Annotated in this window: 86 protein-coding genes and 4 pseudogenes (2 of these 90 cut by a window edge); 37 read left to right on the forward strand and 53 right to left on the reverse strand. The window is 64.5% G+C overall.

What is annotated here, in order from left to right; all coding sequences use genetic code 11:
* From FAZ69_RS10425 to FAZ69_RS10495, 15 genes are all read left to right on the forward strand, one after another.
* A protein-coding gene (locus tag FAZ69_RS10425) for a fimbria/pilus outer membrane usher protein (protein ID WP_136894034.1) crosses the window boundary here: on the forward strand, positions 1 to 912 show its 3' portion. It extends 1,860 nt beyond the left edge of the window; the window shows 912 of its 2,772 coding nt (coding positions 1,861-2,772); its start codon lies off the left edge, out of view; it ends in the stop codon at positions 910 to 912.
* Between the two features lie 84 nt (positions 913 to 996).
* Positions 997 to 1,560: a fimbrial protein gene (locus tag FAZ69_RS10430; RefSeq protein WP_240702175.1), complete on the forward strand. Its 564-nt coding sequence runs from the start codon at positions 997 to 999 to the stop codon at positions 1,558 to 1,560.
* 33 nt (positions 1,561 to 1,593) lie between these two features.
* Positions 1,594 to 2,295: a DotU family type IV/VI secretion system protein gene (locus FAZ69_RS10435; protein ID WP_240702203.1), complete on the forward strand. Its 702-nt coding sequence runs from the start codon at positions 1,594 to 1,596 to the stop codon at positions 2,293 to 2,295.
* On the forward strand, positions 2,292 to 3,935 hold the full coding sequence (locus FAZ69_RS10440; protein ID WP_136894037.1) for an OmpA family protein: 1,644 nt from the start codon (positions 2,292 to 2,294) through the stop codon (positions 3,933 to 3,935). Before FAZ69_RS10435 ends, FAZ69_RS10440 begins: the two co-directional genes overlap by 4 nt.
* Positions 3,936 to 4,173: 238 nt before the next feature.
* Positions 4,174 to 4,710, forward strand: a complete 537-nt coding sequence (gene tssB, locus FAZ69_RS10445; protein ID WP_136894039.1) for a type VI secretion system contractile sheath small subunit — start codon at positions 4,174 to 4,176, stop codon at positions 4,708 to 4,710.
* Positions 4,711 to 4,763: 53 nt separating this feature from the next.
* Entirely contained in the window at positions 4,764 to 6,266 is a 1,503-nt protein-coding gene (gene tssC, locus FAZ69_RS10450; RefSeq protein ID WP_136894041.1) for a type VI secretion system contractile sheath large subunit, read from the forward strand.
* A gap of 290 nt (positions 6,267 to 6,556) precedes the next feature.
* Positions 6,557 to 7,039 (forward strand): Hcp family type VI secretion system effector, encoded by a 483-nt coding sequence (locus FAZ69_RS10455; RefSeq protein WP_136894043.1) that lies wholly within the window; start codon positions 6,557 to 6,559, stop codon positions 7,037 to 7,039.
* 150 nt (positions 7,040 to 7,189) lie between these two features.
* Positions 7,190 to 7,732, forward strand: a complete 543-nt coding sequence (tssJ, locus tag FAZ69_RS10460; RefSeq protein ID WP_136894045.1) for a type VI secretion system lipoprotein TssJ — start codon at positions 7,190 to 7,192, stop codon at positions 7,730 to 7,732.
* Between the two features lie 5 nt (positions 7,733 to 7,737).
* Positions 7,738 to 9,087 (forward strand): type VI secretion system baseplate subunit TssK, encoded by a 1,350-nt coding sequence (tssK, locus tag FAZ69_RS10465; RefSeq protein WP_136894047.1) that lies wholly within the window; start codon positions 7,738 to 7,740, stop codon positions 9,085 to 9,087.
* Positions 9,084 to 10,421: a type VI secretion system protein TssL, long form gene (gene tssL, locus FAZ69_RS10470; protein ID WP_136894049.1), complete on the forward strand. Its 1,338-nt coding sequence runs from the start codon at positions 9,084 to 9,086 to the stop codon at positions 10,419 to 10,421. The genes tssK and tssL overlap by 4 nt, the downstream gene beginning before the upstream one ends.
* 14 nt (positions 10,422 to 10,435) lie before the next feature.
* Positions 10,436 to 14,365 (forward strand): type VI secretion system membrane subunit TssM, encoded by a 3,930-nt coding sequence (gene tssM, locus FAZ69_RS10475; protein WP_136894051.1) that lies wholly within the window; start codon positions 10,436 to 10,438, stop codon positions 14,363 to 14,365.
* A 120-nt stretch (positions 14,366 to 14,485) separates the two neighbouring features.
* A complete protein-coding gene (locus FAZ69_RS10480) occupies positions 14,486 to 15,034 on the forward strand; it encodes a hypothetical protein (protein WP_136894053.1) in 549 nt (182 codons plus the stop codon).
* Positions 15,035 to 15,251: 217 nt separating this feature from the next.
* Positions 15,252 to 17,600 carry a type VI secretion system Vgr family protein gene (locus FAZ69_RS10485; RefSeq protein WP_136894055.1) on the forward strand — a complete coding sequence of 783 codons (2,349 nt, stop codon included), beginning with the start codon at positions 15,252 to 15,254 and terminating at the stop codon, positions 17,598 to 17,600.
* An 88-nt stretch (positions 17,601 to 17,688) separates the two neighbouring features.
* On the forward strand, positions 17,689 to 17,952 hold the full coding sequence (locus FAZ69_RS10490) for a PAAR domain-containing protein (RefSeq protein WP_136894057.1): 264 nt from the start codon (positions 17,689 to 17,691) through the stop codon (positions 17,950 to 17,952).
* A 16-nt stretch (positions 17,953 to 17,968) separates the two neighbouring features.
* Positions 17,969 to 21,394, forward strand: coding sequence for an RHS repeat-associated core domain-containing protein (locus FAZ69_RS10495; RefSeq protein ID WP_240702176.1), 3,426 nt, complete (start codon positions 17,969 to 17,971; stop codon positions 21,392 to 21,394).
* Here the strand turns inward: FAZ69_RS10495 and FAZ69_RS10500 are convergent.
* The 9 genes from FAZ69_RS10500 to FAZ69_RS33825 all read right to left on the reverse strand — a co-directional run bounded on the left by FAZ69_RS10500 (position 21,296) and on the right by FAZ69_RS33825 (position 32,509).
* Positions 21,296 to 22,681: a GlcNAc-transferase family protein gene (locus tag FAZ69_RS10500; protein ID WP_136894059.1), complete on the reverse strand. Its 1,386-nt coding sequence runs from the start codon at positions 22,679 to 22,681 to the stop codon at positions 21,296 to 21,298. The genes FAZ69_RS10495 and FAZ69_RS10500 overlap by 99 nt on opposite strands.
* 151 nt (positions 22,682 to 22,832) lie before the next feature.
* Positions 22,833 to 24,227, reverse strand: coding sequence for a GlcNAc-transferase family protein (locus FAZ69_RS10505; RefSeq protein WP_136894061.1), 1,395 nt, complete (start codon positions 24,225 to 24,227; stop codon positions 22,833 to 22,835).
* A gap of 47 nt (positions 24,228 to 24,274) precedes the next feature.
* Positions 24,275 to 25,135 carry a fimbrial protein gene (locus tag FAZ69_RS10510; protein ID WP_240702177.1) on the reverse strand — a complete coding sequence of 287 codons (861 nt, stop codon included), beginning with the start codon at positions 25,133 to 25,135 and terminating at the stop codon, positions 24,275 to 24,277.
* Positions 25,136 to 25,399: 264 nt separating this feature from the next.
* Positions 25,400 to 26,488: a type VI secretion system protein TssA gene (locus tag FAZ69_RS10515; protein WP_136894063.1), complete on the reverse strand. Its 1,089-nt coding sequence runs from the start codon at positions 26,486 to 26,488 to the stop codon at positions 25,400 to 25,402.
* 17 nt (positions 26,489 to 26,505) lie between these two features.
* Positions 26,506 to 27,546 (reverse strand): type VI secretion system baseplate subunit TssG, encoded by a 1,041-nt coding sequence (gene tssG, locus FAZ69_RS10520; protein WP_136894065.1) that lies wholly within the window; start codon positions 27,544 to 27,546, stop codon positions 26,506 to 26,508.
* A gap of 2 nt (positions 27,547 to 27,548) precedes the next feature.
* Positions 27,549 to 29,429 carry a type VI secretion system baseplate subunit TssF gene (tssF, locus tag FAZ69_RS10525; protein WP_136894067.1) on the reverse strand — a complete coding sequence of 627 codons (1,881 nt, stop codon included), beginning with the start codon at positions 29,427 to 29,429 and terminating at the stop codon, positions 27,549 to 27,551.
* Positions 29,430 to 29,507: 78 nt separating this feature from the next.
* Positions 29,508 to 30,026 carry a type VI secretion system baseplate subunit TssE gene (gene tssE, locus FAZ69_RS10530; RefSeq protein WP_136894069.1) on the reverse strand — a complete coding sequence of 173 codons (519 nt, stop codon included), beginning with the start codon at positions 30,024 to 30,026 and terminating at the stop codon, positions 29,508 to 29,510.
* On the reverse strand, positions 30,013 to 30,882 hold the full coding sequence (locus FAZ69_RS10535; RefSeq protein ID WP_136894071.1) for a type VI secretion system accessory protein TagJ: 870 nt from the start codon (positions 30,880 to 30,882) through the stop codon (positions 30,013 to 30,015). Before FAZ69_RS10535 ends, tssE begins: the two co-directional genes overlap by 14 nt.
* On the reverse strand, positions 30,866 to 32,509 hold the full coding sequence (locus FAZ69_RS33825) for a TagK domain-containing protein (RefSeq protein WP_240702178.1): 1,644 nt from the start codon (positions 32,507 to 32,509) through the stop codon (positions 30,866 to 30,868). The genes FAZ69_RS10535 and FAZ69_RS33825 overlap by 17 nt, the downstream gene beginning before the upstream one ends.
* A gap of 528 nt (positions 32,510 to 33,037) precedes the next feature.
* Between FAZ69_RS33825 and tssH the strand changes: the two genes are divergently transcribed.
* The 4 genes and pseudogenes from tssH to FAZ69_RS10560 all read left to right on the forward strand — a co-directional run bounded on the left by tssH (position 33,038) and on the right by FAZ69_RS10560 (position 38,834).
* Entirely contained in the window at positions 33,038 to 35,713 is a 2,676-nt protein-coding gene (tssH, locus tag FAZ69_RS10545) for a type VI secretion system ATPase TssH (RefSeq protein WP_136894073.1), read from the forward strand.
* A gap of 315 nt (positions 35,714 to 36,028) precedes the next feature.
* Positions 36,029 to 36,751, forward strand: a complete 723-nt coding sequence (locus tag FAZ69_RS10550) for a response regulator transcription factor (RefSeq protein WP_136894075.1) — start codon at positions 36,029 to 36,031, stop codon at positions 36,749 to 36,751.
* 340 nt (positions 36,752 to 37,091) lie between these two features.
* Positions 37,092 to 37,425, forward strand: a pseudogene (locus FAZ69_RS10555) (methyl-accepting chemotaxis protein); the annotation flags it as partial.
* A gap of 101 nt (positions 37,426 to 37,526) precedes the next feature.
* A complete protein-coding gene (locus FAZ69_RS10560; protein WP_136894077.1) occupies positions 37,527 to 38,834 on the forward strand; it encodes a solute carrier family 23 protein in 1,308 nt (435 codons plus the stop codon).
* A gap of 85 nt (positions 38,835 to 38,919) precedes the next feature.
* Here FAZ69_RS10560 and FAZ69_RS10565 read toward each other — a convergent pair whose 3' ends face one another.
* Positions 38,920 to 40,593, reverse strand: coding sequence for a Na+/H+ antiporter (locus tag FAZ69_RS10565; protein ID WP_136894079.1), 1,674 nt, complete (start codon positions 40,591 to 40,593; stop codon positions 38,920 to 38,922).
* Positions 40,594 to 40,918: 325 nt separating this feature from the next.
* Between FAZ69_RS10565 and FAZ69_RS10570 the strand changes: the two genes are divergently transcribed.
* Positions 40,919 to 42,205, forward strand: coding sequence for a sensor domain-containing phosphodiesterase (locus FAZ69_RS10570; RefSeq protein ID WP_136894081.1), 1,287 nt, complete (start codon positions 40,919 to 40,921; stop codon positions 42,203 to 42,205).
* Positions 42,206 to 42,262: 57 nt separating this feature from the next.
* On the forward strand, positions 42,263 to 42,988 hold the full coding sequence (locus FAZ69_RS10575) for a copper homeostasis protein CutC (RefSeq protein WP_136894083.1): 726 nt from the start codon (positions 42,263 to 42,265) through the stop codon (positions 42,986 to 42,988).
* A gap of 63 nt (positions 42,989 to 43,051) precedes the next feature.
* Here FAZ69_RS10575 and FAZ69_RS10580 read toward each other — a convergent pair whose 3' ends face one another.
* Positions 43,052 to 43,279: a SymE family type I addiction module toxin gene (locus FAZ69_RS10580; protein ID WP_136894085.1), complete on the reverse strand. Its 228-nt coding sequence runs from the start codon at positions 43,277 to 43,279 to the stop codon at positions 43,052 to 43,054.
* Between the two features lie 429 nt (positions 43,280 to 43,708).
* On the opposite strand from FAZ69_RS10580, the gene FAZ69_RS10585 reads away from it, so the two are divergent.
* Entirely contained in the window at positions 43,709 to 44,578 is an 870-nt protein-coding gene (locus FAZ69_RS10585; RefSeq protein WP_136894087.1) for a hypothetical protein, read from the forward strand.
* Between the two features lie 714 nt (positions 44,579 to 45,292).
* On the opposite strand, the gene FAZ69_RS10590 is transcribed toward FAZ69_RS10585, so the two are convergent.
* The 5 genes and pseudogenes from FAZ69_RS10590 to FAZ69_RS34445 all read right to left on the reverse strand — a co-directional run.
* Entirely contained in the window at positions 45,293 to 45,625 is a 333-nt protein-coding gene (locus FAZ69_RS10590) for a hypothetical protein (RefSeq protein WP_136894089.1), read from the reverse strand.
* A gap of 4 nt (positions 45,626 to 45,629) precedes the next feature.
* A complete protein-coding gene (locus tag FAZ69_RS10595; RefSeq protein ID WP_136894091.1) occupies positions 45,630 to 46,013 on the reverse strand; it encodes a putative holin in 384 nt (127 codons plus the stop codon).
* Between the two features lie 99 nt (positions 46,014 to 46,112).
* Complete coding sequence (locus tag FAZ69_RS10600; RefSeq protein WP_136894093.1) at positions 46,113 to 48,764, reverse strand: glycoside hydrolase family 18 protein; 2,652 nt, start codon at positions 48,762 to 48,764, stop codon at positions 46,113 to 46,115.
* 181 nt (positions 48,765 to 48,945) lie between these two features.
* On the reverse strand, positions 48,946 to 49,569 hold the full coding sequence (locus FAZ69_RS10605) for an N-acetylmuramidase family protein (RefSeq protein WP_240702204.1): 624 nt from the start codon (positions 49,567 to 49,569) through the stop codon (positions 48,946 to 48,948).
* Between the two features lie 6 nt (positions 49,570 to 49,575).
* Positions 49,576 to 49,863 (reverse strand): annotated as a pseudogene (locus FAZ69_RS34445) (peptidoglycan-binding domain-containing protein); the annotation flags it as partial.
* 317 nt (positions 49,864 to 50,180) lie between these two features.
* Here FAZ69_RS34445 and FAZ69_RS10610 point away from each other — a divergent pair.
* Positions 50,181 to 51,005, forward strand: a complete 825-nt coding sequence (locus FAZ69_RS10610; RefSeq protein ID WP_136894095.1) for a winged helix-turn-helix domain-containing protein — start codon at positions 50,181 to 50,183, stop codon at positions 51,003 to 51,005.
* A gap of 103 nt (positions 51,006 to 51,108) precedes the next feature.
* Here the strand turns inward: FAZ69_RS10610 and FAZ69_RS10615 are convergent, their stop codons facing one another.
* The 3 genes from FAZ69_RS10615 to FAZ69_RS10625 all read right to left on the reverse strand — a co-directional run bounded on the left by FAZ69_RS10615 (position 51,109) and on the right by FAZ69_RS10625 (position 56,587).
* Positions 51,109 to 53,664 carry a hypothetical protein gene (locus FAZ69_RS10615; RefSeq protein WP_136894097.1) on the reverse strand — a complete coding sequence of 852 codons (2,556 nt, stop codon included), beginning with the start codon at positions 53,662 to 53,664 and terminating at the stop codon, positions 51,109 to 51,111.
* Positions 53,665 to 54,572: 908 nt separating this feature from the next.
* Positions 54,573 to 55,346 carry a maleate cis-trans isomerase family protein gene (locus FAZ69_RS10620; protein ID WP_136894099.1) on the reverse strand — a complete coding sequence of 258 codons (774 nt, stop codon included), beginning with the start codon at positions 55,344 to 55,346 and terminating at the stop codon, positions 54,573 to 54,575.
* The gene (locus FAZ69_RS10625) at positions 55,343 to 56,587 is read right to left on the reverse strand and encodes a D-amino acid dehydrogenase (protein ID WP_136894101.1); all 1,245 of its coding nucleotides are present in this window, start codon (positions 56,585 to 56,587) and stop codon (positions 55,343 to 55,345) included. Before FAZ69_RS10625 ends, FAZ69_RS10620 begins: the two co-directional genes overlap by 4 nt.
* A 287-nt stretch (positions 56,588 to 56,874) precedes the next feature.
* Between FAZ69_RS10625 and FAZ69_RS10630 the strand changes: the two genes are divergently transcribed.
* The 6 genes from FAZ69_RS10630 to FAZ69_RS10655 all read left to right on the forward strand — a co-directional run bounded on the left by FAZ69_RS10630 (position 56,875) and on the right by FAZ69_RS10655 (position 68,117).
* Positions 56,875 to 58,077 (forward strand): branched-chain amino acid ABC transporter substrate-binding protein, encoded by a 1,203-nt coding sequence (locus FAZ69_RS10630; RefSeq protein ID WP_136894103.1) that lies wholly within the window; start codon positions 56,875 to 56,877, stop codon positions 58,075 to 58,077.
* Between the two features lie 6 nt (positions 58,078 to 58,083).
* On the forward strand, positions 58,084 to 58,983 hold the full coding sequence (locus FAZ69_RS10635; protein ID WP_136894105.1) for a branched-chain amino acid ABC transporter permease: 900 nt from the start codon (positions 58,084 to 58,086) through the stop codon (positions 58,981 to 58,983).
* A gap of 3 nt (positions 58,984 to 58,986) precedes the next feature.
* On the forward strand, positions 58,987 to 60,819 hold the full coding sequence (locus tag FAZ69_RS10640; RefSeq protein ID WP_136894107.1) for a branched-chain amino acid ABC transporter ATP-binding protein/permease: 1,833 nt from the start codon (positions 58,987 to 58,989) through the stop codon (positions 60,817 to 60,819).
* On the forward strand, positions 60,807 to 61,547 hold the full coding sequence (locus FAZ69_RS10645; RefSeq protein WP_136894109.1) for an ABC transporter ATP-binding protein: 741 nt from the start codon (positions 60,807 to 60,809) through the stop codon (positions 61,545 to 61,547). Before FAZ69_RS10640 ends, FAZ69_RS10645 begins: the two co-directional genes overlap by 13 nt.
* Positions 61,548 to 61,667: 120 nt before the next feature.
* Entirely contained in the window at positions 61,668 to 66,209 is a 4,542-nt protein-coding gene (locus FAZ69_RS10650; protein WP_136894111.1) for a two-partner secretion domain-containing protein, read from the forward strand.
* A gap of 186 nt (positions 66,210 to 66,395) precedes the next feature.
* Positions 66,396 to 68,117: a ShlB/FhaC/HecB family hemolysin secretion/activation protein gene (locus FAZ69_RS10655; RefSeq protein ID WP_136894113.1), complete on the forward strand. Its 1,722-nt coding sequence runs from the start codon at positions 66,396 to 66,398 to the stop codon at positions 68,115 to 68,117.
* 97 nt (positions 68,118 to 68,214) lie between these two features.
* Here FAZ69_RS10655 and FAZ69_RS10660 read toward each other — a convergent pair whose 3' ends face one another.
* The 3 genes from FAZ69_RS10660 to FAZ69_RS10670 form a co-directional block, all read right to left on the reverse strand.
* Positions 68,215 to 71,802 (reverse strand): indolepyruvate ferredoxin oxidoreductase family protein, encoded by a 3,588-nt coding sequence (locus FAZ69_RS10660; RefSeq protein WP_136894115.1) that lies wholly within the window; start codon positions 71,800 to 71,802, stop codon positions 68,215 to 68,217.
* Positions 71,803 to 72,050: 248 nt separating this feature from the next.
* Positions 72,051 to 73,049 (reverse strand): UxaA family hydrolase, encoded by a 999-nt coding sequence (locus FAZ69_RS10665; RefSeq protein WP_136894117.1) that lies wholly within the window; start codon positions 73,047 to 73,049, stop codon positions 72,051 to 72,053.
* A complete protein-coding gene (locus FAZ69_RS10670; protein ID WP_136894119.1) occupies positions 73,049 to 73,372 on the reverse strand; it encodes a UxaA family hydrolase in 324 nt (107 codons plus the stop codon). Before FAZ69_RS10670 ends, FAZ69_RS10665 begins: the two co-directional genes overlap by 1 nt.
* A gap of 611 nt (positions 73,373 to 73,983) precedes the next feature.
* On the opposite strand from FAZ69_RS10670, the pseudogene FAZ69_RS10675 reads away from it, so the two are divergent.
* A pseudogene (locus tag FAZ69_RS10675) lies at positions 73,984 to 74,253 on the forward strand (glutathione S-transferase N-terminal domain-containing protein); the annotation flags it as partial.
* Positions 74,254 to 74,315: 62 nt separating this feature from the next.
* On the opposite strand, the gene FAZ69_RS10680 reads toward FAZ69_RS10675, so the two are convergent.
* The 11 genes from FAZ69_RS10680 to FAZ69_RS10730 form a co-directional block, all read right to left on the reverse strand.
* Positions 74,316 to 75,269, reverse strand: coding sequence for an ion channel (locus tag FAZ69_RS10680; protein ID WP_136894122.1), 954 nt, complete (start codon positions 75,267 to 75,269; stop codon positions 74,316 to 74,318).
* Positions 75,270 to 75,329: 60 nt separating this feature from the next.
* The gene (locus tag FAZ69_RS10685; protein ID WP_136894124.1) at positions 75,330 to 75,575 is read right to left on the reverse strand and encodes a hypothetical protein; all 246 of its coding nucleotides are present in this window, start codon (positions 75,573 to 75,575) and stop codon (positions 75,330 to 75,332) included.
* A gap of 128 nt (positions 75,576 to 75,703) precedes the next feature.
* Positions 75,704 to 75,925, reverse strand: coding sequence for a hypothetical protein (locus tag FAZ69_RS10690; protein ID WP_136894126.1), 222 nt, complete (start codon positions 75,923 to 75,925; stop codon positions 75,704 to 75,706).
* A gap of 119 nt (positions 75,926 to 76,044) precedes the next feature.
* Positions 76,045 to 76,956 (reverse strand): carbohydrate kinase family protein, encoded by a 912-nt coding sequence (locus FAZ69_RS10695; protein ID WP_136894128.1) that lies wholly within the window; start codon positions 76,954 to 76,956, stop codon positions 76,045 to 76,047.
* Positions 76,953 to 78,263: an AGE family epimerase/isomerase gene (locus tag FAZ69_RS10700; RefSeq protein WP_136894130.1), complete on the reverse strand. Its 1,311-nt coding sequence runs from the start codon at positions 78,261 to 78,263 to the stop codon at positions 76,953 to 76,955. The genes FAZ69_RS10695 and FAZ69_RS10700 overlap by 4 nt, the downstream gene beginning before the upstream one ends.
* Positions 78,260 to 79,297, reverse strand: a complete 1,038-nt coding sequence (locus FAZ69_RS10705) for a LacI family DNA-binding transcriptional regulator (protein ID WP_136894132.1) — start codon at positions 79,295 to 79,297, stop codon at positions 78,260 to 78,262. The genes FAZ69_RS10700 and FAZ69_RS10705 overlap by 4 nt, the downstream gene beginning before the upstream one ends.
* A 139-nt stretch (positions 79,298 to 79,436) precedes the next feature.
* Positions 79,437 to 80,129 (reverse strand): aspartyl/asparaginyl beta-hydroxylase domain-containing protein, encoded by a 693-nt coding sequence (locus FAZ69_RS10710; RefSeq protein ID WP_136894134.1) that lies wholly within the window; start codon positions 80,127 to 80,129, stop codon positions 79,437 to 79,439.
* Positions 80,130 to 80,339: 210 nt separating this feature from the next.
* Positions 80,340 to 81,899, reverse strand: coding sequence for a methyl-accepting chemotaxis protein (locus tag FAZ69_RS10715; RefSeq protein WP_136894136.1), 1,560 nt, complete (start codon positions 81,897 to 81,899; stop codon positions 80,340 to 80,342).
* 114 nt (positions 81,900 to 82,013) lie between these two features.
* The gene (locus FAZ69_RS10720) at positions 82,014 to 83,885 is read right to left on the reverse strand and encodes an EAL domain-containing protein (RefSeq protein WP_136894138.1); all 1,872 of its coding nucleotides are present in this window, start codon (positions 83,883 to 83,885) and stop codon (positions 82,014 to 82,016) included.
* A 130-nt stretch (positions 83,886 to 84,015) separates the two neighbouring features.
* Positions 84,016 to 85,278 (reverse strand): GGDEF domain-containing protein, encoded by a 1,263-nt coding sequence (locus FAZ69_RS10725; RefSeq protein ID WP_136894140.1) that lies wholly within the window; start codon positions 85,276 to 85,278, stop codon positions 84,016 to 84,018.
* A 586-nt stretch (positions 85,279 to 85,864) separates the two neighbouring features.
* The gene (locus FAZ69_RS10730) at positions 85,865 to 86,887 is read right to left on the reverse strand and encodes a bile acid:sodium symporter family protein (RefSeq protein ID WP_136894142.1); all 1,023 of its coding nucleotides are present in this window, start codon (positions 86,885 to 86,887) and stop codon (positions 85,865 to 85,867) included.
* Positions 86,888 to 87,398: 511 nt separating this feature from the next.
* Between FAZ69_RS10730 and FAZ69_RS10735 the strand changes: the two genes are divergently transcribed.
* The 4 genes from FAZ69_RS10735 (at position 87,399) to icmF (ending at position 94,006) form a co-directional block, all read left to right on the forward strand.
* Entirely contained in the window at positions 87,399 to 87,878 is a 480-nt protein-coding gene (locus tag FAZ69_RS10735; protein WP_240702179.1) for a hypothetical protein, read from the forward strand.
* A 501-nt stretch (positions 87,879 to 88,379) separates the two neighbouring features.
* On the forward strand, positions 88,380 to 89,489 hold the full coding sequence (locus tag FAZ69_RS10740; RefSeq protein ID WP_136894144.1) for a porin: 1,110 nt from the start codon (positions 88,380 to 88,382) through the stop codon (positions 89,487 to 89,489).
* Between the two features lie 119 nt (positions 89,490 to 89,608).
* Complete coding sequence (locus FAZ69_RS10745) at positions 89,609 to 90,541, forward strand: LysR family transcriptional regulator (RefSeq protein ID WP_136894145.1); 933 nt, start codon at positions 89,609 to 89,611, stop codon at positions 90,539 to 90,541.
* A gap of 159 nt (positions 90,542 to 90,700) precedes the next feature.
* Positions 90,701 to 94,006 carry a fused isobutyryl-CoA mutase/GTPase IcmF gene (gene icmF, locus FAZ69_RS10750; protein ID WP_136894146.1) on the forward strand — a complete coding sequence of 1,102 codons (3,306 nt, stop codon included), beginning with the start codon at positions 90,701 to 90,703 and terminating at the stop codon, positions 94,004 to 94,006.
* A 60-nt stretch (positions 94,007 to 94,066) separates the two neighbouring features.
* Here icmF and FAZ69_RS10755 read toward each other — a convergent pair whose 3' ends face one another.
* Positions 94,067 to 95,026: an NAD(P)H-dependent flavin oxidoreductase gene (locus FAZ69_RS10755; protein ID WP_136894148.1), complete on the reverse strand. Its 960-nt coding sequence runs from the start codon at positions 95,024 to 95,026 to the stop codon at positions 94,067 to 94,069.
* A 304-nt stretch (positions 95,027 to 95,330) separates the two neighbouring features.
* Here FAZ69_RS10755 and FAZ69_RS10760 point away from each other — a divergent pair, with 304 nt between their 5' ends.
* Entirely contained in the window at positions 95,331 to 96,230 is a 900-nt protein-coding gene (locus tag FAZ69_RS10760) for an alpha/beta fold hydrolase (protein WP_136894150.1), read from the forward strand.
* Between the two features lie 117 nt (positions 96,231 to 96,347).
* On the opposite strand, the pseudogene FAZ69_RS10765 reads toward FAZ69_RS10760, so the two are convergent.
* A pseudogene (locus FAZ69_RS10765) lies at positions 96,348 to 96,809 on the reverse strand (Lrp/AsnC family transcriptional regulator); the annotation flags it as partial.
* 125 nt (positions 96,810 to 96,934) lie between these two features.
* Here FAZ69_RS10765 and FAZ69_RS10770 point away from each other — a divergent pair.
* On the forward strand, positions 96,935 to 97,834 hold the full coding sequence (locus tag FAZ69_RS10770; RefSeq protein WP_136894154.1) for a DMT family transporter: 900 nt from the start codon (positions 96,935 to 96,937) through the stop codon (positions 97,832 to 97,834).
* A 351-nt stretch (positions 97,835 to 98,185) separates the two neighbouring features.
* Here the strand turns inward: FAZ69_RS10770 and FAZ69_RS10775 are convergent, their stop codons facing one another.
* The 5 genes from FAZ69_RS10775 to FAZ69_RS10795 are packed head-to-tail and all read right to left on the reverse strand — an operon-like array spanning position 98,186 to position 101,366.
* Positions 98,186 to 98,638 carry a MaoC family dehydratase gene (locus FAZ69_RS10775; protein WP_136894156.1) on the reverse strand — a complete coding sequence of 151 codons (453 nt, stop codon included), beginning with the start codon at positions 98,636 to 98,638 and terminating at the stop codon, positions 98,186 to 98,188.
* Entirely contained in the window at positions 98,635 to 98,886 is a 252-nt protein-coding gene (locus FAZ69_RS10780; RefSeq protein WP_136894158.1) for a DUF1289 domain-containing protein, read from the reverse strand. The genes FAZ69_RS10775 and FAZ69_RS10780 overlap by 4 nt, the downstream gene beginning before the upstream one ends.
* Positions 98,883 to 99,401: a YbaK/EbsC family protein gene (locus FAZ69_RS10785; protein ID WP_136894160.1), complete on the reverse strand. Its 519-nt coding sequence runs from the start codon at positions 99,399 to 99,401 to the stop codon at positions 98,883 to 98,885. The genes FAZ69_RS10780 and FAZ69_RS10785 overlap by 4 nt, the downstream gene beginning before the upstream one ends.
* Before the next feature lie 51 nt (positions 99,402 to 99,452).
* Entirely contained in the window at positions 99,453 to 100,376 is a 924-nt protein-coding gene (locus FAZ69_RS10790; protein WP_136894162.1) for a hydroxymethylglutaryl-CoA lyase, read from the reverse strand.
* 48 nt (positions 100,377 to 100,424) lie between these two features.
* Positions 100,425 to 101,366, reverse strand: coding sequence for a 2-hydroxyacid dehydrogenase (locus FAZ69_RS10795; RefSeq protein ID WP_136894164.1), 942 nt, complete (start codon positions 101,364 to 101,366; stop codon positions 100,425 to 100,427).
* Between the two features lie 232 nt (positions 101,367 to 101,598).
* Between FAZ69_RS10795 and FAZ69_RS10800 the strand changes: the two genes are divergently transcribed.
* Positions 101,599 to 102,210, forward strand: coding sequence for an RBBP9/YdeN family alpha/beta hydrolase (locus tag FAZ69_RS10800; protein ID WP_169708604.1), 612 nt, complete (start codon positions 101,599 to 101,601; stop codon positions 102,208 to 102,210).
* A gap of 63 nt (positions 102,211 to 102,273) precedes the next feature.
* On the opposite strand, the gene FAZ69_RS10805 is transcribed toward FAZ69_RS10800, so the two are convergent.
* From FAZ69_RS10805 to FAZ69_RS10865, 13 genes are all read right to left on the reverse strand, one after another.
* On the reverse strand, positions 102,274 to 104,424 hold the full coding sequence (locus FAZ69_RS10805; protein ID WP_136894166.1) for a phosphocholine-specific phospholipase C: 2,151 nt from the start codon (positions 104,422 to 104,424) through the stop codon (positions 102,274 to 102,276).
* A gap of 81 nt (positions 104,425 to 104,505) precedes the next feature.
* The gene (locus FAZ69_RS10810) at positions 104,506 to 104,796 is read right to left on the reverse strand and encodes a hypothetical protein (protein WP_136894168.1); all 291 of its coding nucleotides are present in this window, start codon (positions 104,794 to 104,796) and stop codon (positions 104,506 to 104,508) included.
* 336 nt (positions 104,797 to 105,132) lie between these two features.
* Positions 105,133 to 105,408 (reverse strand): hypothetical protein, encoded by a 276-nt coding sequence (locus FAZ69_RS10815; RefSeq protein ID WP_136894170.1) that lies wholly within the window; start codon positions 105,406 to 105,408, stop codon positions 105,133 to 105,135.
* Positions 105,408 to 106,205 carry a hypothetical protein gene (locus FAZ69_RS10820; protein WP_136894172.1) on the reverse strand — a complete coding sequence of 266 codons (798 nt, stop codon included), beginning with the start codon at positions 106,203 to 106,205 and terminating at the stop codon, positions 105,408 to 105,410. Before FAZ69_RS10820 ends, FAZ69_RS10815 begins: the two co-directional genes overlap by 1 nt.
* Positions 106,206 to 106,391: 186 nt before the next feature.
* Entirely contained in the window at positions 106,392 to 107,450 is a 1,059-nt protein-coding gene (bioB, locus tag FAZ69_RS10825; protein ID WP_136894174.1) for a biotin synthase BioB, read from the reverse strand.
* Between the two features lie 36 nt (positions 107,451 to 107,486).
* On the reverse strand, positions 107,487 to 108,218 hold the full coding sequence (bioD, locus tag FAZ69_RS10830) for a dethiobiotin synthase (RefSeq protein WP_136894928.1): 732 nt from the start codon (positions 108,216 to 108,218) through the stop codon (positions 107,487 to 107,489).
* Positions 108,219 to 108,220: 2 nt separating this feature from the next.
* A complete protein-coding gene (gene bioF, locus FAZ69_RS10835; protein ID WP_136894930.1) occupies positions 108,221 to 109,411 on the reverse strand; it encodes an 8-amino-7-oxononanoate synthase in 1,191 nt (396 codons plus the stop codon).
* Positions 109,411 to 110,754, reverse strand: a complete 1,344-nt coding sequence (gene bioA, locus FAZ69_RS10840; RefSeq protein ID WP_439654760.1) for an adenosylmethionine--8-amino-7-oxononanoate transaminase — start codon at positions 110,752 to 110,754, stop codon at positions 109,411 to 109,413. The genes bioF and bioA overlap by 1 nt, the downstream gene beginning before the upstream one ends.
* A 416-nt stretch (positions 110,755 to 111,170) precedes the next feature.
* Positions 111,171 to 112,460: a dienelactone hydrolase family protein gene (locus FAZ69_RS10845; RefSeq protein WP_136894178.1), complete on the reverse strand. Its 1,290-nt coding sequence runs from the start codon at positions 112,458 to 112,460 to the stop codon at positions 111,171 to 111,173.
* A gap of 334 nt (positions 112,461 to 112,794) precedes the next feature.
* Positions 112,795 to 113,256 carry a YchJ family protein gene (locus FAZ69_RS10850; RefSeq protein WP_136894180.1) on the reverse strand — a complete coding sequence of 154 codons (462 nt, stop codon included), beginning with the start codon at positions 113,254 to 113,256 and terminating at the stop codon, positions 112,795 to 112,797.
* Positions 113,257 to 113,271: 15 nt separating this feature from the next.
* A complete protein-coding gene (locus FAZ69_RS10855) occupies positions 113,272 to 114,402 on the reverse strand; it encodes an acyl-CoA dehydrogenase family protein (RefSeq protein ID WP_136894183.1) in 1,131 nt (376 codons plus the stop codon).
* A 55-nt stretch (positions 114,403 to 114,457) separates the two neighbouring features.
* Positions 114,458 to 115,135 carry an SDR family oxidoreductase gene (locus FAZ69_RS10860; RefSeq protein WP_136894184.1) on the reverse strand — a complete coding sequence of 226 codons (678 nt, stop codon included), beginning with the start codon at positions 115,133 to 115,135 and terminating at the stop codon, positions 114,458 to 114,460.
* Positions 115,136 to 115,202: 67 nt separating this feature from the next.
* Positions 115,203 to 115,343 carry the end of an acetyl-CoA C-acetyltransferase gene (locus FAZ69_RS10865; RefSeq protein WP_136894186.1) on the reverse strand. 1,068 nt of this gene lie beyond the right edge of the window, so 141 of the gene's 1,209 nt are visible here — the last part of the coding sequence; its start codon lies off the right edge, out of view; the stop codon is at positions 115,203 to 115,205.

Raw genomic sequence — 115,343 nt, forward strand, 5'->3', positions numbered from 1 at the left:
CGCGCTGACTCGTACAAACATAAGGCATTCGATTTCCTGACTACTAACATGTCGCGTAGTTCGGGCGGGGACAGCACGATCCAGGCGACCGCTAACGGCATGACCGATAACGTCACTCCGATCAACTACAACGTTAGCGCGTCACGCCTGGTTACTGGCGATAACGAGACGGTCTCTCTTGGTGGTGGCGCGATGTACCGCTCGCCGATCGGTACGTACACAGGCAACGCATCTATCGGCAATCAGACGCGTCAAGCATCGTTCAATGCAGATGGTGCGGTCGTGCTGCACTCGGGAGGCGTTACGCTGAGCCCGCCACTCGGTCAGGCGTTCGCGCTGGTCGAGGCAAAGGGCGCGAAGGGAGGCACGATCATCAACGGCCAAGGTGCGGCGATCGACAGCAATGGCTATGCGGTGATCCCGTCCCTCATGCCGTATCGCGTCAACATGGTGGCGCTCGATCCGAGCAAGATTCCTCTCGATGTCGAGTTGGCTAGCACGAGTGAGGAGGTCGTTCCCCGCGCAAATTCTTTGGTGCTGGTGAGAATGAAGACCGTGCAAGGGCGGCCGACGTTTGCCGAAGTCGAGGATTTGCATGGCAAGGCGCTGCCGATGGGAGCGGAGTTGTTCGACGAAACGGGCAGCTCCGCGGGTATTGTCGGCCAAGGCGGGATGTCCTATCTGCGTGGCCTGGAAGGCCAGGGAAAACTGTTGGCCAAGTGGGGCGCAGGCCCTCGCGATCAGTGCGTGATGCCATACGACATTCCGAAAGAGGAAAGAATGAGCGATGGCCATTCGAGCGTCGTGGCTCACGTGAAATTGAGTTGCGACCCGTCGCTGATTTGGGCGCCCCCGCCGCAACAGGCTTCAACGCAGGAGCTTGGCGCAGGTCGGGCTAATCTACCTCGCTGACCCATTGGCCGTGGCCAAGCCACGCGGTGGAATGTTTATGAACATCATGATTGAGCTGGCTCCCCAAAGCGTTGAGGGCGTGAGATGAAAAACGTTGCGAATTGCCGTCGGTCTGTCGGCCAGATGTTGTGTCTGGTAGCCGGTGCCGTCGTCTTGTTCGGTTCGAGTGCACAAGCCGCGACGTCGCCAAGTGTCCAAATCAACTTCACCGGAAACTATGTGGCGGCAAGCTGCACGGTGGCTGGCGATGCCAACCAACTTGTAACCTTGCCGACCATATCGACACAGTCGCTGAACGCGGCCGGCCAGACGGCTGGCTCCACAATGTTCACTATCCCGGTCAAGTGCGATAGCGGCGTGCCGTACGTGCGCGTGTACTTCGAAAGCGGCGCCACGACCGCCGCCACTACGGGCAATTTGAATCTGACGAGCGTATCCGGAAAGGTTTCGGCGGGCGGCGTGCAGGTCCAGTTGCAAAATGTCGACGGCACGTTGATCAAAGTTGGCGATAGATCGACGATGAAGATCGTCACCGTGAACACGACTGACTCGATGCCGATCTCGTTTATCGCGCGTTACTACGCAACGGGTGCTAGCACCGCCGGCGTTGTTCAAACCTACGTGACGTATGTCCTTGAAATGCCGTAAGCGCGATGGCGTGCTACCAGATCCCATTTGCAAATGATGCTCGACTCTTCTGTCACCTCGCTGCGTACGCTGTTACGAAATACGGCCTTGCACGTGGCGCTGCTTACCGGCGGCGCGCAAATATCCGCCACCCATTCCTGGCGCGCCCGCTGCGTCACTCTTGTTGAAGAACTTCGGCAATCCATGCGTGACGCCGGCTATCTCGACGCGGAAATCGATGAAACCGGCTTGGCGCAATGCACGCTGCTCGACGACGTCACGTTGCGCGCACTGTCCGCGGCACAGCGCGGAGACTGGTCGCGTGAATCGCTACAGGTTCGTTTTCACGACACGCAAGATGGTGCCGAGATCGTCTGCGAGCGCATCGATGCGCTGCTGCTCGGCGAGCATTTGACGCCGGGATCTCTGGAACTCTATCGGCTGGTGCTCGAACTCGGCTTTCGAGGCGGGCCTGCCGAGCGCGATTCCTATCGTCAGCGCGTGTCCGCAGCCCTGAGCAAGATGGTGAGCAAGGAGGAGCCCCAGCCCCCGATACGGACCTTGGCCGAGACGGCCGTTATCGCGTCAAGCCAGGACGAGCCTCGGCGGCGCTGGCCAACTTGGGGCGCATCTTTCTCCGTGGTGGGCGCAGTTGTGTTGTGGCTGCTGCTCAATGCTTATTTGGATCGCTCTGTCTCCCGCTTGCCTGAGCCGATGCCCGAGCACATGAGTTCTTTCTCGCAAGGGCGTTCATGAATATCCCAAACCATCTTCGCGCACCGCTGATATGGATCACCATCCTCGCTGCGGGCCTGATCTGGCTGTTCCTGCCGCTTGCGATGCAGCCGTATTGGATTCTCGTCTTCGGCGCCGTACTTGCGATCGGGCTTGGCATCATTGGTCTGTCAGTCCATCGGCAACGGCGGCTGCGCCGACTGTCGACGGACGTTCAGCTCAGCGCGATGCGGGAATTGCCGGTCGTTCTGATTGTGGGGCCTTACGCCGCCGCAGCGTTCCCGCGCAGCGCCCAAGATGGGGTATTGCGCCGGGAAGGGCATGCGGTCTGGCTGCTCGTCAAAACGCCGGAGGAACTGGCTGCGACCATGAGCATGGTCAAAGAGTCGCACGGCCGCTTTCCCGATGCCGCACTGATGCCGGTCCTCGCGGAAGGCAACCCGGACGACGCGGTCATGCGCCGCGAGTTCACGCAATGGCGGCGGGCACTCGAGGAAACGTCCCGCAATCGCGCGTGCGTGCTGCCTTGCTATCCCGCGATATACGCGTGCCTGGGCGCACGTGATAGCGGTTCGGATAAGTCGTCGTGGTTCGGTGATGTGATCGACATGTCGATCGTCACACCGAGCATGGACAACGCGCGGCAGCGCTTGCAAATGATACGGCGGCAACTGGATCAGTCATCGCTGACGTCCTCGCAGCCGGGACGCCTTACGCGGGACGCATTGGGGCAGTCGGTGCTCGATTGGCTCGAGGATACCGCGCTGTTGTCATCGATTGCTCCGTTGGCCAATACCGCACCGTTCGCGCTGCACGGGCTTCTATTGGCGGACATCGGATACACCCCGACGCGTGCCGGTTCATGGACGCGCTGGCTGGTCCGTAAGACCGGGCTGCAACCGCCTGCCACATCCATCGTTTCCGAGCCTTTGCCGCTACCCGAGGTTATTCCCATGCGGGTCGCGCAGACCAAGGAGTATCGCCGGATTGCGTCGCGCCATGCAACGCAACACGCCGTTGCGGCTATGGCCGTCGTGCTGGCCGCCTCGTTTTTTGCTTCCGGCTGGAAAAACAGCCAGATGGTCGAGCGCATCGCAAGTGACTTGAAGACCTACTGGGACACACCCGACGAGCAGTTCAATGCGAAACGCGAGTTGCTAGGCGTACTCCGCGGCGAATATGCGGAGGTGCAGCAATACGCGAAAGGCGGGGTACCAGTGGGTCTCGGCTGGGGGCTCTACAAAGGCGGTGAATTGCAGTCCGCGCTCGAGCGCGCGATCGCGGCATATCGGCCACCTCCGGTCGTCCTGACGCTGGATAGTCTGTCGCTTTTCGATAGCGGAAAGACCTCGCTCAAGGCCGGCGCATCCCAGAAATTACAGGACGCACTCAAGCTGATACTGTCTAACCCGGATAAGCGAATTCTGATCGCGGGCCATACAGACAATATCGGTTCGAGTGATGCCAATTTGAAGCTGTCCGAGGCGCGCGCGAAGGCAATTCGTGATTGGTTTGTCGCGGAATCGTCATTGCCGGTCACGCTTTTCGCAATCCAGGGGTACGGCGATACGCGTCCGCTTGCCAGTAACCGGGATGCCGCAGGACGTGCGCGCAACCGGCGTGTCGAAATCACCTTGGTGCCGGATGTGAAATCCCACTGATGCTCCGATGTCTCATGGCGCCAGAGGTCAATCTGGCGTCTAGGAAGAAGGGATTTGCGAGTCGCATTAACTGAAGTGAATAATAAGGATGGCGAATTTATTGGTGTTTAGGAATAATCCTATGTTCCGCCAAAACTTTGCGACGTACGATCCCACCGGTTGCGACTCTGTTTTTATGCAGCTGTCTTGAAGCGCCATTTGTCAATTCTCTTTCGCACGACATCATGTCGGAGTACACATGTCAGTATCCAATAGTTCGCAGAAATTCATTGCACGTAATCGCGCCCCTCGCGTACAAATCGAATACGACGTCGAAATCTACGGCTCGGAAAAAAAGGTAGAGCTGCCTTTTGTGATGGGCGTTTTGGCGGATCTCTCGGGTAAGCCGCTCGAGCCGCTTCCTTCCGTCGGCGATCGTAAGTTCTTCAACATCGACATCGATAACTTCGATGAGCGCATGAAGGCAATGAAGCCGCGTGTCGCTTTCTCGGTGCCCAATACGCTGACGAACGAAGGTCAGCTGATGGTCGACATCACCTTCGAAAGCATGGACGACTTCTCGCCCGCGGCAATCGCGAAGAAGGTCGACGCGCTCGCGCAATTGCTGGACGCGCGCACGCAGCTTGCGAACCTCCAGACGTACATGGACGGCAAGTCCGGTGCGGAAAGTCTCGTCAGCAAAGTCTTGAAGGACCCGGCGTTGCTGAACGCGCTCGCCAAGGCGCCGAAGCCTGAGCAAGCTAAGCCGGTCGATGAATCGGCCAGCAACGAGTGAATTTCGCGAATTAAAGCGAAAACAAAATATTGCCTAATATTGTTGGGGAAAAGATGGCTGAACGTTCATCACAGGCTCGCGCTCAAGAGGCGGCGGGCGTAGCTACACAATCCGATTTCAACGCGCTGCTGTCGCGCGAATTCAAGCCGAAAACCGAGCGCGCACGCGAAGCGGTGGAAAGCGCCGTCAAGACGCTTGCCGAGCAGGCTCTCATGACTTCGGTCACGGTGTCCGACGACGCGTATAAGAATATCGAAGCCATTATTGGCGAAATCGACCGCAAGCTGTCCGAGCAGATCAACCTGATCCTGCATCATGAGGAGTTCCAGCAGCTGGAAAGCGCGTGGCGCGGCTTGCATCACCTCGTCACGAACACCGAAACGGACGAGAAGCTGAAGATCCGCTTCATGGACGTGTCGAAGGATGATCTCCGCCGCACGATGAAGCGCTACAAGGGCGTGGCCTGGGATCAAAGCCCGTTCTTCAAGCAGATCTATGAAGAAGAATATGGCCAGTTGGGCGGCGAGCCGTACGGCTGCCTCGTTGCAGACTACTATTTCGATCACACCCCGCCCGATGTCGATCTGCTCGGCTCGATCGCCAAGGTCGCCGCGGCTGCACACGCACCGTTCATCACCGGTGCGGCGCCGTCGGTGCTGCAAATGGATTCGTGGCAAGAACTCGCGAACCCGCGCGACCTGACCAAGATCTTCACGCAAAACCTCGAATACGCGCCGTGGAACTCGCTGCGCAACTCGGAAGATGCACGCTACATCGGTCTGGCGATGCCGCGCTTCCTGTCGCGTCTGCCGTATGGCGTGAAGACCAACCCGGTCGACGAGTTCAACTTCGAAGAAGCGACGGACGGCGCGGATCACCGCAAGTACGTCTGGTCGAACGCGGCGTACGCGATGGCTGTGAACATCAACCGTTCGTTCAAGCACTACGGTTGGTGCACGCTGATTCGCGGCGTGGAAAGCGGCGGTGTGGTCGAAAACTTGCCGTGCCACACGTTCCCGACCGATGATGGCGGCGTCGACATGAAGTGCCCGACGGAAATCGCCATTTCGGATCGTCGCGAAGCGGAACTCTCGAAGAACGGCTTCATTCCGCTGATCCACCGCAAGAACACAGACTATGCAGCCTTTATCGGCGCGCAGTCGCTGCAGAAGCCGACCGAATACTACGACGCGGACGCTACGGCCAACGCCAACCTTTCGGCGCGCCTGCCGTACCTCTTCGCATGCTCGCGCTTCGCTCACTATCTGAAGTGCATCGTGCGCGACAAGGTCGGTTCGTTCAAGGAACGCGAAGAAATGCAGCAATGGCTCAACGAATGGGTCATGAACTACGTCGACGCCGATCCGGCGAACTCGTCGCAAGAAACGAAGGCACGCCGTCCGCTGGCTGCAGCTGAAGTGGTCGTCGAGGATGTCGAAGGCAACCCCGGCTACTACCAGGCGAAGTTCTTCCTGCGCCCGCACTTCCAGCTCGAAGGCCTGACGGTGTCGTTGCGTCTCGTCGCCAAGCTGCCATCGGTGAAGGAAGCCGCCTAACCGCTGCGCGACACACCATGTGAAACAGGAGGCATCTGCAGAAGCATCGCTTCGAGGTGCCTCCGGACCACCATCGTCTCTGGTTCATAGCCTGCCAGTCCCACTTTGTCCGGAGTTTCTCGCGGACGTGGGTTGGTAACGCTCGACCTGATTTGGGTCGAGCCAGGTTTTGCCGTGGGCGTCGAAATGCCGGTGTTTTTGTCCGGATGAGCGACGGTCAGGCGCTCGCTAAATATTCCTGACTTTTGTAGAAGCAACCTAAATCTAACTACGCACTAAGGAGTTATTCCATGGCGCAAGACATCTTCCTCAAGATCAACGGCATTGACGGTGAGTCGGAAGACGCTACGCACAAGAGCGAAATCGAAGTTCTGAGCTGGAAGTGGAACATTTCGCAGCAGTCGAACATGCACGCTGGTTCCGGCGGTGGTGCTGGCCGTGCGACCGTCGACGATCTGGAGTTCGTTCACTACATCGATCGCGCGACCCCGAATCTGACGCAGTACTGTCTGACGGGTAAGCACATCGACGAGTGCAAGCTGGTGGTTCGTAAGGCTGGCGGCAACCCGCTCGAATACATCAAGTTCACGATGAATGACGTGCTGGTGACGCAAGTTTCGCCGTCCGGCGTCAGCAACAGCGAATCGCGTCCGAGCGAAATCGTCCACCTGTCGTTCTCCCGCATGAAGCAGGAATATGTGGTCCAGAACGCACAGGGCGGTAGCGGCGGCGCGATCACGGCAACGTTCGACATCAAGAAGAACACGGCCTAAGTTGCATAACCGGTCTTCCTAGATCGTGACCTCGCCGAAGTTTTCGGCGAGGTTTCCTGGGCTGCTGACCAGAGTGCCTCACATGCCAAGGGGCAATGTGGCCAGCATGGCGCCGGACCACGATGATCGCGACAACCCTGACTCAATCCGATGGTTCTGAACTTTCTTTCGCAATTCGCAGCGCGGCGCAGTTTCTCCGAATGGCTTGCCATCGGCGGATTGTGCCTGTGCCTGGCCGCGTGCAGCAGCGGTGGGCCGACGGTCAAGGAGCAAACCGATCTTCAGGTGCAGGTTGCCGCGAGCGTAAACGTCAATCCGGACGATTGGGGGCGAGCCGCGCCGATCATGGTGCGCGTGTACGAATTGAAGTCGGCTACGGCATTCGAGAGTGCTGACTTCTTCACGCTGCAAAACGATAGCAAGAAAGCGCTGGGCGATGACGTTCTCGCCGTCGACGAATTCATTTTACGTCCTGGAGACAAGCGCGAAATTCGTCGCAAGTCGAATCAGGCCAGCGCGGCCATCGGCGTTCTGGCGGGCTACCGGGATCTTGGCAAGTCGGTCTGGCGAGATGTTTACCGCCTGCCAACGGCACCGGATGCCTCGTGGTACAGGGCCGCTATTCCAGATAAGAAGCAGAAGCTGGTGATTCGTCTCGATCAGCGAACTGTTTCAATTACAGAGTCGGAGTAATTGCAATGAGTTGGTATAACAAGGTCGTTTGGAGTGAGGGGCTGTTCCTGCGCCCGCAGTTATTTCAGCAGCAGGAGCGATACTTCGAGTACTTCGCGCATAAGCGCAGTGCCGCCCTCAGCCCTTTCTTCTGGGGCTTCAGCCAATACGAAATCGATCAGGAGTCGCTTTCGTTCGGCAAGCTCGTGTTCAAGGGCGGCTCCGGAGTCTTTCCGGACGGCACGCCGTTCGATGTCCCCGGGCATACCCCGCCGCCGCAGCCGCTGACGATCGCGCCCGAGCACCAGGATCAGGTGATCTATCTGGCCGTGCCGCTGCGTCTCCCGAACACGGAGGAAACCGCGTTCGTCGAGCAAAGCGGCTCGCTTGCCCGCTATATGGCTTTCGACGAAGAGCTGCGCGACAGCAATGCTATCGGCCAAGGGCCGAAGCCTGTACAGCTGTCGAATCTGCGTCTGCGCTTGATGCCGGAAAAGGAGCTGACGCAGTCATGGATCGGCATCGCGTTGACGCGCGTGAAGTCGCTTCATGCGGACGGCGCTGTGTCGCTGCATGGCTCGGACCATATTCCGCCCGTCACCAGCTACGGCGCGAATCCGCTGCTGCGCGAATGGGCATTGCAATTGCACGGTCTTTCCAAGCTGCGCGCCGACGCGTTGGCGGCACGCCTGTCCGGCAGCGACGGCAAGGCTGGCGCCGCCGCTGAAGTTGCCGATTATCTGCTGCTGCAAGTGCTGAACCGGTATGAGCCGCTGCTCGACCATATTTGCAGCATCAACGAAACCGCGCCGGTGGACCTGTATCGCGAATTGGCGATGCTGGCCGGCGAGCTGTCGACGTTCGTGCGTCCGCAAACCCGCCGCCCGCTCGCCGCGCCGGGGTACGACCACGCGCAGCTGTACGCCAGCATCAAGCCGCTCGTCGAAGAGATTCACTTCCTGCTCAATCAGGTGCTGATCCGCGGCGCGCAGCCGATTCCGCTCACGGAGCAGGCGCACGGCATTCGCACTGCCAGCATGCTGCCGACCGAGCTCGCGGGCTACTCGAGCCTCGTGCTCGCCGTGGGCGCGCAGATGTCGCCGGACGCGCTGCAGCAGCAGTTTGCCGCGCAGACCAAGATCAGCCAGCCGCAGCGGTTGCCGGAACTGATCCGCTCGCACCTGCCGGGTCTCACGATGACGCCGTTGCCCGTGCCGCCGCGGCAGATTCCGTTCAACTCGGGATTCATCTATTTCGAACTGTCGCGCACGGGGCCGTTCTGGGAGCAGATCGCGCAGCAAGGCGGCCTGGCCATGCACATCGCGGGCCACTTCCCCGAGCTCAAGCTTGAACTGTGGGGAGTGCGGCAGAAATGAGTACCAACGCGTTCGACGATCGCGCCTTCGATTTCCTGAACGGTTCCGATGAGCCGGGCATGAACCGTGGCGGCGCAGCGGCGTTCCAGCCGGGGCGAAGCCAGGCCGGAGGCGGTTTCGAGCGGGAACCGGTCGTCGACCTCGGCGCCTTCGATCCGCCCGAGGACTTTCAGACTCGGCTCGAGAAAGTGCAGGCTGCTCAGAACCCTATGCAGGAAGCGGCGCAGCCGCTCTTGCGGATGCTGGCCGATATGCCGGCCTCGCTCGACTCGCAAGCGGCGATCGCCAGCTTGCGCGTGCTGCTCGTGCGCGAGGTCGTCGCGTTTCAGAAGCTGTGCGACAAGGCGAACTTGCCGTGGAAGCACATGGCGGCCGTGCGCTACAGCCTGTGCACCGCGCTCGACGAGGCGGCGAACCGCACGCGTTGGGGCGGTGGCGGCGTGTGGGCCGTCAAGAGTTTGCTGATCACGTTCGAAGGAGAAGTCGACGGCGGCGAGAAGTTCTTCCTGTTGATCGGCCGCATGGCCACCGATCCGCAAGAGTATGTCGACGTGCTCGAAGTCATGTATCGCATCCTCGGCCTGGGTTTCGAAGGGCGTTATAGCGTCGTGGTGGATGGCCGGCGCCATCTCGAACAGATCCGTCAGCGACTCCTGACGCTCATCAGCGGCGCGCGCGATACGGTGCAGCTCGAGCTGTCGCCGCATTGGCGCGGCGTCGAGCCGGGCAAGATGCGCCTGCTCCACAGCCTGCCCGGATGGGTGACGGCCAGCGTAGCCGCGCTGGCCGTCTTCGCGATGTTTGCCTGGGACAAGTACCACCTGCTGGCGCAAAGCAATGTGCTCGAAGCGCGGATTCTGGCGATCAGCAAGCTTGCGCCTCCGCCTCCGCCTCCGCCGCCAGTTCAGCGCCTGCGCTTGTCCGTTCTCTTGAAGAACGAAATCGCGCGCGGTCTGGTTACCGTCGACGAAGACGATCGCCATAGCAGCGTCGTTTTCAAGGGCGACTCCATGTTCGTGCCGGGGCAGGCGCGCGTGCGTCCGGAAATGGACCCGATCCTGGCGAAGGTCGCGCAGGAAGTCGCGCGTGTCGGCGGCAAAGTCACTGTGACCGGCCATACGGACAACCAGCCGATTCGCACGAAGGAGTTTCCGAACAATCAGGTGCTGTCCGAAAAGCGCGCGGCGTTTGTCGCAGAGGTGTTGAAGCAGTATGGAACGCCGGCCGAGCGCATCCAGTCGACCGGCAAGGGCGATACGCAGCCTGTCGCCGGTAACACCACGGCAGAAGACCGCTCCCGCAATCGACGCGTGGAAATTCTGGTCACGCAGTAACGGGAAGCCCAGACATGTCTTATGTGAATCGTTTTTTCAGATTTATTTTTTCGCGGCAGACGCTGATGTTCGTGGCGATCATCCTGACCGCCGCAGCCGTCTGGTTCATCGGCCCGCTACTGGCGTTCGGTGAGTACTACCCGATGGAGAGCGTGTCCTCGCGCGTGATCGTGATCGTCGTGCTGCTGGCGCTGCTGCTGCTGTGGCTGCTGAGATTGCCGCTGAGTCCGGTGTGGGTCGCCGTGGCGGCGCTGGCGTTCTGGTACCTCAGCCCACTGCTGGCATTCGGTGAATCCCGCCCGTTCGGACCGATCTGGACGCGCGTGCTGTTGATTGCGGTGCTGGTCGGCTGCTATGCCGCTTACGGGCTCTATCGTCTGTGGCAAGCGATGCGCAGCAACGACGTGATCCTGCAACGCATCCTCAATCCGTTCGCCAGCAAGGCCAAGCCCGAGGTCGTCGCACGCAGCGAAATCCGTGCCGTCAATTCGGTGGTCACGAAGGCCGTCGACAAGCTCAAGCGGATGCACAACGGCACGACCATGTTGCGCCGTCTGCTGCAAAGCCAGCGCTACTTGTACGAACTGCCTTGGTACATGGTTATCGGCTCGTCGGGCGCGGGCAAGACGACGATGATCCTGAACTCGGGGCTGAATTTTCCCGAAGCCGATCAGATGAGCGCGGCGTCCGTCAAGACGCGCGTCGAAACGGCCAATTGCGACTGGTGGTTCACCAATGAAGCGGTTCTGATCGACACGGCCGGCCGCTACACCGTGCAGGATGTCGAAACGGCTGACATCAAAAAGGACGACGAGTTCGCCAAGGTGAATGCGGCCGAATGGCAGGGGTTCCTGGCCTCGCTGCGCAAGCACCGTCCGCGTGCGCCGATCAATGGCGCGTTGCTGACCGTCTCCGTCGAGGAAGTGCTGCGCAAGTCGCCGTCCGAGCGCACGGCGCTCGCAGCCGCGATGCGAGGCCGCCTTGGCGAGTTGCGGCAGCAGTTCGGCATTCGGTTCCCGGTGTATGTGCTCGTCACCAAGCTCGATTTGCTGCCCGGCTTCCCGGAGTATTTCCAGTCGCTGACCGCGGAAGGCCGCGTGCAGATTCTGGGCTTCACGTTGCCGTACCAGGACGATCGCGATCAGAACGACCGTCGGGATTTGCGCCAGAACTGCGCGGGCGAAATGAAGCTGCTCGAGCAACGGCTCGAGGACGGCATCAACGTTCGTCTGCAAGAGGAGTACGAGGCGGATCGCCGCAAGAAGCTTTACGCATTGCCGGGCGAGTTCCGCGGCCTTGCGTCGCCGCTGGTCGAGCTGATCGGTCTGGTCTTCCTCGATTCCAAGTACGACGACACGCGGTTGAAGAACACGCTGCGCGGCGTGTACTTCACCAGCGCGGCGCAAACGCACGGCGTCGTTCCGGCCGACAAGACCACGCTGCTCCAGCGCCTGCGGCGCGGTCTGGCCGGATTGACCGGCGATGCGGCAGCCTCTGCCGATACGGCGTCGAGCAACGCGCCGACGGGATATCGCGGGTACTTCCTGCGTAATCTGTTCCAGCGCGTCATTCTTGCCGAGGGGCACCTGGTGCGGCCGAATCTGCGCTGGGAATTCCGCTTCCGGACGCTGCGCATCGTCGGGCATTTGCTGTCGATCGCGATCGCCGTGTGGCTGATTGGCTCCCTGATGGTGAGTTTCGACAACAACCGGGAGTACCTGAGCGCGATCAGCAAGAAGACCGATGCGCTCGATTCGCAAGTGAAGACGTTCCGCAAGACGCCGCAAACCGGCGCCATGGCGGCGGTGCTTTCGGCGTCGCACGATCTGCCGCAGTTCCAGCACGTGAGTCTGGACAGCCCGGGCGGCGACTATCGCTACGGTTTGTACACGGCACCCGGCATCGTGGATGCATCGACCACGACCTACAACAACTTGCTGAACCAGATGTTGCTGCCGCAGATCGTGAGCCGTCTCGAAGCGGTATTGGGCGCGCAATTGAATACGGGGGATGCGGATAGCGTCTATCGCACGCTGTCGATCTACCTGATGGTCTTCGACAAGGCGCACTACGACGCGAAGGCGATCAAGTCCTGGGTGCTGCAAGATTGGGAAAAGTCCGATAGTGCCGCCTCGATGGGGGACCGTAATGTGATGGCATCCCAGCTGGATACGCTGTTCGTGGACGGCGAGCCCGTCACGCCGCGAGTGTCTCAGAACGCGGATCTGGTGCAGCAGGCGCGTGACTTCCTGGGCCGCAATCCGGTGTCGGGGCGGCTCTACGAGCGCGCCACCGCGGAGATGGCGAAGGACGCGCCGGAGAACGTCACGCTCGTGCGAGCAGCTGGGCCGCAGGCGGGCGCGGTGTTCGCCCTGGCGAACGGCTCATCGCTCGAGAGCGGCGTCCCCGGTCTCTATACGTACGAGGGGTACCACGAGGTTTTTAATAAGCGCCTGCCCGAGTTCCTCGCGCAGGCGCAAAGCCAGGATGCATGGGTGATGGGCCGGACCGACTTGGCCGCGAAGGTCGGCGGGGCGGTGCAGGGCGGTGTGTTTCGCACGAGCAAGGAGCAACTCGCCAACGAGATCCGACGCCAATACCTGACTGACTACGGCAACTATTGGCAGCAGTTCCTGGCGGACATCCGCCCGGTTGCCAGCGGCTCCGACAGCACGCTCGCGCTTGACTTGCAGACGTTGCGCACGCTGGCCGCGCCGGATTCGCCGCTTGCTCGGCTTGCGCGTACGGCGGTTCACGAGACATCGCTTTCGACCGTCGAAGCTGATGACCCAACCCTCGGCGACGTAGCGATGAAGGCCGCGACCAGGCGCTCGCAGCTGGCTCGTGCGGCCAGCTCGGTCAACGCGGCCACCGCGACGATCGGGCAGCTCGCTCAGCAAAAGATGGAGAAGGAACTCGTCGACAACCGCTTTGCCGCGCTGCGCGAAGTCGTGACCGGCCAGGCCGACACGGGGCGCGGCCCAGCGCTGAACAAGGCGGGGTCCGCGAGCGGCGGCGCCATGCAGCTCGACGCCATCATCGGTCTCATCAACGAACAGTACGCCCGCTTGATGGTGGCCGGCAACGCACTGTCGACCAACAGCATGCCGCCCACGGCGGACGTCGGTACGACGCTGCAAATGGAAGCGGAAAAACTGCCGGTGCCGTTCCGGGCCGTGTTGTCCGGCATCGCGACGCAATCGATGCAGAAGGTCGATCAAGGCGTTGGGTCGCTGCTGGCGGTGCAGGTGGATTCGAGCGTCGGCGATCAATGCCGCCGGGCGATCGAGGGCAAGTATCCGTTCGCCAACAGCACGCAAGAGGTTGATATCGACGACTTCGATCGCGTATTTGCCGCCGGCGGCCTGCTCGACGACTTCTTCCAGAAGACGCTCTCAAGCCACGTCGACACGAGCATTCGGCCATGGCGCTACAAGTCGGTGAGCCCGGGAATGCCGCCGATCAATGGCCCGAGCCTGGAGCCGTTCGAGCGTGCCGCGGCGATACGTCAGGCCTTCTTCCGCGATGCCGGCGGTAATCGGATGGCCTGGAAGATGGGCCTGAAGGTGGTGTCGTTGGACCCGGAAATCACGGAGCTGGCGCTCGATATCGACGGGCAGGGCATGCGATACGTACACGGCCCGGTGACGGTGTTCCCGGTGACGTGGCCCGGTCCGCGCGGCGGGGCGATGGCGGGCATCACGGCCAGCCCGCGCGTCCGGCCCGATACGTCGACGCTCATGGCCGAAGGGCCGTGGGCGCTGTTCCGCTTGATGGACCGCGGCCGGGTGACGGGCACGGCGTCGTCGAGCCGCGTGGCGGTGGATTTCAATTTCGACGACCGTCACGCCGTGCTCGAGCTCGTGTCCAGCGGCCAGGCCAATCCGCTGTCGAGCAGCCTTTTCAGGGGTTTCCGTTGCCCTGGCAGCGTGGCGGGGGGCTGAGGCTCGGCGCGTTGGCGCTTCGTCCGATCGTGGCCGAGCGCGTGTCGCGCAGCAACGGCGCATCGGCGGAGCAAGCAGCAGGCTCGATTTTTAGTGGTGCTTTTTGTTTGGAGAGTAGGCGTGCATGACGTCCAGGTTTACGTGTTCGACCGCCTGCGAAGCCGGCATGAAGACGAGACCCGCACGTTGGAGCGGGCGATCGCTTCGACTGACCAAGCCATGCGGGCACATCTTCTCGAATTTTGGGAAGCGGTCGAGTTTCGTCGTATGCCAAACGTGAAGAAGCTCGCGCTGGCGTTGCAGTACGCGGCCGGCCGGCTTATCAGCACGGAAGACGACGATGTGTCGCTGCTGAGCTCACCTCGCAATTTTCGGACGATTGCCGCCATGCTGGCCGAATGGCTGACCATGGAGACCAAGTCGATGGAGCAGGTTTTGAGCGCTATCCGGTCGGCGACGGCGTCTTCCATTTCCGATACGGACGCAGCCAACTGCGTGCGCAGGCTCGGGGCTTTCGCGCGAGGCGTCGTCGATGCACGCGATTACGATGACCTGATGATGGCTGCGGGAGACTTGATCGATGTGGCCAAGCTTACCGGAGTGAGCGTGCTGATGGATTTATTGCTCAAGCGAGTCAAGCCCGCGGCCGACAGCGGCCAAGACGCCTAATCGGAGTCCGGCGGGATCGGCGCTGTGCCGAGGTGATGATGCGCAGCTTTTGAATTTCCCCGATCGGAAAGATCAGTGGCGCGATCAGCAGTTTCTGCCTATGGGGAGGGGTGGGGCCGCCGGCATGGTGGAGCGCGCGCGTCACTGATGCAAGGGCCGGTGCGGGAACGCTCGGTAAAAGAAAATGGTTTGTGATGTGTAGGATCGAGAGGAGTGCATGTCAGATAATTCTTTAAGCATATTTTCAACGGACCGCACCGTTACGGTATCGAGCGCGGCGATGCCGCAATTGCTCGGGAAGCCTGCACTTCAGTTTTTGTCGATGCATGGCGAAGAGCATCTGAGCAAGCTCTATTCGTACGTTCTGGAGCTGCATACACCGGACGACCCCAACATTGCGCTTGCCTCCAGCGCCAATCTGGATCTGAAGGCGCTGCTCGGCAAGGAAATGACCGTCACGATCCAGCTCGAAGGCATGGGCGAGGGCGTGACCGGCGGCGTGGGCGCCGGCACGCGCGAGATCAGCGGTGTCGTTACGAAGGCGAGTTACCTGCGCAAGGAAGCGCGCTACAGCGTCTATAGCGTCGAGTTGCGGCCGTGGCTTTGGCTGGCTTCGCTCACCACCGACTACAAGATCTTCCAGGACAAGACCGTCATCGAGATCATCGATGAAGTGCTGAAGGATTATCCGTTCCCGGTGGAAAAGCGCCTGGATATCGCCAAATACACCGTGAAGGGAGAAAGCGCACGCAACGAGCCGCGTGCGTTCCAGGTGCAGTACGGCGAAACGGATTTCAAGTTCATCCAGCGCTTGATGGAAGAGTGGGGAATCTATTGGTTCTTCGAACATTCCGGCGGCAAGCACCGGCTGGTGCTGTGCGACCACATCGGCGCGCACCGCAGGTCGGACAGCGAGGCGTATCAGACGATCGCCTATCAGCAGCAGGGCGGCAAGACCGATGCTGAATACATCGGCAGCTTCTATACGTTCGAGGAAATTCGTACTGGCCGCTATCTGACGAACGATTACGATTTCACGCGTTTCGGCGCCGATTTGGCCGCCATAAACAAACAGCCGCGTGATACGGCCTGGAATTTGCAAGAGCGCTTCGAATGGCCGGGCGACTATACGGACACCAAGAACGGTGAGCAGTTTGCCCGCACGCGCATGGAAGAACTGCGTGCGCCGGGAACGCGTGGCCGTGGCACAGGGAACGTACGCGGGCTCGCCTGCGGGCAGACGTTCGTCCTGAGCAAATACGACCATACCGACGCCAATCGCGAATATCTCATGATCTCGTCGAACCTTAGTTTGACCGAGATTGCGCAGGAGTCCGGCAGCGGCTATCAGTACAACTGCGAGAACAACTTCCGCGTGCAGCCGACGAGCGAAGTGTTCCGGCCGCCGCGCGAGATGCCCAAGCCGCTCGTCAATGGGCCGCAATCCGCCATCGTGGTCGGGCCCGCTGGGAAAGAATTGTGGACCGACGAGTTCGGGCGCGTGAAGGTTCGCTTCCTGTGGGATCGCTATGCGAAGGATGACGAAACGGCCTCCTGCTGGGTACGCGTGAGCCAGGCCTGGGCCGGCACCAACTTCGGCGGTATCTACATTCCGCGGATTGGCCAGGAAGTCATCATCAACTTCTGGGGGGGCGATCCGGATCGTCCGCTGATTACTGGCAGCCTTTACAACAGCGCGACGATGCCTCCGTGGGATCTGCCCGCGAACGCAACGCAAAGTGGTTTTCTGAGCCGCACGATTACCGGCGGCCGCGAGAACTACAACGGCTTCCGTTTCGAGGACAAGACGGGCCAGGAAGAGTTCATGATCCAGGCAGAGAAGGACATGAACCGCCTGACGAAGCATTGCGAGTCACACACTGTCGGCATCGACTTCTCGCTGGGCGTGGGGCTGGCCTACGGTATCAACGTTGGCGGCGCGCTTGCCTGCAACGTCGGGGGCGCGGCCGCCTATACCGTCGGCGGTGCGCAATCGCTTGCCGTAGGAGGGGCGTTGGGCGAAGTGGTCGGCGGAGCTTATTCGCTGGCCGTGGGCGGGGCCATCTCAATCGTGTGCGGCAAGTCTTCGCTGACGATGACTTCCGACGGCATCATCAAGCTGATCGGCAAGCAGGTCAAAGTGGAGGGTAGCGATCAGGTCATCGTCCAGGGCTCGCCGCTGGATCTGAATCCTGGGGATTCGGATGACGGTGGCGGAGGGGGCGGTGCCGGGGGAGGAGCATTCCCGATGATCAGCGCGAGATTGGGCAGCACCCCGAAGCCGCCACCACCGCCGCCGCCGCCGTCGGAGCCGCCGTCACCGAATCCGCCGCCGGAGCCGACGCCAACGCCAACGCCAACGCCAACGCCAACGCCAACGCCAACGCCGACGCCGACGCCGACGCCAACGCCAACGCCGACGCCGACGCCGACGCCGACGCCGACGCCGACGCCGACGCCGACGCCGACGCCGACGCCAACGCCAACGCCAACGCCAACGCCAACGCCAACGCCGCCACCGCCACCGCCACCGCCGACGCCGGAACCGACCACGACGGAATGGTAAAGCCAAGGCTTTAGCGCGGAACATCCGGGGCGCCTAGTGCGCCCCGCTGTATGCAAATGTTGTTCTCTTCAAAAGGAGGGCATTCGCCATGCCAGCAGCAGGAAGACTCGGCGATCCGATCGCACACGGTGGGTCCATTACCAGTGGTTCAGGAGATGTCTTTATCAACGGGATATCGGCCGGTTACGTCGGCGGTAGCTCCACGGCTTGCTCTATCCACGGCGGCGGATCGGTGAGTTCCGGTGCGGGCTCCGTATTCATCAACGGGAATCCGGCGGCCATCGTCGGAGGTTCGACGGGGTGTGGGGCAGCCGTCTCCAACGGATCGCCGGACGTAAGCATCGAAGGCTGATTGCGAGGACGATGACGTGAGTGGAATCGGTGGATTGGGCGGCGTTCTGGTCAAGTTGCCGGTGATGGTGTTGCCGTCGGTGGATACCGCGCGGCCCGTCGACGGCGGCCGGCGCTTGGGTGACATTGCGGAGCGCTATGGCGTGCGCCGTGCACTATCCGGTGTGCTGTGCGGCTCGGTCGACATGATCGACGGCAGCAAAATTTGTTTGCCCTCCCATGAAGCCGATTTCGCATTGCGCGGCCGTCTGCCGATCGAGTGGTCGCGCACCTACTCCAGCGCGATGCGCGCGGCCGGCGCACTCGGCCCGGGGTGGCGCACGAATTGGGAGGTCTCGCTGCGCAAGTCCGGTGGCCAGCTCACCTATACGGACGAACACGGTCGACCGATTACCGTGCCGTTGCCCGAGCCGGGCTCCCAAGTCATCGTTTTGTCCGAGCAGTTGCACATCGCGTGTCTACCGGACGGCCGCATGGTCGTCGGCGATCGGACGCCACGGTATCGCGTATTCGGTGAGTTCGATCCCAACGGTCTCGCCAGGTTGAAATACATCGAGGATCTGCACCGACAACGCATCGGATGCATCTGGGATGCGGAAGGCCGCTTGTTGCGCATGCGCGGCACGTGCGGGCACGAGCTCCGGATGCACTACGATTCCGCGACAGGCACGCGCCTTAGCTCTGTCGAATGCGTCGACGGCGGGCCGACGGGCACGCTTGCCGAATACGGCTACAACGAGAACGGTGAGCTCGCCGAGGTCCGCAACCGGCTTGGCGAAACCGTGCGCCGCTTTGCCTACCGCGATGGACGAATCGTCGAAGAGGCAGGCCCGCTCGGCATGGCCACGCGCTACGTGTGGCAGGTGGTGGGGGGAGTCGCGCGCGTCATCGAGCGATTCAATTCCGAGGGCGCGCGGGAGCGATGCTCGTGCAGCATCGAGAACCGTACGAGCCAAGCGACCGACGTCTTTGGCAATTCGGCGTATTGGCAGTACGATGCGCATGGCCATGTCGTGGCCTACGCCGATTTCGACGGGCGGCGCTACAAGTTCGACTACGACGAGACGGGGGCGCCGACTACGCTCTGGTTGCCTAGTGAAGGCGTGGTTCGCCTCGCCTACGATTCGCTGGGGCGTCTCCAGCAAGAAACCGATCCGATGGGCCAGATCACCACGACGGTGTATGCGCACGCGTCGAGCCGGCCTGTGGTCGTCACGCGGGCGGACAAGCGCACGTGGATCTGGCAGCGCAACGACGCGCTCGATCCCGTGAAATGCCAGACCCCGTGGGGGGAAGTCACGAACGTCGAGTATGGGGAAGACGGCATGCCCGCACGGCGCACCGACGCCGGCGGCGCAGTGACCACGCTCGAGCACAACGCCTGGGGCCAACTAACCCGGCGTATCGATGCAGAGGGGAATGCCACGCAGTACGATTACGACTGCAACAGGCATCTCGCCGCCGTCAGCGATCCGCTGGGAGCGGTCACCCGAATCGAGCGCGATGCATTCGGGCGGCCGCTGACGGTAACGCGGCCGGACGGCCGGCATGAGCGCCATGTCTGGAATGCGGTCGGGCAGAGAACGTCGTTCGTCGGTGCAAGCGGCCAAAGCCGGCATTGGCACCGGGATCGGCGTGGAAAGGTCATGCGCGCCATCGACGAAGAGGGGCACGTTACGTCCTACCAATACGACGCGCACGGCCGGCCGATTCGTATCGAAAGCGCGAACGGCGCCGTGCAGACGCTCGAATGGGGCGCAATGGGCTGTTTGTCCATAACGGACGCGGACGGCGTGATCCGCGCGTTCGACTACACGGATTCGGCGCAGATTCGTCGCATGACGACCAAGGCCGACGCGCTCGAACGCCACGAGACGTTTGCGTACGACGTGATGGGCCGCCTGGTCAGGCGTGATACGCCGCACAATCACTACGTCTATCGCTATACGCCTCGGGGCATGCTGGAGCATGTCAACCGGACGCCCACGAAGGACGGCGAGCTGCTCGGCATCACGCCCGACGAAATCCGCTTCGAATACGATCTCGGCGATCGCCTGCTCGCGGAGCATGGTATCAATGGCGAGTTGAGCTATACCTATGACGATGGGGGCAGTCTGGCTGCGATGACGCTGCCGCAGGGGCAGGTCGTGCGGATGCGGCGCTACGACAGTGGAGCGATCGGGCTGATCGAGATACGCGAGCGTTCTATCGCGCAATTCTGGTATGACGCCATGCGTCGCGAAGTTGGGCGCACGCAAGGTGTGTTGCATACTCGTACCGACTACACGGAACTGGGCTGGCCCGTGTGGTGGCGTTCCACTTCAGAGTTCGACGAGTCCGGCGCGGGTAAGCCGACCGACTATGACAAGCAGTTATGGCGGTCCGTCAGCTATAGCGCTTCCGACGCCATCGTTCAGTCCGACGGCCAGGCTTCCGACAAGAACTATTACGATTACGACAAACGCGGCTGTCTGCTGCGCCGTGTTTCGGACCAGTTGGGCATTGAGTACTTCACGTGGGACGCCGCGAGCAACCTGCTCGATACCCCTGGCGGAAACTGGTTCCCGGCCGTTTATTCCAATCATCGGATACGGGAGTGCCGCGGGTCTCGCTACGAATACGATGCCTGGGGACAGGTCGTCCAGAAGAGCGGTCGCGACCATGCCCTGTCGCTCGATTGGGATGCGGAGGGGCACCTCATCGTCGTGCGCCGGAAAGGGCGCACCGTACGTTTCCGGTACGACGCCTTGGGGCGGCGCATAGAAAAGCGCCTCGAATCGTCATCGGTGCACGGACAGCTCGCGAGCACGCAGGCTGACAGTACGCGGTATGTCTGGCAAGGCAGCCGTTTGCTGCAGGAGCTGCGTCCGAAAGCGGTGCGTACTTACTTGTATCAGCCGACCGAGAATGGGGTGATTGGCTATGCGCCGCTGGCCTGCATGGATCAGGCGCTTCTCGACAGCGGCGAGTTGGACGACGACACACGGGTCTTTCACTTTCATACGGACGCCGCAGGTACCGCCGTAGCGCTGATCGACGACGCCGGCAAGCTGGTGTGGCGCGGGCGCTATCAGGCTTGGGGAAATCTCTTTGCTCAGGAGTGGGGCGGCGCCAGGCAGATTTCTCAACCGCTTCGGTTTGCGGGGCAGTATTTCGACGAGGAAACGGCGCTCCATTACAACGGCAGGCGGTTTTACGACCCGGATGCCGGCCGCTACCTCAGTCCGGACCGTATGAGCCTGGGCGGTGTAAGTCCATATCGATACGCGTCGAATCCGCTGACGTGGAGCAATCCGCTTGGAAGCGCAATCCCGGTGCGCTTCGCAAGCGTTAGTGTGGTTCCGTCAGGTTTCGATTGCTTGCTTGATCCGGGCCAGCAAGTCGCCGGCGTCATTGAAGAGCTCGACGGTGTAGCAGGCCGGAATGCGTTCGATATCGGATAGAAAGACCGCGCGAAACTCCAGCCAACTGCTTTCCTTCAGCTTCGTAAGAACATCTGCTTCCAGATCTTGGCTGTGCAAGGCGGTCTCGTTGCTGTCGTACACAACGAGATGTCCTTGGGCCGCGGACAACAATATCGCTCGACTATCCTGTCTCTGCTCGTCATTTTGAAAGGCGTGCTCGTGCAGGCAAACGCTAATCTCGTTGGAACGCACGAGGGACGCCATCCACTCTGCATTCGAATCGGGACGCGTTGCTCCCGGTACGGGCGGGGCATTGTCAAGCGTAGTCCGCTGTACGCCGCGGAAACGAAAGCAGATTCCGGCATAGGCTTCATAGTCGGCCAATGTGCGTTCGGTGCCGAATCCATATTTGCCGAATTCGCCGTTCGTCAAAACAGGTTCAGCCATGCCGAACAGTTCGCGATTGCGTTGAAATGAATGAGAATCCCGATCCCACCAAGTTTTGGAGACGTCGCCATTCTTTTTCGCCTCATTGGTATGGTCACTCCATATTCTGGGATTATGCTTGCGCGTGTAGTCGTGCCAGGTGATCACGCGATGCGGGTGATAGAGGTCGTAGCCGTGAGTGAACGCCCGCGCAGCGATGGAAATCTCCTCTCCGTAGAAGAAATACTCAGGGTCGTGCCGGACCGTTGCCGCAAAGCGTCCATCGGCAAACGCGAATGCCGCACAATAAAAGCGAGCGCGTACTGGACGATCGATGGTTTTCCAATTGGGAAGGACACTTCCTATAACCATCAGCACGCCTTCCGAGTTGAATCTATTGAACTGAATGGAATGCGGTTCGCTAGACTGGGGTGTGGGGAGATCCGGATCGTAACCAGGAAGATAGGCGGTTAGCACAGGCTTGGGGCTTTCATCCCGCAGTGACTCCAACATCTCGATCAACAGCGTGTCCCATCCGTCGACGAAGCGGTGATGTGCGTCGATCTGCAGCGTGTAGTGTTCTCCCCGATAATGCTGCTGGATTAGGTTACGCGCCCAGCAGGCGCCTTGCGACTTAAAATGGGGCACATCAATCAGATCGATTCTTGCGCCGTTGTATTCCATGATATGGACGGTCCAGCCATCGATGGTCTCAAATCGCCACTTGGTGAAGCCTTTTTTCCAAAACTCGCCGAGCATTTCGTCGGGCGCATGCTGCCAGCAGACGACGATGCGCAATCGATCAGGTTGATCCGAATGCTTGATCAAATTAAAAATAGTCTGGATCAGCTGCGAATCGCGATAACTGGCGATTTGAACAAAGATGGTACTGATTTCCATATTTTTAGTCGTTTGCATTCGGTGGGGCGCTGGGCTGAATCCGATTTCTGGCTATGTGTAGATAATTAGGTTATCTACGGTTTGGTAGGCCATTGTATTTATGAAGAAGCTGGTCGTTGGCGCAAGTTCGCACATTATCTTGCCCGGACGGTTACGGTAGATTAGGCACCTGGCTTTTCGTCCGGGTCAGCACTTTGCCCTCTGCATCGAGTAGTTCCAGAACGTAGTACGCCGGGATTTTCTCGAGTGGGCCTTCGAAAATCAACCGAAAGTCCAGCCAATTACCGCGCACCTGCTTGGCCAGGGCCTCGGCATCCAGAGTCTTGGAGTTCAGCGCCGTGTCGCTTTTGTCGCATACGGTGGCCCGAGCCGCTGCGGTAGATTGTGGTATGCCGAGCGCGTTTGACTTTGGTTCGTTCTGGTCAAGCGAAGGCAGATATACACATACACGGACATCGTGAGAGCGCAGCAGGGACGCTTTCCAGTCGGCTTCCGAATCGACAGGAGAAGTCGTCGGTAGGGGCGGTACTTCTTCGTCCAGAAGGCATCTTTGTACACCGCGGTACGCAAAGCTGACGCCTGCATAGCGTTCATATTGAGCTAACGTTCGCACGGAGCCGAGATCGTACTTGCCGAGCTCTGTTTCTGCTTCGATGTTGACATTCATCCCGAGTAATGCGCGATTGCGCTGATTGGCTCGATCATTTAGCGCTATCCAATCTTGGGGGATTTCCCCTCGCTCTTTGGCTTCGGGAGTGTGGTCATTCCACATTTTCGGGCAATTTTTGCGTTTGTACTCGTGCCACGCGACTAGACGATGCGGATGATATAAATCGTAGCCGCGAGTAAATGCACGTGCTGCTATGGAAATTTCCTCGCCGTGGAAGAAGAAGCTAGGATCGTGAGGTATTTCTTCGACAAAGTGTCCATCGGCAAATGCAAAGTGCGCGCTATAGAACCTGGCAGGGACAGGGCGTTCACATTTTTCGAAATTCGGAACTGGACCCGATCGGCAAATTACCGCACCCGCTTCGTCGAAACGATAGAACCTCATGATGGTCGGGACAGTTTTTCGCGCGTCGGGGTCGTTCTCCGGATCGAACGGTGGGAGGTACGTGGTGAGTATGGGGTTAGGACTCTCTGTGCGCAAAGAGTTCAACATATCGATCAGCAGCCGGTCCCATCCAAGGACAAAGCGATGGTGCGAATCAAGCTGAAGCGTATAGCGTTCACCTTTGTACTGCTGTTGGATCAGATTGCGTGCCCAGCAAACTCCCTGAGATTTCAAATGAGGCACATCGATCAATTCGAGCGTCGCGCCACCATGATTCATTGAGTGAATCTGCCAATCCCCAGGGGTCTCGAAGCGCCAGGAGGAAAATCCTCGACGCCAGAACTCGGCGAGTGTCTCTTGTCGAGCATGCTGCCAGCAAACGACGATGCGCAGCATTTCCGGCCTAGTCGATTTTTGAATCAGATCAACAAGGGTGGGAACTAGCTGAACGTCGCGGTAGCTGGCGATCTGGATAAAAATCGAATCATCCATTGTTCTTTTTAGACGCCGAGCTCACGGGGGATTCGCATTGGCGGTGCTTAAAGGATTGATAAAGTGACTGTTGCCGTAGCGTCGATTTTTCCCACTGTGGGCGTGGCTGCGCCCGTGCGCAAGACCGTCGCTTGAAGTGCGAAGGCATCTTGCATCGTGCCGCCTGGTGAGTGCACGATCGAGCTGCTAGTGTTGTTGGGGATAAGGACAGTTCCCGACGACGTCTCTTTCAATTGGATTCCCAAGTATTGAGCGCCAGTCGTGGAGTTGGCAATCAGATTCGGATTGGTCGTGTCTGGTGTAGCGCTCAGAGTGGCCGTAATCGACGCCGGCGGGGTTGGGCCCGAGCAAGTCAAGCTGAAGTTGACGGGTTGAGTTGGGCCGCTCGTAGTCGAGACTTCGCGCGGGCCGAAGGTACCGAAATCGATGTTCAGCGTGCTTGCATTGACTGTGCAACGGGGCAGAACCTTGATGGTCGTGCCGGAGCCGGTTACTGTTACTACCGTGGCCCCGTCGCCATCTGTAATGGAGCGCACGACGGTACCCAGGGTAACCAAGACATTGCTGGAGATATCTCCAGTCTTGATCAATTGGATTCGAGCTCTTCTTCCTGCGCCTATTTGAGGAAAGGACTCCGGATTAGCGACGGTGGCATTGGAATTGGAGTCAAACGGCGGTGAAGTGAGGGTTCCGCTCGAACTAACGTAAAGCATTTTAAAGCCGACTCCGGGAACGTTTGTGTTATAGACGCCGGATATCGAAGATGCCGTTGCATTGAAATAGCTCCAAGACATTTTCCCGCCTATGCCGCAGTCTGCAATGTATGTGGCGACCGCCGGTGGCGAGTCGGCTTCGGCAATGACCGAGCCGATTGCCAGGTCCGGATCGATAGACACGGAAGTCGGCATGGTTATGGCAAATCCATATGTTTGTGCAGCGGACCCAGCCGGAAATAGTGTCGATATTGTCCCCGCTATGAGTGCGGATACTTGCGTCGTGCTCAGTTGATTGCATCCGGTGACGGCGAAGGCGTTATGCGAGAGCGCAACACAAACGAAAAGGGCACACGAGGTGAACCGTTTCAGCATGGCAAAGCTTTTGATCATGTGGCTGAGAAATATCCGAGTTGGAGAGAACGAGTTGGCGCTAGCATCAATCGTTGCAGGCCGCGCTTACACATCGACTTCATCCCATTTAGCAAGCAAATCGGCCGGAATGATATGAGCGATTTCTGAAAATCGCTTCCCGACCATCCGTTCCGATTGTCGCAGCAGGACGATGACCGGGCTGCTCGGTTCGTTTTGCTCGAACCACATGCGCGTCTCCTGAATTTTTGCGAGCGCGCTCCAGCGATCCATGCGCTCGGGCTCGGGGGCGATCGGTTGCGCTGGAGCGCTATATACCTCGTGTGACGTGGCCGGTGCAGAAACCGGCGCGCTGTCGGACGATGCAGCCGCAACCGCTGGCGGCGCATCCCCTGCGATCTCCATTGCCGGTGACGCGGCCACAGGTGCCGCAGGCATGCCCGCGCCATCCACGTGAACCTGCCCAAACGGCTGCAGCAGCTTGACCAGCATGTCAAGATCCGGCGCATCCGCACCGAGCGTCTGTTCGCACCACGCACCCATGTCCTTGAGAACCCGCTGTGCCTCCACCAGCGCAACCGTCACCGCATCGCGCCGCCCCCACAGTTCCTTTAGCAAGCGGCTAACCGATTCCGGCGCCAGCGCATCCTTCTGCCGAGGCAAAGCGAACGACTTCTCGATATCGCGCAGTTGCAATTGCACGCCGGAGGTTTTCGGCATCGCGATATCACGCACGTCGGCGAGCGCGCCATCCGGATCGGCCAGCGCCGCGATCGCATTGGAATACATGACCGGATCGCGCTCGCCCTCGAACACCGGAAGCGGATACAGCGCCTCGCCGTAGCGCTCCAGCATGGCCTTGAGGAACGCAAGACCGTCACGCAAACCCGCCGCGCCGCTCTGCCGGGTCCGGCATCGCAGCAAAATCACGGCAAGCCGGATATCCTTCGTGCGCAACAAAAGCGCACGGCAATCACGCTCGATCTCGGCCCAATTGGCCGCCTGCGGGACATCGACAAAGTCGCCATACTGCGCATCGGACCTTGGCGCAACCGCCGCTTGCAGCATGACGAAGGCCGAGTCGTATTCGAGATCGGAACCGCACGGCTCATCGGCCGAAATCGGCTCGAGCAAGTCCGCGTAGCGCAGCATGTCGTTAGGAGTTTTCGCGTTCATATGCAAAAGCGTTGAAATCAGTTGCGGTACTGTTCGGGCTCGAAGACCATGCCGACCATCGGATCGTCGGTCATCGATTCGCCGAGCCAGGTGGAATAGCCGAGCCGCTGAGAGTCATCGGCGCGCGCCGGCGGCGCCGCGCGCGGCTTGATGAGCAGCTTCACTTCCCAGTCGTACTCGTGGCCGACGAAGGCACGCACCCACTCCACGAAGGTGGGCAGGTCTTCTCCATGAGGCGTGAGGCGCAGGTATTGGTCGAGATCGAGCGGCCCGACGACCAGTTGGAACTTGTGCTGCTTATCCGGAATCATTTCTCCGAGCAGCGCGCCTTCGCCCATGATGGCGGGCGGTCCGGGCATGCCGATCTTCGTATGCTCCGACTGCTCGACCGGAATCCAGTGAAAGACGAACTCTTCGACGGTCATCGGCACGCCGAAGTACTGGGACAATGCAGCGGCAAGACCATCCGGGTTGCGCGCTTCACGCACGAGATGCGCGGCCGCGCCGAAACGCGCATGCGTAGGCAGCGGTGAATGCCGGGCTTCGCGCGAGTCGGTGCCTATCAGGCTCGCGACGTAGAACGAGAATTTCTCGTCGTTCGCGCGGTCGAGCGACGCCGTCGCTTGCGACGACGCCCACGCGCGGTAGAACAGCGACAGCGCGCGATGGTGAAAGAGATCGCTGAAGTGGACGAGCGTGTGGTCCTGGCCTTCCGTGCGGCTGTAGGCAACCTCGGTCATGTGCAACGGCAGCGGCCCTTGCGGGCCCCAAAGCCCCAGCCCGAACAGCTTGATGTCCAGGCGGCCGTTGTGCGTCGCGAGCGAGGCGATCTCGCGCGGCGCGAACGCCATGGTCGGCTGCTGGCCGATACGGAACGGTTCTTGCCGCGGCAAACGTGCGGTGCCGGGCGGAGGCATTTGCGGGTCGCGCGCGGTGATGGCGCGCAACAGGCTCAGGAAGCCCGCCTGCCACGGCGTGCGCTGGTCGAACCATGCTTCCAGCGCTTCAGGACGAAGGTGCGTGCTGTGCCCAAACGCTGTCGTGATTGGTGCGTCCATGCTTATAAGGCCCCGCGTCCGCCCATGCGCGGCTGCCAACGTGTGATGAGGCCGCGCTGCATGGAATGAAGCTCGGTCTCGGTAAACACGTTGATGGAAACGTGGCGAGCCAGATAGTGCTCGAGCACGAGGCCGAACGGATAGGGGCTGATGCCGGAGAAGCCGGTTTCGTCGACGGTCAGCTCGCAGCGCACGCCGCGCCCGTAGACGAGCAGTCCGTGGCCGGGCAGACGCCGCACGACGGGTTCGGTCCGCGCGCCGACGAGCGCATCGATCTGCGCGGTCTGCTCGCGCTCGCCCGACGAGACGAACAGACGCAGCATGTTGCGCAGCGCCTGGCCGCCGTCGCCGTGATCGAGCTCGGCAAGCGGCATGTAGTTGAAGCTCAGCTGGCGGATCAGCCGCCATGCAGTTTCGCCGGATGCGTACGGCGGGCGCGGCGCGCTCGGCGGATGCACGAGCCGTACGCCCTCGATCGGCACCGAATCCGACATGATCAGATCGTTCATGCCGTTGCGCGGAATCAGGCGCGGCAGGTCGCGGTTGGTCACCCAGGCTTCGACGGACAGGTAGCGGATATCGTCGGAGTAAGGCGCTTCTGCCTGATCGACGAGCGACACGTACACTTCGGTGCCGATGTACGGCGTGCGGGTGCCGTATTTGCGCGCGTTGGCCGACAGCGCGCGCTGCTCGCGCCGGATCGAGAAGTAGCGGCCGTGGTTGCCGACGTCGCTATGCAAGGTCTGGTAGAGCGGATTGAAGGTGATTTCCGACGACGTCTCGGCTTTCTGGCCGAACACGCGCGAGACCGAGAAAATCTCGTAGTCGAGCGGCCGGGTGCGATCGGCGAGCAGGTGGAACTCGGTCAGCGCGCGATTGACTTCGACGCGGTCCGTCCGCTTCGGGAACAGGTTGATGATCGGCGTGCAGAACAGCAGGAAACGCGAGGCGTCGACGTGCGTGCTGAGTTCTTCCGGCAGGCGGTTCAGGAGCAGTACGATTTCCGCTTCCTTGCCGTCGATGCGCGAAAGTCCGGGTGCGAGCTGCGTCAGCGCAAAGAAGTAGAAGCGCTGCCGGCAGGCGAAATATTCTTGCAGCAGGTTGTGGCCATGGAACGAGTTCCACGGCAGCGGCAGCAGGCCCTGATCGGACTGTAAGCCTTCGAATTCGACGGGCGTCTTGGCGACCACATGCCCTTCGCCGCGCGCCGCGCCGTAGGCGCGCACCACCGACGCCACGCTGCCCGCGTGGATCAGCTCGAACAGATGCGAGGCGATGCGCTCGTCGCCGCCGATGTAGATCGGCAGGCGCTCGAATCCGGTCATCTGGTTGAACTTCACCTCTCCGACCGTGCGCAGGCGCAGCCGCAGCGCGCCGCGCATCTGCATGTGCGGCAACAGATAGCGTTCGGTATCGGGAATATCGGGCGGGACGGCCGTCAGCTTGGCTTCGACGATCTCGATCGGCCACAGCGTCACTTCCTGGCCGCTGCGGAACTCGCAGGCGGTCTGCTCGCCCGCGGGAATCGCGGAGCGCAGCATGCTGTGGCGCGGCACCTCGAAGCCTTTGCTGAAGTCGCCTTCGCGCAGGCTCGGCCGCAGTTGCGCCACGGCGATCGATGGAGTAGGCGCGACGTAGTTCGGGTAGACGACCTCGAGCAGCCGCTCGGTGAAGCGCGGAAACTCGGCGTCGAGCTTGAGCTGGGTTCGCGCCGACATGAAGCAGAACGCCTCGATCAGCCGCTCGACGTACGGGTCGGCCACTTCGATGCCTTGCATGCCCAGGCGGCGCGCGATCTTCGGGTGCTGCTCGGCGAATTCGCCGGCCATCTCCCGCATGTAGGTCAACTCGCGACTGTAGTAATCGAGGAACTTGGGATCCATGTCAGTACGTGCCGGGCCGCCCTCGATGTACTGCCCTCTTGGGGCGGCGAACGAAGAGAGCGGTGGGGTTGTTTTGTTTCAAGCCTGCTTGCGTGAGCCCGTATCGAGCGTGACCTTGTTCATTTCGACATCGAACAGGCTCTGGATGCGGAACTCGAGCGGGTAGGGCGACCATTGCATCAGCCCCTGAATCTCGAACATCAGCTTGTTGTACCGCATCGGCTCCTTGCTGTTGATCGGACGAATCCGAAGCGATTCGGGAATCAGCCGAGGCTCGAAGCGCGTGATCGCGAGACGGATCAGCTTCTCGATCGATTCCCAGTTGCGATCGGTGAGATAACTGCCCGACAGCGCAGGAATGCCGTAGTTGACGGCCGAAGCCGCTGCCGCCGGATAGCTCGACATGTCGATCTCGTCGTCGAGATTGGTCGTATTGAGCAGCAGGCTCAGGTCGCGCTGGACGATGCGGCGCATGCCTTCGTGATCGGGGGCATACGCGTCCGGGCGCTCGCTCTTTCGCTGCGGCTCATCGTCCATCAGGCGGTCGAGCAGCGACGGCAAGTACGCTTGCTTTTGCCAGGTCTCAGGCTGCCGCATCGCCGTTCTCGGTTTCCTGTGTTTCCTCGTCCTCGTGGATGAACCGGCAGTCGCCGATTTCGAGGAGGCCGAAGTCACCTTGATCCGTGGACCAGGTCTTCTGGCCCAGGGCGATCACGCCAGTGTTGCCGACGTCGGTCCAAGTCGTTTCGCGCGCGAGCTTGACCGGCATCGGGCCGAGTTCGGAGCCGGGGTAGCGCGTCGGCAGATAGCCGCGCAGAACCGTCGCGTTGCGCAGGATCGCCGTGACCGGGCGCCAGACCAGATCGGTCAGCGTCGCGGCCGGCGTCAGCGTGAGCGACTTCATTTCGTCGAACGGAATCCAGCGGTAGCCGCCCGCGACGGCCATTTCGCAAATCGGGCCGAGCCGGGTGTCGCTCTCGGTGAGCCATTCGAATGCGCCCATTTGCGTGCTTTCGCCTCGCGTCGCCGGCGCGTTGTTCAGCGCCGCTTCGCGCAGTGCGTCGGCTTCGGCCAGCTTGCCTTCGCCGAGCTTCGCATTGGCTTGCAGCAGCGTATCGACCCAGGCGGGATGCGGATCGATGGCGCCAGGCGTGCGTATTCCCGCGAAGACTTCCGCGCGGAACATTTCGCTCTGGATCAGCCCGCGATGCAGCTGGGCACGGGCTTCGCCTTGCGGCTCGAGCGACGCCCACGTTTGCAACTGCTTGAGCGCGCGCTCCCAATCGCCGTCGATGCACAGCAACTGGAACAGCAGCCAGCGCTCGCGAGCATTGGCCGGCTGCTTGCGGACGGTTTCCGTCGTGCGGGCCTTGAGGTCGTCGTAGGTTTGCGTCTGCAGCAGGTCGTGCAGCTTCGGCATGCCCGATGCGGGCAACTCAGCGTTGAGTTTCATCTTGGTTGGATTCCTCTTCGTCATATTGGGTGGAGTCGACCATCGGAATATGGCTGTCCACGCTAATCAGGTGATGCTCTTGTCGGGCCAGCATGGCTGGTTGCGGGAACAGCTGGCTGGGCGCGTTGCCGGGGGCGAGCAGCGACAGAATTTCATGACGCTCGTCCGCCTCGAAGATTTGCTCGGCGCCGAACTTGTCGAGGCTTTCGAGCACGGCGTCGATGTTGCGGTTGCTGCCGAGCAGGTCTTCGAGCAGCGAACCCTCGCCGTGGCGTTCCAGCATGTCCATGAACGGGTCGTTGGGCGGCGCGGCGATCGGCGCATTTTCGGTCGACACGTTCTTCAATTCATGCGAGGAGCCGCGAGTGCGATGCAAAAGCGTTTGCTTGTATTCCGCGGTGAGCGCAGCGAGCGGGTCCGCCTCTTCTTCGTCGTCGAGCATCAGCGGCATGCCGCTGCCATTCGATCCGTGACCGAGGACCGGAAGCGACGCGTGCCCGCCCGATGGATGATCGTGATAGCGATCGTCGAGCATGGTCGGTCCCGCCAGCGCGATCAGATCGCTGAAGTCGGTAGGTTGCGCGAGCGGAATGATGGCGGTGGACGAGGCATCCTCCGATGCATTTGTCCCGGATGCCGCAGGGCTTGCGTGTTTGGGCGTGTGAGCGGATTCCGGCGGCGTATCGAATACGTCCGCCCAAGCTGCGTCGGCGTGGGATTGGGGGGCGGGCTGGTCGTCCGGGTCACGAGACTCGGCAGTCTGCTCGTTCGATGGATGGGCGAGCGCGGCGACTGTGCCGGCCACGTCGAGTTCGTCGGGTTCGTCGTTCGGGTATGAGGCCGGAGCCGCGAGCGCAGGCGATTGCTCCGGCCCCGCGGAGGCTTCCGAGCGCGCTGTCCACGTTGGCTCGATAGACGATTCGGATAGCCACACGAAGGACGAATCCGCTTCCGGAAGCGACTTGAACGTTGGTTCCGGCGCGGGTTCGGAAGACGGCTCCAGCGACCACGCCGACGCAGTCTTCAAAGACGGTTCCCGATCCGCATCGGGCGCGGCGTTCACAAGCAGGCTCTGCGACGGTTCGTGAGCGGGCTCGCGTGCCAATCCGGTGAGCGGATTCTCCACCGGCCATGCGAAGGAGGGCTCGATAAACGGCTCAAAGGCCGAATGCACGGCAGAGTTGACAGGAGTGTCGCCATGCGCGGTGGGCGAGGTGGTTGTCTCGCTTGCCGGCGCGACGGCGTTTTCGGCTGCCGCGTGGCCCAGATGCTCGGCATGTGCAGCAGCGACGATGCCCGGTTCGTCGTGGGACGCGGCCGGGCTCGCGTCGAGAGTCTCGATTTCTTCCGCGTGTACGCCGTGTTTTGCATCGAGATTGTCGATTGCAGGCGAGACTGCATCGGCGGACGGTTCAGACGCGAGCGACGCGCTGCCGCTTGCCGTGATGCCTGCGTCAGAAGTAGAAAAAATGGTATCCGAAACATCAAAAGTGGAGATGCCGTCGCTGACCGGATTCCGTTCGGAGTCCGGCAGGAGCTGACCGTCGAAATGAACCGGCCCGACGAACATCTCGAGTCTGCTTGCTTCATTAGGGGCGATATCCCACCGCGCATAGTAGCCAGTCATGGTTCGACAACGCTCTTGAAGATTTTGAGAAAGGGGGTATGCCGGCGACGCTGCCTGCGGGAATGCGCGTGACGAAGCTAGCCAAGCAGGAAGTGCACGCGCCAGAGTACGTCTCGATGGGATGCTACTTCTCAGTGGGACGCGGAGATATCGGAATTGTCCTAAAGCTGGGGCAGTACCGCTGCGCTATCGTTATCGAGTTTTGTGGGGTTGGGAGATGAATCACGGGAATTACATCGCAATTCCGCACACGCTGGAGTCGACAAATTCCCAGCCATACGCATCACGAAAACCGGATTGAAGCGAGCTTGTTGAAATTGGCAAGCGAGCCACGTCCAGCTTTGATGGCGAAAGTTATCCAGTTGGCTGCGGAGTCTTCCCGGAAACGCAAGCTTCATTCAAATTGGTTGCCTTTTGAATTGGAGTTCATCTTATTTCTTTGCGTCTTTTCGCTTTCTTATAAATTGCTTGGCAATTCGTGCGATGAGTCGATGAGTCAAGCAAAATAAATTGTTTATCGAGCATCCTATGACCATTTCACGCCAGGCCCTGTTCGGCAAGCTCGGAGCCACGCTCTTCAAGAGCATCGAGTCGGCCACGACATTCTCGAAACTGCGCGGCAACCCGTATGTCGAGCTCGTTCATTGGCTGCACCAATTGATGCAGCTTCCCGACAGCGATCTGCATCGCATTGTCCGGCATTGCGGAATCGATCGCGCGGAGCTAGATCGAGACATGACCCGCGCGCTCGCCGCGTTGCCGGCCGGGGCCAGTTCCATCAGCGATTTCTCTCACCATATCGAGACGGCGATCGAGCGTGCCTGGGTGCTCGCGACGCTCACCTTCAACGACGGTTGCATTCGTAGCGCGTGGCTCGTTGCCGCACTCGTGGAAACGCCCGAGCTGCGCCGCGTGCTGCTGTCCATCTCGGTTGCGTTCGGAAAGATTCCGGTCGACGGCCTGCACGAGACACTGCCGGCATGGATCGGCGGTTCGCCCGAGGCCGAGGACGCGCCCTATGATCACAGCGACTTCGGATCGGCGATGCCGGGCGAGGCGTCCAATGCGATTGCCGCGCCGGTCAAGGGCGGCTCCGCGCTCGAGCAGTTCTGCGCGGACCTGACGGCGCGCGCACGCGCCGGAGAGATCGACCCGGTGGTCGGCCGCGAGCTCGAGATCCGGACGATGATCGACGTCCTGCTGCGCCGCCGCCAGAACAATCCGCTCCTGACCGGCGAGGCCGGCGTCGGCAAGACCGCGGTGGTCGAGGGGCTGGCGCTCGCGATCGCGAGCGGCGACGTGCCGCCGAAGCTGGCCGACGTGCGGCTGCTGAGCCTCGACGTCGGCGGCCTGCTCGCTGGCGCAAGCATGAAGGGCGAGTTCGAGGCGCGCCTGAAGTCCGTGCTGGAAGCGGCTGCGAAGTCGCCGGTTCCCGTCATCCTGTTCGTCGATGAAATCCATACGCTGATCGGCGCGGGCGGCCAGGCCGGCACCGGCGACGCGGCCAACCTGCTCAAGCCGGCGTTGGCGCGCGGCACGATCCGCACCGTCGGTGCGACGACCTGGGCCGAGTACAAGCGCCATATCGAGAAAGATCCCGCGCTCACGCGCCGCTTCCAGGTTCTGCAAGTGGGCGAGCCGGAGGAGGCGGCCGCCATCGACATGGTCCGTGGTCTCACGAAGACTTTCTCGAAACACCATGGCGTCGTCGTGCTGGATGAGGCGATCCGCGCCGCGGTGACGCTCTCGCATCGCTACATCCCGTCGCGCCAGTTGCCGGACAAGGCGATCAGCCTGCTCGACACCGCATGTGCGCGCGTTGCGTTGTCTCAATTCGCGCCGCCGCGCGAGCTGCAGGATGTGCGGCAGCGTTTGCAGTCCGCCCGTGTCGAACTGGATCTGCTCGAGAAGGAGGCGCGCATCGGCCTCGACGCCGACAAGACGCTCGCGTCGGTTCGCGCCCGCATCGATGTGCTCGAGACCGAAGAGCACGCGATCGAAGCCCGCTGGCGTGCGCAGGCCGAAGCGGCACAGGCGCTTCTGAACGCTCGCGAGGCTGCTTGCGCCGAAGAGGAGGAGAACGGCGAAACCCCGGCGCAACCGTCCATCGACTCGCTGCGAGAGCTCGAGCGCGCACTCGCGGACCTGCAAGGCGACGCGCCGCTGGTGTTCCCGGAGGTGGGCGAAGCGATCGTCGCGGAAATCGTCTCTGACTGGACCGGCATTCCGGTCGGCCGGATGGTGACCGACGAAGTGCTCGCGGTCCGTTCGCTGCCGGCGACGCTGGAAGCGCGCGTGATCGGCCAGTCCGACGCGATCCAGCAGATTTGCGAGCGCGTGCAGACCGCGCGGGCCGGCCTGACGGATCCGAAGAAGCCGCTCGGCGTGTTCCTGCTGGCCGGTCCGTCGGGCGTCGGCAAGACCGAGACGGCGCTGGCGCTGGCCGAGGCGCTGTACGGCGGCGAGCAGAACCTGATCACGATCAACATGAGCGAGTATCAGGAGGCGCATACGGTGTCGGGTCTCAAGGGCGCGCCGCCGGGATACGTCGGTTATGGCGAAGGCGGCGTGCTCACCGAAGCGGTGCGCCGGCGTCCGTATTCGGTGGTGCTGCTCGACGAGGTCGAGAAGGCGCACCGCGACGTCCACGAAATGTTCTTCCAGGTCTTCGACAAGGGCTATATGGAAGACGGCGACGGCCGCTATATCGACTTCCGCAACACGACCATCCTGCTGACTAGCAACGTCGGCTCGGATCTGACCGCGAGCCTGTGCGCAGACGAAGAGCTGGCGCCGGATCTCGAGGGCCTGCGCACTGCGCTTACGCCCGAGTTGCTGAAGGCCTTTCCGGCGGCGTTCCTCGGACGCGTCTCGGTCGTGCCGTATCTGCCGCTCGCGCAGCAGTCGCTGGCGCGGATCGTGCGCCTGCATCTCGACCGCGTCGTCAAGCGCATGGCGGAGCAGCAAGACGTCGAGCTTACGTACGACAGCCGCGCCGTCGACTACATCGTCGGCCGCTGCCTCGTGCAGGAGACGGGCGCACGCGTGCTGATCGGCTTCATCGAGCAGCACGTCCTGCCGCGGCTCGCGGCGCTGTGGCTCGATGCGATGTCGTCGAAGCTGTCGTTCAAGCGGGTGTCGATCGATGTCGCCGACGAGTCGGCAGCGCCCGCGGCCGCGCTGGTGTTCCGCGCGGAGCAATAAGCGATACGCGGCCGGAGCCGTGCCCGATGAGGGGCGCCGCGCCGGCCGCGCGCTGGAAATCACTACGCCGGAGGGATCGATCGTTGTGGCAAACGATCGCACTGGGGAGGCTTTCCGTCATTCAGCCGTCAGATGCATATTGCGCAACACGCGGTAACCGCCGCGCGTGGTGCAGTTCCGGTCGAGCGTTGGACCATGCCGGTTGCGAAGGTCCGGTCCGACAGAACGAGTCTTTGTGCTTGACCCGCATCGAATCCAGCTGAGCGGATATCGGTGCGGAGCGCTGCGGCCGGCGCGCAAAGGTTGGAGTGCAAATTGAACGAACGACAGACGCCGATACGCGTCGCCATTCTGGACGACCATGCCGTCGTCAGGCATGGCATCAAGGCTCATCTTGCCGAGCAGCACGATATTGCGGTGGTCGCCAGCTTCGCGCATTCGCGCGAGCTTCTTCAATGGCTGAAAAAGAATCCGGTCGACGTGCTCGTGCTCGATTACTCGCTCGGCCCGGACGAAATCGATGGCCTGAACCTCATCCAGATGATCCGGTCGCGTTTTGCGGATTGCCGGATTCTCGTTTCCTCGGCCTTCAATGCGCCGATGACCGTCGCCCTGACGGCTCGCGCCGGCGCGCGCGGCTTTTTCGGCAAGGACGAGAGCCTGCGCGATCTGGTCCGCGCGATTCGCAAGGTGCACGCGGGCGGGACCTACTTCAATTGCCCATTGGGGGCGGACGTGGCCCTAGCTGCCCCGATGCCGGCGAGCCGGCCTGGAGCGTCGTCGAGCGCACGCACGGAGCACGGCGATTCGAGCGCCGAGCTGAGCCGCGCGCCGCCGCGCGCCAAGCTCCCGCTGAGCCCGCGCGAATACGAGGTGCTGCGCTGCTGCCTCGCTGGCATGACGATCTCGGACATCGCGAGCAAGTTCTCGCGCAGCCCGAAGACGATCAGCGCGCAAAAGCACGCGGCGTTTCGCAAGCTCGGCATTCGTTCGGACTACGAGCTCTATGGCGTGTCGGAAGCGCTCAAGGCGACCTGACAAAAAAGCCGCCCAAGCTGGCGGCTTGAGCGGCAACGGAGAATTGCAACACTAGCTGCATGGCTTGAAAAGACATGCAGGCATCGAGTGTAGACAGTTCAAGCATCCATAAGAATGAGATAACGCCTAAAAATCGCCTTTCTCCCCGTTTTTGATTTCGAGATGTTTTAGGCCTTCATCGGTCGATGGCTTCGATATCTCTGCTGAATTTATCAAACAACAAACAAGCGTTGCCGAAAAATGACGGACCCGATCGTTTTGTTCTGACCATTATTCGCCGAGCCTTATGCTCAATATCCGGCATATCAAGAGCGGGTAACCCGTGCCGTAAACGCAAGCTGAGCTGATCGAGAGCTCGACGGCTCGCGTCGGCGGCGGCGCGGCGCTCGCCGAGCGCGCTGGGGAAACGATGGCCGAGGTCACGCAGGCGGCGCGTGACCGGCATCATGAGCGAGATCTCGGCGGCCTCGGCCGAGCAGAGTACGGGCATCGACCAGGTGAGCCGCGCGGTCGCGCAGATGGATCAGGCGACGCAGCAGAACGCGGCGCTCGTCGAGCAGGCGGCTGCGGCGGGATCGATGGCCGACCAGGCGCGGCGGCTCAAGGCGGCAGTCGCCGTGTTCGATCTCGGCGGGCGGGACCGGCGCGCCGCGGAGGCGCTCGGGGCGGGGTAATTCTGATTCGCTTGTCAGCGCAGGTGGCGCTCCTTAAACTCGCGCGTGATTCCAATACCCGCGCCGCATCAAGCGCCTAGAGCAAGAGGAGAACCCCCGCAATGGCCGATTCCTATTTCCCGCGCTGGAACAAGCAGCCGCGCGCCGTCGAAGGCCGGGTCGTCAATACCGACGAGCGCCTGCCCGGGCCGCAGATGCTCGCGATGGGCGTGCAGCACGTCGTCGCGATGTTCGGCTCGACCGTGCTCGCGCCGCTCCTGATGGGCTTCGATCCGAACCTCTGCATCTTCATGTCGGGGATCGGGACGCTGCTCTTCTTCGTGCTGGTCGGCGGCCGCGTGCCCAGCTATCTCGGCTCGAGCTTCTCGTTCATCGGGCTCGTCATCGCGGTGACCGCCTACGCCGGACACGGCCCGAACCCGAACATTCCCGCCGCGCTCGGCGGCATCATCGCCTGCGGCGTGGTGTACGCGATCATCGGGCTCATCGTGTCGGCGGTCGGCACGAAGTGGATCGAGGCGCTGATGCCGCCCGCCGTGACCGGCTCGATCGTCGCCGTGATCGGCCTGAATCTCGCGCCGATCGCGGTCAAGGGCGTGAGCGGGTCGACCTTCGATTCGTGGATGGCGCTCGTGACGGTGCTGTGCGTCGGCGGCGTCGCGGTGTTCGCGCGCGGCATGCTGCAGCGGCTCCTGATCCTGGTCGGTCTGTTGATCGCCTATGTGATCTACGCGATCGTCACGAACGGGATGGGGCTCGGCAAGCCGGTCGACTTCTCGATCGTCGCCAATGCCGCGTGGTTCGGGATGCCGCATTTCATGGCCCCGGTGTTCGACCCGCATGCAATGGCGCTCCTCGCGCCGATCGCGGTGATCCTCGTCGCCGAGAATCTCGGGCATATCAAGGCGGTGAGCGCGATGACGGGGCAGAACCTCGATCCGTACATCGGCCGGGCCTTCATCGGCGACGGGCTCGCGACCGTCGTCTCGGGCTTCGCCGGCGGCACCGGCGTGACGACCTATGCCGAGAACATCGGCGTGATGGCCGTCACCAAGATCTACTCGACGCTGGTGTTCGTCGTGGCGGCGGCGATCGCGATCCTGCTCGGGTTCTCGCCGAAGTTCGGCGCGGTGATCCAGACGATTCCGGGGCCGGTGCTCGGGGGCGTGTCGATCGTCGTGTTCGGGCTGATCGCCGTGACCGGCGCGCGGATCTGGGTGGTCAACAAGGTCGATTTCTCGGACAACCGCAATCTGATCGTCGCGGCGGTGACGCTCGTGGTCGGCGCGGGTGACTTCTCGCTGAAGCTCGGCGGCTTCGCGCTCGGCGGGATCGGGACAGCCACCTTCGGCGCGATCATCCTCTACGCGATTCTCCGGCGCGAAGCGGTGCGCGGGCCGGTGGTGTAGCGGGCACGGCGGTTATCGGTTCGGCAGGCCCTGCGGCGCGGGGCGCGCACTCGCATGCGGAGGCGGATACGAATGCCGCCCCGCCTTACATCGACGGCGCGTTCTTCCCCCGCGTCACTACCGCCGTCTCCGACAAGTCCACTTCCCGCATCAGCTTGTTCAGCGTCTCGTCGTTGATCGCCCCCTTCGCGACGAGCCGCATCAGCGCCGCGCGCTCGGCGCGCATCGCGGCGATCCGCATCTTCTGCTCCAGCCCCTCCATGCGTCGCGCCACATCGCTCGGCGTCTCGCCATCGCTGCCGAGCGCCGTGAGGCGCCGCCGGTAGTTGTCCATCACGCGCGCGGTCACGTCCGCGAACGAGGCCGCCGCCGATTCGTCGAGATCGGCGGCGAGCCTGTCGTGCGCCTCCTCGAGCGCGCGGATCGCCGCCTGGGCGGCGAGGATGCGCGCGTTGCGCTCCTCGGCGGCATGCGGGTCGCGTCCGCCGCGCATGCCGCGCAGCAGAAGCGGCAGCCCGACGACCGCGATCACGAGCGAGCCGAGGATCACGCCCGAGGCGATGAAGATCGCCGTGTCGCGCCCCGGCAGCGGCGTGCCGTTCGGCAGCACCTCCGGCAGCGACAGCACGCCCGCCAGCGTGATCGCGCCGCGCACGCCGCCGATCGTCGTCACGGCTGCCGTGCGCAGCCCCGGCACCGCGTTCGCGACGCCCTGCTTGGCGGCGCTGCGGCTCGCGAACCAGCGCAGCAGCCAGACCCAGGCGAAGCGCATCGCGTAGAGCAAGACGAGCGTCGCCGCGACATAGCCGATCAGCCTGAGGACGAGCGCGTCGCTTTCGCGATGCGCGCTCAGGAGCGCGCTGCCGATGATGTGCGGCAGCTGCAGCCCGAGCAGGATGAACACCATCCCGTTGAAGACGAATTCGATCATCGTCCAGGTGCTGGCGCCGCGCACGCGCGAGGACACGGTATTCATGCGCTTCGAGGTCACGAACGGCATCGTCATGCCCGCGGCCACGGCGGCGAGCACGCCCGATACGCCGAAATGCTCGGCGAACAGGTAGGACGCGAACGGGATCAGGAGCGTCAGCACGATGTTGGGGGCGGGGTCGTTGTCTTCGACGAGGGACGGCAGGCGCGCCGAGACGAACGAGAAGACGCCGCTCACGGCGACGCCGGTCGCGAGGCCGCCCGCGGCGATGACGACGAAGCTCAGCGACGCCTCGCGCAGCGAGAACACGCCGGTGAGCGCGGCTGCGATCGCGAACTTCAGCGCGACGAGGCCGGAGGCGTCGTTCATCAGCGCCTCGCCTTCGAGAATATGCATCAGGTTCGACGGAATCCGGTTCTTGCCGGCGATGCCCGAGAGCGCGACGGCGTCGGTCGGCGAGAGGACCGCCGCCAGCGCGAAGGCGACCGGCAGCGGCAGGCCCGGGATCAGCAGGTGCGCGCAGTAGCCGACGATCAGCACGGTCGCGAAGACGAGCCCGAACGCGAGCATCAGGATCGCGCGCCGCTGCATGACGAACTCGCGCTTCGGGATCCGCCAGCCGTCCGCGAACAGGAGCGGCGGAATGAAGAGCAGCATGAAGATTTCGGGATCGAAGGTGACGTGCAGGCCGAACCTGGGCCAGGCGAGCACGGCGCCGAGCGCGATTTGCGTCAGGGGCAAGGGGAGCGGGACCGGCAGCACGCGCGGCAGGATGCCGGAAACGGCGACGGCGAGCAGCAGGATCAGGACGGTGAAGACGATTTCCATCGGCGCGGCGAACGGGCGAAGACGAACACCGGCGCAGTGTAGCGCGGGGCTGTGAGAGGCCGTCTCGAATGACGCAGCCGGCGGTGCACTGCGATGGCGCGGCGGCGCGGGCGTTGCGCACCGCTTTGGTGCCGCCGGGCCGGTGCGTACCGCCTTCGACCTTGCATCTGATGCAAGCCGCATGAGCCGCTGCCGCGAAGGCGTGCGCCGCAGCGCGCATGGACCTTGCTTTCACCCGTCCGGTGACTACATTGTGAAGAATCAGAGGCCGTCCGATGACGACACCCGTCTTTCGTTTTTGCTTGACCAACGCGCCGAGGCCGACATGGTGACTGCGCTGCAGGAGACATCCGCGATTCCGGCGCCGCCCCCCGCCGGATTCGAACTCAGCGTGACTTCGGGGCTGCAGCGCTACGCCGTGCAGTTCAACGAGTTCGCGCTGACGAGTGCGTTCCAGCCGATCTTCAGCGTGTCGCACATGCGCGCGGTGGGCTACGAAGGCCTGCTGCGCGCGCACGACGCGCTCGACCGCCCGGTGCCGGCACTCGACGTGTTCGGCGAGGCGGCGCGCCACGGCGAATTGCACCATCTCGACCGGCTCGCCCAGGCGCTGCATCTGGAGAACTTCAAGATGCTCGGCGCCGAGCGCGAGTGGCTGTTCCTGAACGTGCATCCCGGCGCGTTGACCGATCCGTATCACGCGGCGGTGCTGTTCGCGAACCTGAAGCGCCTCGCGCTTTCGCCGCGCCGCATCGTGCTCGAAGTGCTCGAGCAGCGCGCCGAGGACCTCGACAAGCTCGCCGAGGGCGTGCGCCAGTTCCGCGAGGAGGGCTTCCTGATCGCGCTCGACGATTTCGGCGCGGGCCATTCGAACATCGAGCGGATCTGGCAGTTGAACCCGGACATCGTCAAGCTCGACCGCATCGTGCTTTCGCACGCGGCGCACCGCACGGAGATGGCAACGATCCTCCCGGGCCTCGTCTCGCTGCTGCACGAGGCCGGCAAGCTCGTGCTGATCGAGGGGATCGAGACCGAGCACGAGGCGCAGCTCGCGCTCGCCTGCGATGCGGACTTCGTGCAGGGCTATTTCTTCGGCCGCCCGAACCCGGGGCTCGCGGACGGCACGCAGGCGTCCGCCTGTATCGGCGAGCTCACCGAGCGCTACCGCGTGCAGACCGAGGCGCGAGAGCGGCGCAACGCGAGCCGTCTCGCGCCTTATGTGCGGGCGTTCGAGCGGGCCGCGGAGCGGCTGGCGGCGGGCGAGCCGCTCGACGAGGTCTGCTGGAACTTCCTCGGGCTCGATCACGCGGCGCGCTGCTTCCTGCTCGATGCGAACGGGCGGCAGGCCGGCAGCAACATCGTGCTGCGCGCCGACCGCGCCGCGCGCGAGACGCGCTTTTCGCCGCTTGCCGACGCGCAGGGCGCCAACTGGCTGCGGCGGCCGTATTTCCGCGCCGCCATCGAGGCGCCGGAACGCGTGCACGTCACACGGCCCTATCTGTCGATCAACGAGGCGATGCCGTGCGTGACGCTGTCGGTGGCGACGCGCGTGGGCTCGCAGCTGTGCGTGCTGTGCGGCGATATCGACTGGGTCGAGGAGGCGCCGGCTTGAGGGCGTAGCGATCTCCATCGCGTACGATTGGCGCATTTTCGTTGGCGGACAGGGAAGATGCGCGCACAACCGATTTTGCTCGAAGTCATCGCGACGACTGCCGCCGATGCGAAAGCCGCCGAGCGTGCCGGCGCCGACCGGCTCGAACTCGTCACCGCGATGGGCGAGGGGGGCTTGACGCCGAGCGTCGGCCTGATCGAAGCGGTGGTCGGCGCGGTGACGATTCCGGTCAACGTGATCGTGAGGCCGCACAGCCGCTCGTTCGTGTTCGATGCCGACGACTTCGCGGCCATGGCGCGCGACGTGCGCGCGGCGGCGATGGCCGGGGCGAACGGGGTCGTGACCGGCATGCTGACGGCATCGGGCGAGATCGACCGCGAGGGGTTGCGGCGCTTGAGCGATATCGCGAGCGAGGCCGGCGTGGCTGTCACGTTTCATCGCGCCTTCGATGAGACGCGCGATCTCGCCGAGGCGTTCGACGTGCTGCTCGGGTTCGATGCGGTGACGACCGTGCTGACTTCGGGCGGAAAGCCATCGGCGCTCGACGCGCGGGAGACGGTCGCCGAACTCGTGCGGCGATCGCGCGGCACGCGGTGCACGGTGCTGGCAGGCGCGGGGCTGACGATCGGCGCGGTGGCGGGCTTCGTGCGCGATACCGGTGTCGATGCGGTGCACTTCGGCAGCGGGGTTCGGATCGGCGGCAGCGGATTGGGCGCGGTCGATGAGGCGCGCGTCGTTCAAGTGCGCGCGGCGCTGGATGCGGTGACCGGTGTTCAAACGTAGAGGGCGGCCCCCGCTGGCGACAGGAACCCGGTTTTGAACCGGGTTCACTGCCTGCGTGGTCGCTTAAGCAGGCGTGATCACAAGCCGCTCGTGTTGGACTTCGATCTTGAGACGCTGCCCAGGCTTGAAGCCGGCGTGCCCAAGCCAACAGCCGGAGACCTTGAACCAGGGGTAGAGAGGCGGATCGGTGCGATAGCCGTGCAACTTCCAACGGCGGTAGCGCCACGATTGCTGAATCGTGACATGTCGCTCGGGAAGAGCGGGACGTGGGGTAACATTGGCGTCAGCCACGGTTGACTCCTGTGGTGAGTTGGCTGTGGTCAGCGGGTCGTGAGTGTTGGTAGCACTTGCGGCCCGCGCTGCGTTTACGGCATCAGATGCGTGTGTGCCTCCTGTGCAAGCGGTTGGGTTTGGCGGAAGTCATCGAATCACTGTATGGATAATCAGTTATCCGATCAACCTATCCGTTCGGCCGAGGGGTAAATGCGGGGAATCGGAATTAGTGAGACTGCGACCAGGGCTGTGGAACTGCAATTACCGAATTGCTGGGACTGGCCCGGGTTAAGCGTGTGGACAAGACCGAAGGGCAATAATCGACCCGTTGCGGTCCTTCGCGAGATTGATTAGGCTCCCCGAAAGCGGCCCTTCAACCTCTATACCTGGGGGGCGACCTTCCCAGGTTCGATGTCCATTTCTAACATCAGGTGCGTCGGAGGCCGGGTGAACTTGCTTTGGTATTGGCTCGTAGAGCCGCACAGGGGCGGCCTTAACGACACGGGTCGGAATGCAGGACTGACGCAGGACGTAACGTTCCATGACGGATCGCACCTTGACGTTGCCGTCTATCTCGACGAGCACGCGCACCCCCACTTCGTTCGAGTGAGGGCATTCGACGCTGTTGACATCTACGACACCGCTCGTTTTCTAGACCACGTGTCGGTCCTCGCAGAACATATGCTATCCGTGTTGAAGGTGACATGGAGCGAGCGAACCGCCTACGTCCCGCTGAGTTTTTTCTGTCAGGAAGCTGAAGATGGTACGGGCGCGTCCATGCTGCTGCAGGATATGGGTGAAAGGGTGTTTGCTTGTGACGCGGCTCGGTCGCTCTTCGTCCACACGATGGAGGCAAGGCAGTCCCTGAGGCTGATCACCGATTCGCTAGACCCCGGCATCCCGGCTCAATATCGGTATCTTTCGCTCTACAAATTCCTTGAGATTCGATATCGCAACGACAAGGACCATTGGGACTGGGACGCCCTAGAGGCGGCATGCGCGCCACAGCTAGAACAGTTTGCAGCTCTGAAACTCGACCGAGATCTTCGGGGTGAACTCGAGCATTTACGAGACAGCTGTGCTCACATCAAATCGGGGAAGGGCAATAAGCGGCGGCTCGGCGTGACTGCGCTCCATCCGAAGGCACGGCGAGAACTAGAGAGGTTCATGCCCATCATGGCTGAAATCTGCCGCGCCGTTTTCAATGCCGACATGGCGGGAAAGGTGGAACTCAATCAGCTAACGTGGACGCCGGGCTTACAGAAACCATCTACGCCGCAGGGAGACGCAGTGGGGCCGGAGGGAGCACCGTCTTAGCTGCTCCGAAATCACCTGAAGCGGGTCGTTCTCCACTGACAGCTATTGGCCGAACTGATACGGCTCCCACCTACGTCAGTCTCACGATTTCGTGGCGCCAAGCCGGCCACTCTCACGATTTCCGCGTCAAGACCCGAGCGCAATGCGACGAAATGATGGTTAAGCCAGTGATTCCTGGTGGGTCGCAGTCTCACTAATTCCGAGCTCCACCAGTAAAGACGTGCGGGCCGTTTGTCGCGCGCGGGGTGGGGCGACAAGGTCCGCCCTTGTCGCCCCTGAACCGCATCAGCCGCCGGAGCGGCCTCGTTCACGCATTGCGCATTGAACGATCAATTACTGGGCCGTTTCCTCCGCATGCGCCGTATCGCAAGACAAGGCTCGTCAGGCCTCTGCCGACAGTCAGCGCTAATTTGATTCGACTCGGCGTAATTCCGTGCCGCGTGCGAACGGGACGTACGGCGAGCGGAGACGGTAGCCCCCAAGACCGCTACCCCGAACAGGACTGAGTGCGCTTCGGCCGAGGCCGTCCGCCGAGGACGCGCTTTTGGTTACTTTTGGCAAGGACAAAAGTGACCCCGGTCCCGGGGAGGGACGGACTGTACGGAACGCTGCGAAATCAAAGTTGGACGATAACGGTAGCGGACCAACCCAACCCGAACGAACCGCCACGAAATCAAAGTTGCACGCCAAGCATGGACACGCCCTAGCCACGCCCTAACCGCCCATCCGCGAAGCCTTCAGCGCCCTCCACAGCGACCGCATATCACCGCGCGTCGCCAGCACGAGAGCGAGCGTCAGTGCGTGCGGCAGCAGCTCGGACGGATCGACAGGCAGCCAATACCAGCCGCTCCAGACCCGCACCGCGATCGTCGTATAGACGAGCGCGATGCCGAGCCGCAGCGCGCGCGCGGGCCACGAAACCGGCGTGCCCGCCGCGATCGCCGGAAAGAGCAGCCGCAGCACGATCAGCGTCGCGATCACGCCGTCGGCGAGCACGAGAGACAGGTCGAGCCAGCCGTGCGCCGCGAAATAAGGAAAGAGCCGCATCGCTTCATCCTTTGGGAAGTTTGTCGACGAGCCACGCGTAGAGCAGGTCGAGCGCCGGTCCGACATGACGTTCGCCCCAGTCGAGCGCAAGCACCGCGAAGCTCACGAGCGCCGCGCTCGCGGCGAATCCCGCGAACCACGAGTCGACGTGCGGATAGCGGGACACGATCCATTTCGCCAAAAAGTAGCCGCCCACGAGCGACACGACGAAGTACACGCACTTGCGCCAGCGCGTGGGCTCATGCGAGCGCGTGAGGTAGACGAGCGCGCCGCACGCGACCCCGAGCGCGATCGCGACGTCGGCCGGCATGTGCAGCGTGATGAAGGTGATGTCGTGCGCCGGGCCGGTGCCGGCATCCTGGATGGAGGAGTCGGGAGCAATCGGCATGATCGGTATCGGTTCGGTATCGGTGCGAACGGGGCAAGGCGCGGCGTGCCGCAATGTTCCGCGGCACGCCTGCCTGCCTACCTCAGCGGCGAGCCCGCATCAGGCAAGGCCGAGATCCAGCCAGACCTTGCTGTCGCCGGACGCCTGCGTGCTGGTGTAGTCCGGATTGCCAGGCTCCTCGTTCGCATTGGCCCACCACTTGGCGCGGTACTTGTGCAGCGCACCGCCCTGGTAGCCGTTGGTCACTTCCGAGCCGGCGGAGTACCCCTGCGGTTTCCAGGTGCCGCCGCCGCCGCTGCCCTTCGCGAGCACGGTCAGCGTCACCGAGGCGACGTCCTTGTCGCCCGCGCCGCCGCTGCCCGTGACCGTCAGCGAGATCGCGTAGTCCGTGTCGACGCTGACGCTCGGCGCCGTCGCGGACGCCGTGGCGGTGTCGGAGCCGTCGAAGTCCAGCCCCCTCGCGGACCACTTGTAGAGCAGCTGCGCCGGGCCGGTGGAGCCGAGGCCGCTCAGGCTGATCGGCGAGCCGCTTTCGACCCGCGTCTTGCCCGTGATCGACGCGACCACCGTGCCGCCGCTCGTCGGGCTCACGTGGAGGTAGATCGCGCTCTGGTCGATTCGCGAGCCGTTCGACACCGTGAGCTTGACCCAGTAGTAGGTGTCGACGGCCACGGTCGGGGCGATGCCGCTCACCACGGCGTCGGTCGAACCGTGGAACGGGAAGCCCGTCGCATCCCACAGGTAGGTCAGCGCGTTGCCGTCGGGGTCGAACGATTGGTCGGCGGCCAGCGTGAAGCCGTCGCCCGATTCGAGCTCCAGCGTGATCCGCGCGACGGGCGGCGCGTCGCTGCGCGTCTTGACGACCAGCGTTTGCGAGGTCGAGCTCGTGCGGCCCTGGTTGTCCTTCACCGTGAGCGTGATTGAGAACGAGCCGGCCTCCGCGGGGGCCGTGCCGGAGACGATCGCCGTCGTCTTGCCGTCGACGAAGCTCAACGACGGCACGCTGCTCCACGCATAGGTCAGGCCGGTGCCGACCGAGCGCAGTCCGGTCAGCTCGACCGTGTCGCCCACGTACACCTCCTGCGGGCCGTCGATCACGGCGACGGGCGCCTGCGCGTCCACGTTGATGCCGTAGAAATAGAACGGCGACATGTCGATCGCCTGCTTGCTGAGCGTGTTGCCGAGCCCTTCGCGCGCAGCGTTGGCGAGCACGCCGTTGTCCATCTCGATGGTCCAGGTGAACAGGCCGCCGAGCCCTTCCTTCTGCACGTACGCGCCTTTCTCCTTCACCGAGCGCGGCGTGTCGATCGACAGGTACAGCTGGAGCGCCGGGCTGTAGAGGTAGTCGGCGTTGGCTTGCAAGTCCGTGTAGACGTTGAAGCCGTTCATGCCGCTCTGCTTCTCCAGGTCGAGGAAGTTGTAGAGGATGTCGTAATACTCGCTCACGCCCGATTCGAACGTGCCGGTCGTCGTGCCCGTGCCCGGGTCGTAGGTGCCGGCGAGCGGCGACCAGCTCGAGATGTTCGCGTTGCGCAGGCTGCGGCTGTAGGCTGCGTAGCCGATGTAGATCTTCTTCGACTGGACGCCGCTCTTTTTCAGGTACTGGACCGCCGTGTCGATGCTGTGCTCGGTCTCGTCGTCCGGGTTGGAGCGGTACAGGTTCGTGTGATGCGCGACCTTGGGCGCCCACGGCGTGCCGACGAAATCGTAGGTCATCAGGTTGATGCCCGTGACGCCCGCCGACAGCATCCCCGGAATGTCCGCGAGCGCGAGCGATTCGAGCGACGCGCCCACCGCGATGCTGACTTCGACGCTCGGCAGCGCGGCCTTCAATTCGCGCACGAGCAGTTGGAAGTTGCCGGCGTCTTCAGGACCATGCGGGTTGCCGTTGCCGGGCATGCCCGGGTATTCCCAGTCCAGGTCGACGGCCGTGAACATCGGGAAGCGGGTGAGGACGTAGGCGATGCTGGCGACCAGCGTGGCGCGCCGCGCCGGATCCGCGGCCAGCGCGTGGAACGCTTCGCTCATGGTCCAGCCGCCCAGGCTGAACGCGAGCTCCAGGCTGGGATTCTTCTGCTTCAGCAGACGCAGCCCGCCCAGCACGCCTTGCGCCTTGCTTTGCTCGAACAGCGCCTGATAGTCGTTGCTGACCCAGCCCGTGAAGCCGCAGTTGCGATACGAGGCGACGTCGCCCCACGCGTCGACGAAGGTCGCCTGGTTGGTGCTGCGGCCGAAATCGACGGCGGCCTGCGCGATGATGTCCTTCTTCTCGCCCTGATCGCCGACGATGCCGGCGAAGCCGATCACGATCCGGTCGTAGGCCTTGGCGTCGAGCAGCATGAGATCGACGCCGCGTCCGCACTGGCTATCGCCGTAGCTGCCTTCGTAGCGTCCGTCGTACTGGGACCAGTCGGTGTAGTAGCCGAACACCTTGTACGCGTTCTTCTCATAGGTGTTGTAGACGCGTCTGGCGACCCGGCCGGACGTGTAGGAAAGCTTCTCGGCCTCCTTGGCCGGATCGTAGCCGTTCTGGCTGTACTTTTTCTCCGTCCCGCCCACGGAAAGCGGATAGTCCGTGTTGCCGGGATCGCTCGGATAGACGAGCTTGCTGCTTTGCCGGCCGCCCTTCACCTTCGGGCGCCATTTGCCCGAGAGCGCCGGCGCCGTGCCGACGGGGTCGCCCGGCTTGCTGCGAAAGACCGGCGCGCTGTCGCCTGCGCCGCCCTTGCCGTCGTTGTTCGATTGCGTCATGAGAAAACCTCGCTGAAAAGGATGGGATGTCGCCGATGACCGGCCAAGCCTCGATGCCGGGGCGACGGAGAAATCGTCCGGGAACGCGGCGGCGCGCAACATGGAGGATCGATGGAAGACGCGATGTCAGCGCGGCGGGGGCGAAGGGGCGCGATCGGACGCCGCCGTTTCCGGCGGCGCTTCACGCCGCGCGCGGGGAAACCAGCGCGTCGAAATGCGCATAGGCTTCCGCCAGGCGCACGTCGTAGGCGTTCGCGCGGTAGTTGCGGCCGTTGTAGCCCTCGGCGAAATTCGCCCAGTTCCGCGCCTGCAAGGCGCGGTGCAGCGCCGGATTGCCATGGATGAAGGCGGCGAACGCGTCGAGCTGGCGCCGCTCGCTCTCTTCCATCGCCTCGACGAAGCGCTGCACGCTCGCATAGCCGAGCAGCTGCCAGTGAAAGCCCATGACCTGAAAGAGCCCCCAGCTGCACGACTCGAGCGCGGCGGTTCGCGATATGGTGATCGCACGGGCAAGGCGTTCGTATTCGGCCGCGCCGCCCGCGTAGCCGCCGGGCCGCGTGTTCACGATCTCCGGGTCGCGCGCGGCGCAGGCGTTCGCATCCAGGCCGGCGCAGAGCAGGCGCCGGTACATGATGTGCCGCTCGAACAGGATCTTCGGCCGCCCGTCGAGCAGAAAGCCGAGGCCCGCCGTCTCGACGCTCATCACCGCGTAGAGGGTGCTGCGGGGCACGCCGAGCGTTGCGGCCGCGTCGGCAAGATCGGCCTTCCCCAGCAGATGGAAAGTGCGAGCCTGCTGCTCGAGCATTTCGCGCGTGCGGCTGCAGATCACGCCGGTATCGGCAATGCCGTGGCGCCGCTGAAACGATTCCAATGCGGACTTGGTCTTTTCGCCAAATACTCCATCCAGCTCCAGTGGGCCGTCCCTTAATAGAAGCGTCCGCTGGAGATAAAACACATCTTCGTTGCCGATTCCTTGCGTCGACATAACTGTCTCCCGCTTTGCTGAATTAATCGAATGTGATGGCGCTATTCGCGGCTTCTCGCGCTCGGGTATCGGCGCGATAGCGCATGGTGATGTCGGCGGGTTATGCAGTGCCATAGAAGAGCGGCCGGCGAATGCGCTTTTCTCTTTCCAATTTCCGCGCGGCGCCGCCTGGGATTCGCGCAGGAGCGCGGCTGGCCGGGCACGGTTGAGCCGAAGGGGCAGGCGCAAGAACTCGTGGGGGATTTTAAAGGCCCCGCAGTATAGGAATATCTATATATACAAACTGTTCTGAATTTTATCGATTTATTTTATTGGATATACCCATTCTGCATATATGGCTGGCGCTAATTCGGTGGAGGCCTTTTCCATAGGTTGGCCGATTTTATCCCGCTACGCTGGGCTCCCTTTTCAACCACCAAGAGGGATGTCCTATGAACCGCGTCGTGGATGGGTTTTACTTTGACTGGGACGGGGATCGCGTGGTGCGGGGAAGCATTGAAATAAAAATATCGGGTCAGGAAAAAATGCTGCTTCGTCTATTTGTGGATGGGGGCGAATCGGTAAAGACGAAAGACGACCTGCTCAATGCAGTGTGGGGGCGGCGAGCCCCTTTCGTGGACGAGCTGTATCTGACCCAGCTGATCTATCGCTTGCGCAAGTCGCTGCGTGCCGTGGGCCTGGGCGCGCACATCGTGACCGTGCCGCATGTCGGGTATCGCTTCGTTCCCGTGCCGCTTGCCGAGGCGCCGGGCGGCGCGGACGAGCACGGCGCCTCCGCCGGGCAGGGCTTGCGGCGCACGCGCGGCATCTCCGGCCTGCTCGCCCGGCTCGGCCTGGCCGTCTCCGGGCCGCCGCGCTCGCCGGCCGCGCTGCCGTTCGAGCGCGACGCCCTGCTCATCGACGCCGATGCCGGCGTCGCGAGCTATCGCGGCGCCACGGCCAAGCTCACGCGGCTCGAGCAGCGGCTTCTCGCGGCCTTCACCGCGCGGCCGGACGCCGTGTTGCCGAAGCGGGAACTGATCGCCTGTATCTGGAGCGAGGCGGACGGCGTCGACGAAAACTGCCTGACGCAGCTCGCGTCGCGCCTGCGCCGGTCGCTGCACCCGCTCGGGCTGGACGACCGCGTCATCGCGATTCCCAAGGTCGGCTACTGCTTTCGCTCGCTGCCGCGGGGCACTGGCGACGATGCGGGGGATCCCGAACCACCCGCGAAGGTGTTCGGGCGTCATCGGCTCAAACTCGCTTTCTACCCGTAGCGGGCGGTTTGAGCGCCATGCCGCGCGCTGTCGCGGCATTCGAACAAAAAAAGCGGCGATACGCGAACGTACCGCCGCCGGAAAAATGAGCGCGATCGCCCCGTCAGTTCCCGGTGCGCAGCGAGATCGGACCGTCCATGTACGCTGCGATCTTTGCGCCGGTCCACGGGCCGGTCCTGCCGATATCGCGGACGATGCCGGTCGTCGCGCCCCCGCCGAGCTGCACCGAGAAGATGCCGCGCAGCGGGAAGTCGCCGTAGGCGGGCTGGCCGAGGTCGAACGGCCCGCGCGTGAACAGCTTGCCGACCGGCTCGTTCGTATAAGGCGCCGGGAAGTGGGCCGGCAAGCGGAAGTTGCGCACGGTGGCGTTGATGTTATCGGCGTCGGCGCCGATTTCCGGCTGCCCGAACAGATAGCTGCCGCCCGTGCCCCAGTTCTGCGAATCGAACGGATCGGCGACGGCGTCCGACGCGTCCGGCAGACGGCTCGCCGGATACTGCCACGGCATGACGGGCTTCTTCAGGCGCCGGCTCAGCCACTTCACGAAGTCGAAGAAGCGCGGCCATTCGTGCGGAGCGCCGTAGCAGTAGCTGTTCCAGTACGAACGCAGGGTCAGGTCGTCGGCTTCGTAGCGGTCGACCGCGTGGAAATCGGCGCCGTAGTCGCCGTCGAATACCCCGGCCTTCAAGGCGTATTCGCCGGTGCTTTCCGCATAGGCCTTCACGTCCGCGTCGCCGTAGACCCACGTCGATCCGCCCACGCCCCACAGGTTGCTCTGCCAGCCCAGCGAGACCTTGCCGCCCGCCACGGCGCGCGTGAGCCAGTTGACGCTGCGCACGTAGCCGCGGAGGTCTTCCGTGATGTCGTCGGGGATGACGAGCGCCGCCGGCAGCCGGCCGCGCCGCACGGATTCGGCGATCGCCTCCTGCAGCGGCGCGCGCACCGGCACCGTGCCGCCGTCGATCGGACCGGTGACGGGCAGGTTCTCCTGCTGGCAGGCGCCGAGGAAGTCGGGATTGACGATGACGGCTCCCGCCACGGGATGATCGGCGTCGGCGGCATCGCGCAGCAGCGACAACGTGAGGATGTAATTCGCGTAGGCGTACTTGTGCCGTTCGGCGCTCTTCAGGATCGACTTCGTGTCGCCGAGCGACAGGTTGCAGGTGTACGAGATCATGATCGGCAGCACGCGGTGGCCGCCGCCCACCTGGGCTTCGATGCCGCGCGCGAGCTGGATCGTCCGCTCGGTCGCGTAGTCGCGGTCGAGATAGGTGTTGTCGTCGCCGGCGCCGTCGTTGCCCGCGTACTTGAAGATCGCCGAGGCCCGCGCCGCCGCGAAATCGTCCTGGTTGGTCGGCGTGAGCTGCGCGCACGCGCCGAAGCTCAGGAACCCGGGGAAGCCCGGCACGACGAGGTTCGCCGAGCGCTTGATGCGGACCGAAAGCGGCGTGCCCGCCGACGCATCGAACTCGGCCGGCTGCGCCTCGACCGTATAGATCACGCCGTTGTCGATGAAATCGCTCACCTGCGCCGTATAGCTGCCAGGCTCGAGCAGCGACGGGAACGCCGTCGTGCCGTTCTGCAGGGAGAGGCGCGCGGCGTAATCGGCATCGGCGCGGGCGAGGCGCAGCAGGAACGTGTTCGGCAGCGGCGTATCGGTCTCGACCGCGACCGGCTGCGAGATGTACCCGGTCGTGTCTAGCTTCCTGCGCTCGACGGAGGACCAGTCGATCTTCACGCCGATCAGCGCCGTGCCGAGCGTGAAGCCGAGCGGCTCGAAGGTGTACTCGTAGTTGTTGAGGCGTATCGTCCGCGTGCGGACTTCGACGCTGCCTTGCGCCGGCAGGCCGCTGACCGGCGTCGTGTGGCCGACGGCGCTGTCGAAGCTCGCGAGCACGGCGCCTGTTGCGGTTTCGACGATGTCGACGGCGAGCGTTTCCGTGCCCAGTTCGTCGAAGAGGTCCTGCGACACGGTGACATCGAGCGCCCCGTGCTTGACGACGCGCCCGAACGTCACGCGCAGCGACACGCTTTGCCCGGCGGTCACGGTGATCGAGGCCGCCGACGGCACCACCGGCGCGCTGACGGTGCCGCCTCCGGTGGCGACCGGCGCGGCGCTGACCGCGTAGGTGCCGGCGGGCAGCGTGACGTCCTGAACGGCGCCATAGGTCAGCGAGACATCCTCGACGATCGTGCCGTACTGGAAGCGCACCACGGGGCTCACGTCCGCGAGCGCCGGATCGGGGCAGGCCGCGACGTCGGCCTTGACCGTGCCGCCGACGTCGGGTTCTTCGTCGGTGCTGAGCACGAACGAATCGAAGTACTGCTGCGCCGCCTCGCCGCGCAGGTCGCCGCCGACGCCGATGTGCAGCGTGACCGCGCGTCCCGGCGCATAGCGCGGCGCTTTGAGGAAGATCTTGAGCGTCACGTCATAGAGCTTTTCGGCGATGGGCGCGTTGACGACGTCGACGGCGGCGTCGAGCCACGGGTCGGCGTTGACGCTGCCCTGGGTGACTTCCGCCGGAGACTTGAAGTTCAGGAAGAGGTACTGCTGCGCGACGAGGCTGCTCCCATCCGCGTTCTTGATGCCGGAGACGACGAAGGTGCTCCACCATTCGCTGGCGCCTTCGGCACTGACTTGTGCAACGAGCTTGGTCATGTCGGATCCTGGTGAGAAGAAGAGAGATGAATCGGCACGTACGCCGCAAGCGGGCGATACGTGGCGAACATCGTCGCGGCCGGGTCCGGGCGCAGAAATGGAGCAGCGATGGAAGAGGGTGCTGGCGTGGATGGAGGAACGCCGGCGCAAGGGCGATGCGCCGGGTTATAGCTGGAAGAGTTTGCTGTTGCAGCTGGGGGCGGGGCCGGGTCCTAGAGCGTATCTTGCGGGGCGCTGATGTTGTGTTGTTTCCCAAGGCTTACGTGAAAACTTTGAATTCGCAGCGTTCCGTATAGTCCGTCCCTCCCCGGGACCGGGGTCACTTTTGTCCTTGCCAAAAGTAACCAAAAGCGCGTCCTGGGCGGACGGCCTTGGCCCGGAGGCACTCAGTCCTGTTGGCGGTAGCGTTCAGGGGGCTACCGTTGTCGCTCGCCGCAGGTCCCGTTAGCACGCGGCACTGAATTACGCAGAGTCGAATCAAATCAATGCCGATAGTCAGCAAAGGCCCGAAGAGCCATGTCTCGCGATGCGGCGCATGCGCTCGTGCTCACATCCAATCGCAGGCAACGTGGGGCGCAGCCAGACCGATGTCTTCCATTTGTTTCGTCGCAAGGCCATTCGGTGCCACGTGCTAACGGGACGCACAGCGAGCGGTAACAGATGCCCCCAGAACGCTATCGCCAACAGGACTGAGTGCGCTTCGGCCGAGGCCGTCCGCCGAGGACGCGCTTTTGGTTACTTTTGGCAAGGACAAAAGTGACCCCGGTCCCGGGGAGGGACGGACTGTACGGAACGCTGCGAAATCAAAGTTGCACGACAACGACAACCAACCGTAAACGAACCAAACCAAACCAAACCAAACCCTTTGCACGGAAACGCACCGTGCCTGTAATTAGCGCGAACACGCCCTAGACCGCGAACAGCCTTCCGAACTGCGGCAGAGCATCGGCGACGCCCGCGAGCCGCAGCGCATGCCAAGCCATCGCGTGATTGCTCGACGTCACGGGCTTGCCGAGTTCGGACTCGATTTCGGTGACGGTATCCGCGAGCCGCAGGCTCGTGCAGGAGACGAACACCGCTTCGACATCGGCGCGTTCGCCGAGCGCGAGCACCGCGCGGCGGATCGAGGCGGCGTCGATGCGCGCGACTTCGTTGTCGTCGCTGTGCTCGAACGATCCCATCCGCACGACGTTCAGGCCGCGCGCCTGGAGATAGTCGCGCATCGCGTCGTTGATGCGCCGCACGTACGGCGTAAGCAGCGCGATGCGGCGCATGCCGAGCTTCTCGAACCCGGCGCGCGCCGCCGTGATCGGCGTCGTGCACGCCACGCCGGGCCGCGCCTCGCGGATTCTCGCGAACACGGTTTCCTCGCCGAGCACCATCGACGCCGACGTGCAGCCGAACGCCACCACGTCGAGCCGTTCGCCGGGCCGGATCACCGCGGCGCCGGGGGCGATGCGTCCATCCATGTCGAGGAGCGTCTCCGGCGTGATCTGCGCCGGGCTCGCGACGCGGCTCTCATAGAGCGCGACGCCGTCGAGCGCGAGCAGCTTGCGCCACTCGTGCTCGATCGTGTTGTCGGTGGCCAGCACGATCAAGCCGATCGACGCGCGGCGCGCCGTGCCTTCGTCCAGCGTGAAGGGCAGGCGCAGGTAGTCGTCTGCGGAAGCGTCGGCAGTCATTTCATCGTCAATCCGGTGATGTCCAGTTCCGGTGCGCGGCCTTGCATGATGTCGGCGAGCACGCGCGCGGTGCCGCACGACATCGTCCAGCCCATGTGTCCGTGGCCGGTGTTGATGAAGAGGTTGCGGTGGCGGGTCGCGCCGATGATCGGCGTGCCCTCGGGCGTCATCGGCCGCAGGCCCGCCCAGTACGACGGGCGGCTGTAGTCCGCGCCGTTGGGGAAGAGGCCGCGCGCGGCGGCGAGCATGTGCGTGAAGTCGGCGGGCGTGTGCCGCGTGTCGTAGCCCGCGAACTCCGCCGTCGCCGTGAAGCGCAGCCGGTTGCCGAAGCGCGCCCACGCGACGAGGTTCTTTTCGTCGACGCCGCCGATCGCGGGCGGCGTGTGGCCGGTTTCGACGGGCAGCGTCACCGAGTAGCCCTTCACCGGATACACCGGTATCCGGTAGCCGAGCTTGCGTCCGAGGAATGGCGAGTAGGAGCCGAGCGCGAGCACGTAGCGGTCGCCCTTTATCGGGCCGCGCGAGGTCTCGATCTGGTCGATGCGCTCGGCGCTGGCGTCCGCGCCGCGGATGTCAGTGTCGAACTGGAATGTGACGCCGAGCGCCACGCACCGTTCGTAGAGCGCGCGCGTGAACAGGTATGCGTCGCCGCTTTCGTCGGTCGGGCAGTAGATCGCGCCGGCCAGCTCGTCGCGGGCGGCGGCGAGCGCGGGTTCCTTCAGGATCGCGTCCTGCGGCGTGAGCGTCTCGAGCGGCAGGCCGTTCTCGGTGAGGATCGACATATGCGCGACACCGCTCGCGAAGGCCGCTTCGTCGCGGTAGAGGTAGAGCAAGCCGCGGCCGATGCGTTCGTAAGCGAGCTGTTCGGCGGCGGTAAGCGCATGCAGCTGCGCTTGCGAATAGCGGCACAGCCGGACCTTGCGCGAGGTGTTCAGGCGCGAGCGCTCCTCGGTGCAGTTCTGCAGAAACAGCCAGCACCAGGCCCACATGCGCCAGTCGGCCTTGAGTCTCAGGCGCAGCGCCTGACGCTCGTCGAACAGCGACTTCAGCAGGATCTTCGGCGCGCGCGGCGATGCCCAGGTGTACGAATGTCCGGGCGCGACGAGGCCCGCGTTGGCGAAGCTCGTCTCGAGCGCGACGCCCGCGCGGCGCTCGACGACGACGACTTCGTCGCCCGCCTTCGCGAGGAAGTACGCCGACGTGACCCCGACAATGCCGCCGCCCAGCACGATCGTCTTCATGGATGGCCTCTGATCGGTAGAGCCGGCCTGATTCCAGAATAGTACGGAAAGCCATGGCGTTCAGACGCATATTGTCTGACGTGGGCCCTGTACGTGTTTCCACTTCCTTCATATCAGGGGGAACGAGACCTATCATGAAGCGAGCGCTTTCGGGGCTGCAATCCGATCTACCCGATAGCCGGGCCGCCGCATCCATTCGCGACACGGCAGCATCCCGTTCATGGCGGGCCCTCCTGACACCCCTCGCCCGAAACGCGCCGATTCTTCCTAAAACAAGGAGAAACGAAATGTCCACTGGAAACGTTGGTGCGCCTCGCGCGAAGAAACTCATGCTGCGGCCGCTGGCGCTCGCGCCGCTCGCCGCCTTGGCCGTCGCGGCCGGTCTTGCGCCGGGGCTCGCGCAAAGTCAGGGCGACACGATCAAGATCGGCGTGCCGGTGCCGCTCTCGGGCAGCTCCGCGAATGCCGGCCAGGATATCGTCGACGGCGCCAAGCTCGCGGCCGCCAAGATCAACGCGGCGGGCGGCGTGCTCGGCAAGCAGATCGAGCTCGTGCCCGAAGACGATGCCTGCGACGCGCAGACGGCCGTGCAGGCGGCGCAGAAGCTGATCGACGCGGGCGTCGTGGCGGTGGCGGGCGGCTATTGCTCGAGCGCCGCGCTGCCCGAGCTGACCGCGCTCCATCGTGCGGGAATTCCCTATGTGCTCGATGCATCGACCAATCCCCAGTTGACCGAGATGGGTTGGAACAACGTGTTCCGCACGATCGGCCGCGACGACGAGCAAGGTCCGTTCGCCGCCGGCTTCATGAAGAATTTCCTGCACGCGAAGCACGTCGCCGTGATCGACGACAACACGACCTACTCCAAGGGCCTCGCGCAGAACACGGTGTCGGCGTTGAAGAGCCAGGGGGTCGACGTCGTCTACGCGAACTCGATCACGCCGGGCCAGATGGACTACTCGCCGACGCTCACCAAGGTCAACTCGCTGAACCCCGACGTCATCTACTACACGGGCTACTTCGCGGAAGGCGGGCTGATGGTGAAGGAGGCGCGCCAGCTCGGCTACAAGGCGACCTTCATGGGCGGAGACGCCAACAACGACCCGACGCTGTTCAAGACGGCCGGGCCGGCGGCCGAGGGCATGATTATCACCACCGCGCCGCTCGCGCAGTTTCTCTCGACCGCGCACGGCTACGTCGACGACTACACGAAGGCCTACGGGCAGGCGCCCGGACCTTACTCGGTCTATGAGTACGACGCGGTCGGCGTGACGGCGAAGGCGATCGCCGACGCGAAATCGACGAAGCCTGAAGCGATCGTCGCTGCGTTGCACAAGATCACCGATTACAAGGGCGTGACCGGCTCGATCGGCTTCAACCCGAAAGGCGATCGCAGCCGCGCGGTCTACGTCACGGTGATCGTGCACGGCGACGAGTTCAAGCCGTACCAGGAACTCAGCTCGGGTGGGAAGTGGATGGCGATGAAGTAGGGCAGCGTGAGCACCTTCTTCCAATACGTCGTCGAGGGGCTGACGATCGGCTCGTTCTACGCGCTCGTCGCCCTCGGCTACACGATGGTCTACGGCATCATCCGTCTGATCAACTTCGCTCACGGCGACTTGTTCATGGTGGGGGCGTTCGTCGGCTGGACCGCGCTCGCGGCGCTCGCCTCCGCGCATCTGCCGTGGCTGCTGGCGCTCGTCGTGGCCTTGCTCGCCGCGATGCTCGTGACGGGCCTGCTCGGGCTCGCGATCGAGCGGCTCGCGTACCAGCCGCTGCTGCGCGCGCCGCGGCTGTCGATTCTCATCACGGCGCTCGGCGTGTCGCTCGCGCTCGAGAACGGCGTGCTGCTCTTGTACGGCGCGGGCTTCAAGACCTATCCGCACCTGCTCACGCATACCGGCTTCTCCATCGACGGCGTGCAGATCACCTACGCGCAGGTCGGTATCGTCGCGTGCAGCTTCGCGCTGATGCTGGCGCTCTATTTCTTCGTTCACCACACCTTCATCGGCACGGCGATGCGCGCGCTCGCGATCGACCAGGACGCGGCGCGCCTGATGGGCATCGACGTCGAACGCCTGATCCAGTTGACGTTCTTCCTGGGCTCGGTGCTCGCCGCGGTGGCCGGCGTGATGGAAGGGCTCTACTACACGCAGATCAACTTCTTCATGGGCTTCGTCCTGGGCCTGCGCGCGTTCACGGCCGCGGTGCTCGGCGGCATCGGCAACATCCCGGGCGCGATGGCGGGCGGCATTCTGATCGGCTTGCTCGAAGCGTTCGGCGCGGGCTACGTGTCGTCGCAATGGACCGACGTGTTCGTGTTCGGCGTGCTGATCGCCGTGCTCGTCGTCAAGCCGACGGGACTGTTCGGCGAGCGCGTCGTCGAGAGGATGTAGGCCATGAGCGGCGCGGCCCCCCCTTCCGGCGCGAATCATGCGCTCGCCCGCCGCGCCACGGGCCTTGCGCTGTTCGCGGCGGCGGCGGCGCTGCCCGCGTTCGCGAGCAACTACATCATCGATGTCGGGCTCACGATCCTCACGTATTCGATCCTCGGGCTCGGGCTGAACATCGTCGTCGGCTACGCGGGGCTGCTCGACTTGGGCTACGCGGCGTTCTTCGCGATCGGCGCCTATACGACCGCGCTCATGGAGACGCTGCTGCATTTCTCGTTCTGGGAGACGCTGCCGTTCTCCATCGTGTTCGCGGGCGCGTCGGGGATCGTCATCGGCTATCCGACGCTGCGCCTGCGCAGCGACTATCTCGCCATCGTCACGCTGGGTTTCGGCGAGATCGTGCGCATCATCGCGACCAACCTCGACATCACCGGCGGCCCGAACGGCATCTACGGGATCGAGAGCCCGAACTTGTTCGGCTACGAGATCGCGTCGCCGCGCGCAGTCTACGAGCTCGGGATCGTGTTCGTCGCGTGCGTGCTCGTGTTCGCGATCCGGCTTGGGGCATCGCGGCTCGGGCGCGCGTGGACCAGCATCCGCGAGGATGAAGCGGCGGCCGAGGCCGTCGGCGTGCCGACGCTGCGCACGAAGCTGCTCGCCTACGTGATGGGCGCGCTGATCGGCGGCCTCGGCGGCAGCCTCTTTGCCGCGCGCTTCGGCACCATCGATCCGACCGGCTTCACCTATCTGCAGTCCGTCACGATCCTCATCATCGTCGTGCTGGGCGGGCGCGGCAGCATCCCGGGCGTGCTGCTCGGCGCGGTGATCGTGGCCGGGCTGCCCGAGATGCTGCGCTTCCTCTCGCTGTGGCGGATCTTCGGCTTCGCGATCGGGCTCGTGATCCTGATGCTGCTGCGGCCGCAGGGGCTCTGGCCGGCCGCCTTGCGGCGCGTCGCGCCGCCGAAGCCGGCCGCGCTCGGCGAGGCGGCGCCCGCGCCGACGCCGCGCGAGGTCGCCGCCGGCGAGACGCTGCTCGAAGCGCGCGACATGACGCGGCGCTTCGGCGGCGTGCTGGCGGTGGGCGGCGTGAGCTTCACTGTGAAGGGCGGCGAGATCCTCAGCATCATCGGACCGAACGGCGCGGGAAAGACGACGGTGTTCAATTGCCTGACGGGCGTAACGCGTCTCACGAGCGGCCAGGTGATCTGGCGCGGCGCGCCGCTCGCGGGGGGCGCGCCGCACCGCATCGTTCACCGCGGCATCGCGCGCACGTTCCAGGGCATACGCCTGTTCGGCAACATGACCGCGTTCGAGAACGTGCTGGTCGGCATGGATCATCGCTTCAAGGCGCCGATCGTCGCCGAGCTGGCCGCGCTGCCGTTCGCGCGCCACGAAGCGTCCGACCATGCCGCCGACGGGCTGCGCTGGCTCGACTTCGTCGGCCTGCGCGCGCGTGCCGGCGAGCGCGCGGCGGACCTGCCGTACGGCGATCAGCGGCGGCTCGAGATCGCCCGCGCGCTGGCGAGCCGTCCGCGCCTCTTGCTGCTCGACGAACCGGCGGCGGGGATGAACCCGACCGAGAAGCAGGCGCTGATGGAGCTGATCCGCCGGATTCGCGACTACGGCGTGACGGTGCTCCTGATCGAGCACGACATGATGCTGGTGATGGGCGTCTCCGACCGGATCATCGTGATGGATCACGGCGTGATCATCGCTGAGGGGCCGCCGGCGCAGATCCAGGCCGACCCGCGCGTGATCGATGCCTACCTCGGCACTGCGGAAAAAGACGAGGCGGCCGACGACGGCAAGGCCGGGGAGGCATCGCTGTGGGACTCCTAGAGATCCGCGACCTGCACGTGAGCTACGGCAAGGTCGAGGTGCTGCACGGCATCTCGCTCGAAGTGGGCACGGGGGAGATCGTCGCGCTGCTGGGCAGCAACGGCGCGGGCAAGACCACGACGCTGCGCGCGATTTCCGGGCTGGTTCGTCCGCGCGCGGGGCAGATCGCGATGGACGGGCACGTGCTGAACGACATGCCGGCGCATCGGATCGTCGCGCTGGGGCTCGGACACGTGCCGGAAGGGCGGCGCATGTTCGGCGCGCTGACGGTCGAGGAGAATTTGCGGCTCGGCGGGTATTTGATCCGGCGCGAGGCGGGGTCGATCGATGCGCGGATGGCGCAGCTGTTCGAGACGTTTCCGCGGCTCGGCGAGCGGCGCAGCCAGCTGGCGGGGACGTTGAGCGGCGGCGAGCAGCAGATGCTCGCGATTGCGCGCGCGCTGATGGTGAAGCCGCGGCTCGTGGTGCTCGACGAGCCGTCGATGGGGCTCGCGCCGAAGCTCGTGCGCGCGATCTTCGCGATGATCGCGAAGATTCAAAGCGAGGGGACTGCGATCCTTGTGGTCGAGCAGAACGCGAGGCAGGCGCTCAGGATTGCTTCGCGGGCTTATGTATTGGAGAGCGGAAAGATCGCGCTATCCGGGCCGTCGCAGGAGCTGGCGCAGGATAGCCGGGTGAGAGCGGCGTATTTGGGGGGGAGTGCAGGGGTCGGCGAGGGAGGGCGCTAGTACGAACCATGCTTTTGATTAGGACCGCGGCTAGTTTAGGAGTATTCCGATAGGCACTATGCGGAATAGTTCATAGAGTCGCAGCAGCCTACTTTCAGGCTGCTTTCAATCAAAGGCACTATGAAAAAAACTATTGCACTCCGCCCTATTGCGCTTGCGGCATCGCTGCTGGTAACGGGCCAGGCGTTTGCTGTGGGGAACGGCGCCATCAACGGGGGTAACGGGTCCATTGAAAAGAATGGCAACACGACCACCGTAAACCAGTCCAGCAGCAGGATGATTGTGGACTGGGACAACATGGATGTCCTGAAGAGCGAAACGCTGAATTTCAAGCAAGGAAACGCCTCTTCGCAGGTCCTGAACCGCGTTCACTCCAACGATCCCACCCAAATTCTGGGCGCCCTCAAGGCCAACGGCAGCGTATTCGTGGTCAACCCGAACGGCGTGCTGATCGGTAACGGCGCGACCGTCAACGTGGGTAGCCTCGTGGCATCGTCGCTGGACATCTCGAATAGCGACTTCATGGCAGGGCGCTTCAATTTCAAAGGAAATGGCACCGGCCGCGTGGTCAACGAAGGCACGATCAACGCCGATGGCTCGGTCGTGCTGCAGGGCGGGGCAGAGGTCGCCAACCTGGGCACGATCAAAGCGAAGGCAGGCGACGTGACTTTGGCTTCGGGCAGCGACGTGACGCTGGTGTTCGGCACCAACGGCGCGATCGTCAGGCTCAACAAGGGCAGCCTGAACGCGCTGGTCAAGAACGGCGGGCTGATCGTCACGACCGATGGCGCCGTCAAGCTGACTGCATGGGCCATCGACTCGCTCAAGCGCAGCGTCATCAATAACACCGGCACCATCGAAGCTAACGCGCTGCGCTATAGCAGCGATGGCGGCATCACGCTGGAGAGCCACGGCAGCGGCATGGTCGACGTTGGAGGCAGCCTCCAAAGTAAGGGTGTCAGTTTTGGCACTGGCATTACGGCGTCGGGAGATTCCGTCCACGTGCACGATGGCGCTTCTCTGAGCGCAGGCGTCGAGGGCTATGATTCCTCCGGAAACATCAACCTGAGGGCTAACGCCCGCAACGGCTATGTCCAACTCGACCGGGCAACGCTGGACGCGAGCCAGGTGCGGATCACGGCCGACAACGTTGCGACTGGGAAAGGCGCACAGGGCCCCGTGTTCAAGCGCGCTGGCGCCGTCGCCGTCCAGTCGCAGTCGGAAGACCAAAGCTTCCGCTTCAGCGACGCCCAATTCGACGCAGACAACGCGCAAGACGGCAAGGGAACGATCAGTGCCGATTTGATCAAATCGGTGGCTGAAGCGGGTGGCCGCCTGGGCGTCGGTACGCAGAAGGGCGATATCACCTTCGACGTCGACGGACTCGATGTGGGCAACCTTGGTTTGAGCTCGGCGGAAGGCAACGTCTACCTGAACTCCAAGGTGAAGGGCAATAGCTTCTCCGCGCGCGCGGGCGGTAGCGTTGAGCAGGCGCAGGGCGCCGACATCGACGTCACGACTGGTGTTTCCCTGGACGCTCGCAACGCCGTGGTGCAGCGAGCCAATATCAAGGGCGGCTCGGTGAGCTTGAAGGGCGCGACTATCACCATGGCGCAGGGCCTCAAGACCGAGGGTAAGTCGGTGTCGTACACGGGCGGCAATGTGCAGCTCGACGGCGATATTGCGGCTGACGAGCTGACCACGGACGGCACTGTCACGCAAGGCGCGCAGTCGAACATCGCCGCAGGCAATCTGCGTCAGGCCGGCGGCAATCTGGACTTGACGCAGGGCCATAACACGATCGACCGGATGACGTTGAAAGGCGCGTCCTCCCGAATTCGCGTCGAAGGCGACACCCATGTCGAATCCGCGTCGCTGTCGGGCGCGTTGGCGCTGACTGGCCGGAATCTCATGGTGACGGACGCGAACGCCCGCAACATTTCGTTGCGGGCCGACGAAGACGTGGCGGTTGGCCGTATTTCCTCGTGGAATGGCATCGACATCGCGGCGAGGAACGTCAAGAAAGCCAGTGACAAGGCTGACCAAGGCGTCATCGGCACGTCCGAGGATATCAACATCGACGCATCGGACGATGTCGACTTGTCGCGACTGTCCGGCAATAACGTGACGCTGTCTGGCAAGCGCATCACCGCGGATTCGGTGGACGCGCGCAATGTCGCCAGCCTTAACGCCACGGGCGACATCAAGGTCACCGATCGTCTGTCGGGTCAAAACGGCGTCAATGCCCGCTCGGCGCAAGGCGGCATTTCGCTTGCGCGTGCTCAGTCGGAAAACGGCGACGTTTCGCTGAGCGCGCAGAAAGACGTTGAGAGCGGCAATTGGGTTAGCGCAGGCCGCAACGTCAACGTCAACGCGAAGGGCGATGTCCGCTTGTCGTGGGTGAGAGGCGATGACGTGACGCTGGCTGGCCAGCGCATCACAGCGGGCTCGGTGGACGCACGGAAAGTCGCCGACCTCGAGGCCGATGGCGACATCGACGTTCGTAGCTTGGGGGGGCGAGACGGGGTCGAGGCAAAGTCGAAGCAGGGCGGCGCGTCGTTTGGGGGTGTCTATTCGGAAAACGGTGACGTTTCGCTGAACGCCCAGGAAGACGTCAAGATTTCGGATGGGGTTCGCGCGGGCCGCAACATCGACATTGGCGCGAAGAACGTGCGGGCCTCTGTCGATCCGGCTGAATGGTACAGGACAAACAAGCTGAAGGCCGGCAAAGACATCAACATCAACGCCACCGGCGACGTTGATGCAAGCGAGCTGCAGGCTGGCAAAGACATCAACATCAACGCCACCAGCGACATTGATGTAGGCACGCTGTCGGCCGATAACGTGGCGCTGTCTGGCGAGCGCATCACCGCGAGTTCGGTGGACGCGCGCAATGTCGCTAGCCTTAACGCCACGGGCGACATCAAGGTCACCGATCATCTGGCGGGTCAAAACGGCGTCAACGCTCGCTCGGCGCAAGGCGGCATTTCGCTTGCGCGTGCTCAGTCGGAAAACGGCGACGTTTCGCTGAGCGCGCAGAACGACGTTGAGATCGGCAAGTCGGTTAGCGCGGGCCGTAACATCAACATTGATGCGAAGAACGTGCGCGCCGTTGCCGATCCCAATACCCAGCCCCGGGATTGGCGGGCTGCCTCCTCGGACAAGGCGGGCGAGCTGAAGGCCGGTAAAGACATCAACGTCAACGCTACGGGCAACATTGATGTAAGCAAGCTGTCGGCCGAGAACGTCACGCTGGCCGGGCAATCCGTCAAGGCGTCGAGCGTCAGCTCGAATGGCCGTACGAGCATTAAGGGTACGGGCGATGTGATTAGCGACTATGTCTATGCGAAACGCGGTGTCGACATCACGTCGGAGCAGGGCACGCTCAGCGTCAATGATCTGCAGACCGGCGGCAACGCTTCGCTGAGCGCCAAGAACCTCACGGCGAAGTCGTTGCGGGCGAACGGCAATGCTCAGCTGCTGGCGACTGAAAATGCCAAGCTCGGCCGCGTGAACGCGAACGGCAATGTCGATGTCCAGGCAACGAACGTCACGCGAGTCGATGACGGCTACGACAGCGGAAACCTCAGTGCAGGCAAGGACCTCAAAGTCAACGCGACGGGCGATGTCAGCTTGTCGCAGGTGAGCGGCAATAACGTCACGCTGGCTGGGAAAACAGTGAAGACGTCGCAGATCACCGCGAAGGACCGTACGAACATCACGGGTACGGGCGACGTGAATAGCGGCCGCATCTCGACGGACGGCGATGTCGAGGTGACGTCGGACGAAGGCTCGGTCAACCTTGACGATCTGCGGGGCCGCAACGTCAAGCTGCAAGCTGCCGAGGGAGTTAAGGTTGGCGGCGTTGATGCCTCCAACGACATCGACGTCAAGGCAAAGAGCGCCACCGGACGCTATAGCGGGTGGGGCAGTCTTTCGGCAGGCGGCAACGTCAACGTGACGACGACGGCGGGTGTGGATCTGGCCGGCATCAACGGCCGGAATGTCAATGTGAATAGCGGTGGCAAGGTATCCCTCGGGAAGTTGAACGCCTCGGGTGACGCAAGCGTGAGCGCAGGTCAAGAAGGCATTGCCTTCGGCCGGGGCGATGTGAGAGTGGACCGCAACCTGCTCCTGAAAACCGCGGGCAATATCACCAAGGCTCGAGATCCGTACGGTTATGGCGATGGCGGCCGAATCAAGGTGGGCGGGGATCTGACGTACGACGTATCGGACACCAGCACGGTGGCTTATGAAGATGGTCGGGCGCTGACGCCGGAGGTTGGCGGCAAGATCGTCGATTCGCGCTCGAAGGACGCTGATGGTGACAAGGGCGACAAGGGTGCCGATGGCGACAAGGGTGCCGATGGCGGCAAGCAGCTTAGCCCCGACGAGCGCATGAAGGCTGCGTCCGACGCCCTCAATGCTGCCATTGAGCAAGCGAATCGCACCTACCAGGAGGCCATGAATGCGGTCAACCGGGAAATGGCGGAGGCGCTGAAGCAAGGACCGACGGACTACCAATCGTACATGCGGCTACAGCAACGCTATAACGAGGCTGTGAACGCGGCCGCCCAAGCCAGGGACAACGCGATCGCCGAGGCGCGACGCAAATCGGATGCTGTGATTCGCGAGATCCACCCGGAGTGGTTCTGGTGGTAACACAACGTAGTGTGACGTAGCCCCCGCGCGCCACCCCGCGCGCGGCGGGTTTTTCCTACCCCCGCACACCTTACCGTGCGCGGGGGCTTTTCCCCCACTTTGATTGAGATAACGACACCGCGGCTATCGCGCGCGTCTCTCATTCGTTTGTCCCGCGAGGCTGGCCGTAGCCGTCCTCGTCATTTCATGAAACCGAATTCCCTATGGCTGGCATCGTGCATGCTGATGTCCGGCGTGATTGGCACGGCAGGCTTGATGAAGACAGCTCGTGCCCAGCAGGCGCCCGGGCTGCCTCAGTTTGCACCGCCATCGAGCGGAGCGCTGCTGCGCGATAACCCCAAATTGACCGCGCCCGACGCCCCTCGCAACGATGCCGGCACGCAAGCCGTGGCGCCTCGTGCCGATGGCGCGAGCGCGGAACAGGCGTCCGGCCCGGCGATCGAAGTTCGCCGGATCGAGGTGGAAGACGTGCCCGAAGCGGCACGGCCGGCCGTCGATGCCGTGGTGGCGCCGTATGCCGGCCAACGCCTCACGCTGGCGCAACTGCGCGAGGTCGCAGCGAAGGTCACGCAAGCGCTCGATGAACAGGGCCAGATGTTGAGCTACGTCTCAATCCCGCCGCAAAAGATTACCGACGGCATCGTCAAGCTGCGCGTGATCCAGGGGCACCTGGAATCCCTGACGCTGGGCCAGAATACGTCGCACGTCAGAGACAAGACGCTGCAAGCGTATCTCCGCCAAGCCGGCAAATCGATGGATGATATGTCCGCGCTGCAGGACCGGTTGCTGCTGCTTGGCGATCTGCCTGGCGTGGGCGCCATCGTGCCGGTGCTGTCGGCTGGACAAACGCCGGGCGGCACGGCCATGACCATCGACACGCAGCCAGCTTCGCGCGCCGACGTGGTGCTGGCGGCCGACAATTCCGGGTCGAGCGCGACCGGGCGCAACCGGCTCGGCATGCAGGTCAGCGCAAACAGCCCGCTTGGATTCGGCGATCGCTTTCAGGCGGTAGCCTACGTCTCCGCCGACGCGCTTCAGTACAACCACGACGGCGATGGCGGCAACACCACGATCGGGCGGGTCTCGTACGATCTGCCCGTCAACGGGATGGGTACGCGAGTGGGGGTCGCGGCCTCTCGCGTGGACTACACCCTCGGCGAGCCATACCGAGACGACGGGCGCGGCCACGCGAATGTGTTTAGCCTCTATGCCAGCCATCCGCTGGTGCGTTCGAACACGCGCAACCTGAATCTGAGTGTGTCACTCGATCAAAAGGAAATGCGCGATACGTTTCTTGACGATAAGAATAAGCGCTCTGAGCAGCAGCTCGGCGTGGATCTCTCGGGCGATGCGCGCGGCGCGCTATGGGGCATGCCGTCTGCGGTGCAGTATCAAGGCGGCATCGCGTATGGCCGCTTGCACAATCCCGACCGCTTCTACGGCTTTCGCACCGATGGTCGCTTCGTGAAGCTGACGCAGAGCGTCAAACTTACGCAGGCCATTCGCTCGGGGGTGTACGTCGAGCTTGCGGCCAACGCCCAGCAGACGAGCCGCAACCTCGATTCGGCCGAAAAGATGACGCTCGGCGGCCCGAATGCGGTGCGTGCGTACAGCAACGATACCGTCGGCGCGGACCAAGGCGTGGTCGCATCGGCCACGCTCAACGTGGTGGTCCCGCAGGTGCCTGGGCTTACGCTGCAGGCCTTTTACGACATCGCTCAGGCGGACGTGGCGAAGTTCAATGCGCGATCCACGCATGTGGAAATGAGCGGCTATGGGGTGGGCGCCAGCTACACCATCAACAAGCGTGCAATCCTTAACGTCAGCTTCGCGCGCCCGAATGGTCATACCGACCTAGGGCAGCGGCCCAGCGGACAGGTCTGGGTGAACACGGCGATTCGCTTCTGAGATCGCTCGCACACGGTGGCGGGTAAAGCGGATCGAGACAGGATGGCAACCCGCAGCACGAAGCGGTTGACTTGCCGCCACGGGCAAGCCTCCGTTTTTACTTCGACACCACCACCGGTATCCCCCGCAACGTCCCCGCGCCTTTCGCCTCATCAAGCGCCTTTTGCACGTCGCGGCTCGTTGCCGCTTCAAGCGCGAGCCTCACGGCCAGCTCGCGCTCGCTGCGCTTCACGCCGGCAAGGTTCGCCAGCTTCACGTGCCCGTATCCGCGAACGCGCGCATGCAGCTCAGCGAGCTTCGCGATCTCGTCGATATTGCTAGCGCTCAACACCGCGAACGCACGCCCCATCGTCGCCTCGTAATCGTCGGCCAGCGCCCGCTCCATGCGCCGCTCGACCGTGCGGCCGAACGGATCGAGCGCCGTGCCGCGCAGGCTGCGCCATTTTGCGAGCGTGCCGAGCACCGGCCAGAACCACTGGCCGAAGACCCTCTTGCGCGGCACGCTGCCGCGCTCGGGCTTGGCGATGGTCGGCGGCGCGAGGTTGAACTTCACCGTGAAGTCCTTGCCCGCCGTGCCTTCGAATTGCGCTTCGAGCGCTTCGCGGAACGCGGCGTCCGTGTGCAGGCGCGCGACTTCGTATTCATCCTTCACCGCGAGCAGCCGATAGAACGTCATAGCGACGCCGCGTGCTACGCGCTCGCCGCCGACGCCAGCTTCCGCGCGTCGCGCCGCATCGACGAGCGCGCGATAACGCGTGACGTAGCGCGCGCCGCCGTATGCGGCGAGGCGTGCCTCACGATCGGCGACCAGCGCGTCGAGCGTGTCGCCCGTAGCCGCCGTCGCGGGCTTCGCGGCATGGCGCGAAGCCCACAGCGCATCGAGCCCGTCCGGATCGCCCGCCGCAAGCCGCCCCACCGCGAACGCCAGCTGATTCATCGGCACCGCGACATTGTTCAGCTCGATCGCCCGCATCATCGCCGCGTGCGACACCGGCACGAGCCCAAGCTGCCACGCGAAGCCGAGCATCAGGATGTTCGCGCCGATCGTGTCGCCGAGGAACTTGGTCGCGAGCTTCTGCGCGTCGCAGGCCGACATGAAGTCCTCGCCAGCGGCGTGGCGCATCTTGTCGATGAGCGCGTCGGCGTGCAGGCTCGCATCGGGGTTCTGCACGAACGACGCGTTCGGAATCGCATGCGTGTTGACGACGATCCGCGTGCGCCCGTGCCGCACCGATTGCAGCGCCTCGGCGCTCGCGCCGACCACCATGTCGCAGGCGAGCAGCACGTCGGCCTGCTGCGTATCGATGCGCACCTGGTTCAGCCATTCGTCGCGCGCGGCGAAGCGCACGAACGAGAGCACCGAGCCACCCTTCTGCGCGAAGCCCATGAAGTCGAGCACGGAGGCGCTCTTGCCCTCGAGATGCGCCGCCATGCTGATCAGCGCGCCGACCGTCACGACGCCCGTGCCGCCGACGCCGGTGACGAGGATGTCGTACGGCGCGGCGTCGAGATGCGTGGCCGGGATCGGCAGCGCATCGACGCGCGCAGCGAGTGCCGCTTCATCGAATGCGGCGCCCACCGCCTTCTTGAGCTTGCCGCCTTCGATCGTCACGAAGCTCGGGCAGAAGCCGTTCACGCACGAAAAGTCCTTGTTGCACGACGATTGATCGATGCGGCGCTTGCGGCCGAGCGGCGTCTCGACCGGCTCCACCGACAGGCAGTTCGACTGCACGCCGCAATCGCCGCAGCCTTCGCAGACCTCTTCGTTGATGAAGAGGCGCTTGTCCGGATCGGGGAACTCGCCTTTCTTGCGGCGGCGGCGCTTCTCGGCGGCGCAGGTCTGGTCGTAGATCAGCACCGTGACGCCTTCGATCTCGCGCAGCTCGCGCTGCACGGCGTCGAGCTCGCTGCGATGGTGGAACGTCGTGCCCTTCGGGAAGAGACCGTGATGGCCGTCGTACTTCTCGGGCTCGTCGCTCACCACCACGAAGCGCGACACGCCTTCGGCCTCGACCTGCCGCGCGATCTGCGGCACCGAAATGCTGCCGTCGACGGGCTGCCCGCCCGTCATCGCGACCGCGTCGTTGTAGAGGATCTTGTAGGTGATGTTCGCGCCCACGGCGACCGCCTGGCGGATCGCGAGGATGCCCGAGTGGAAGTAGGTGCCGTCGCCGAGGTTCTGGAAGACGTGGCGCGTTTTCGTGAACATCGAGTGCGCGGCCCAGTCGACGCCTTCGCCGCCCATCTGGATCAGCCCCGTCGTATCGCGCTCCATCCACGACGCCATGAAGTGGCAGCCGATGCCCGCCTGCGCGATCGAGCCCTCGGGCACCTTGGTCGAGGTGTTGTGCGGGCAGCCCGAGCAGAAGTAGGGCGTGCGCTTCACGGCGTCGGCGGCGTTCGAGAGGATCTGCGGCGCGACGAGATCGACGACGCGCTCGCGCCGGTCGAGCGCGGGCTTGTGGCGCGCGAGCCAGTTCGCGAACACGGGCAGGATGCGCGACGGACGCAGCTCGCCGAGGTCCGAGAGAAGCGGTGCGCCGTTGCCGTCGTGCTTGCCGATCACGGCGGGGCGCGCGCCGGTGCTGCGGTTGTAGAGGTAGTCCTTGATGTGCTGCTCGATGACGGGGCCTTTCTCTTCGATCACGAGCACTTCGGAGAGGCCCTCGACGAAGGTATCGATGCGCGTCATCTCCAAAGGAAACGACAGCCCGACCTTGTAGATCCGCACGCCGGCCGCGTCGAGATCGGCGACGCTCAAGTCGAGCCGCCGCAGCGCTTCCATCAGGTCGAGATGCGCCTTGCCGCAAGTGACGATGCCGACGTTCGCCTGCGGACTCGGCGCGATCCATTTGTCGATGCTGTTGGTGCGCGCGAAGCGGCGCACGGCGTCGAGCTTCGCGGAGAGACGCGATTCGATCGTGAGGCTCGGCAGGTCGGGCCAGCGGTTGTGCAGGCCGCCCGCGGGCGCCTGGAAGTCGTCGGGATCGATCCAGTCCGTCTTGAGCGCATCGAGATCGACCGTCGAGCCCGACTCGACCGTCTCCGAGATCGCCTTGAAGCCGACCCACGCGCCCGAGAAGCGCGACAGCGCCCAGCCGTAGCAGCCGAACTCGAGCATGTCGGCGACGTTCGACGGATTCACCACGGGCATGTGCCACGACATCATCGTGAAGTCGCTCTGGTGCGGCATCGACGACGACACGCAGCCGTGATCGTCGCCCGCCACCACGAGCACGCCGCCGTGCGGCGACGAGCCGTAGGCGTTGCCGTGCTTGAGCGCGTCGCCGGCGCGGTCCACGCCCGGGCCCTTGCCGTACCACATTGCGAAGACGCCATCGACGGTTTTCTCGCTATCGGCTTCGACGCGCTGCGTGCCGAGCACGGCCGTGCCGCCGAGCTCCTCGTTGATCGCAGGCAGGAAGCGCACGTCGCTCGCATCGAGCAGCTTCTTCGCCTTCCACATCTGCTGGTCGACCATGCCGAGCGGTGAGCCGCGATAGCCCGACACGAAGCCGGCCGTGTTCAGGCCGCGCCTTTTGTCGAGCGCGCGCTGCGTGAGCATCAGGCGCACGAGGGCCTGGGTGCCGGTGAGGAAGATGCGTCCGCGCGTGGCGGTGAGGTTGTCGGTGAGGCGGTAGTCCGACAGGGCTGGCGTGTCGGGCAACGGCGGGCGGGCGGTCATGGGGGGATGTCTCCGGTTCTTGTGCCATCCGCGCATAGGCCGTGAGGCGCGGGCGGATGGGGCGGACGCGAAAAGCGGCGTCAGTGGAGACTCTATTTTTCAGCGGCAATAAGGGAAGATTTTTGCTATCTCGTTACTGCGGCGCTTTTCTGGAGCAATTTATCCTCGGATTGGCTTGGGATGCGAAAAAAAGCCCCGATCGCTCGGGGCTCAAAGGTCGCTAAAGCAAGGAGAGGAGAGACAACGAATCAGATCTTCGGGCCGCGCGTATGGATGTCCATCGTGCGGTTGTAGTTGATCGCTTCCGACTTCGTCAGCTCGCCGGACAGCACGCGCATCAGCTTCTGCAGGCATTGTTCCGTGACCTGGTCGAGCGACTTGTTGCCGAGGATGATCTGGCCGGCGTCGACGTCCATCTCGTGCGACAGGTTCTGATAGGTGCGCGGGTTGCCGCAGATCTTGATGACCGGCATGATCGGGAAGCCTTGCGGTGCGCCGCGGCCCGTCGAGAAGACCATGGCTTGCGCGCCCGAGGCCGCGATGCCCGTCAGGATTTCCGGCTCGAAGCCCGGGGAGTCCTTGATCCACAGGCCCTTGCCCGGCACGACGTCCTGATATTCGATCACGCCTTCGATCGTGCGCGAGCCCGACTTGTTGATCGCGCCGAGCGACTTTTCCTCGATCGTCGAGAGGCCGCCCTTGATGTTGCCCGCGGTCGGCTGGCCGTTGCGCATGTCGACGCCGATCGCCATCGCGCGCTTTTCCATCGCATCGACGATTTCATAGATGCGCTGGCCGACTTCCGGCGTGCGGCCGCCGCGGGCGAGGATGTGTTCCGCGCCCATGAATTCGGTCGTTTCGCCGAAGATCACGGTGCCGGGCGCGTCGACGATCTGGTCCGTCATCTGGCCGATCACCATGTTCGACGACAGGCCCGAGGTCGTATCGGACGAACCGCACTTGATGCCCATGACGACTTCGTCGAGGCTCGCTTCGCTGCGTTGCTGCGCGGAGATCGCGATCGCCATCTTTTGCACGATGTCGATGCCGGCGTGGATCGTGGCGCTCGTGCCGCCGAGTTCTTGCATGACGATCTTTTCGACCGGGCGGCCCGTGGCGGCGATGCGCGTGGCGATCTCGTCGGCGTTGGAGCCTTCGCAGCCGAGGCTGATGACGAGCGCCGCGCCGACGTTCGGGTGCGAGCCGAGTTGCGAGAGCGTATCGGTGACGAGCTCGAGGTCCGGCATCAGCTGGCAGCAGCCGCAGTGGTGGAGCAGGGCCTTCGGCCGTATTGGCTTTCGATGTTCTGGATATGCACCCAGGAGCCAGCCGGGATAACGCAGGTCGCAATGCCCAGGCTTTCGCCGTACTTCAGAATCTCTTCGCCTTGTTCAATTTGGCGCGTCGCGATCTTGTGGCCGAACGGGATGGCCTCGAGGGCCTTCAGGTCGGAAGTGGCGCCGGCCTTGTCCTTCACGGTGATGGCGTCGCCGGCCTTGACGTCTTCCAGTACGGTCGCCACGCTGTCAACGGCCTTGATCTTCAGGGCGATAATCGAATTCGTGTTCATGGTAGAAACCTCTGATTCGTCTGCCTGGGCTGTTTCGGTTCGCTTTCTCAAAACAACTCTGTTTTCGAGGTGAATTATGGTCGCCGTCCGGGTGGTTCGCCATGCAATAGTTATTAACGAATCGGAATTAATGTGAGGTGGGTTGGAGGGCTTTCGAGATAAGGCTGGCGGGCCGGTGCCCGGGTTGTGCGGTGGCCTCCCGGAAGGCCCGCCGGGATGTCGATTCAGGGAAATTCAGGGTTGCTCAGGCTTATGTGGAAGGCGTGTCATTGCCATTTGTGCGATGAATTCGAAAGCCGGCCATGTCATTTGCCAAAGCCGGTCTCCACTTGAGTGTGGAGAAAATGCCATTCTGCTTCATGGGATGGATGCAAGCGATTATCAAGAGTCTCGAATATTCGAAATGCGAATTTACTTTATATGGTACGTTTGTTTTGAATATTAGCGGTTGGTTTTTTGTTTTATGGTCGTAAGAGAAAATATAGCGCGCCCGATGTGATTATTGTCAACGCCAGCCGGATTTCCGAGCGGAGCGATTTCAAATCCGACTTGAGCCACGGCCCGGCGCATGCGCTACGCTACGGGCTTCGAATACCCATTCGGAGCCGCTCATGAAGCTCTACTACTGGCCGAAGACGCGCGCGTTCCGCGCGCTGTGGATGCTCGAAGAAATCGGCGTGCCCTACGAGCTCGCGCGCGTGAACATCCGGGCAGGCGAGCAGACCTTGAGCGACTTTCGCGGCGTCAACCCGATGACGAAGCTGCCGGCGCTCGACGACGACGGCGTGCGCGTCGCCGAATCGGGCGCGGTGCTTCTCTACCTCGCCGGCAAATATCCGCAAGCGCAGTTCGGCGCGCCCATCGGCGACCCGCTGCGCGGGCTCTGGCGATCGAAGAGCGCGAACTCGCGGCTCTTGGCAAAGCGCCGCACTGAGTCCCGTCGCTAAGCCGCTTCGGCCGACTGCTCGTCGGCCGGCTCCATTGGCATCACCTTGTCGAACTTCGTGTAGTCGATGTGCGTGATGCCGTCCTTGTCGTCGTGCAGCAGATCGGCGAAGCGATGCTGCCAGCGGATGTCCTCATGCGACCATTCGTTGCGCGCGAGCATGGTCTGGGCGGTAGTTTCGTCGGAGCCTTCGATCATCACCATCAGCGACGCTTCGCAGGCCGCGAGCGTTTCCGCCGTCTCGCCGAACAGGGGGCTCGTCTCGTCGATCACGTGCACGAGCAGCCAGCCGAGCAGGAAGATCGGGTGCTGGTCGCGCACGAGGTCGAGATCGCGGATGCGCCACAGGATGTCGCCTTCCGGCGTCGTCTCGCGGCGCATGAGGCGCAGCTTCGCGTGCGCCTCGGCGATCACGTTCTGCCGTGCGTTGGCGGCGCGGACCATCAGCGTCTGGCGGCCGTCGTACGGCCGCACCACGGCGTGGCGCGCGAAGATGATCTTGGCGCGCGGCCGCGAGAAGCGCGCGAACACGAGGCCGGTGGCAAGCGCGATCCCCGACATCCCGGTAAAGATTTCCAGCGTGGCGACGACGTGCGCGTAGACGGTCTGCGGATGCATGTCGCCGTAGCCGACTGTCGCGAGCGTTTCGACACTGAAGAAGAACGCGCCCGCGAAGCCTTCCGGCAGCTGGTTCGCGATCGGCTTCGTGCCGAGCATGTAGAGGCTTGCGAACACGGTGTTCAGGATCAGGAACATCGCGGCGAGCGCGCCGAAGAAGCACGGCCAGTTCAGTTTCAGCGCGCGGTGGTAGAGATCGAACCAGGCGCGCGACGGCATGCCGTGCGCGATGACGCTGCCCGACGAGGTGGTGATCTTGCGGCCGCGAGGGATGTGCCGCTCGCGCTGGGGGCGGACGTCTTTTGTCTCTGGATCTGAGGGCTCGGTAGGCATCGGCGGGGCACGCGGGTTGCTATCGCCCGCAGCGTAGCACGGCTCCCGCCCCGCCCCCACTCAGGGAAACGAGCGAGGCTTGGGCACGCCCGCGCCGTGATCGATATCGGCGAGCGCCTGCCGATGCGCCGCTTCTACCGCTGCGGTTTCGTCGGCGTAGCCGCTGTCGCCGCCGACCGTCGTCCACTTCTGCACCGGATGGTCGCGATGACGGATTTCGTATTCGGCGTCCCAGCGCGCGCCCTGCAATTCCAGCGGGCGCACGTGGATCGAATACACCCCGTAGAGAAAAAGTTGCTCGGCCATGTTCGTCTCCTGTCGGCCTGAGTTAGCGCTTCAGCATTTACTCGGGTCCCATGCAGAGCGGGCCCCATGCAACGCCGCCGCCGATCGGGCTGTTGCCCGCGGATGCTTTTTAGAGCGATGCCGCAGGGCTACAGTTCGATTTCGCCGAGGATGCGGTGCGCGAGCGCCTTCGCTTCGTCGAGCGCTTCCAATTCGCTCGCGCTCGTCGTCTCGACTTCGTAGACCGTCGTTTCAGGCTCTTCGGCGTCGTCGCGCGCGAGCGAGACGACGCCCTGGAATCGCCCGTCGTCCAGCGGCCGTGCCGTTGCGGTGGCCGTGTAGATTCCCTTGGTGTAGGTGACGTCGTCCATGATGCCGCTCCGCTTGAGAGGGATGAATTCATCCTAGCACGCGCTTTGCGAACTTACCGTGTCGTTCCGCGCGTGCCCGGAGCGCTCGATCGGGCGGCTAGAGATGGTTGGAGGCGGCCCTAGTCCGCCAGCAGCGCGACCACCTCGTCGAGCGTCGGCGAATGTGCCCCCGAGTGCCGGCAGGCCGCCGCGCCCGCCGCCAGTGCGAACGCGAGGTGCTCGGCGTAGCCGCGCTGCGGCGATTGCATCAGGCTGAAGAGCAGGCCGCCGATCGAAGCGTCGCCGGCGCCCACCGTATCGGCCACTTCGACGCGCGGCGGCCGCGCCTCGAACGTCTGGCCGTCGGCGTAGAGCGTCGCGGTGCCGGAGCCGCGCGTGACGAGCACCATCGCCGACGGGTTCATCGCGCGCAGCTGCGCGAGCGCGTCGGCTTCGCCGGTCTTGAAGAGGAGGCCGAGGTCTTCGTCGGAGACCTTGATGAGGTCGGCGAGCGCGGCCATCGTCTCGAGCGTCGGAAGGTAGCCCGTCTCCATCAGGTTGCGGTAGTTCGGGTCGAAGCTGATCTTCACGCCGCGCGCGCGCAGGTCGGCGGCGAGCGTCGCGAGCGTCGCGCCGAGCGGCTGGCGCACGAGGCTGATGCAGCCGAAGTGCGCCCACTGCGCCGCCTTCATCCAGCCTTCCGGCAGCAGCTCGGGGTCGAACGCGAGGTCCGCGCCGTTTTCGCCCATGAAGAAGTAGGTCGGCGGATGCGTCTCGTGGACGATCGCGAGCAGCGGCGGCCGCTCGACGCGCTGCATGAAGCGCATGTCGAGGCCGGCGGCGACACTCGCGTTCCAAAGCTCGTCGGAGAAGAAGTCGGTGCCGAGCGAGCCCGCGCAGGCGGTCGGGATGCCGAGCCGTGCGACCGCGCGCGCGACGTTCCAGCCCGCGCCGCCGGGGCGCGAGAGCCAGTGTGAATCGCCGGTGCGCACGAGATCGGTGAGGATGTCGCCGGCGGAGATGAAGAGCGGGAAATCGGTGGTGGCGGTCATGAGGCGTCTCGCGGCGTGCGGTTGCTATGGCTGGGGTTGTCGGGTTCGAGCGCGTTGAGCACCTCGTAGCAGGCGCCCATCGTGTGATAGTCGGTCTTGCCGGCGGGGCTCTTTTCGTCGCTGTATTTGCGGTTGTCGCAGGTGAGGATGCGGTACCAGGCGCCGTGGCGATGGTCGACGAAATGCGCCCAGCTGTAGCGCCAGATCTCTTCGTACCAATCCCAGAAGCGCTCGCTGCCGGTGCGCTGGGCCAACAGCGCCGCGGCGGCGAAGGTCTCGGCCTGCACCCAGAAATACTTGTCGTGGTCGCACACGGTGCCGTCCGGGCCGAAGCCGTAGCAGAGGCCGCCGTGGTCGTCGTCCCAGGCGTGCGTGAGCGCCGCGTCGAACAATTCGATGGCGCGCGGCAGCAGCCACGGTAGCGGGCGGTGGCGCTCGAGGATCAAGAGCAGCTTCGCCCATTCGGTCTGGTGCCCGGGCTGGAAGCCCCAGGGACGGAAGATGTTCGAGCTGTCCTCTTCGTTGTAGTGCCAGTCGACCGACCAGTCCGCGTGGAAATGCTCCCAGACGAGGCCGTGCGAGAGCTGCGCCTGGCGCATCGTGATGTTGGCCGCGACGCGTTCCGCGCGATCGAGGTAGACGAGGTGATGCGTCGCTTCGTATGCGGCGAGCAGCGCTTCCGTCGTGTGCATGTTCGCGTTCTGGCCGCGGTAGCCGGATACGTGCCAGTCGGGCGTCGCCTCGTCGGCGTAGAGGCCGGCGGCGCGGTCCCAGAAGCGGTGCTCCATCAGCTCGAAGGTCTCGGCGATAAGCGGACGCGCTTCCTCGATGCCCGCCATCAGCGCGTGCGCCGCCGCGAGCAGCACGAACGCGAGGCCGTAGCAGTGGCGCGTGCCGTCGAACGTGCGCTTCTTGCCGTCGCGCCATTCGATCTCCCAGTCGTAGCCGCGGTGCTCGGCATCCCAGTGCGCGTCGCGCAGGAATTTCAGGCCGTGGCGCGCGTACTCGAGATGCTTGGCGTTGCCGAATTGGCGGTACGCCATCGCGTAGTTGAAGACGAAGCGGCAGCTGCTCACGAGGTGGCGCGTCGTGCGGTTGTAGATCGAGCCGTCATCCTTGAAGAAGTGGTGAAAGCCGCCGGACGGGTCGAACACCGTCGGCGCGTAGAAGCGCAGGGTGTCCTCGACGTGCGAAAGCAGGAACGCGCGGTCGCGGAAGTCATCGATGGGCGGCACCGCCGCGTTCGTGTGCACGGTGGCGAGAACGGCGCGGGCTTGCGATTTGGATTGGTTGGGCAGCTTCGTCATGGCGTGATTCCCAGGAGGGTGCTGGCGGTGGAGCTGAACGTGCTCGAGGTGTCGGGCGGGACGGCGGTGCTGGCGCGCGCAACGAGCTGCACGGGCAACCGCACTTCGAGTTGCGCGGGCGATTCTTCGAGCAGCAGCTCGACGCCGCGTGCGCCGAGCGCTTCCTTGTCGACGGAGATCGTCGTGAGCGTCGGCGCGGAATGCGCGGCGGCGGGAATGTCGTCGAAGCCGACGATGGCGATGTCGTGCGGCACGCGCAGGCCGCGCGCGAGCGCGACGCGCATCGCGGCGAGCGCGGCGGCGTCGTTGTAGGCGAACACGGCGTCGGGCAAGGGGCCGCTCGCGTCGAGGATGCGCTGCATCGCACGCGCGGCGCCGGTGTCGGGGTCGAGCCCGGCGTCGATCGTGACTTCGAGCGACGGATCGAACAGCAGGCCCGCCTCGAAGAACGCGCGCCGGTAGCCGAGCGCGCGCTGGGCGATGCTGTAGTGCGCAAGCGAGCCGCCGATGAAGGCCACGCGCGTGCGCTTCAACTCGAACAGATGCTTCATCGCGAGCGCGGCGCCCGCGGCGTTGTCGAGATTCACCGAGCGCAGGTTAGGCGCCCACAGGTCGATCAGCACGAGCGGGCGCTGCAGCGCGACGAGCGCCGCGAGCGTCTCGGGCTCGACGAAGCCGGCCACGGCGATCGCATCGGGCGCATGCAGGCGCAGCTGCTCGACGACGTCCTCGGTCGGCCCCGCCGTGAGCAGCGACGGCACGATGCCGCGCTCGCGGCAGGCGTGCTCGACGCCGTGCAGCACGTGCGAAAAGAACGGGCTGGCGGCGACGTTGTTGTGCTGGCGATGCAGCAGGAAGGTGAGCCGCCGGATGCGCGGACGCAGCTGCGCCTGGTCGTAGCCCAAGCGGCGCGCGGCTTCGACGACGCGCAGGCGCGTCGTCTCCGAGAGGCCCGGCTGGTTTTTCAGCGCCCGCGATACGGTGCCGATCGATACGCCCGCCGCCTGGGCGACGTCGCGAATGGTTGTACCCATCTCTCCGATTCTGTCGATTCAGGTTCGGGCGATTGTATAGTAAAAACGGCCGGAAACCACCCTGAATGGCGCGTATGAATACGTGGAAATACCCGCAGAATCAACGAGAAACGAACATCTGTTTGTTTAGTAAAGCATGCTAAACAGCGATCTTCTCGCCGCGCAGGCGGATGCCGAGCCGCACAATCGAAATCACCGCGTTCGACAAGAGCCGCATGTCGAAAGGCATCTTGCGGCGGCGGATGTCGAGCAGCAGCACGATGCGGACCTGGCCGCTCGCGTTCAGCACTTCGTGCTCGAAGGTGTCGTCCCACAGCATGAATTCGCCGTCGTGCAGGCCGTAGGCGTGGCCGTCGACGGTGAGCGTGGCGGCGGGGTTGCCGTTCGCGTCGAGCGGCATCGAGAGCACCAGATAGCCGCGCAGGATGCCGCGAAACGGCCCGTGATGCGGCGGAATGTGCTTGCCCGGCGCGAGAAACGAGAACGACGCCGACAGCACGTCCGGCGCTTGCGCGACGATCGAGGCGAGCGTCGGGCAGCGCGCGAGGTTGCGCTCGAAGGCCACGCCGTAGGCCTTCATGATGTACATGCGCCAGTCGCGCGCGTCGTTGGCCGAGATGTCGGCCTGCTCGCGCATGATGTCGTGAAAGCGGGGGATGTTGCGCAGGTTCGTGGCGACGTCGAGCGCTTCGGCGCGAATCGCCTGCCAGTTCGCGACGAAGCGGGCCGCATCGGGAAAGTGGCGGGTCGCATCGAGCACGGGGGCGTCGTCGATGCGACTGTCGAAGATGCGGCGCATCAGCCGCACGCTGCTGTCGTACAACCCAAACATCCGAGTCCTCGTTGGCGCGCGTGTGGCGCGAATCGATCGGTGCCGGGGCGGCGCCGTGTGAAGTTTAGACTGGGACGGGCGGCGGAGTTCTGCGGCGCGCCTTACCGGGCGAGTGCGCCGGTTAAGGGAAATTACTGGGCGTTAGCGGCGCGTAAGCCGCAGGAAGGCAACGGCAAGATCGCGCGCCGCCGATGTGTCCGCGGCTATCGGCTACGCCGCCACCCGGAAGATCGACACCACCTCGCGCAGCGCCGTCGCCTCGTGCGAGAGTGCATTGGCGGCTGAGGCGGCCTTTTGCACGAGCGCAGCGTTGTGCTGTGTCATCTGGTCCATCTGCGCGACCGCGCGGTTGATCTGCTCGATGCCCGAGCGCTGCTCGTCGGACGCGTTCGAGATTTCGTCGACGAGCGTCGCGACGTTCTTCACCGACTCCAGCATGTCGACGATCGTGTTGCCGGCTTTCTTCACCGTGTCGGCGCCGCCGTCGACTTCGCCGGTCACGTCGCTGATGAGGCCGGAGATCTCCTTGGCCGCCTGCGAGCTGCGATGCGCGAGCGCGCGCACTTCCTGCGCGACCACGGCGAAGCCGCGTCCCGATTGGCCCGCGCGCGCTGCTTCGACGGCCGCGTTGAGCGCGAGCAGGTTGGTCTGGAACGCGATGCCTTCGATCACGGAGGTGATGCTGCGGATCTTCTGCGAGCGGTCGGAGAGCGACTGCATGCGCGCCATCGCGTCGACGGCGGCGTCGTTGCCGTGCTCGGCCTTCGCCGACGCCTGCAGCGCGAGCACGTTCGCCTGCCGTGCGTGATCGGCGTTCGCGCGCACCGTCGCCGCGAGCTGCTCCATGCTGCTCGCAGTCTGCTGGATGCCGGAGGCGTGCTCTTCGGTGCGGTTCGACAGGTCCGCGTTGCCGTTCGCGATCTCGCTCGTCGCTTGCGAGATGATGGCCGCCGCTTCCTGGATCGAGCCGATCATCGTCGCGAGACGGTCGCGCATCGATTGCATCGCATGCAGCACGCTGTGCTCGTCGTTGCGCGCGACGCGCACTTCGATCGCGAGGTTGCCTTCGGCGATCGCGTTGGCGATGGCGGCCGCGTAGGCTGGCTCGCCGCCGAGCTGGCTGAAGAGCGCGCGCGCCATCGCCCAGCACAGCGCGCCGACCACCGCGATGCCCGTCACGATGCAGGCGGCGACGAGCGCCTTCACGGTATCGGCGACTGTCTGCGCGTGATCGTATTCGCGCTGCGCCGATTCGACCTGCAGCGCGCGCAGCTGCGAGGTCTCGCTCTTGACGAGCTTCGCCTTCGGCTCGAGCGTCTGCGTGACGACCCATTGCGCTTCGGAGAGGTTGTTCGCCTTCAGGTCGTCCATGGTCGGCTTGAGGCCCTTGTCGCGCAGCGTCGTCCAATCGGCGGCGAAGCGGTCGGCGAGCTGGCGTTCGTCCGCGTCGAGCGGGTAGGCGCGGTATTCGGCGAGCAGGCGGTCGATCGTCGCGAGGTTGGCTTGCGTCGCCGTGACCACGGCATCGGTTTTCGCGGCCGACGGATCGAGCACGGCGTCGCTGATCGCGAAGTGGCTTTGAGCGACGAGCTCGTCGATCGTCGAGATCCGCTGCAGCGCTTTCGCGCGGCCTTCGAACACCTGGTGCAGCGCGGCGTCGGTGCGCGCGACGCCGTAGAGGCCGATGCCGCCCACGGCGGCGAGAACGAGGACGACGACGGCCAGCAAGGCGTAAAGCCGGCCTTTGACGGTGAAGCGGGTGGTGTTCATGCGTGATGCGGGATCTGTGGCGCGTGTCGCGAACGCGGCAGTGTGCCTTTGCGTTCGCGACACGATGATGAAGGTTCTATTCGTGAGTGAAAGGTGCGGGGCGCGCCTGCGGTTTCAATTGACGGTCCGCGCCTCGCTTTCCTCGACCGCATGCGGCGTCGCGGTCGCCATGTGCATCAGCGCTTCGCCTTCCTCGACGTCGATCAGGAAGAAGCCCGCCGCTTCGTGCTTCGCGCGGCGCTTCGCGAGCGCCGCCGCCGACGCGATCATCTCGCTGCTGTAGACGTTGCGCTGGTCCGGCTGCGGCCGCACGCGCACGCAGCCGATCGCCATCGTCACGAAGCCGAAGAAGGTCGGGTTGCCGCGCCGGTCCTCGCCGTGGATGCCGCCCGCGGCGCGGTCGGCATCCGCATAGAAGCGCTGTGCGCCGGCGTTGAAGTTCGCGATGGCCTTCTGCGCGCGCGCCTGCCAGTCCTCGCTCTGGAACAGGATCAGGAAGTCGTCGCCGCCCACGTGGCCGAGAAAGTCGCGCGTCGGGTCGCAGATGTCGGCGAGCACGACGGCCGCGAATTTCAGCACTTCGTCGCCTTGCCAGTAGCCGTACTGGTCGTTGAACGGCTTGAAGTGGTTCAAGTCGACATAGCACGCGTAGAACTCGGCGTGGTTGCCGAGCAGGCGCGCGATGTGCGAGCTGATCGGGATGTTGCCCGGCAGGAAGGTGAGCGGGTTCGCGTAGCGCGCCGCCTCGATGCGCACCTCTGTCACCGCGCGCACCAGGCTCTCGCCGGTGCCGAGGCCGAGGTACTTGCCGCCGTCGGTGATCACGAAGCCGTCGGCGAGATAGCGCTGGTCGTCGCTCGCGAGGAGCTTGGCCATCTGCTCGACCGTCATCGACTTCTCGATGACGACGGGCGACGCGTTCGCGAACTGCAGGCACGGACGCTTGCCGAACAGCTCGCGGTGATACGGCAGCGCGTAGCGGTCCATGAAGGCGCGCCGGTTGAGCAGCGCGATCGGCTCGTCGTTCTCGACGATGGCGACCGCGTGCAGGTTCGGCATCCGGTTGAAGAGATCGAGGACGTCGTTGTTGGCTGCCTGGCGCGGCAGCGCGGGCGCGGCCACCAGCATCTTCGCCGCCGCCATGCCGCCCGAGGGCGAGGCCGCGACGCTGCGCGTCTGGCCCGGAAACACGGCGATGTGCTCGGCGCGGATTGCCTGCTTCGCTTCGTCGGCGATGCGCGTGAGCGGCACGGCGTCCGGGCGGCCGAAGAAATAGCCCTGTCCGCAGCCGATGCCCATGTCGCGGATGACGATCAGGTCCGCCTCGTTCTCAATCCCCTCGGCGACGAGCCGCGCGCCGCTCGAGTTCGCGAAATGCTGCATCGCGCGCACGGCTTCGAACTTGAGCGGATCGCTCGCGATCTCGTGGATGAAGAAGCGATCGATCTTGACGATGTCGGGCTGCAGCCGCACCCACAGGTTCATGCTCGCGTTGGCCGTGCCGTAGTCGTCGAGCGCGAACTGCGCGCCGGTCTCGCGCACGGCGGCGACCATCTGCACGAAGCCGGCGATGTCGGAGATCGCGCATTGCTCGGTCAGCTCCACGACCAGGCGCTCGGCCGGCACGCCGAGGCGCAGGAGCCAGGCGAGCGTGTCGTCGCGCGTCTCTCCGAGCTTGAGGATCGCTTCCGCGCTGAAATTGAGGAACAGCTTGCCTTCGCAGTTCAGCTTCGCGAACGCGTGGATGCAGGTGCGCGCGGCGGCGTGCTCGAGCTCGGTCGAGAGGCCCTCGTGCGCCGCGTGTGCGAAGAGCGCAGCCGGTGCTTCGAGCGGCGAGCCGGCCGGGCCGCGGATCAGCCCCTCGTAGCCGAGAATCGCGCCGCCGTCGAAATCGACGATCGGCTGGAAGACCGCGGACAGCGCATGCTGTGCGATCAGATCGGCGACACCGGGTAGCGGGGCTGCCGATGGTGAGCGAAATGACATGACTGAACGGCCGACTAGCCGACGTTTGGTTGGACGTTCGGGTTATCGACGTTTGGCCTGCAGAGTTGAATGAAGTTTTTGTGATGCATTGCACCGAAGTGGTGCAATCGGTTGCTGGGCAGCCTCTGGCTTAGTCCGCGATCCACTCGCTTGGAAGCGGCTCGTCACCCGCGTCGCGCGGCTCGTGCGAACCGCTTGTGCCGTGGCTTGCCGGCGCCGCGGGGGCGGCTCCGGCCTCCTCGCCGGCGGGGCGGCCGGCGATGACCACGCGGTTGCGGCCGCCGCCCTTCGCGTCGAGCAGCGCGCCGTCGGCGCGGCGGATCACGCGGTCGATCTGCTCGCCGCGCACGTGCTGCGCGACGCCGACGCTGATCGTCAGCGTCACTTCGAACTGGCGGATGTCCTCGATCCGCTTGCGCAGCCGCTCGGCGACGCGTGCCGCATCGATCTGGTCAGTGTTGGGCAACAGCGCCACGAACTCCTCGCCGCCGAAGCGCCCGGCCACGTCGCTCGAGCGCATGCTTTCCTGGATGTGATGGGCGATCAGCCGCAAGGCGCGGTCGCCGGCGTCGTGGCCGAACCGGTCGTTGACCGACTTGAAGTGGTCGGCGTCGATGTAGAGCACCGAAAACGGCTGGCCCTGGCGCTCCGAGCGCTGCAGGATGCGGCGGCCGAGCTCGAACACGCGGCGGCGGCGCGGCAACTGCGTGAGGTCGTCGATGTCGGCGAACGCGCGCAGCTGGTGCTCGAGCCGGTAGCTCTTCTTGTTCGCGCGCCGCGCGAAGACGTTCGTGACGATGCTGGCCGAGAGCGCGACGAACATCGAGAGCGCGATGCCGAACCGCATATCCGCCGGCAGGCTGTGCAGCCCCATCAGCGCGAGCGGGCCGGCGACGGCGAGCGCCGCGGCAAGCGGGAAATCCCAGCCGCGCTGCAGGACTGGGCTGAACATGAGCGGGACCAGCACGAAGGCAGGCAGGACGATGAGCGCGCCGTGCTGCCAATGCAGGCCGTTGATGACGAGGCCGGTTTCGAGCACCGCGATGAACACGAGCGCGGCCGTGCTCGAGCGCTCGCCGTGGTGATTGAGCCAAGCGAGCGCCAGCGCTGCGCCCATCGGCAGCACCGGCGCCGCGCAGGCGAGCGCGTAGTGCGTGAACAGCTCGCCGTGCAGCCAGGCGCCGCCGGCGCACATGACGACATAGGCGGCGAGCGCGGTGGCGAGCTGAGCGCAGAGAAACGACCACAGGCGCTCGGCCGCGTAATCCTCGAACGACAGATTGTCTTCGGACGCGTCGGTAGTCCTAGTGCGGCGCCCCCGCGAACGCCTTTTCGACCGACGGATGTCCGCTACCTCATGACGGTCCTCGCGGGACCGGTCTTGGCTGCTCATTCTTATTCTCTCGTTGGCGTGCAAATTCGGTGTACACCTGAAACACGGCCTCTCAATCCGTGGCGCCTATTCTAGGTGCTATTCCTAGTGGCGCTAAATGCCGCAGGCGCATTTTAAAGAGATTTGGGGTTTATGCGAGAGGGGCGGCGCCGCGGCTGCGGTGCATTTCTGGCATAGACCTCCGGGATGTGAATGCACCGTGCGTAAGTCTGCTCGGCAAACGGCGTAGCCATTGCGGCCAGATACCTCGATTTGGAAACATTCGCCGATTTGCAAACGTTTGCTGGCGGGGTTTATTGATTTTGCCCGAGTGAAGCAACGGTAATGAGTTGAGTCTCCCCAATCATGAGAATTAATCGTACGAATGGCGGCTATTTATTTCGAATGGTTACGAAGCGGCGGATCGAGCGCCGGCTCGATTCAATCCGGGCGATGGCGATCCGCGCCTGCCGCCCTATGACTTCCGGCCGACGCGACGCCGTCGCGCGGCTCGCGTCAAATGACAAAAAACGCCGCGAGGCGGCGTCCTTGGTTTGACAGGCATGGAGGAAATATCGTGGCTCGGTCCTTTGCACCGCCGCACGAATCAGCGGCGCGCCGGGGCAGGCGCAGCGGCGCCGCGCGCGGCGGCTTGGCGTTCGCGGCTCAGGTCGCGCGCGCCCCAGCGTTGCGCGAGCGCGGCGCACACCATCAGCTGGATCTGGTGGAACAGCATCAGCGGCAGCACCACCGCGCCCACCTGCGAAGCGAAGATGACCTTCGCCATCGGAATGCCTGCGGCGAGGCTCTTCTTCGAGCCGCAGAAAATGATCGTGATCTGGTCTTCGCGGTTGAAGCCCAGGCGCTTGCTGGCGAACGCCGTGATGCCGAGGAGCACGGCCAGCAGCACCGCGTTGACGATCACGAGGCCGCCGAGCGCCAGCGGCGGAATGTGGTGCCAGAGCCCCTCGTTGACCGCTTCGCTGAACGCGGAGTAGACCACGAGCAGGATCGAGCCCTGGTCGACGATCTTGAGCACGCCGCGGTTGCGGTCGAGCCACTTGCCGATCACGGGCCGCAGCAGTTGCCCGGCGACGAACGGCACCAGCAGCTGCAGCACGATGTTGCCGACCGTATGCCACCCCGAGCCCGAGCCCGCCGCCTGATTGGCGATGGTCAGGCTGACGAGCGCAGGCGTGATGAAAATGCCGAGCAGGCTCGACGCAGACGCGCTGCAAACGGCGGCGGGCACGTTGCCCTTGGCCATCGAGGTGAACGCGATCGACGACTGGACGGTCGACGGCAACGTGCAGAGGAACAGCACGCCGGTATAGAGCGCGGGCGTGACAAGGGGCGAAAGCAGCGGCTTGAGCGCGAAGCCGAGCAGCGGAAACGCGACGAACGTGCTGATGAGCACGACCGCATGGAGGCGCCAATGCGTCGCGCCCGCCACGATCGCTTCTCGCGACAGCTTCGCGCCATGGAGGAAGAAGAGCAGACCGATCGCGATGTTGGTGATCCAGTTGAACGCGACCGCCGCCTCGCCTTTGCACGGCAGCACGCTCGCGATGATGACCGTGCTGACGAGCATCAGCGTGAAGTTGTCGGGGAGGAATTTGGGGCGGGCCATGATTGATTCTCGAAGCGGGTGTTGCCGGAAAGGGTTGCGCCGCGGGTGCTTGCCTCGCCCCGGATGCATTGGCGCTATTGTCCGGTCAGGCTATTGAAAATACAAATTCATTTAAATTGTCGATTGATGAATGAATTGCATGGGGTGCAAACAACAGGAAAAGCGGCGAATGCACCAATTGGCGCCCATTTTCGTGGGACCCGTATCCGTTCGCGCGTCGCCTGCATGCAACAAGCATGACCACGCCAACCTCCCTGGTCGCCCGCGATAAAAAGGACCTTCGCAGTACGCGAACCGAGCGCGCAAAAGGCATGCCGATATAGGGAAAACACTGCAAATTCAGCGCAGTAACAAGGCGTTACAACGATGCCCCAGGTCTAACACTTTTTACCTCGACACCCATTCGAGCCCCCCATAAATTACTGCTGACAGGCTCTCTAAAGCGCAGTCGTGTGAGCATTCGGGTCAGGATGACGCTGCGCACCGGGCTTGTGCAGGCGTTCTGGGAAGGTTGGCTGACGAATCGATCATGGCGGAATTGGGTATTCGAAACTTTGGGCGTTGGGCGGTTGGCGCGCTGTGCGTGGCCATGCTGTCGTTCGCTCATGCCCAGCCGCCGCGGATGGGGCATGACGGGTATTACGGAGGCGGTGCGCGCGGCTACGGCGGGCAGGCGCGCAGCTATGCGGCCGAGCGCCGCGCCGGCAACCCTGCCCAGGCCCGGCGCGCGGCCAATGGCGGCGCGCCGTGGAGCGGGCGATCGGGTGGGCCGGCGGGACGTGATCCTGTCTACGGCACGCCGATCCGGCCGGTCAGCGAGGAAGTGCCCCGCCCGTTCCAGCGTCAGGATCCCAATCCGCCCTACGTGCGATCCGGCTCGATTCGCGCCGACGTCGCCCGCTACAACGAAGAACGCGATTCGAACCGCTTCGTGCCGCGCCCTCCCAACGACGTTCCGCGTCCTCCCGCGCCTTCCCCCTACCGCAACTGACGGGCGTCGCGCCGCTTTCACCGCGGCCGTCAAAGTGACGCAACCGCGCCACACTTTTTAGCCGTGCAGCCCGTCTAACGGCGTCGATCTCTCCCTGTTTCTCAAAATAATATTGCGACCCCGCCGCTTTCGGCGACGATATCGCCGTACCCGCGAATCGGCTGGATCGGCAGCCGGCGCGGCATAGCGGGCAGATGCCCGTGATGCGTCGAGGGTGCGGCCCTCGATATGCAAAACAAATTCCAATGCAATTAACGCGATAGCTATACCCGCAATAAGCCAGCCTATTTTTGTCCAGAAAAATGGTCCGTAAAGATGATCCTTGCCCACAACCGGATCGACAGCGCTGCATGGGACCGGAGTAAGTGCTGAAGCGCTAACTCCGGTCGACAGCTGAAGCGCTAACTCTGGATCGACAGATCGAACGGCCAACCAGACAGTTCGCGCGAACCGCCCCCCGCGCCCGTCAACGCTTACCTTTTGACAAAGACAGGAGATCATATGAAAGCAATCGTCAGCCGTACGCTGAAAACAAGCGCCAAATGCGCAGCCGTGGCCGGCTTGCTTGCCGCAGGCGCCGCGGCGCACGCGCAATCGAGCGTGCAGCTGTACGGCCAAGTCGATACCTGGGTTGGCAACCAGAAATTTCCTGGCCAGCAGAACGCTTGGCAGGTGTCCGGTGGCGGCATGTCGACTTCGTACTGGGGCTTGAAGGGCTCGGAAGACCTGGGCGGCGGCTATAAGGCGATCTTCACGCTGGAAGACTTCTTCCTGCCGCAGAACGGCAGTTACGGCCGCTTCACCGGCGACACGTTCTTCTCCCGCAACGCATACGTCGGCATCGAGTCGCCTTACGGCACCGTCACCGCGGGCCGCCTGACGACGCAGCTCTTCATTTCGACGATCCTGTTCAACCCGTTCATCGATTCGTACGAGTTCTCGCCGATGGTGTGGCACACCTTCCTCGGCAACACGGCGATTCCGAGCGGCGCGACCTATACGACGGATACGGGCGTGGTCGGCGATTCGGGCTGGAACAACGCGGTGCAGTATCAGAGCCCGGACTTCAACGGCCTCTCGGGCAGCGTGATGTATGGGCTCGGCAATACCGCCGGCCAAAACGGCGCGAAGAAGTGGAGCGCCCAGTTCCTGTACTTCCATGGTCCGTTCGCGGCGACCGGCGTGTTCCAGTATGTGAACTTCAACAATTCGCCGGGCGACTTGCTGAGCCCGCCGTCGGTGTCGTTCGGCGGCAGCGTGGTGCCGTTCAAGAGCCAGTATGTCGGCCAGGTCGGCGCGAGCTACGACCTCAAGTTCGTGAAGTTCTACGGCCAGTACATGTACACGCATAACGACGAGACTGTCGGCAGCTGGCACGTCAACACCGGCCAGGGCGGCGTCACGGTGCCGGTGGGTCCGGGCACGGTGATGGCCTCGTTCGCCTACTCGCGCGACGCGGGCGGCCTCGACCAGACGCGCAAGACCTGGGCGCTCGGCTACGACTACCCGCTGTCCAAGCGCACCGATGTCTACGCGGCCTATATGAACGACCGCCTGAGCGGCTTGTCGGACGGCAACACCTTCGGAGCTGGCATTCGCGCGAAGTTTTGATCGCTCGCGACTCGTTGGTTCTCGAGGAAACGGCGCTTCGGCGCCGTTTTTCTTTATCTATGGGGTTTTGATAAAGTCCCGGCAATCTGGACGATTCATTCTTATTGCGAGCGATTGCCATGGACACCCTCGTCAGCATGAAAGTGTTTCGCTATGTCGTCGAGGTGGGCAGCTTCGTCGGCGCGGCCGAGCGCATGGAGATGTCCGCGGCGATGGCGAGCAAGCACGTGATGCATCTCGAGCAGCAGCTCGGCGCGCGGCTCCTGAACCGGACCACGCGGCGCGTCGCGCCCACCGAGGCCGGTCGCGAGTATCACGAGCGGCTCGCGCAGGTGCTCGCCGAGCTCGACGAGGCCGAGCAGGCCGTCAGCGCGGCGAGCATCGTGCCGCAGGGGCGGCTGCGGGTGTCCTGCCTGTCGGCGTTCGGCCTGCGCTACGTGATGGCCGCGGTCTCCGACTACGGCGCGAAGTATCCGCAGGTGACGACCGAGGTCGAGCTGTCCGATCGTGTCGTCGAGCTGATAGAGGAGGGCTTCGATGTGGCGATCCGCGCGTCGCCGTTCGGCCTGAAGTCGTCGTCGCTGATCGCGCGGCAGATCGCGACCGCGCATATCGTGCTGTGCGCCTCGCCAGACTATCTGCGCCGCCACGGCACGCCGCGAACCGTCGAAGACCTCGCGAAGCACAACTTCGTCCAGTACACGAACACCCAGTCCCTCGATTGGCTGCCGGGCGGCCCCGGCGCGCCGCGCGTCGCGCTGGCCGGCAACCTGGTGGTCGGTCACCTCGAGGCGCAGCGCGTCGTCGTGCTTTCCGGCTCGGGCATCGCGCGGCTCGGCACGGAGGTGATCGGCGAAGACATCGCCGAGGGGCGCATCGTGCCGATTCTCGTCGACGCGGTGCCGCCGCGCGAGCTGCCGATTCACGCTGTTTATGCGAGCCGGCGTCATGTGTCGGCCAAAGTGCGCTCGTTCGTCGATTTCATCGCCGAGCGTTTTTCGGGCGGCTCGCTGTGGCCGTCGTTCGATGAGATCCTGGCGGCGGCGCGCTGAAGGGGCCCCGGCGACGTCCGGGGCCGCGTCTTGACGCGCACGTAAACCTCCCTCGCGGTTTGCCTATACTGCGAGAAACGCCCGCACGAGCTGTCGACCCGAGTTACTGCTTCAGCACTGACTCGGGTCCCATGCAGAGCTGCCGATCCCGGGGGAGACATGACCGATCTTTCGATGCCGCAGCGCACGAGTGGCCACAAGCCGCCGTCCGCGCAGCGCCTGCGCTTCGTCACGGCCGCCGCGCTGTTCGACGGCCACGACGCGTCGATCAACATCATGCGCCGCATTCTCCAGGCGAGCGGCGTCGAGGTGATCCACCTCGGTCACAACCGCTCGGTCGCCGACGTCGCGAACGCCGCGCTCGAGGAGGATGCCGACGGCGTCGCCGTGTCGAGCTACCAGGGTGGGCACGTCGAGTATTTCCGCTACCTCGTCGACATGCTGCGCGAGCGCGGCGGCGAGCGGATCAAGGTGTTTGGCGGGGGCGGCGGGGTGATCGTTGCCGACGAGATCGACGAGCTGCAGCGCTACGGCGTCGAGCGCATCTACTCGCCGCAGGACGGCCAGCGGCTCGGCCTGCAAGGGATGATCGACGACATGATCGCGCGCGTGTCGAAGCCGCCGCGCGCGGCGCCTAGCGCGGACGCGCTGGCGCACCTCGCGCGCGGCGGCGCCGACGGATTCCCCCAGCTCGCCCAGCTCATCACCGCGCTCGAAAGCGGCCACGCCGACGCCGCCGCGCGCGCGGCGCTCGCCGAGCGAGCCGCCGGACTGGCTTCGCGCGTGCCGGTGCTCGGCGTGACGGGGACCGGAGGCGCCGGCAAGTCGTCGCTGACCGACGAGCTCGTGCGGCGCTTTCGCCTCGACTACGACGACATGCTGACGATCGCCGTGCTCGCGATCGACCCCTCGCGCCGCAAGTCCGGCGGCGCGCTGCTCGGCGACCGCATCCGCATGAACGCGATCGGCGACTGGGGCCGCGGGCCGCGCGTGTTCATGCGCTCGTTCGCGACGCGCGGCGCGGCGGCCGAGATCCCGGAAGCGCTGCCCGACGCGATCGCCGCCTGCAAGGCGGCGGGCGTGGACCTGATCGTCGTCGAGACCTCGGGCATCGGGCAGGGCGATGCGGGCATCGTGCCCTACGCGGACCAGTCGCTCTACGTGATGACGCCCGAGTTCGGCGCCGCGAGCCAGCTCGAGAAGATCGACATGCTCGACTTCGCCGATTGCGTCGCGATCAACAAGTTCGACCGCAAGGGCGCCGCCGATGCGCTGCGCGACGTCGCCAAGCAGGTCCAGCGCAATCGCGAGGCGTGGAGCACGCCGCCTCAGGCGCTGCCGGTGTTCGGCACGATCGCGTCGCACTTCAACGACGACGGCGTGACGGCGTTGTATCAGCATGTTGCGGCGTCGCTGGCCGCGCACGGTTTGCGCGACGGCGGCGGGCGGCTGCCGACGACGAGCGTGCGCTGTTCGAGCGAGCGTCACGCGATCGTGCCGCCGGCGCGCGTGCGCTATCTGTCGGAGGTGGCGGAGACGGTGCGGGCGTATCGCAAGCGGACCGAAGCGCAGGCGTGGACGGCGCGCGAGCGTTGGCAGTTGAGCGAGTCGCAGCGGATGCTGCGCGAAGCAGGCGATGCAACCGCCGATGCCCTCGACACCCTGATCGCCGCGCGCGACGCCCAACTCGGCGAGCGCGAAAAAGCGCTGCTCGCCGGCTGGCCGAAGACCGTCGAAGCTTATTCCGGCGACGAGCACGTCGTGAAGATCCGCGACCACGAGATTCGCACCGCGCTCACGGTCACGACGCTCTCGGGCACCTCGATCCGCAAGGTGTCGCTGCCCAAGTTCGCCGACCCGGGCGAGTTGCTGCGCTGGCTTTCGCTGGAGAACCTGCCGGGCTGCTTCCCGTTCACCGCGGGCGTGTTCCCGTTCAAGCGCGAGAACGAGGACCCGACGCGGATGTTCGCGGGCGAAGGCGACCCGCTGCGCACCAATCGGCGCTTCAAGCTGCTGTCGGAAGGGATGCCTGCGAAGCGCCTGTCGACGGCCTTCGATTCGGTCACGCTCTACGGCGAGGAGCCGCACGAGCGCCCCGACATCTACGGCAAGATCGGGAACTCGGGCGTCTCGGTGGCCACGCTCGACGACCTGAAGACGCTTTACGACGGCTTCGATCTCTGCTCGCCCGAGACGTCGGTATCGATGACGATCAACGGCCCCGCGCCGACGATCCTCGCGATGTTCTTCAACGCGGCGATCGACCAGCAGCTCGACTCGCTCGCGAAACGCTGCGAGGCCGAAGGCCGCGCGCCGAGTGCCGCCGAAATCGAAGCGGCCCGCGCCCGCGCGTTGCAAAACGTGCGCGGCACCGTGCAGGCGGACATCCTCAAGGAAGACCAGGGGCAGAACACCTGCATCTTCTCGACCGAGTTCAGCCTGAAGGTGATGGGCGACATCCAGGCCTACTTCGTCGAGCATGGCGTGCGCAATTTCTATTCGGTGTCGATCTCGGGCTACCACATCGCCGAGGCCGGCGCGAACCCGATCTCACAGCTCGCCTACACGCTTGCCAACGGCTTCACCTACGTCGAAGCCTATTTGGCGCGCGGCATGAACATCGACGGCTTCGCGCCGAATCTCTCGTTCTTCTTCTCGAACGGCATGGAGCCGGAATACACCGTGCTCGGCCGCGTGGCGCGCCGCATCTGGGCGGTGGCGATGCGCGATAAATACGGCGCGAACGAGCGCAGCCAGAAGCTCAAGTACCACGTGCAGACGTCGGGCCGCAGCCTCCACGCGCAGGAGATCGACTTCAACGACATCCGCACGACGCTTCAGGCGCTGATCGCGATCTACGACAACTGCAACTCGTTGCACACGAACGCGTTCGACGAGGCGATCACGACGCCGACTGAAGACTCGGTGCGCCGTGCGATGGCGATCCAGTTCATCATCAATCGCGAATGGGGGCTTGCGAAGAACCAGAACCCTAATCAGGGGAGCTTCGTCGTAGAGGAGCTGACGGATCTCGTCGAAGCGGCGGTGCTCGACGAGTTCGACCGGCTGACCGAGCGCGGCGGGGTGCTCGGCGCGATGGAGACGGGCTATCAGCGCGGACGCATCCAGGATGAATCGATGCTCTACGAGCATCGCAAGCATGACGGCTCGTATCCGATCGTCGGCGTGAATACGTTCCTGTCGGGGCATCCGCACGAGGCGCCGCCGCCGGTCGAGCTGCAGCGCTCGACGCAGGCGGAGAAGCAGAGCCAGCTCGCGCGCCTGCGAGCATTCCAGGCGCGGCACGAAGGCGAATCGGCAGCGATGCTGCTACGTCTGCAACGCGCTGTGATCGACGACGAGAACGTGTTTGCGGTGCTGATGGACGCGGTGCGCGTCTGCTCGCTAGGGCAGATCACGCACGCGCTGTTCGAGGTGGGCGGGCAGTATCGGCGGAATATGTGAGCGGGCCGGCCGCGGCTTCGGGCGGCTGACGCCCGAAGCCCGGCGGCGTTCGTTCGGCGCTTAGCGCCCGATCGCGAGCCGCGTCTTCGCTTCCTCGTACTCGCTCTTCAAGCGCGCCACGAGCTCGTCGACGCTCGGCACGTCGTTCATCAACCCGACCCCTTGCCCCGCGCCCCAGATGTCCTTCCACGCCTTGGCCTTGTCGCCGCCGAAGTTCATCTTCGACTTGTCCGACTCGGGCAGCGCGTCCGGGTCGAGCCCCGCGCTCACGATGCTCTCGCGGATGTAGTTGCCGTGCACGCCGGTGAAGAGATTCGTGTAGATGATGTCGGCCGCGTTCGAGTTGATGATCGCCTGCTTGTAGCCCTCGACCGCGTGGGCTTCGCGCGTTGCGATGAAGCGCGTGCCCATGTAGGCGAGATCGGCGCCCATCGCCTGCGCGGCGAGGATCGACCCGCCGTTGGCGATCGCGCCCGACAGCACGATCGGGCCGTCGAAGATGCGCCGCACTTCGCCGACGAGCGCGAACGGCGAGGTCGTGCCCGCGTGCCCGCCCGCGCCCGCGGCGACGAGGATCAGGCCGTCGACGCCCGCTTCGAGCGCCTTGCTCGCATGGCGCAGGTTGATCACGTCGTGCAGCACGATGCCGCCGTAGCTGTGCACGGCGTCGATGATCTCCTTGGCCGGCGCGCGCAGGCTCGTGATGAAGATCGGCACCTTGTGCTCGACGCACACGCGTACGTCGTGCTCGAGCCGCGCATTCGACTGATGCACGATCTGGTTCACCGCGATCGGGCCGACGGTCGCGCCCGGGTTCGCCGCCTGGTGCGCGGCGAGCGCTTCCTGGATCTGCGTGAGCCATTCGTCCAGCAATTCGGACGGCCGGGCGTTCAGCGCCGGGAACGAGCCGACGATCCCCGCCTTGCACTGCGCAAGCACGAGTTCCGGATAGCTGACGATGAACATCGGTGAAGCGACGACGGGCAGTGCAAGATTTTGCAAGGCGGCGGGCAAGGCCATGACGCTGTCTCCTTTGATAGGCTGCCGGCAGGTGCGCGGACATGCTCGGCGATATGAGTGTAGCGATGCGTGGCGGACGATGCAGCCGGCCGAAAGGCCTGGGACGTAATCCGTCTGAGCATTTCCGCTGCAGCGCATTCAAAATGAACGGTCGTTCGATTATAGGGGAATTCGGCTGATGTGCAGAGCGGTAGCGACCTGGAGGGAGTGCTCTGGTTCTACGCTTTCGTGCCCAGTCGAACGGCGCGGCGTCACGATCCGCTCCTAAAATGCGAAGGCCGATTACGACAAAAAAGGGAACATCATGGGCTTTCCGGATTTCACGCCGTTTCGCGTCGATGTTGCGGGTGTCGACATCTTCGGAGTCAAGGGCGGTTCGGGGCCGCCGCTCTTGCTGCTGCACGGTCATCCCCAGACGCACATGATCTGGCATCGTTGCGCGCCGCAGCTCGCGCAGCACTTCACGGTGATCGCGACCGATCTGCGCGGCTACGGCGCGTCGGGCAAGCCGGAGAGCGACGCCACGCACGCGCCGTACTCGAAGCGCGCGATGGCCGCCGACCAGGTCGCCGTGATGCGCCATTTCGGCTTCGAGCAGTTTCTCGTCTGCGCGCACGACCGCGGCGCGCGCGTTGCGCACCGGATGGCGCTCGATCATCCGGAGGCCGTCGAGCGCCTGATGCTGCTCGACATCGCGCCGACGCTCGCGATGTACGAAGGCACCGACCGCACCTTCGCGACGAAATACTTCCACTGGTTTTTCCTGATCCAGCCCGAGCCGCTGCCGGAAAAGCTGATCGGCGCGGATCCCGATGTCTACGTCGAGCGCGTGATGGGCAGCCGCCACGCGGGGCTCGCGCCGTTCGCACCGCACGCGCTCGAGGCCTATCGCGACGCGCTCAGACAGCCGGGCGCGGTGCATGCGATGTGCGAGGACTACCGCGCGTCGGCGACGATCGATCTCGAGCACGACCGCGCCGACGAGGAGTGCGGTCACAAGATCGGCTGTCCGCTGCGCGTGCTGTGGGGCGAGGAGGGCGTGATCGAGCTGTGCTTCGATCCGCTCGCCGAGTGGCGGCGGGTGGCGCGCGACGCGAGCGGGCGGGCGCTGCCGTGCGGGCATTACATTCCGGAAGAGGCGCCCGGCGAACTCGTTGCCGAGATGTTGTCGTTCTTCGAGGCGAACGAGCCGGCGGAAAGCTGACTAGCGCTTGGTGCGCGAGCGCGCGGCGGGCGAAGGCGCAGCAGCCGATGCCGCGGCGGCCGATGCCGTTTTCGCGCCTGCTGCCGCCGGACGCGCCTCTTCTTCGAGTTCCGGCGGCGCGAGCGGCGGCAGGCGGCGCGGGACCGGCGTCGACTTGACGATCGCCGTGCTCGTTTCGGCGCGCTCGGTGACTTTCGACAGGATCTCGTCGAGCTGCTCGATCGAGCGCAGCACCAGGCGGCAGACGAAGCAATCGTCGCCCGTCACCTTGTCGCATTCGACGAACTCGGGAATGCGGCGGAGCACCTCCTCGACCAGGTGCAGTTGCCCGGGCAGCGGCTTCACGCGCACGATCGCCTGCAGCGTGTAGCCGAGCGCGCGCGGGTCGATCTGCACCGTGTAGCGCTCGATCACGCCTTGCGTTTCGAGCCGCCGCAGCCGCTCGGCCGTGCTCGGCGCGGACAGCCCGACCTGGCGGGCCAATTCGCTCACCGCCATGCGCGAGTCTTCGGCGAGCGCGGACAACAGCGCGCGGTCCGTTTCGTCGAGCGCGGCGGCGGAATAAAGGCGTTTTGGCATTTTCACCTTCGATTATTAGCTGACGTTGCGTCGTTGCCTTAGTTTAGCCATGTATTGCGGCGATCGAAATCTCTACACTCGGTGACATCGAGTGAAAACCGGGCAACCGGAAAAGAGAGTCCGTCATGGCTACCCAGGAAATCCGCCGCGGCGCCGCCGAAATGAGCGCCGCCATGCTGATGTCGGGGACGATCGGCTGGCTGGTCGTCTCGTCGCAGCAATCGTCCGTCAACGTCGTGTTCTTCCGCTGCGTGTTCGGCGCGGCCACGCTCTTCGTCATCTGTCTCGCGCTCGGTCTGATCCGCCGCGAGCTTGTCTCGTGGCGCATGCTCGGGCTCGTCGCGCTCGCCGGCGCCGCGATCGTCGGCAACTGGCTGCTGCTGTTCGCCGCCTACTCGCGCGCGTCGATCTCGATGGCGACCGCCGTCTACAACACCCAGCCGTTCATGCTCGTCGCGCTCGGCGCGATTGTGTTCCGCGAGCGCGTGACGCCATCGATGATCGCATGGCTCGTCGTGGCGTTCATCGGGCTGGTGTTCGTCGTGCGCGTGGAGCCTGCCGTGCTGGCGATACCGGGCGAGTACCTCGAAGGCGTTGCGCTCGCGCTCGGCGCGGCCTTCCTCTACGCGATCTCGTCGATCATCACCAAGCGGCTCAAGGGCACGCCGCCGCATCTGATCGCGCTGATCCAGACCGTGCTCGGCGCGTTGATGCTTGCGCCGCTCGTGGGCTTCGACGCGCTGCCCACGGCGAGCGTGCACTGGTTCCAGCTCGCGACGCTCGGCGTCGTCCATACCGGCCTCATCTACGTGCTGCTGTATGGCGCGATCCAGAAGCTGCCGACGGCGATGACGGGCGCGCTGTCGTTCATCTATCCGATCGTTGCGATCGTCGTCGACCGCATCGCGTTCGGGCAGTCCCTCGCTTGGATTCAAGTCGCGGGAGCGGCGTTGATCCTGCTTGCGGCAGCGGGCGTGAATCTCGGCTGGCGCATCGTGCCGCAGCGGCGGTTATCGTCGACGTAAGGGGCCGTAAGAATTGTTCTGGATTTCGAAGCAATTTGCCGGAGCGTGGCATCCGTACAGGGCGCTTCGTCAATTCGAGCGCTGGTGAAATAGCGCCAGCGCAAGCCAGGCAAAAGACGCTTCGAGGCAAAACGTCAGCAGTCTGTAGGGAAATTACCGATGCGTTCCAGGTGGGGTGGCCGGTATTATCGATATGGACGCTGATCACGTCAAAAATTCCGCCGCACGCCATTTCAGGCGCGCGGCTTTCTTTTTTGTCGACCGGAGTTCGCGCTTTAGCGCGTTACTCTGGTCCCATGCAAAGCTGTGCGGCGTTTTTCGCGGCGTTCTCGCGGCGCGCCGGGCGGACGCTCAATCTTCTGGCCGCTTGGCTTCTTCAGGCATCACGAGAATCGTGGCCGCGCCGAGCAGCGCGGTTTCGCCGCGCTGGTTGACTGCACTGCCTTCGAGCGTCACGAGATCGCCGTTCAGGCTCTCTTTCCAATAGGCATCGACGACACGCCAACTCAGCGTGAGCGTATCGCCCGCGTGCACGGCTTTCTTCAGCTTGAAATCGAACTCGAGTCCGAGGGACTGCGCGTACTTCGTGAAGTGCGTGGCAAGCAGCGCCATAAAATGCGCAACCGGCTGCGTGCCCGACGCGATGATCCCGCCGAACCGGCTTTGTGCGGCGTAGGCTTCGTCGTGATGCAGCGGGTTCAGGTCGTTGACGAGCGTCGCGAACGACTTGATCGATTCGAGCGGCAGCGTCAGCGTGCTGCTGCACGTCTCGCCGATCTGCACCACGCGGGACGGCTCGTTCATGGCGCATTCACCCGCCGTTTGTCCATCAGCGATGCGTGGCGCAGATCGGTCTGCGCCAGGATCGCGCGCTTCGCGTCGTCGTCGCTTTGCGACCAGGCGCGGATCTCGTCGATCGTGCGCAGGCACCCGTCGCACCATTGCGTTTCCGGGTTGATCCGGCACACGTTGATGCACGGCGACGGCACGGCCGGCGCCGGCGGTGTTTGCAGTGCGGTCTCGGCTTGATTGGCTTCGGCGGAATTCGTCATGCGTCGCGCAACGCCACGTCGGCCACCGGCGCGCCCGTCAGTGCGACGAGCTCTTGCGGCGACAGGTTGAACACCGCGTGCGGATGGCCCGCCGCGGCCCACAGGCTGTCGAGCTCGAGCAAGTCGGCGTCGATCAGCGTGACGGGCGGTGTGGCGTGCCCGATCGGGCAGACGCCGCCGATCGCATAGCCCGTCTTCTCGCGGACGAACTTCGCGTCGGCGCGCGCGATCTCGCCGACTTGCTGCGCGACTTTCTTCTCGTCGACGCGATTCGCGCCGCTCGCGACCACCAGCACGGGCGCATCGTCTTCGCGGCGCCGGAACAGGATCGACTTCGCGATCTGCGCGACCGAGCAGCCGAGGCCCGCGGCGGCTTCGGCCGAAGTCTTGCCGGTCTCCGGCAGCATCACGACGGACTTGGCGTGCCCGCGCTCGCGCAGCAATTGCGCGACGCGGCGGGCGCTATCAGGGAGGGCGTCGTCGCCGCTCGATGGGGAAATGGCTATGCCGGACATGGAGCGATCGTTCGTATCGTTGAATGGATGAGTGAGCCGCAGGCAGCACGCTCACGAGCACGCGGGCTGGCTGCGCGCCTTCGCGAGCAACGCCTTGCCTGCGCGCGACACGTTGGGCCGGCCGATCGAGGTCGAGATGAAATCGCCGATCGCGACCACCTGGTCGAGATCGATGCCCGTCTCGATGCCGAGGCCGTTCATCAGGTACAGCACGTCTTCGGTCGCGACGTTGCCGGTCGCGCCCTTCGCATACGGGCAGCCGCCGAGCCCCGCAACGGAGGCGTGGAAGATCTCGATGCCTTCGAGGAGCGCGGCGTAGATGTTCGCGAGCGCTTGGCCGTAGGTATCGTGGAAGTGCCCGGAAAGCCGCTCGCGCGGGAATGCCTGCGTGACTGCGGAGAACACTTCGCGCGTGCGTTTCGGGGTGCCGACGCCGATCGTGTCGGCGATATCGATCTCGTCGCAGCCAAGCGCCGCGAAACGCTCGACGACATCGACCACCGACGCCACCGGCACCTCGCCTTGATACGGGCACCCGAGCGAGCACGACACGCTGCCGCGCACGCGCAGGCCGTGCTCCTTAGCAGCGGCGACGACCGGCTCGAAGCGCGCGATGCTCTCCGCGATGCTGCAATTGATGTTCTTCTGCGAGAAGGCCTCGCTGGCCGCGCCGAAAATGACGATCTCGCCGGCACGCGCGGCGAGCGCGCCTTCGAAGCCCTTCAGGTTCGGCGTCAGCACCGAATAGATCGTGCCCGCGCGGCGTTCGATGCCGTTCATGACCTCGGCGCCGTCGGCCATCTGCGGCACCCATTTCGGCGACACGAACGAGGCCGACTCGACGTTCCTGAAGCCCGCTGCCGCAAGCCGGTTGACGAGCTCGATCTTGACGGCCGTCGACACGAATTCCTTCTCGTTCTGCAGCCCGTCGCGCGGGCCGACTTCAACGATCTTCACTGCGCTGGGGATCGACATGGTTTTTGTCTCCTGGATGCTTGGAAGGTGAGTGCGATGCGTGATGTGTCAGTAGCCGCGCGCCAGATCGACGACGCCGCTGATCGCTTCGCCGCGTTCGAGCGCCGCAATCTTTTGCGCCACTTGCTGCACGCTTTCTTCGCGCAGCGTTTCGGCCGAGCTGTGCGGCGTGATCGTGATGCGCGGCTCGCGCCAGAACGGATGCTCCGGATCGAGCGGCTCGTTGCGGAAGACGTCGAGCGTGGCGGCGGCGATCTGTCCGTCCTTCAGCGCGTCGAGCAGGTCTTCTTCGACGAGATGCGCGCCGCGCGCCACGTTCACGAGATACGCGCCGCGCGCGAGCTTCGAGAAGGTGCGGCGGTTCAGCACGTCGTGCGTGTCGGGGGTGCTCGGCAGCAGGTTCACGAGCACCTTCACGCCGTCGAGAAACGCGTCGAGCCGATCGGCGCCTGCGTAGGCCGTCACGCCGTCGATGCGCTTTTCGCCGCGGCTGTAGCCGCGCACCGGCAGGCCGAACGACGCGAGCGTCTTCGCGACATGCGCGCCGAGCGCGCCGAGCCCGAGCACGCCGACGGTGAAGGTGCGGCGCGGATGCGGCTCGAGCACGTGCCAGCGGCGCTCGGCCTGCAGGCGCTCGTATTCGTCGAAGCGGCGCAGGTAGCGCAGCACCGCATGCGTCACGTATTCGGCCATTTGCGCGGCCATGCCCGTGTCTTCGAGCCGCACGAGCACCGCGTCGCGCGGCAGCGTGCCCGGATGCGCCGCTTCGAGCGCCAGAATCGCATCGGCGCCGGCGCCGAGATTGAACACCGCGCGCAGGCCGGGCCGCGCGGTGAACAGCTCGCGCGGCGGACGCCAGACGATCGCGTAATCGGCGTTCGCGGAGTCGCCCGGCTGCCATTCGCGCAGCTCGGCGCGCGGCAGCGCCTGGGCCAGGTCGCGCAGCCAGGCGGACGCGTCGCCATGCGGCGTGTAGAACAGAATCTTCATATCGTTTCGAGTGATCGCGCGCTGTGCGAGGCGGACGAGGAGGGTGCCGGCATGAAGCCACTCCGTTAAGAACAGGCTTCATTCTACTTTTTCGGGAGAGGCCGCGCGCGGCGTGCGGCGCCGGGGCGCTCGGCGGTCCCTGTTTGCCGATAACCAAAGCACAAAAAATTGGTTCGGCAAGCAAGACGCGGGCGCGAGAATGCCCACTCGGATTCCTCGCCGGGAGGCGCACATGCTTGCATGCAGCAAATCGACATGGCCGCCGCGCCTCGTGACCGTACCGGGCCTTCACGGCAGCGAGGGCGCGCACTGGCAGACCTGGCTCGAGCGGCAATTCGCACGCTCGCTGCGCGTCGAGCAGGCCGATTGGGATGCGCCGCATCTCGCGACGTGGTCGCAGGCTGTGCGCGACCTTCTCGCGCGCGAGAAGGGGCCGGTCGTGCTCGCCGCGCACAGCTTCGGGTGCCTGGCGGCCGCGCACGCGTTCGCGCAGGGGACGCATGCGGCGAATGTCGCCGGCGTGCTGTTCGTCGCGCCTGCGAGTCCGAAGAAATTTGCGTTTGCGGGGCAGTTCGAGGCGCGGCGGCTAGGCGTGCCCTCGATCGTGATCGGCAGCGAAACCGATCCGTGGATGCCGCTCGCCGATGCGCGCGAGCTGGCGCGGCGTCTCGGGAGCGCGTTCGTGAATCTCGGCGACGCGGGGCATATCAATGTCGCGGCAGGCTTCGGGCCGTGGCCGCGCGCGAAGTATTTCATCGACACGCTCGTGCATTGCGCCGCGCCGCTGCGCTTTCACGGCGACGAGCCGGTCGAGTTGGCCCCGCACGCGCTCGCCGGAGCTTGAGCGCGGCGGGACCGTCATCGAGCTCCCGTTTCTAGCGGGGGCTGTCTGCATTTTCCGACGTCGTTACCCGAGGCTGCCGAGCGTCGTCACCGGCGCGACGGCGGCCGGGTCCGTGAAGCTCGGGCGGCCGGTCTCGATGTGACCGGCGAGGCGGCGCAGGAACGTGCCGTTCGATCCGTCCGAGATCGTCAGGTCGTACCAGTGATGGCTGCCGCGCAGGTCCCAGCGCGCTTCGGTCTGGCTTTCGGGCGCGAGGTTGAAGCTGCGCGTTTGGGCGCCGTAGGCGTTGTCCACAGCGGTCAGCTGGATCGGCGCCTTGCCGCGATTCACGATGCGCAGGTACAGGTTGCCGTTCGCGATGTCATAGCCCGCTTCGACTTCGGGACGCGCGACGTGACCGTGGGCGTTGCCCTGCTCGTTCTGGGCGTTCTGCGCCACCGTGCCCGTGAACTGGCGCACGAAGCCGTTCGGACCGTAGACCGTGAACGCATAGGCGCCCGACGTCGCCGACAGGTCGAACGCATCGTGCAGCGACTTGTGTGCTTCGACCGTATAGCGCCACGGGCCGTCGGTGCGGTTCGTCGCGTAGACGTAGAAGTGCGCGCCGTGCTCGCCGGTGTTGGCGAACGTGAGGTTGAACTTGCCGTCCTCGGCCTTCACGTGCGCGTTCACGTGCAGCTCGTACGGCAGCGCTCGCGCATAGCGGGTGCCCGGCTCCTGCGGATCGACCGCGCCCGGCGTTGCCGGCACTGCCGGCTTCGGGTTGTTCGCGCACTGGTTGTCGGCGATCGACTTGTAGTTGCTCGTGTCGGGCAGCGGCGGCATCGTCGCGTCGGGCGTGCGGAAATCGAACGCTGAAACGAGGTTGCCGCACACGGCGCGGCGCCACGGCGTGATGTTCGGCTCGTTCACGCCGAAGCGCGCCTCGATGAAGCGGATCACCGACGTGTGATCGAACACCTGCGAGCAGACGAAGCCGCCCTTGGTCCACGGCGAGACGATCGTCATCGGCACGCGCGGGCCGAGGCCGTACGGGAAGCCGTCGGCAGTGTAGCTGCCGCCGCGCAGCGGGTTCACGACGTTGTGGATCTCGCCTTCGACGGTGACCGTCGAGAGGCCCTGCGCGCGCGTCGTCGCGGGCTGCGGCGGGACGATGTGGTCGAAGTAGCCGTCGTTCTCGTCGTACATCACGAGCAGCACGGTCTTGCTCCAGACGTCGGGATTCGACGTGAGCGCATCGAGGATCGTCGACAGGTATTCCGCGCCGTAGGCGGGCGTGTACTGCGGATGCTCCGAATACGCGGCCGGCGGCAGGAGCCACGAGACCTGCGGCAGGTTGTTCGCCTGCACATCGGCCTTGAGCTGGTCGATCGTGCGCACCGTCATCGCGCGGTTGTAGAGCGACGAGCCCACCGGCGCATTGATGTACTGCTGGAAGTTCATCAGCACGTTGGTGCCGTAGTTGCCGTTCAGCGGATCGGCGCCCGTCAGGCCCTGCTGGTAGACCTGCCACGAGATGCCGGCCGCATCGAGCCGCTCCGGATACGTGGTCCACGAGAGCAGCGCGTACTTCGGCGGCCCGTCGCCGTCGACATAGTCGGCGTTGTCGAGCAGCGGGCCGCCTTGCGTGCCGGTCGGGTCGACCATCCCCGTCATCAGGTACGAGCGGTTCGGGTGCGTCGGGCCGGGCAGCGAGCAGAAATAGTTGTCGCAGACCGTGAACGCGTCGGCGAGCGCGTAATGGAACGGGATGTCCGAGCGCAGGTAGTAGCCCATCGTCAGGTCCGTCTTGTTGGCGGGCCACTGGTCGTAGCGGCCGCCGTTGATGGTGGCTTGTGTCTTGTACCAGGAGTGGTCGAGGTCGCCGACGCACTGCGCGCTCGTCGTCTGCGTGTTCAGGTGAAACGGCACTACCGGCTGCGCCGGGTTTTCCTTCGACGGCTGATTCCACACCGGCTGACCGTTCGGCAGCGGGATCGGGAAGCGGTCGTTGTAGCCGCGCACGCCGGGCAGATGGCCGAGGTAGTGGTCGAACGAGCGGTTCTCCTGCATGAACACGACGATGTGCTCGACATCGCGGATCGTGCCCGTGCCCGATGCCGCCGGCACGGCGAGCGCGCGGCGGATCGATTCGGGGAACACGGTCATCGCGGCGGCGGCGCCCGCGGACTGGGCTACGGTTTGCAGAAAACGGCGTCGGCTATTCGAGGTCATTTGGGGTTCACCTTCTGCTGGGTCTGCTGCTGCGGGAGATTCGCTTCGCAAGGAGGCGGCTTGCTGGGCGGCTGGGTTCTGTCAGTTGGCGCTGGACTCCGGTGCGTAGTGCACGACTGGGGCGACCGGGGCGGGTTCGGCCGGAAATGCGCTGGACTGAGCGGAGGCGACGTTGGTGGTGCCGGAATTGGCTGCGGCGCTGGCTGCCGTGCCGGTATCGGCGCTCGCGTTCTGGCTGACGTTCGGAGCCGATTGCTGCGCGTTGGCGGCTGGCGTGGCGAGCGGGGAAGCCGAGTCGTCAGGGCCGCAGCCCCAGAGGCCGATGCTCGAGAGCACGGCGATGGAAAGCGTGACCGTCGTTCGAAGGCGCATGCGTTGTCTCTCCACATTTCGGGGGGCATTGCGGCGTTGCTGCGAGCGGCGGCTGACGTCGGGAATGCGCCGGCTCGTCGGCGGACGGCTAAGTGTGAAGAGACGGTAAGAAAATTATGTGAAACGTTTGCGGCGGGGATGTGATGACGATTGGCTTACGGTGGGGCTGGTTTTTAGGCGACTCCTCGTGGCTGTCTTCGCTATAAAAATCGCGGTGGCTCGGGAGCGTTTTGTCATTCGGATACTCGCGCGTTCGCAGCACGAACCGGCAGTGCGGAAAGACGGGCACACAAGCCGACTCGCGAGGGTCGGCTTTTTTGTGCAACGGACAATGCGCTATCGAGACGAAGGCTTATTGATCGGTTCTTGTGTGACGGACATGTACTGCTTGATGTCCGGCTGGCCGAGTGCAATCAGGTTGAGCATCGCAACCCCGAGCCGTCGCGCGAATTCGTCGTCGAGCTTGAAATCGTACTCGTCGAGAAGAATCGGGATTTCGATCTTTCCGGCGACGAGTGGGGCCAACTTGGCGGGGTCGACGGTTTGCACCGTGAGTCTCTGGCGGTCTTCTGCGTAAGTTAAAACCACGGAATACGGCGGATGAGCTGCCATCAATAACCTCTGCACTGTTGATAGTTCTGAAATGCCTGCTGTTTGCATAGCGCGCTGCCGCGCGCACCGCCCATCGGGCCGCCAAGTGCATTGCACAAGTCCAGATCACGCTCGTACTGAGCAAAGCACTCCGCCTCATCTGCCTCGCTCACGCTGCGTGCAGCCAAGTCTTGCACATCGCCACCCGGCACGGATTCGCTGTACTGGAACGGTTGCGCGTCACCAAGCGGCGTTCCTGTTTTGGGAGAGTATGACGGCGTATCAAGGTTCTGGGGAACGCGCGGTGCGTTGCCGTACAGCACCTGCGCAGGCGATGGCGTGTCGGATTGCCGTGGCGGGGCCGCTGGCACTTCCCGCTCTTTCCGGCTCTCCTGTATGGCCTTGACGCAGGCTCGCAGGTCGGCATGATCGGGTTCGAAGATCAGATCGCCGCGCTTCACCGCGTCGAGCACGGCTTGGGCGACTTGGCGCGTATCCATCTGCCAGATCGGAGGATGGTCGTCGAGGCGGGCGAGCAAGGCCCGCACATCGTGGTCAAAACACGTATCGGAGGTGCTCAGACTGCTTCGAAGGAATGCCATCCGGGCCACCTTCATTGCCCGGGTAATGTCCTCGACTTCGCCGGAGGAGACTTCAGCGAAGTGCCTGTGAGTCCCAAAGCAATAGCATCGGGCCGGGTCGAACATGCGCGGATTCCGCACGCTCACGTAGATCGGTATCTGAACGCTTCGCCAGAAGAGATGGGTGTGCTTTCGGTTCTCGTAGTCGCTGTCGCAGTACGGTCCAAGATAAATCATTCTCGGGAGCCTCGCCGTGGTCCGTTGTGTTTGCAACGATTATTGGCAGGCCGTCCGCAGAATGGCCGTCCGATGAGTCAGACTCGCTGCCAAAGGCACGAGTCTTCGTCGGACAAAAGTCAAACAATGTTACGGCTGTGCGCTAGGCGGGCCGGGAAGCGTTAGACCAACCACTTCAAGCGGCGCTCAGTTCGCCGTCTTCGCCCGCTCGCACGTCTGCGCCGTTTCCACCGGCATCTGCTGCGCAGCCTCGGCGCGAATGCCGAGCCGCGCCAGCAGCGTGCGATCCTTCTGAGCCTGCGGGTTGCTCGTCGTCAGCAGCTGATCGCCGTAGAAAATCGAATTCGCGCCGGCCAGGAAGCACAGCGCCTGCATCCCGTCGTCGAGCTGCTGGCGTCCCGCCGATAGCCGCACCACCGCCTTCGGCATCGTGATGCGCGCCACCGCGATCGTGCGCACGAATTCGAGCGGATCGAGCGGCTCGGTCTTTTCGAGCGGCGTGCCTTCGATCGCCACGAGGTTGTTGATCGGCACCGATTCCGGATACGGGTTCATGTTCGCGAGCTGCGCGATCAGGCCCGCTCGCTCGCGGCGCGATTCGCCCATGCCGATGATGCCGCCGCAGCAGACGTTGATGCCCGCGTCGCGCACGCGCTCGAGCGTGTCGAGGCGATCCTGGTAGGTGCGCGTCGAGATGATCTGGCCGTAGAACTCGGGCGACGTGTCGAGGTTGTGGTTGTAGTAGTCGAGCCCGGCGCCGGCCAGTTCCTTCGCTTGCGCATCTTCGAGCATGCCGAGCGTCATGCAGGTCTCGAGGCCCATCTCCTTCACGCCGCGCACCATCGCGGTCAGCGGCTCCATGTGGCGCTCCTTCGGATTGCGCCATGCCGCGCCCATGCAGAAGCGTGTCGCGCCGTTGGCCTTCGCGGCGCGTGCCGCTTCCAGCACCGTGTCGACGTCCATCAGTTTTTCGGCCTTCAGGCCCGTGTCGTGATGCGCCGATTGCGAGCAGTAGCCGCAGTCTTCTTCGCAGCCGCCGGTCTTGATCGACAAGAGCGTGGAGAGCTGGACGGCGTTCGCGTCGAAATGTTCGCGATGCACTTGCTGCGCGCGGAACAACAGGTCGTTGAACGGCAGGTCGTAGAGCGCGGCGACGTCCGCCACGCGCCAGCGTGCCGGCGCGCCGGCGGCATTCGCGGCGCCTGCGGCAGCGTTCGTCGCGGTCTCGGCTTGGTGTTGGGTCATGTCGTCAATCCTTGTAGGCAAAGAGTCGAAAGGGGTTCAGCGCTGCAGGGTGCGCAGCGTTTCCAATATGGCGGCGGTGTCGAGGCAATCGGCGGCGGCGTCGGCAATCGCGCCGGGCGCGGCCGCGGCAAGATGCGGCACGACGCCGACGAGCGGCGCGCGATGCTCGCGCTCCAGCCAGTGGCGGAGGGTGTCGATGTTTTCGCCGGCGAAGCGCATCGCCGGGTCGACTCGATTGGCGACCCAGCCCGCGATGCGCAGGCCGCGCGACGAGATCGCTTCGGCCGTGAGCAGCGCGTGGCTGATGCAGCCGAGCCGCATGCCGACCACGAGCACGACGGGCAGGTTCAGCGCGAGCGCGAGATCGGCGGTGTCGTGCGCATCGTCGAGCGGCACGCGAAAACCGCCGACGCCCTCGACGACGACGATGTCCGCTTGCTTTTGCGCTTGCGCATGGCATTCGACAATACGCTCGATATCGAGTGTGACGCCTTCGCGAGCCGCGACGATATGCGGCGCGGCGGGCGCTTTCAGAAGGTACGGCGTGCGGATTCCGGGCGGCAGCAGCACGCTGGCGGCGGCGTCGAGCTGATCGGCGTCTTCGTTGTGCCATGCGCCGTCGCGCTCGAAGGCGCCGGCGGCGACCGGCTTCATCGCGGCGGCGCGCAAGCCCGCGCGAGTGAAGCCGCGCAGCAGCGCGCAGGAAACGAGCGTCTTGCCGATTTCGGTGTCGGTGCCGGTGACGAAGAGTGAAAGCGGCGCGCTCATGCTCATGCGGGCACCTCGATTTCGCCGAGTTGCCGGAGCGCGGTTTCAAGGCGGGCGAGATCGTCATGCGAATGCGCCGCCGACAGCGAGATTCGCAAGCGCGACGTGCCCACAGGCACGGTCGGCGGACGAATCGCCGGCACCCACAAGCCAGCCTCGTCGAGCCGCGCGGCGACCGCCAGCGCCGCCTCGTTCGAGCCGATGATGAGCGGCTGCACGGCCGTATGCGAGTCGACCGGCTGCCAGCGCGTTTGCCTGAGCATCGCGCGCGTGCGCTCGATGAGCGTCGCGAGATGCGCGCGCCGCGCGTCGCCTTCCTCGCCCGCGATGATCTTGATGCTTGCCGATACCGCATGCGCGACCGCGGGTGGTGACGCCGTCGTGAAGATGTACGGCCGCGCGCGCTGCAGCAGCCATTCGATCACCGTCTCGTGCGCGATCACGCACGCGCCTGCCACGCCCGCGGCCTTGCCGAGCGTGCAGATATAGACGAGATGAGGAGATCGCAGCGCGGCGGCGGCCAGCGCGCCGCGCCCTTGCGGGCCGAGCACGCCGAAGCCGTGGGCGTCGTCGACGACGAGCCACGCGCCGTGCCGCTCCGCGAGCGCGAGAAGCGCGGCGAGCGGGGCGACGTCGCCGTCCATGCTGAAGACGGTGTCGGTGACGATCACTTTCACGGCGGCGTCGGATGCTTCGAGCATCGCGGCCAGCGCGTTCGTGCCGGCATGCGGATAGATCTGCACGTCGGCGCGCGACAGGCGCGCGCCGTCAATCAGCGACGCGTGGTTGAGCGCGTCGGAAAAGAGCGTCGTGCCACGGCCCGCGAGCGCGGTGATCGTCGCGAGGTTCGCCATGTAGCCGGTGGAAAACGACAGCGCGCGCGGCGCATCGACGAAGCCGCCTGCGAACTCGGCGAGATCGTCCTCGAGCTGCACGTGCGCGCGCGAATGACCGCCGAGCAGATGCGAGCCGCCGCTGCCCGCGCCATAACGCGCCGCACCGTCAGCCATGGCGGCGGCGAGCGCCGGGTGCGCGGCGAGACCCAGATAGTCGTTGCTCGCGAAGCCCAGGATCTCGCGCCCGTCGACATTCATATGCGCATCGCACGGCGTTTCGGCGATGCGCCGGCGGCGGCGCAGGCCGCGCGCGTCGAGATCGGCGAGCCCTTGCTCCAGCGTGTCGAGGAGGAACATCAGCATGCCTCCTGCAACGTGGCTTCGAACGTCTCGCGCGTGCGTTCAGCGAGCAGCGCGATTTCTTCGGCATCCAGAATGTATGGCGGCATCAGGTAGACCGTCGCGCCGATCGGGCGCAGCAGCAGTTCCTTGGCGAGCGCCTTTTCGAAGAAGCGGCGCGAGAAGGTCTTCGCGACAGGGCCTTCGAGCACGGCGTCGAATGCGAAGATCGTTCCGCATTGACGGAAATGGCGCACCGATTCGTGCGTCGCGAGCGGCGTCAGCGCCTCGCGCAGCAGCGCCGATTTCCTCGCGTTTCCGGCGAGCACATCGTCGCTCGCGAACAGGCCGAGCGTCGCGAGCGCGGCGCGGCATGCGAGCGGATTGCCGGTGTACGAGTGCGAATGGAGGAAGCCGCGCGTCGTGTCGTCGTCGTAGAACGCCGCGAAGATTTCGTCGCGCGACAGCACGATCGACAGCGGCAGATACCCGCCGCTGATGCCCTTCGACAAGCACAGGAAATCGGGCCACACGTCCGCCTGCTCGCTCGCGAAGAACGTGCCGGTGCGTCCGCAGCCGACGGCGATCTCGTCGGCGATCAGGTGCACGCCGTACTGATCGCACAGCGTGCGCAAGCCCGCGACATACGACACGTCGTGCATCGCCATCCCGGTTGCGCATTGGATGAGCGGCTCGACGATCACCGCGGCGATCTGCGCGGCGCGCGCTTCGAAGAGCGCTCGCACGCTTTCGAGCGCGCGGCGTGCGACATCGGCCGCGGTTTCGTCCGCAAGCGCCTGGCGCACATCGGGCGACGCGACGACATGCGCATGCCGGATCAGCGGATCGTACGCGTCCTTGAACAGCGCGACATCGGTGACGCCAAGCGCGCCGATCGTCTCGCCGTGATAGCTGTTCTGCACGCAGACGAATTCGCGCTTTTCGCTTTTGCCGTGATTGCGCCAATAGTGGAAGCTCATCTTCAGAGCGATCTCGACGGCCGATGCGCCGTCCGAGGCGAAGAACGCGTGGCCGAGCGTGCCGCCGGTGAGATGCGAGAGCCGCTCCGCGAGCTCGACCGCAGGTTCGTGCGTGCAGCCCGCGAGCATCGCATGCTCGAGCGTATCGAGCTGGGCTTTGAGGGCTTCGTTGATGCGCGGATTCGCGTGGCCGAACAGGTTGACCCACCACGAGCTGATCGCATCGAGATAGCGACGGCCCGCGCGGTCGTAGAGCCAGGCGCCGCTGCCGCGCGCCACGGGGATGAGCGGCAGGCGCTCATGGTGCTTCATCTGCGTGCATGGATGCCACACGGCCTTGAGGCTGCGTGCGACCCAGTCTTCCGTTGCTGGTGCTTTCAAAACCACTCCATAGCATGAACGTTCGTTGCGCGCGCCGCTCATGGCGGCGAGGCATGTTCATGCAAAAACACATGACAGGTAGTCCGATTGCGATTTGCGAGCCGGTCATGCGCAATGCTGCGATGACGCGGCGGTTCGCGCCGAATCGGAAAAACGGCAATGAGAGTAACGCGTTCCGTGCGCCGATGCACTAGGCGCTTCAGCACGCGATTGCCCATGGCGTGAGCGATCTAAGCGGCCGTTGAGCGCAGCTCGCGGCGTTTCGCATCAGATCGGGAAAATTCGGCGCCGTTGACGACGGCAAAGCCGTGCGGCTCACCGGACGAAATTCAGCCTCGGCGGGCGGATTGCGGGGCGTTTTCGTCTGCGTATTGAGGTAAGCAGCGGGTAAACAGCGGAGGTGAGCAGCGATCGAATCAGCGGCTCGCGAGCTCGTGGCTCGTGCCGTCGCCGTCGCCGTCGCCGCCGGTGGCGGGCGCGTCGGCCGACGCTTGCGCGACGCCATGCCCGCCGTTCCAGACCACCTTGTCGTTGACCGCATACAGGTGGCACGCTCCGGCGCCTTCCTTCTCGCAGTTCTGGATCGCGAGCGCCATCGGGTTGTCGCCGCCTTCCGCCCACGACCACGCGCCCGAGTCGGACACGGCGAACGCGCGCGTCGGATATTGCTTCAGAAAGTTCTCGTAGCCGGCGCGGCCCGATGCATCGAGAAACGGCACGGCGTTCACCGCATCGAGCGCGGCATAGCCCGACGCCTTTGGCATCGACGGCTCGTCGACGCGATACTGGACACTCGTCGGCATGCCGATGCGCGCGAGGAAGGCCTCGACGGCCGGCCACCAGATGGGCACGCCGTCGCGGTCGACGACGAGCCGGTGCGCGTCGTTCTTGTAGGCGCCGAAATCGACCATCTGCGCGCGCGCGCCGTGCGCGGCGTAGGCCGCGTACATCTGCGCGGAGAGCGCGGGCGACCACACCGAATCGTTGTCGCCGTAGAGCCATAGCGAAGGCGCCTGCGTGTGCTCGCCGTAGGTCTCGAAAGCTTGTGTGAGGTTGCGCTGCCAGCCGGTGCAGGCATCCTGCCGCAGGCCGCCCGAGAAGTTGATGAGGCCGTGCACGCCGGGCGCGGCGTTCACGCCGTAGGCCATCGTGGTCAGGCCGCCGTGCGACGAGCCGGCGACGACGATATGCCGGGCGTCGACATAAGCCTGCTTCGACATATAGTCGATGGCCGCTGCGACGTCGTCGGCCTGGGCGATGCCGTTGCGCTCGACGTCGCACCCCTCCTGCTGATAGGTGCCGCCCGAGCCCGCGAAGCCCTCGCGGTTCGGCGCGACGACGACATAGCCGCGCCGCACGAACTCGCGCGCGAACGCGATCGGCCGGCTGCGCGCCTGCTCGCGAGGATCGCCCTGGATCTTGCCGTGATTGAACACGACCATCGGGAACGGGCCGGGGCCGTCCGGCTTGAAGATCGTCGTCTCGAGCGTGACGGAGCCCGAGGCATCGACGGGAATTCGAAGGATCTGCTCGTTGAGATCGGCGCCGACCTTGGGCTGGTAGGCGTCGTGGTATTCGAGGTTCGGTACTTGGGCCTTGGCGAGCGGCCCGGCGGCGGCGAGGTTCGCGAGTGCGAGTGGCTCGGCCTTGGCGACTGACAGCGCGCACACGGCCGTGCATCCGATCAAGATGTTCTTCAAACTCATTCGCTACCCTGCCTGCTATGAAGTAATTCCTGAATAGCGCACTTCTTTCCGACGCGCCGGACAAAAAGGACACCCGGGGCGAAGCCTGATAGAGCGGCTTTAGAAAGTGCACTGCAAGGAAGGCGATGCTGGCGCATCACATTTCGCGGCAAAACGTGATGCAGCAAAACCAGAGCTCATCGTAGCCCGACAATTTTTCGTTGTGCAATGCAGGAGAACCCGATCTTTTCGGGGTGAGGCGAACAGTAAGGGTGGGACAGGTGTGCTAGGCCCGGGCGTTGCCGCTTTGGGGCGAATGTTGCGGACAGCCAACAAAGCGCTGTCCGCAGCGTACTCAGCGCTCGCTTACATCGCCGTCGACATAGCGCCAGCGCGCGTCGGCGCCGCGCACGAAGCGGCTCACCTCGTGCAGCCGTTGCGCGCGTCCGCCGACTTTGTAGCGGGCGACGAATTCGACGATCGCGTGAGTCGCGTCGGCGGCTTCGAAGCGTTTGACTTGCAGGCCGATCCAGCGGGGGGCGTCGGGGGATTGAGGGTCGAGGTCGAGATCGGCGGGGCAGGTCGCCGAATCCCAGGTTGCACGTAAGTAATCGCTATCGCCGAGAACGTAGGCGCTATAGCGCGAGCGCATCAGTTCGAGCGCCGTCGGCGCGGTCTCGCCGCCGTCGATGAAGCGTCCGCAGCAGACGGCGAAGCGCGGCGTCTTGGCGGTTGCGGCCTTGCCCGGCGCCGTGCCGCCGCAGGGACATTCGAGCGGGCGAGGGTGCGCGGGCGTGGCCGATGCGGAATTCGTCATGCGCGTAAGGATTCGTCAGTTGAGACCGCGTGCGATCAGGATCTTCTGGATGTCGCTCGTGCCTTCGTAGATCTGGCAGACGCGCACGTCGCGATAGATGCGCTCGATGGGGAAGTCGCTCAGATAGCCGTAGCCGCCGAGCGTCTGCAGCGCGGCCGAGCAGATGCGTTCCGCCGCTTCCGACGCGAACAGCTTCGCCATCGCCGCTTCGGTGAGGCAGGGCAGGCCCGCGTCCTTCAGCGACGCCGCGTGCCAGATGAGCTGGCGGGCGGCTTCGAGCTGCGTCGCCATCTCGGCGAAGCGGAACTGCACGGCTTGATGCGCGAAGATCGGCTGACCGAAGCTCTCGCGCTCCTTCGCATAGGCGAGCGCCGCTTCGAGCGCCGCGCGCGCCATGCCGACGCTCTGCGCCGCGATGCCGATGCGCCCGCCTTCGAGCCCCGACAACGCGATCTTGTAGCCTTCACCTTCCGCGCCGATCAGGTTCGCCGCCGGCACGCGGCAATCCTCGAACACGATCTGCGCAGTGTCGGACGAGTGCTGGCCGAGCTTGTCCTCGATGCGCGCGACGATATAGCCGGGCGCGCTCGTCGGCACGATGAACGCGCTGATGCCGCGCTTGCCCGCGGCCTTGTCGGTGACGGCCATCACGATCGCGACGTCGCCGTTCTTGCCGCTCGTGATGAACTGCTTGACGCCGTTGAGCACGTACGCGCCGCCGTCGCGCGTCGCGGTGGTGCGCAGCGCCGAGGCGTCCGACCCCGCTTGCGGCTCGGTCAGGCAGAACGCGCCGAGCATCTCGCCGCGCGCGAGCGGCGTGAGCCAGTCGCGCTTTTGCGCGTCGTTGCCGTAGGCGAGCAGGATGCTGCAGACGGGGCAGTTGTTGACCGAGATCGCCGTCGACGTGCCGCCGTCGCCGGCCGCGATCTCTTCGAGTATCACGGCGAGCGCGAGCGCATCGAGGCCCGCGCCGCCGCAGGCCTCGGGCACGAGCACGCCGTAGGCGCCGAGCGCAGCGAGCTGGCGGTGCACGTCCTTCGGGAACGTGCGGTCGCGATCCCACTGCGCGGCGTTCGGCGTCACCGCCTCGCGCACGAAGGTGCGCACCGCGTCGCGGATCATCTGGTGGTCCTGATCGAGCACCATGGCGTTCGTGTCTCCTTACCATAGGGCCTGTCATTAGTGTGAACAGGCCCTATGATTACCAGTCGATGGCCGTGCCGTCGTATTGAAAGAAGCGGCCGTTGAACGAAGCATGCGAGGCAGCGGCTTGCGCAAGCACGTCGCGCATGCCCGCGACGCTGCGCTCCGGATCGATCGCCGCCGCCGAACCGCCCATGTCGGTGCGCACCCAGCCCGGATGCAGCGCGACGCAGGTGGCGCGGCGCGTCTGCAGCGAGGCGATCTTCAGCGCGTCGTTCAACGCCGCCTTGCTCGCGCGATAAAGCCAGCCGGTGGTGCCGGTCGCCTCGCCGATGCTGCCCATCTTGCTCGACAGCACCGCGAGCACGCCCTGCGCGTCCTCGACGAGCGGCAGCAGGATCGGCATCAGCTGCATCGGACCGCGGACGTTGGTCGTCATCACGTAGTCGAAATCCTCGACCGTGATGGTCTCGACGCCCTCGGTGCGCGGGCCGTACACGCCCGACACGATGACCGCCGCATCGAGCCGCTCGCCGTTGAGCTTCCAGCCGAGCGCGGCGATTTCCTCCGGCTCGGCGATATCGAGCGAGAACGTCTCGCAGCCGAGCGCGGCGAGCGAATCGAGCGAGTCGTCGTCGCGCGCGGTGGCGAGCACGCGCCAGCCGGCGCGCTGGTATTGACGCGCGAACTCGCGTCCGAGTCCGCGCGACGCGCCTACGATCAGTGCTGTTTTCATCCGCTTCCCTCCTCGCCGGGCAATGACCAAGGGGCGAATCGTACGACGATTGCGTGAAAGCGCGCCGTCAGATGAGCTCGATGCCCATCGCAGTGGCCTCACCGCCGCCGATGCACAGGCTCGCGACGCCGCGTTTGCCGCCGCGCGAGCGCAGCGCGCCAATCAGCGTGACGAGGATGCGCGCGCCCGAGGCGCCGATCGGATGACC

Source organism: Trinickia terrae (genome assembly GCF_005144415.1).
In the GTDB taxonomy this organism is placed as follows: Bacteria; Pseudomonadota; Gammaproteobacteria; order Burkholderiales; family Burkholderiaceae; genus Trinickia_A; species Trinickia_A terrae.

Bases quoted from the DNA above. Each gene is read 5' to 3' on its own strand.
- FAZ69_RS10430 (WP_240702175.1), top strand. From the start codon at position 997: ATGAAAAACGTTGCGAATTGCCGTCGGTCTGTCGGCCAGATGTTGTGT.
- FAZ69_RS10435 (WP_240702203.1), top strand. From the start codon at position 1,594: ATGATGCTCGACTCTTCTGTCACCTCGCTGCGTACGCTGTTACGAAAT.
- FAZ69_RS10440 (WP_136894037.1), top strand. From the start codon at position 2,292: ATGAATATCCCAAACCATCTTCGCGCACCGCTGATATGGATCACCATC.
- tssB (WP_136894039.1), top strand. From the start codon at position 4,174: ATGTCAGTATCCAATAGTTCGCAGAAATTCATTGCACGTAATCGCGCC.
- tssC (WP_136894041.1), top strand. From the start codon at position 4,764: ATGGCTGAACGTTCATCACAGGCTCGCGCTCAAGAGGCGGCGGGCGTA.
- FAZ69_RS10455 (WP_136894043.1), top strand. From the start codon at position 6,557: ATGGCGCAAGACATCTTCCTCAAGATCAACGGCATTGACGGTGAGTCG.
- tssJ (WP_136894045.1), top strand. From the start codon at position 7,190: ATGGTTCTGAACTTTCTTTCGCAATTCGCAGCGCGGCGCAGTTTCTCC.
- tssK (WP_136894047.1), top strand. From the start codon at position 7,738: ATGAGTTGGTATAACAAGGTCGTTTGGAGTGAGGGGCTGTTCCTGCGC.
- tssL (WP_136894049.1), top strand. From the start codon at position 9,084: ATGAGTACCAACGCGTTCGACGATCGCGCCTTCGATTTCCTGAACGGT.
- tssM (WP_136894051.1), top strand. From the start codon at position 10,436: ATGTCTTATGTGAATCGTTTTTTCAGATTTATTTTTTCGCGGCAGACG.
- FAZ69_RS10485 (WP_136894055.1), top strand. From the start codon at position 15,252: ATGTCAGATAATTCTTTAAGCATATTTTCAACGGACCGCACCGTTACG.
- FAZ69_RS10490 (WP_136894057.1), top strand. From the start codon at position 17,689: ATGCCAGCAGCAGGAAGACTCGGCGATCCGATCGCACACGGTGGGTCC.
- FAZ69_RS10500 (WP_136894059.1), bottom strand. From the start codon at position 22,681: ATGGAAATCAGTACCATCTTTGTTCAAATCGCCAGTTATCGCGATTCG.
- FAZ69_RS10505 (WP_136894061.1), bottom strand. From the start codon at position 24,227: ATGGATGATTCGATTTTTATCCAGATCGCCAGCTACCGCGACGTTCAG.
- FAZ69_RS10510 (WP_240702177.1), bottom strand. From the start codon at position 25,135: ATGCCGACTTCCGTGTCTATCGATCCGGACCTGGCAATCGGCTCGGTC.
- FAZ69_RS10515 (WP_136894063.1), bottom strand. From the start codon at position 26,488: ATGAACGCGAAAACTCCTAACGACATGCTGCGCTACGCGGACTTGCTC.
- tssG (WP_136894065.1), bottom strand. From the start codon at position 27,546: ATGGACGCACCAATCACGACAGCGTTTGGGCACAGCACGCACCTTCGT.
- tssF (WP_136894067.1), bottom strand. From the start codon at position 29,429: ATGGATCCCAAGTTCCTCGATTACTACAGTCGCGAGTTGACCTACATG.
- tssE (WP_136894069.1), bottom strand. From the start codon at position 30,026: ATGCGGCAGCCTGAGACCTGGCAAAAGCAAGCGTACTTGCCGTCGCTG.
- FAZ69_RS10535 (WP_136894071.1), bottom strand. From the start codon at position 30,882: ATGAAACTCAACGCTGAGTTGCCCGCATCGGGCATGCCGAAGCTGCAC.
- FAZ69_RS33825 (WP_240702178.1), bottom strand. From the start codon at position 32,509: ATGACTGGCTACTATGCGCGGTGGGATATCGCCCCTAATGAAGCAAGC.
- tssH (WP_136894073.1), top strand. From the start codon at position 33,038: ATGACCATTTCACGCCAGGCCCTGTTCGGCAAGCTCGGAGCCACGCTC.
- FAZ69_RS10560 (WP_136894077.1), top strand. From the start codon at position 37,527: ATGGCCGATTCCTATTTCCCGCGCTGGAACAAGCAGCCGCGCGCCGTC.
- FAZ69_RS10565 (WP_136894079.1), bottom strand. From the start codon at position 40,593: ATGGAAATCGTCTTCACCGTCCTGATCCTGCTGCTCGCCGTCGCCGTT.
- FAZ69_RS10570 (WP_136894081.1), top strand. From the start codon at position 40,919: ATGGTGACTGCGCTGCAGGAGACATCCGCGATTCCGGCGCCGCCCCCC.
- FAZ69_RS10575 (WP_136894083.1), top strand. From the start codon at position 42,263: ATGCGCGCACAACCGATTTTGCTCGAAGTCATCGCGACGACTGCCGCC.
- FAZ69_RS10590 (WP_136894089.1), bottom strand. From the start codon at position 45,625: ATGCGGCTCTTTCCTTATTTCGCGGCGCACGGCTGGCTCGACCTGTCT.
- FAZ69_RS10595 (WP_136894091.1), bottom strand. From the start codon at position 46,013: ATGCCGATTGCTCCCGACTCCTCCATCCAGGATGCCGGCACCGGCCCG.
- FAZ69_RS10600 (WP_136894093.1), bottom strand. From the start codon at position 48,764: ATGACGCAATCGAACAACGACGGCAAGGGCGGCGCAGGCGACAGCGCG.
- FAZ69_RS10605 (WP_240702204.1), bottom strand. From the start codon at position 49,569: ATGCTCGAGCAGCAGGCTCGCACTTTCCATCTGCTGGGGAAGGCCGAT.
- FAZ69_RS10610 (WP_136894095.1), top strand. From the start codon at position 50,181: ATGAACCGCGTCGTGGATGGGTTTTACTTTGACTGGGACGGGGATCGC.
- FAZ69_RS10615 (WP_136894097.1), bottom strand. From the start codon at position 53,664: ATGACCAAGCTCGTTGCACAAGTCAGTGCCGAAGGCGCCAGCGAATGG.
- FAZ69_RS10620 (WP_136894099.1), bottom strand. From the start codon at position 55,346: ATGACTGCCGACGCTTCCGCAGACGACTACCTGCGCCTGCCCTTCACG.
- FAZ69_RS10625 (WP_136894101.1), bottom strand. From the start codon at position 56,587: ATGAAGACGATCGTGCTGGGCGGCGGCATTGTCGGGGTCACGTCGGCG.
- FAZ69_RS10630 (WP_136894103.1), top strand. From the start codon at position 56,875: ATGTCCACTGGAAACGTTGGTGCGCCTCGCGCGAAGAAACTCATGCTG.
- FAZ69_RS10640 (WP_136894107.1), top strand. From the start codon at position 58,987: ATGAGCGGCGCGGCCCCCCCTTCCGGCGCGAATCATGCGCTCGCCCGC.
- FAZ69_RS10650 (WP_136894111.1), top strand. From the start codon at position 61,668: ATGAAAAAAACTATTGCACTCCGCCCTATTGCGCTTGCGGCATCGCTG.
- FAZ69_RS10655 (WP_136894113.1), top strand. From the start codon at position 66,396: ATGAAACCGAATTCCCTATGGCTGGCATCGTGCATGCTGATGTCCGGC.
- FAZ69_RS10660 (WP_136894115.1), bottom strand. From the start codon at position 71,802: ATGACCGCCCGCCCGCCGTTGCCCGACACGCCAGCCCTGTCGGACTAC.
- FAZ69_RS10665 (WP_136894117.1), bottom strand. From the start codon at position 73,049: ATGCCGGACCTCGAGCTCGTCACCGATACGCTCTCGCAACTCGGCTCG.
- FAZ69_RS10670 (WP_136894119.1), bottom strand. From the start codon at position 73,372: ATGAACACGAATTCGATTATCGCCCTGAAGATCAAGGCCGTTGACAGC.
- FAZ69_RS10680 (WP_136894122.1), bottom strand. From the start codon at position 75,269: ATGCCTACCGAGCCCTCAGATCCAGAGACAAAAGACGTCCGCCCCCAG.
- FAZ69_RS10685 (WP_136894124.1), bottom strand. From the start codon at position 75,575: ATGGCCGAGCAACTTTTTCTCTACGGGGTGTATTCGATCCACGTGCGC.
- FAZ69_RS10690 (WP_136894126.1), bottom strand. From the start codon at position 75,925: ATGGACGACGTCACCTACACCAAGGGAATCTACACGGCCACCGCAACG.
- FAZ69_RS10695 (WP_136894128.1), bottom strand. From the start codon at position 76,956: ATGACCGCCACCACCGATTTCCCGCTCTTCATCTCCGCCGGCGACATC.
- FAZ69_RS10700 (WP_136894130.1), bottom strand. From the start codon at position 78,263: ATGACGAAGCTGCCCAACCAATCCAAATCGCAAGCCCGCGCCGTTCTC.
- FAZ69_RS10705 (WP_136894132.1), bottom strand. From the start codon at position 79,297: ATGGGTACAACCATTCGCGACGTCGCCCAGGCGGCGGGCGTATCGATC.
- FAZ69_RS10710 (WP_136894134.1), bottom strand. From the start codon at position 80,129: ATGTTTGGGTTGTACGACAGCAGCGTGCGGCTGATGCGCCGCATCTTC.
- FAZ69_RS10715 (WP_136894136.1), bottom strand. From the start codon at position 81,899: ATGAACACCACCCGCTTCACCGTCAAAGGCCGGCTTTACGCCTTGCTG.
- FAZ69_RS10720 (WP_136894138.1), bottom strand. From the start codon at position 83,885: ATGTCATTTCGCTCACCATCGGCAGCCCCGCTACCCGGTGTCGCCGAT.
- FAZ69_RS10725 (WP_136894140.1), bottom strand. From the start codon at position 85,278: ATGAGCAGCCAAGACCGGTCCCGCGAGGACCGTCATGAGGTAGCGGAC.
- FAZ69_RS10730 (WP_136894142.1), bottom strand. From the start codon at position 86,887: ATGGCCCGCCCCAAATTCCTCCCCGACAACTTCACGCTGATGCTCGTC.
- FAZ69_RS10740 (WP_136894144.1), top strand. From the start codon at position 88,380: ATGAAAGCAATCGTCAGCCGTACGCTGAAAACAAGCGCCAAATGCGCA.
- FAZ69_RS10745 (WP_136894145.1), top strand. From the start codon at position 89,609: ATGGACACCCTCGTCAGCATGAAAGTGTTTCGCTATGTCGTCGAGGTG.
- icmF (WP_136894146.1), top strand. From the start codon at position 90,701: ATGACCGATCTTTCGATGCCGCAGCGCACGAGTGGCCACAAGCCGCCG.
- FAZ69_RS10755 (WP_136894148.1), bottom strand. From the start codon at position 95,026: ATGGCCTTGCCCGCCGCCTTGCAAAATCTTGCACTGCCCGTCGTCGCT.
- FAZ69_RS10760 (WP_136894150.1), top strand. From the start codon at position 95,331: ATGGGCTTTCCGGATTTCACGCCGTTTCGCGTCGATGTTGCGGGTGTC.
- FAZ69_RS10770 (WP_136894154.1), top strand. From the start codon at position 96,935: ATGGCTACCCAGGAAATCCGCCGCGGCGCCGCCGAAATGAGCGCCGCC.
- FAZ69_RS10775 (WP_136894156.1), bottom strand. From the start codon at position 98,638: ATGAACGAGCCGTCCCGCGTGGTGCAGATCGGCGAGACGTGCAGCAGC.
- FAZ69_RS10780 (WP_136894158.1), bottom strand. From the start codon at position 98,886: ATGACGAATTCCGCCGAAGCCAATCAAGCCGAGACCGCACTGCAAACA.
- FAZ69_RS10785 (WP_136894160.1), bottom strand. From the start codon at position 99,401: ATGTCCGGCATAGCCATTTCCCCATCGAGCGGCGACGACGCCCTCCCT.
- FAZ69_RS10790 (WP_136894162.1), bottom strand. From the start codon at position 100,376: ATGTCGATCCCCAGCGCAGTGAAGATCGTTGAAGTCGGCCCGCGCGAC.
- FAZ69_RS10795 (WP_136894164.1), bottom strand. From the start codon at position 101,366: ATGAAGATTCTGTTCTACACGCCGCATGGCGACGCGTCCGCCTGGCTG.
- FAZ69_RS10800 (WP_169708604.1), top strand. From the start codon at position 101,599: ATGCTTGCATGCAGCAAATCGACATGGCCGCCGCGCCTCGTGACCGTA.
- FAZ69_RS10805 (WP_136894166.1), bottom strand. From the start codon at position 104,424: ATGACCTCGAATAGCCGACGCCGTTTTCTGCAAACCGTAGCCCAGTCC.
- FAZ69_RS10810 (WP_136894168.1), bottom strand. From the start codon at position 104,796: ATGCGCCTTCGAACGACGGTCACGCTTTCCATCGCCGTGCTCTCGAGC.
- FAZ69_RS10815 (WP_136894170.1), bottom strand. From the start codon at position 105,408: ATGGCAGCTCATCCGCCGTATTCCGTGGTTTTAACTTACGCAGAAGAC.
- FAZ69_RS10820 (WP_136894172.1), bottom strand. From the start codon at position 106,205: ATGATTTATCTTGGACCGTACTGCGACAGCGACTACGAGAACCGAAAG.
- bioB (WP_136894174.1), bottom strand. From the start codon at position 107,450: ATGACCCAACACCAAGCCGAGACCGCGACGAACGCTGCCGCAGGCGCC.
- bioD (WP_136894928.1), bottom strand. From the start codon at position 108,218: ATGAGCGCGCCGCTTTCACTCTTCGTCACCGGCACCGACACCGAAATC.
- bioF (WP_136894930.1), bottom strand. From the start codon at position 109,411: ATGTTCCTCCTCGACACGCTGGAGCAAGGGCTCGCCGATCTCGACGCG.
- FAZ69_RS10845 (WP_136894178.1), bottom strand. From the start codon at position 112,460: ATGAGTTTGAAGAACATCTTGATCGGATGCACGGCCGTGTGCGCGCTG.
- FAZ69_RS10850 (WP_136894180.1), bottom strand. From the start codon at position 113,256: ATGACGAATTCCGCATCGGCCACGCCCGCGCACCCTCGCCCGCTCGAA.
- FAZ69_RS10855 (WP_136894183.1), bottom strand. From the start codon at position 114,402: ATGGTGCTCGATCAGGACCACCAGATGATCCGCGACGCGGTGCGCACC.
- FAZ69_RS10860 (WP_136894184.1), bottom strand. From the start codon at position 115,135: ATGAAAACAGCACTGATCGTAGGCGCGTCGCGCGGACTCGGACGCGAG.